Below are 111,571 nucleotides of genomic sequence, written 5' to 3' on the forward strand. Positions count from 1 at the left end.
TCCGTCATGCGCCGCTCGGCGAATTCGGTGACGATGATGGCGTCGTCCACCAGCATGCCGACCGCCAGGATCAGCGAGAACAGCACGATCATGTTGATCGTGTAGCCCATCATGGCAAGCAGCAGGATGCCGATCAGGAACGATGACGGGATGGCCAGGCCGATGAGCAGCGAGGCGCGGCCCGACAGCGCGTAGAGGATGACGATGAAGACCAGGATGACGGCGATCAGCACGTGGTTCTGCAGATCGTTCAGCAACTGCTTCACGAAGACGGACTTGTCCTGCGTGTAGGTGACTTCCATGCCTGCCGGCGCGATCTTGACGAATTCGTCGGCGACCTTCTTCGCTCCTTCGATCGTTTCGACGATGTTGGCGCCGATGCGCTTCTTCACTTCGATGGCGATCGCCGGCTTGCCGTCGAGACGCGTGATGGTCTCGGCGTCCTTGAAAGTGGAGCGGATGGTGGCGACGTCCTTCGCCTGCACCACCGCATTCGGACCGGCCACCACCGGCAGGTTGGCGACGTCTTCCGGCGTCTCGATCAGCGACGGCACCTTGACCGCATATTTGCCTTCCGAGCCCTCTATGTTGCCGGCAGCGACCAGGCTGTTGGACTGGCCGACGCCTTGCATCAGCTGGTCGAGTTGCAGCCCATAGGAGGAAAGCTTCACCGGGTCGACCACGACCTCGACGAGATCGTCGCGCGAGCCCTGCAGCGTGCCTTCCAGCACGCCCGGAACCTCCTCGATGCGGTCGCGCAGTTCACGCGCGGCCTTGGCCAGCACGCGCTCCGGCACGTGGCCGGACAGGGTGACGACCAGCACCGGGAATTCGGAGATGTTGACCTCGTTGACGGTCGGTTCTTCAGCAGCCTGCGGCAGGTCTGCCTTGGCGTCCTGCACCTTGGAGCGGGTGTCCTGCAGCGCCTGGGCAAGGTCGGTCGACGGGTCGAACTCGACCAGCACGTAGCCGCCCCCCTGGAAGGCGGCCGAGCGCATCTCCTTCAGCCCCTTCAGACTCTTCAGTTTGGTCTCGACGGGCCTCAGCAGCAGCCGCTCCGAATCCTCCGGTGATATCCCCTGATAGACCAGGGAGACGTACATCATCGGGATCGGCACGTCCGGCTCGGCTTCCTTCGGCACGGACATATACGCGATGGCTCCTGCGAGCAGCAGGAACAGCAGCACCGAAATGGTCAGCCGCGCATTCTGGATGGCAAGCTTGACGATATCCATAGGGGTAGATCCCGATTTCGGATTCGATGAAAACGACTACAGCGTTCCGGCGGCGGCATCGCCGCCGACCAGCTTCTTGATTTCCTGCGGGTCGGCCTCGACGGGTTGCACGACATCGCCGTCCGTCACCAGTTCCTGGCCAGCAACGATGACGCGCGCATCCGCCGGGATGCCGGCGAGCACGAGACCGCTCGGCGTGTCGTCGACCAGATCGATTGGAAAGAAGGTGACCTTGTTGTCCTTGTCGACGGCGCGGATGCCGAGATCGCCCTTGTCGCCAAGCGTCACGACAGAGCGGGGCAGCATGATCGCATCGGCCGGCTTGGCCGACAGCGTGATTTCGGCCGTCATGCCTGCGGGAATGGCGCCGTCGGCATTCGGAATGGCGATCTCGACACGAAAGGTACGGGTGGCGGCCGAAGCATCGCGGCTGATGTAGCGCACGGTACCTTCTGCGATCTGGCCGCTGACCAGTCGTACATTGGCCTTGTCGCCGATCTTGAGATAGCCGAGGTCGCGTTCGCTGACTTCGCCGCGCGCGATCACCGGGTCAAGGCTGAGGATGGTGGCCACTTCGCCGCCCAGTGGAACGGCACTGCCGAGTTCCACCGGCACACGGTCTATGACACCATCGAACGGTGCCTTCACTTCCTTGCGGGCAAGTTCGCTCTCAGCGGCGTCGAGCTGCGACGATGCCAATGCCAGCGCCGAACGGGCGCTGTCGAGCTGCAGCTTGGCGAGGTTGCCGGTCCTGGCCAGCCGTTCGGCCGCATCGAGCTCGGCCTGCCGCTGACCCTTCAGCTGCCGGGCGTTCTCGACCGCCGAGATCTTCTCTTCGGCGTCGAGCATCAAAACGATGTCGCCGATCTTGACGCGGTCGCCCTGCCTGACCGGCAATTCGCTGATGACGCCGGCGACGCGCGTGGCAAGCACTGCGCGCTTGTCCGCTTCGGTTACGCCCGAAATGCGGATCGCCCGCGCATGCTCACTGCGTGGCGGGGCCACCACCTTGACGATCCGCAGCGAAGCTTTCTGCTCCACCCGTTCCGGCTTGGCCTCGGCTTTGGGTTGCTCCGAGGCGGCACTGCCTACCGATGAGAAATGACCGGTACCCATCCACGCTGCAAAGCCAACAAGCACCACAATGGCTGCGACCTTGTGAAACTTCATTTTCGGCATCGTTGTCATCCGGTGAAACGTGAACCCCCGCCGCATCTCCGGTCGGCGCGCGTTCGATATGGGAATGCGCGTGGCGATCTTCAAATTACCGTGATCGGCGGAGCGGCTTTCTACATGAATCGGTCTTATTAGACAGCGGTAAAAATACGGCCGATCGAGCGTTTATGACTGTTTACCCCCAGTCGGATCATGGTTTCGCGAAAAATCGGCGGCAGTTTTACTGGAAGATGAAAAGAATTTTCGATGCGCGTTATCTCACCCGCGCACCGCGCCAATCAAAAGCGGAGAGCGCGCCAAACAAACATCCCGTGCTGGACTCTTGCCCGACATGCAAAGCGCCCTAAGCAGACGACTCTATGGCCGACCGCTCGCGAGATCGCGGTTGCTTCACCTTCACAATTGCTTGAAACTTATGCAGAATTCCCTGCCTGCCAAGCACCCCGCAACGTCTCTGCTTCTCTGCAACACGCCGCTTCGGAAATCTATTCACCGGCGTTGTGACAAGGCTGGCCGTTGAGGCCGGGCTCCACATTGACAAGCAGTTCCGTAGCCCAATCCAATGCCTCGGGCTGCACTGAGGCGAGCCCCAAGTCCCATAACTCTGGCAGCAGGCGTCAGGATGATGAGTCGCAGCATGCATTTTTCAGGGGCAGCCATGCTGGGCGACATGCCGCAGCCGTTTCATTCGACGAAATCTTGACTTGGTCGATCATGTATCGATAGCTGCTCCTGACATTGGATTGCTCAACCGAGGAGACCTTGATGAAGTCCATTCTTTCGATGCTGGCAGGTGCTGCGGCGCTCACGATCGGCCTCGCCGCAATGCCGGCCATGGCCGCGGACGACGACGGCATCGTTGTCTACAACGCCCAGCATGAGAGCCTGGCCAAGGAATGGGCTGAAGCCTTCACCAAGGAGACCGGCATCAAGGTGACGCTGCGCAATGGCGGCGACAGCGAATTCTCCAACCAGATCGTGGCGGAAGGCAAGGCTTCGCCGGCGGACGTCTTCCTCACCGAGAACTCGCCGGCGATGGCGCTGGTCGACGCCGCAGGCCTGTTCGCACCGATCGACGCCGACACGCTGGCGCTGGTGCCTGAACAATATCGTCCTTCTGACGGCAAGTGGGTCGGCATCGCCGCGCGCAGCACCGTCTTCGTCTACAACAAGGACAAGCTGAAGGAAGACCAGCTGCCGAAGTCGTTGCTCGACCTTGCCGACGCAAGCTGGAAAGGCCGCTGGGGTGCTTCGCCATCCGGTGCCGACTTCCAGGCGATCGTTTCGGCTCTGCTGGAACTGAAGGGCGAGGAGGCCACCGCTACCTGGCTCAAGGCCATGAAGGACAACTTCAAGCCGTTCAAGGGCAACAGCACAGTGATGAAGGCGGTCAATGCCGGCCAGGTCGATGGCGGCGTGATCTATCACTACTACTATTTCGGCGACCAGAATAAGACCGGCGAGAACAGCAAGAACGTCGTGCAGTACTATTTCAAGAACCAGGACCCGGGCGCTTTCGTTTCGGTTTCCGGCGCTGGCGTGCTCGCTTCCTCCAAGCATGCGAAGGAAGCGCAGGCTTTCGTGAAATGGCTCGCCGGCAAAGGTGGCCAGGACGTCCTGAAGGCCGGAACCTCGTTCGAATATGCGGTCGGCAATGGTGCGGAATCAAACGCCAAGCTCGTGCCGCTCGCCGATTTGCAGGCTCCCAAGATCGACCCGCAGAAGCTCAACTCCAAGAAGGTCACCGATCTGATGACGGCGGCTGGCTTGCTTTAGCCGGCATTCGTCCTAATAAGGACCGCATAAACAGCGCTCCCGCGGTCCCCGCGGGAGCATTTCGTTTCCGAGACCAACTCCCCCGATGGCCAAGCCACTCTTTTGTCCCTCCTCTCATCCAGGCCCGTCGCATGGCGGGACAGCACGGGTGATTTGATGGCGGCCTCGGGCGAATTCGCGCAGACCGACGCGCCGGCCCGCATGTCCGGGCGGCGAGCCCCTGCCCGCTCCTTTCCATTGATCACGCTGACCGCGATCATTATTTCCATTCTGGCATTGCTGCCGCTTGCTTTCGTGATTTTCATCGCCATCCAGACCGGCTGGGCCACGGTCGCGCAACTGGTGTTCAGGCCACGCGTCGGCGAACTGCTCGTCAACACCGTCCTTCTCGTCATATTGGCCGTACCGATTTGCGCGGTGCTTTCGGTGACGCTTGCCTGGTTGACGGAGCGCAGCGACCTGCCCGGTGCGCGGCTGTGGTCCTGGCTCGCCGTAGCGCCATTGGCGGTGCCGGCCTTCGTACACTCCTACGCCTGGATCACGTTCTGGCCGGATCTCAACGGCCTCTTCGCCGGCGTCTGGGTTTCGGTGATCGCCTATTTTCCCTTTCTCTACCTGCCGGTTTCGGCCGCCTTTCGCCGGCTCGATCCCGCCTTGGAGGATGCCGCCGCTTCGCTGGGTCTCAGTCCCTGGCGTGTTTTCTTCCGGGTGGTGCTGCCGCAACTGCGGCTGGCGCTGTGTGGCGGCGCCCTGCTGGTCGGCCTGCATCTGCTTGCCGAATACGGCCTCTATGTCTTTGTGCGCTTCGACACCTTCACCACTGCGATCGTCGACCAGTTCCAGTCGACCTTCAATGGCCCCGCTGCAAACATGCTGGCCGGCGTCCTGGTCGCCTGCTGCCTGGTGCTGCTGACGATTGAGGTGCTGGTGCGCGGCGAGGAGCGGTATGCCCGCGTCGGCTCCGGCGCCGCCCGTCTGAAGCCGCGTACGGCGCTCGGCCGCGTTACTCTGCCTTGCCTGTTGTTGCCGGTCGCCGTCACGCTGCTGGCGATCGGCGTGCCGTTTCTCACCATCGGCCGCTGGCTGATTGCCGGTGGCAGCGAAGTGTGGCGCATGGATGAGATCGGCCTGGCGCTCGGCCAGACCCTGTTCCTCGCCATTGCCGGTGGCATACTTGCGACCATTGCGGCGACGCCCATGGCCTGGCTGTCGATCCGCGCGCCAGGCCGTCTGCAACGCATCCTGGAAGGCTGCAACTATGTGGTCGGGGCGCTGCCTGGCGTTGTGGTGGCGCTGGCGCTGGTCACCATCGCAGTGCGCGTCGTCCAGCCGCTCTACCAGACGCTTGCCACCATCCTGTTTGCCTATGTGCTGATGTTCCTGCCGCGCGCGCTTGTCTCGCTGCGTGCTTCGATAGCACAGGCGCCGGTGGAGCTGGAACGTGCCGCCGGCAGTCTCGGCCGCTCGCCGTTGAAGGCGCTCTGGGCCACCACGATCCGCCTGTCGGCACCGGGCGCCGCAGCCGGCATGGCGCTGGTCGCGCTCGGCATCATGAACGAGTTGACCGCGACCCAGATGCTGGCACCCAACGGCACGCGCACGCTGGCGATGGCCTTCTGGAATTACAGCGGCGAGATCGACTACGCGGCAGCCGCTCCCTATGCAGCGATCATGGTGTTGATGTCGCTGCCCCTTACCTGGCTGCTTTATGTGCAGTCGAAGCGAATGGCCGGCCAATGAGTTTTCTGGAAATCGCCTCACTGTCGAAGAACTACGGTCCGGTTGCTGCCGTCGCCGGCATCGACCTTGCTGTCGCGGCGGGCAGCCGGACCGCGATCGTCGGTCCTTCCGGCTGCGGCAAGACCACGTTGCTGCGCCTCATCGCCGGCTTCGAGGCACCGGATGGCGGCCGCATCACGCTCGACGGCAAGCTGCTTGCCAATGGCGGCACCAGCGTGCCGGCGCATCTGCGCGGGATCGGCCTGGTGGCGCAAGATGGCGCGCTGTTTCCGCACCTCACCATTGCCGGCAATATCGGCTTCGGCCTCGACCGCAAGGAGCCCCGGCGCGATGAGCGCATCGCCGAGCTGGCTTACATCGTCGGCCTCGACAAAAGCGTTCTGACCCGCCGCCCGCACCAGCTTTCAGGCGGCCAGCAGCAGCGCGTGGCATTGGCTCGTGCCATGGCGATGAAGCCGCGCCTGATGCTGCTCGACGAACCTTTTTCCGCACTGGACACCGGCCTGCGCGCTTCCATGCGCAAGGCAGTGGCCGAGATGCTGGAAAGCGCCGGCATCACCACCATCCTGGTCACGCATGACCAGGCGGAGGCGCTCTCCTTCGCCGACCAGGTTGCAGTGATGCGCGAAGGCCGTTTCTCGCAGACCGGCACGCCGCGCGACCTCTATCTCAGGCCCAAGGACCGCATGATCGCCGAATTCCTCGGTGACGCCATCGTGCTGTCGGCAAAGATCGCCAACGGCTATGCCGAATCCACGCTCGGTCGCATCGCCGTGGATGGCAGGGAGCGGCGTGAGGTTGCCCGCATCATGCTGAGACCCGAGCAGGTGCTGCTCGCTGCGGCCTCGCGCACCGATGTGGCTGCAGCCAAGCCGGGCGTCCTCTTCGGCGAAGTGACGGAATCCGAATTCGGCGGCGCCGCCTGCGCGATCGCCGTCAAACTGCTCAACACCCCCGATCCACCCGAAGCGGCCGCCATCGGCTCGACACCGCTGGTCCTGAAAAAGCCGGGCGTCGACGCGCCATCGGTGGGCGACATCGTCCGCATCAGCGTCGTCGGCAAGGCGCACGTGTTCAGCTGAAATGAGGGATCGCCAGCCCATCCCTCGGCCTTCTGACTAGAGCGTTTCCGTTTTTCACGGAAACGCAGAAACGCTCTAATCCTTTGTCTTTACGCAATTCCGGACGGAAAACCGCTACGCACTTTTCCGGGAATTGCTCTAGCCTGTATCGAAACGATAGCTGCGCAGCACTTTCCAGCTGCCAGATGCGCCGTCGCGCAGCTTCACCGTGATCCCCATAAGAAGGCCGGGATCGACAAGACGCAGATTGATCCCAGTCCTGCGACCGAGATCGTCCTCGGCGTGAGCGGCAATATGATGCGTGAAGCAGCCGCAATTCCGGCAGCGCAGCCATGTCAGCACACCTCTACCCCAGACATAGCGCTCGAAACCATTGTCCGGTGCAATCACCTCGACCGACCGACGGGTATAGTAGGCGAAGAGCGGCCCCTGCCGCCGACAGAACGAACAGTTGCACGCGGTGATCACGCGCGGCTTTCGTGGAAGCCGCAGCCTTACCTGTCCGCAATGGCAGACCGCCTCGATCACTTGCCTATCGGGTCTAGGCCCGCTTCCCTGTGCTGTCGAACCAGTGCAGCTTCCCGGCCGGCACCATGACCTCAAGTCTGTCACCCGGCTTGGCCGCCGCACGGCCCGATACCCTGACCACGATACGGCCACCGGCCGCCGCGCAATAGAGGAAGCTTTCGGCACCCACCGGCTCGACCGCCTCGACGGTGGCTGACAGTTTGAGAGCGCCGGACGGCTTCGTCCCTTCGCCGATGACATCGGCATCTTCCGGACGGAAACCCAGCGTCGCGGCATGCACCGGCGCGGCGATCCCCAACGATGCGCCGTTGGCAAAGAGCTTCTCCGGCGTGTTGGCCGGGCTGTCCGGCTTGGCCGTGACGGCAAGCAGGTTCATGGGCGGCGCGCCGATGAAGGAAGCAACGAAGGTCGAGGCCGGTTTCTCGTAGATGTCGAGCGGCGCACCCATCTGCTCGACCAGCCCGGCATTCATGACCACCAGGATGTCGGCCAGCGTCATCGCTTCCAGCTGGTCATGCGTGACGTAGACCGAGGTGACACCCAGCGAGCGCTGCAGGTTCTTGATTTCCACGCGCATCTGCCCGCGCAGCTTGGCGTCGAGATTGGAAAGCGGTTCGTCGAACAGAAATACTTTCGGATTGCGCACGATGGCGCGGCCCATGGCGACGCGCTGGCGCTGGCCGCCGGAAAGCTCGCGCGGGCGCCGATCGAGCAGATGCGACAGCTCCAGCACCTTGGCGGTCGAGCGCACGCGCGAATCGATTTCGTCCTTCGGCGTGCCGCGGTTACGCAGGCCGTAGGCCATGTTGTCGTAGACCTTCATATGTGGGTAGAGCGCGTAGTTCTGGAACACCATGGCGATGTCCCGTTCGGTCGGTCCAACCGCGTTGACCACCTTGCCGTCGATGGCGCAGGTACCTGACGAGATCGTCTCCAGGCCGGCAATCATGCGCAGCAGCGTGGACTTGCCGCAGCCGGACGGGCCGACCAACACGCAAAGCTCCTTGTCGGGGATGGCGATCGACACGCCTTTCACCGCCTCCACCCCGCCGGGATAGACTTTGCGCACATCTTTCAGATCGACTGTCGCCATCTATTTCCTATTTCTCCGTATCGACGAGACCGCGCACGAACCAACGCTGCATCAGCACCACGACCAGGATAGGCGGAACGATGGCGAGGATCGCCGTGACCATCACCAGATGCCATTGCGTGTCGGCGTCGGCGAAGGACACCATCTTCTTCAGCGCAATGACGATGGTGGTCATGTCATTGCGGTTTGTGACCAGCAGCGGCCACAGATATTGCGTCCAGCCATAGATGAAGAGAATGACGAACAGCGCCGCTATGTTGGTGCGTGACAGCGGCAAAAGGATATCGAAGAAGAACCGCCACGGGCCGGCGCCATCGACCCGCGCGGCTTCGACCAGTTCGCCCGGAATGGTCATGAAGAACTGCCGGAACAGCAGTGTCGCCGTCGCCGACGCAATCAACGGAATGATCAGGCCGGCATAGGTGTCTATCAGCCCGAGGTCGACCATCACCTTGTAGGTCGGCAGGATGCGCACCTCGACCGGCAGCATCAACGTGATGAAGATCAGCCAGAAGATGGCCATCCGGAACGGAAACCGGAAGAAGACGATGGCATAGGCCGACAGGATCGAGATCATGATCTTGCCGACGGCGATGCCCAGCGCCATCACCGTCGTATTCAGCAGCAGCGTGCCGGCACCGACGCCCCCAAGGCGGCCGGCACCGCCGAACAGGGCCTCCGCATAGTTGTTCCAGAACTCGCCGCCGGGCACGAGCGGCAGCGGTGGCCGGAGGATCGTCTGCAGCGTCTGCGTGGACGCAACGAAGGTGTAGTAGATCGGGAAGGCAACGATCACCAGGCCAAGGATCAGGATGGCATGGGCGACATAGATGCTCGCTGCCGACTGGCCGATCATCAGCTTGTCATGCCCGCTGCCGGGTGCCTTCGGCTCAGCCATAATGCACCTTCCTTTCCACATAGCGGAACTGGATGGCGGTGAGCGCGATCACGATGATCATCAGGATGACAGACTGTGCGGCGGAAGACCCCAGGATCAGATTGACGAAGCCGTCATTGTAGACCTTGTAGACCAGTGTCTCCGTGGCCTTGCCGGGTCCGCCGCCGGTGACGGCATGCACGATGCCGAACGTATCGAAGAAGGCATAGGTCGTGTTGATGACCAGCAGGAAGAAGGTGGTCGGGGCGAGCAGCGGGAAGACGATCGTCCAGAAGCGTTTCACCTCCTTGGCGCCATCGATCGCAGCGGCCTCGATCAGCGTTTTGGGGATCGCCTGCAGCCCGGCGACGAAGAACAGGAAGTTGTAGCTGATCTGCTTCCACGAGGCGGCAGCCACCAGCAGGATCATCGCATCGGTGCCGTTGAGCACCGGATCCCAGGCGATGCCCATCTTCCGCAACAGGATCGCCAGCGAACCGATCGACGGGTTGAACAGGAAAAGAAACAGCATGCCCGCGATGGCGGGAGCCACGGCGTAAGGCCAAATCAGAAGCGTGCGATAGAGGCCTTTGCTGCGCACCACCTTTTCGGCCATGACCGCAAGCAGAAGGGCGGCGATCATGGCGACCGCGGCCGTCGCCACCGAAAAGACCACCGTGACCTTGATCGAATGCAGATAGTTGGGATCGGCCAGCACCTTCTTGAAATTGTCGAACCAGACGAATTTCGATTTCAGGCCGAACGGATCCTCCTTGAGCATCGACTGGTAGAGCGCCTGTGCCGCTGGCCAATAGAAGAACACCAGCGTAATGGCGAGCTGCGGTGCCACCAGAAGATAAGGCAGCACCCTGTTCGGGAAGACGACGCGAGGGGTCATCGCAGCCTTGCCTCCCCCCTTGAGGGGGAGGTGCCGCCAAAGACGGCGGTGGGGGTCCTATCAAAAGGAACCGCCCGTTCGCCCACGTTGAAACAGAGTCCGCACGCGCCCGCTTGGACCCCCTTTGACCGCTGCGCGGCCATCTCCCCCTCGAAGGGGGAGAACACGCCGGCGCTCATCAATTCCCCAGCGCTTCCTTGATGGCGGCATTGCCGCGCGAGACCGCGTTGTCGAGTGCCTGCTGCGCTGTCTGCTGACCGGCCAGCATCTTCTCATATTCCTCGTTCTGGATATCGCGCACCTGTGGCAGGTTGGGCAGGCGCACGCCCTTGGAATTGTCGGTCGGCGCCTTGCCCATCATCTGCAGGATCGGCGTCTCACGGCCCGGATTCTTTTCGTAGAAACCAGACTTCTTGGTTGCTTCATAGGCGGCCAGCGTGACCGGCAGGTAGCCGGATTTCTGGTGCAGGTATTCCTGCACTTCGGTCTTCGACAGATAGGTGAAGAAGGCCGCTACGCCCTTGTATTGTTCTTCGGATTTGCCACCAAAGACCCACAGGCTGGCGCCTCCCGGCGTGGTGTTTTGCGGTGCGCCAGGCGCGTCGCTGTCATAGGGCAGTTGGCCGATGCCATAGTTCATGCCCGACTTGACGATATCGCCGAGACCGCCCGAAGATTCGGTGAGAATGCCGCACTCGCCGGCGAGGAAGAGCTGCTTGGCTTCCGAGGTGCGGCCGCCATATTTGAAGGTGCCATCCTTGGCGAGATCGGCCAGTGCCTGGAAGTGATTGACGTAGAGCGGCGCGTTGATCTTCAGCTCGACATCGCCGCCGGCAAGACCGTTCTGCTGTGTCGCCCACGACACATTGTTCCAGGCCGCGAAGTTCTCGGTATGGATCCAGGTCAGCCAGGTCGAGGTGTAACCGCAGGCGGCTGCACCGCTCGACTTGATCTTCTTGGCCGCTTCCCAGACTTCGTTCCAGGTCTTGGGTGGCGTGTTCACATCCAGTCCGGCCTTCTGGAAGATGTCCTTGTTGTAATAGAGGATCGGCGAGGAGGAATTGTAGGGGAAGGACAGCATGGTGCCGTCAGGTTTCGAATAGTAGGCCACGATGCCCGGCAGATACTGGCCCTTGTCGAATTGCGCGCCCGATTCGGTCAGCACATCGGCCACCGGCTTCACGGCGCCCTCGGCGGCCATCATCACACCGGTGCCGACATCGAATACCTGCAGGATGTCCGGCGCCTGTTTGGCGCGGAAGGCGGCGATGCCGGCATTCAATGCTTCCGGATAGGTACCCTTGAATACCGGAACCAGCTCATAGTCTTTCTGGCTGGCGTTGAAGTCCTTGGCGATCTTGTCGACGACTTCGGCGTTGGCGCCGGTCATGGCATGCCACCAGCTGATCTGCGTGACGGCAAAAGCCGAAGTGGTGGTGCAAAGAACGACTGTAGCGGCGACCCCGGCCGCAAGACCGCGAAACGACATGTTTCTCTCCCGTTATCCGTTGGCGTACGAAAACGTCCGCGACGGGAGTATGGGTCGAATACGATGAGCCGACAACGTTTTTGTTTCGAGTGCGACTATCGTAGCATCGTTTGGCTTGCGACTGGCTTTCGAATTGCTCGAAATTCGTTAGCCGACATTTCTTATGAAGCATGGCCTTGCCCGAAAAGCCTGCAGCTTTTGCTGCGCTGACCTTCGGTTCGGGACTTAGTTAGCCAGCGCTGCATCCATCAGGCGCTTCGCATCATCGCCTGCCCATTCGGCCGGACCGTTCATGTGGCCGATCAGGCAGCCCTCGCCGTCGACCAGAAGCGTCACGGGCAGGCCCAGCGCCAGGCCGCGTTTCTTCAAATCGTTGAATACGCCCATCGAAGCATCGCGATAGTGCGCCAGCGACTTCACGCCGATCTCGTCGAGGAAGGCCTTCGGCTTGGCATCGTCGCCGGTGTCGACATTGACCGTCATCACCTCGAACTTGTCCGAGCCCTTTTCCTTCTGCAACGCATCGAGCGCCGGCATTTCGGCGCGGCACGGCGCACACCAGGTTGCCCAGAGATTGACCAGGACGGTCTTGCCGGCGCGATCTGCCAATGTCATCGGCTTGCCGTCCGGCCCGTTGAAGGCAAGCGCCTTCAACGATTGCGGCGGATCGGCCGGCAGAAGGGCCGCAACCTGGCCTGTCGCAGCGGCGGCGACCTTCTTGGCGCGCTCGGCCTTTGCGGCGCAGACCGTGTCGTCCTTGCCGGCCGAAGCCGTTGCCACCGGTTCGGGCGCATTGTTGCCAGACCCGCTCTCCCTGACATATACCGCGACCGCGCCGGCCAGCACGCCGGCGACAACCGCGGCCATGATCAGCCGTGGGGCGGGAAAGAATTTCTTGCCGTCTGCCATGTCCAAATGTCTCCGGGGAACGGGTTATAGCGATGAGCGACAAGAAGGCCAGCAACCAGATGTGGGGCGGACGATTTGCCTCGGGCCCGGCCGCGATCATGGAAGCGATCAACGCGTCCATTTCGTTCGATCGCAAACTCTATGCGCAGGACATCCGCGGCTCGCTCGCCCACAGTGAGATGCTGGCCGAAACAGGCATTATTTCGACGGACGATCAACACAAGATCGCTCACGGCCTGAACACGATTTTGAAAGAGATCGAGACTGGACAGTTCGAGTTTTCGACCCGGCTGGAAGACATCCATATGAATGTCGAAGCTCGCCTTGCCGAACTGATCGGGTCTGCGGCCGGCCGCCTGCACACCGCACGCTCGCGCAACGACCAGGTCGCGGTCGACTTCCGGCTTTGGGTGAAGGACGAGTTCCATCGCGTGGCCGAAGCCCTGAAGGGACTGATCGCCGTTTTCCTGGTACGCGCCGAGGAACATGCCGCCACCGTCATGCCGGGCTTCACCCATCTGCAGACCGCGCAGCCGGTGACCTTCGGCCACCACTGCCTGGCCTATGTCGAAATGTTCGCCCGCGACCTGTCGCGCGTGCGCGACGCGATCCAACGCATGGACGAGAGCCCGCTGGGTGCGGCGGCCCTTGCCGGCACAGGGTTCCCGATCGATCGTCGCCAAACGGCCAAGGCGCTCGGCTTCCGCGAACCGACCCGCAATTCGCTCGACAGCGTTTCGGACCGCGACTACGCGCTGGAATTCCTGTCGGTGGCTGCGATCTCGGCCACCCATCTGTCGCGGCTGGCGGAGGAGATCGTCATCTGGTCGACGCCGCAATTCGGCTTCGTGCGTCTGTCGGATTCCTTCTCCACGGGCTCCTCGATCATGCCGCAGAAGAAGAACCCGGATGCCGCCGAGCTGGTGCGCGCCAAGACAGGCCGCGTCAACGGCCATCTCATCGGCCTGCTCACCGTCATGAAGGGCCTGCCGCTGACCTATTCCAAGGACATGCAGGAGGACAAGGAAGCCGTATTCGACGCCGCCGAAACGCTCGACCTGATGCTCGCAGCCATGACCGGCATGGTGGGCGACATGACGATCAACGTGGCCGCGATGAAAAAGGCTGCCGGATCCGGCTATTCGACCGCGACCGACCTTGCCGATTGGCTGGTGCGTACGCTGGGCATGCCGTTCCGCGAAGCACACCACGTCACCGGCCGTGCGGTGGCGCTTGCCGAGACCAAGAAGGTCGGCCTCGAAAAACTGATGCTGGAAGACCTGCAGTCGATCCACGACGGCATCACTCAGGACATCTTCTCGGTGCTGTCGGTTCAGAATTCGGTCAAGAGCCGCACATCGTTCGGCGGCACCGCGCCTTCGGAAGTCCGCAAACAGATCCGTTACTGGAAAAAGCGCCTCGCTAAGGCTTGATGCCGGATGCAATGCCTAAGAAACTCCGCTACAAGCGACAGCTCGAAACGCACGGACGGAAACAACGATGACGGCAGGCAGGATACTGGTGACGCTGACGGTTCTGGCGGCGGTGACGGCAGTGACGGCCTGCGGACGTCGCGCTGGTCTCGATACGCCTTACGAGGCCGCCGTGCAGGCGCGCAAGGATGCCGCCAAGGCCAAGCAGCCATTGCCTCCGGAACCGACGAAACCGGAAACGGACAAGCCGTTCATTCTCGACAAGCTGATCCAGTAGCCTTCCGGACGAGTTACCCGTGAACCATTTCGATTATCGCGACGGCATCCTGCATGCCGAGGACGTGGCAATACCCGCAATCGCGGCGAGCGTCGGCACGCCGTTCTATTGCTATTCCACCGCGACATTGACACGCCATTTCCGTGTTTTTTCGGAAGCCTTCGCCGAACTCGACGCGCTGGTCTGCTATTCGCCAAAGGCGAATTCCAATCAGGCGGTGCTGCGCACGCTGGCGAAGCTGGGTGCCGGCGCCGACGTGGTTTCGGAGGGCGAGCTGCGCCGCGCGCTCGCAGCCGACATTCCGGCCGGCAAGATCGTTTTTTCCGGCGTCGGCAAGACCGCACGCGAAATGGATTTTGCGCTCGCAGCCGGCATCCATTGCTTCAACATCGAATCCGAGCCGGAGCTGGAGCTGCTGTCGGCACGTGCCGTGGCGACGGGAAAGACCGCGCCGGTGTCACTGCGCGTCAACCCGGACGTCGACGCCAAGACGCACAAGAAGATCTCCACAGGCAAGGCCGAGAACAAGTTCGGCGTGCCATGGCAGCGGGCTCGTGAAGTCTATAGGCGCATGGCCGAATTGCCGGGCATCAGGGCTATCGGCATCGACACCCATATCGGCAGCCAGATCACCGAGCTGCAGCCTTTCGACGATGCCTATCGGCTGCTCGCCGAACTCGCAGTGACGCTGCGCGACGATGGTCACGCCATCGAACATATCGATCTCGGCGGCGGCCTGGGCATCCCCTACAAGACCGACAACAACCCGCCGCCATTGCCCGACGCCTATGCAGGCATTGTGAAGAAGCATGTCGGCGGACTGGGGCTCAAGGTGATCTTCGAGCCAGGCCGCCTGATCGTCGGCAATGCCGGCATCCTGGTTGCCGAGGTGATCTACCTCAAGGAAGGCGAGGCCAAGAATTTCGTCATCATCGATGCGGCGATGAACGATCTGATCCGCCCGACGCTTTATGATGCCTACCATGACATTCGCCCTGTACGGCTGGGTCCGGCCAACGGGCCGCGCATCCGTGCCGATGTGGTGGGTCCGGTCTGTGAAACCGGCGACTATCTTGGCCATGACCGCGATCTGCCGAAGCCGAAGAGCGGCGACCTGATCGCCATCGGCACTGCCGGCGCTTATGGTGCGTCCCAGTCCAGCACCTACAACACCCGCCTGCTTGTGCCGGAAGTGCTGGTCGATGGTGACCGTTTCGCCGTCGTGCGGCCGCGCCGGACCTATGAAGAGCTGATCGGCCTGGACACGATCCCGGACTGGCTGGCTTAGTCCTGATCCTCGACGACCACGTAATGCCGCGCCCGCTTGTCGTAGTGGGTTAACGCACGGACAGCTTCCGGCTCGACGACGGCGCGCTCGATGTCATCGCCGGCAAAAGCGCGGATCGCATCCATCGAACGCCAGCGCGTGTGGACCAGGAACTCGAAGCCCTCCAACGTCTGTGATCGCATCAGGCGAGCGCCGAGAAAACCGTCTATACCCTTCAGCTCAGGGACGACATTGCGCCTGAAATGATCCGGATAATCTTCCGGTTTTTCAAGCGTGGCGTAACCACGCCATGCCCTGATGATCATTTTCCTCTCCTTGGACCGGGGGGTTATCACAGGCTTTCCAGCACCATTGCCTTGACCGCGCCGATCCTGCCTTCGTCGCGCTGATAGAATATCCATTGCTTGATGCGCTTGGAGCGCACCAGCCCGGCCTGCGAGAGCACCCGCATATGCTCGCTGAGCGTGGCCGGCGTGATGCCCAGCTTGTCGGCGATCAGCAGCGCGCAGACACCATCCTTGACCAGATCGCCGTCCACCTGCGGCGGGAAATGCGCCGCAGGATCCTTCAACCAGTCGAGGATCTGCAGCCGGCGCGGATTGGCGATCGCCTTGAAGATTTCAGCCTCTTGCATTTAGGCATTTTGCCAAGTTACTAATTGATGTCAACAGTGGAATGCCGGAGCCCTCGATGTCAGCCGAAACACCGATCACGCCCGAACGCATCAGCCGGACGGAAGCGCTGATCAGGCCGCATATAAGACGTACGCCGGTCTTGCCCGTCGACATGGTCGATTTCGGCCGCGCCGCATTTCCGGTGCGGCTGAAGCTCGAGTGCCTGCAGCACTCCGGTTCGTTCAAGGCGCGCGGCGCCTTTTCCAATCTTCTGCAGCGGGATATCCCGAAAGCCGGCGTGGTCGCGGCTTCGGGTGGCAACCACGGCGCCGCTGTTGCTTATGCCGCCATGCGCCTCGGCGTTCCCGCAACGATCTTCGTGCCGAGCGTGTCGCCGAAGGCGAAGACCGACCGTATTCGCGGCTATGGCGCCGAGCTGGTGATCGCCGGTGACCGTTATGCCGACGCGCTTGCCGCCAGCGAAGCGCATGTCGCCAGGACCGGTGCGCTTTCCGTCCATGCGTTCGAGCAGGTCGAGACGCTGCTCGGCCAGGGTACGCTCGGCCTGGAGATCGAACAGGATTTGCCCGACATCGACACGCTGCTGGTCGCCGTCGGCGGCGGTGGACTGATCGGCGGCGTCGCCGCCTGGCTCGCCGGACGCATCCGTATCGTCGCGGTCGAGCCGGAAGGCTCACCCACCCTGCACAATGCCTTTGCGGCGGGTGAACCGGTCGATGCGCCGACCGAAGGCGTGGCAGCGGACTCGCTGGCGCCGAAGCGTGTCGGTTCGCTGATGTTCCCGATCGCGCAGAGCTACATCGAGCGCTCGATCCTGGTCAGCGACGACGACATCGTCGCCTCGCAGAAGGCCCTGTGGGACGCGGTGCGTGTTGTCGCTGAGCCCGGCGGAGCCGCCGCCTTCGGCGCCATGCTCTCCGGCAAGTATCAGCCGGCGCCTGGCGAGCGGGTGGCGGTGCTGGTCTGCGGCGCCAACACGACGGCGGTGCAGTTTTAGCTGGACAAGGCTGGCCGCATACTACCGACTGACCGATCGCCATAAACATGAATTAGATAATCAAGTTTACTGGAAACCTGTCCGAGACTGTGGCATGGGAGACCTCGTTGGGTTGATGCACTCTGTAGCAACCCAACGGATGCTGCATTCGAATGGACAGGTCGACCATGAGCCAACTCACCGCCGAAACCCTCGTCGAGGACGACAACATCCGCATGGCCATGGAAAAATTCCATGCCGAGCATGAGGAATATGCGGTCGAGACCGGTGTCGAGCATCAATGGGAATACAACACATACTATGGCTCGCTGAGTGCGATGCTGGAAGGTCGCACTGTATCCATCCGCGTCTCCGCTGAGGATGAGACCTGCCTGTCCTATATGAAGATGGCAGTCGCCGGTCATATCGCCGAATTTCTCGGCACCACGCGCGGTCTTCGCTGGAATGGTGATGGAGCCGAAACCGGAACGCCGGTCTTCTTCCGCGAAATCATGGTGCAATCGTCTACCCGCATCTCGCCGCATATGCAGCGGATACGCTTCACCGGCGACAATCTTGCCCGCTTCGCCAGCGGTGGGCTGCATGTGCGGCTGTTGCTGCCGCCCAAGGGTCGCAAGCCGGTGTGGCCGACAGTAGGGAGCGACGGCTTGATCGTTTGGCCATCAGGCGACGATGCATTGACGGTGCGGGTCTACACCATCCGCGCAATCGACACCGTCGCCGGCTGGTTCGATATCGACTTCGTTCTGCACGAAGGCGACCACATGCCGGCTGCCACCTTTGCCGCCAACGCCAAGGCGGGAGAGGTCATCGGCCTGTTCGGCCCCGGCGGCGGCGATGCCTCCGGCCAGCGCAATCTTCTCCTCTTCGGCGACGATACGGCGCTGCCGGCAATCGGGCGGACGCTGGACAATCTCGCGCCCGGAAGCCGAGCCGACGTCTTCATCGAGGTCGACAGCCCCGCCGACACCCTGCCATTGGCCGAGGGCGACAATATCAACATCACCTGGCTCTATCGGCATGGCCGCGAACCCGGAACCGCCAATCTGCTCTCGCAGGCGTTGCAAAGCCTAGACCAGGCTTCCCTGGCCGATGACGTCTTCATCTGGGCCGGCTGCGAATTCGGCGATTTCCGCGAGCTTCGCCGCATCGCGCGCAAGGAATGGGGCCTGAAAAAGGATCGTCAGTTGATCGTCGCCTACTGGCGCCGTGGAATATCTGGCGAGGAAGGCGTGAGAAGCGAGGAATAACCTCGCCTCAGTTGCGGTCGGAAACCAGCGAGATTGCCGGAACAGCCAGAAGCGCAAGCACCCCGGCAGCGGCGAAGAAGATGCCGTAACCGAAATGTTGCGCGGCATAGCCGGCGACCACGCCGCCCGCCATGCCGACCAAGGCATCCATGCATTGGAACAGCGTGAAATCCACACCGGCCTGTTTTGGGTCCGACCAGCGCATGAACTGCGCATAAAGCGCCACGAAGCCGAGCGCCATGACGCCCGACGAGGCGAGGATCGCCACCACAATCAGCGCGGGCTGCGGGATGCCGCCCATCAGATTGTAGCAGGCGAAGAAGAACAGCCCCGCCGCCTGTAAGACCAGTGCCAGCACAAGCACGTTGCGCATGCCCCAGGATCTCACCAGGGCGCCGCCAAGCAGGGCCGCCGCCACGCCGACGAACATCGAGCCGATACCGTTGATGAGGCCAACGGCGGTCAGGTCGAGCCCGGCGTCGATGAGGAATGGGCCCAGCATGCCGAGCGCCACCTTCTGCGCGACGACATAGATCGCCGCCGCGGCGAGACCACGCCGGATCTCCGGCCGCTTCAACGCAGTGACCAATGAGGGTACATGCCCGCGCGCCTCTTCCGGCATGATCGGCGTGGGCGCGAACAGGAACGGCAGGCCAAGCAGAAGCAACAGGGCAGCCATCGTCCAGATGCCGATCTGCCAGCCGGAAACGTCGACCAGCATCAGGAACAGGCCACCGCCGAGCGCCGAACCCAGATAGGCGCCGCCAACCTGCGCGGCATTTCCCCAGCCGTGATATTCCTTGGCAAGGCTCTGCACCGCATAGCCGTCGCAGGCGATGTCGACGGTCGAGGCTGCAAAGGCAACGATGGTGAGCAAGGCAAGCACCGGCAGCACGGCGGCGGGGCCGATCGCGCCGACCGCGAACAGGCCGATCGCCGAAATGAGGCCGCCGGCAAACACGATTGCCGCGGTGCGGTTACGGCCGTTCGCCGGCAGACGGTAACGCTCCACCGCCGGCGACCACAGGAATTTCAGCGCCCAGGGCAGCACGATCAGCGACACCAACCCGATGCGGTCGAGCGGCACGCCTTCGCTGCGCATGATAGCCGGCAGGCCGATCCAGGTGATGCCGCCGATCACGCTCTGGGCGATGTAGAGCCCGCCGACCGCCGTCAGGACGGCGAGCGGCGATCCGGCCTTCCTTGAAACGATACCGTGCATCAGAACCGGTACCTCAGGCTGCCGAACACCGAACGGCCCTCGTCGCGGTAGCAGTTGCCGGCCTGGCAGATCGTGCCCTGCTTGTTGAACAGGTTCTTGGCGTTCACCTGCAGCGTCAGGCCCTGCATATCGGGATTGCGATAGCCGAAATCATAGGACAGCGCGGCATCGACATAAGTCCGCGCGGCATTCTTGAAGCTGTTGGTGTCGTCGCCATAACTCTCGCTGGAATAGCGGATGCCTGCGCCGAGACCGAGCCCGGCCAGGGCATCGGCCTCGAACTTGTAGTGGCCCCACAGCGCCAGCACGTCGTTTGGCGTTGCCGACAGCTCCTTGCCGATCGTTCCGTCAGCCCCTTTTTCGATCTTCATGCGCAGATGGGTATAGGAAGCGATCACGCCGAAACCATTGTCGAAGGACGCATTCGCTTCCAGCTCGATGCCGCGTGAGTTGAGGTCCAGCTGGCGCTGGCGCTGATTGCCCTGCTCGTCGAAGGTCGCATCGTAGACGAGACCATCCTTCTGGCTGATGTCGAAATAGGCGGCGCTGAGAACCGCGTTGGTGTCCGGAATCTCGTATTTGACGCCAACTTCCATCTGCTCGGCCGTCGTCGCTCGCGCCACGCGGCGGATGTTGGTCACCGGGTCGTAGACGTAGCCCATATTCGGCGAAAACGAGGTCGAGTAATTCGCATAGGGAATGATGCCCCAGTCAGTGCGGTAGGAGAGCCCGAGCCGCCAAGAAAAGTCGCGGTCGCGCTGCTTTGCCTTGTTGTATTCGGCATCGGTGGAAGCAGTGTCGACCCAGTCATAGCGGCCAGACGCGAACAGGGTGAAATTATTCCACTCCATCTGGTCGTGCAGATAGGCGCCGGTCTGGTTGAGTTCCTGTCCGCGCGTGAAGGGAACCGGTTGTGCGGCGATGTCGGCTGCCGAGACATAGGAAATCGCGCTGTGGGAGCCATAACGCGCCCAGCTGTAGTCGAGGCCTGCGACGGCGGTGTGTTTGACTGGCCCCGTATCGAACGTGAACTGCGCCATGTTGTCGACGACGAAGTTCTTCATGTCCTCCTTGTAGTGGCCCCAATAACGCTTGAGCGGCTCGTCCGGCCCCGTCGCATAGTGGAGGCTGTACTCCATGTCGCTGTCGACGGCGTTGTAGCGAAGGTTCTGACGCACCGTCAGCAGGTCGTTGAACCGGTGCTCGAACTCGTAGCCGATGCGGCCCTGGTTCTGGCGGAAATCGTTCCAGGCAGGATCGCCTTCGTAGAGATCGGAGCGCACGCCATAGGAGGGATTGTAGAAGGAGGCCGTTCCGCCCGTGACCGAGCGCGACAGTTCGCCCAGGATGGTGAGCTTGGTGTCTTCGTCCGGCTTGAAGGTGAAAGCAGGCGCGAAATAGGCCTTGTCGTCCGGATAGCCCGGCAATTCCGTCTCGCTTTTGCGGGCAAGACCGGTGAAGCGGTAGAGCAGGCTCTTGTCCTCGTTCGCCGGGCCGGTGATGTCGAACGCCCCCTGGTAGCGGTTGTATTCGCCGCCGAGCACTTCGATCTCGCGGAAGTTCTCGTCCTTCGGGCGCTTGGTGATGACGTTGACGATGCCGCCGGGGCCGCTGACGCCATAGAGCGACGAGGCGGGACCTTTGAGGATGGTGACGCCTTCGATGCCGTAAGGCTCGGTCTTGAACCAGGCGGAAGGGCCGTTGTACTGGCGCAGTCCATCGCGGAACATGCCGTTGTAGTAGGCCTGGAAGCCGCGCAGGAAAAAGGCGTCGTAGCGGCTGTCGAAGCCATAGGCATTGGGATTGGCGCTGGCGGTGTAGTTGAGCGCCTCGTTGAGAGAGCGCGGTTTCTGGTCCTCGATCTGGTCTTGTGTGATGACGGTGATCGCCTGCGGGATCTGCACGATCGGCGTATCGACCTTGGTGCCGTCGCGGTCCTGCTTGGCGACATAGCCGTCCTGTTTCAACGTGTCGCCGCTCTCGGATTCGAGAGTGATCTTTTCGAGCACCGTGGCGTCGCCGTCCTGGGCTTTTGCAGCCGACATCGGCACCAGCCATAGCGCGCTTCCGAGCGCCAAAATCTCAAGCCGGCGAACCAGTGACTGCGACCCCATGTTTTGTCTCCTTTTTCGAGTGCAGCCTCGCCTCACAAATATGACTATTTGAGTCAAGTATATTTGCGCGATTTTGCGATCGCATCCACATCGTGTGGCGGTTGCGCCACTGCCCACACCGGCGCCGACGACAACGTGAACGGGCTTTTCGCCACGCCGCCTCGCCTTTGCCGTGTTTGCTGCTATGATTTTGAATCGTGAGGCCGCGCCATTCCGGCCGGCTTTCCGGAAGAGCCGATGACAGAGCGACCCACATCCGGCACCGATCGCAGCCTGGCGGCACGACTGGCCGCCAGCAGGCTGGCGACGCGCGCCGTGATCGTCGTCGAGCGCGCCTGGCCTCTGGTGCTGCCCTTCCTGCTTGTCGTCGCGCTATTCTTGTCCGCTGCCTGGCTCGGCCTCTTCACGCGACTGCCGGACATGGCCCGACTTGGCCTCGTCGGCCTGTTTGGCATCGCAGCACTTGCCGCGCTTTATCCGTTGCGTTTCTTCAAGCTGCCAACGGCGTCCGAAATCGACAGCCGCATAGAAACCGCCAATGCCCTGCTGCACAGCCCGGTGCGGGTGCAGACGGATCGGCCAGGCGGTCAGGCAGGTGATTTTGCACAGGCGCTGTGGCGCGAGCACCAGAAGCGCATGGCCGCCAGGCTCGGCTCGCTGGGTACCGATCTTCCCTCCACCGGCGTCGCCCGGCGCGACCCCTGGGCTGTCCGCGCGGTTGTCGCGCTGTTGCTGGTGGTTGCGCTGGCCTTTTCTTATGGTCCGCAGGGTGGCCGCGTCGGCGATGCCTTCCTTGCGGCAGGCACGCGTGATGCTGTGCCGCCGCGTATCGACGCCTGGGTGACGCCGCCCACCTATACCGGCAAGCCGCCGCTGTTCCTGAGCGCGGACGCCACGCGCAAGGACGCCACCTTTACCGTACCGCAGGGCAGCGACGTGACCGTACGCATCACCGGCGGCGCGAATGAGGAAACAGTCGTCTATGACGAGGCGAGTGGCAACAGCCGCGAAATCAAGCCCGATGCGCCCGCCGCTTCAGACGCAACCGCCGCTGACCAGCCTGCAATTGCCGATGCTCCACGCCAATTCAATGGAAAGCTCATCGCCGATGGCGCGCTGGTGCTGAAGTCCGCTGACGACGAGCTTGGCCGCTGGTCCTTCGTCGTGACACCCGACACCGCACCGCAGATCCGCTTCGCCGGCGAGCCGCGGCGCGCCGCGAACGGGACCGCGGAAATCAACTATCAGATCGATGACGACTACGGTCCGGCAAAAGCGCTCGCGGAGTTCAAGCTCGCCGAGCAGCAGGCGCCGAACGCCCGCCCGCTCTACGGCGCACCGGAGATGCCGCTGGCATTGCCGCGACGCGGCGCCAAGAACAATGCCGCACGCACCACCAAGGACCTGACCGACCATGTCTGGGCGGGCGCAAGCGTTAAGGTGACGCTGGAAGCGGCAGACGGTGCCGGCCAGATTGCCCGCAGCGAAACCAAGACCTGGACCTTGCCGGAAAGGCCGTTCGCCAACCCGCTGGCGCGTGCCGTCATCGAACAGCGCCGGCTTTTGGCGCTGGATGCCAACGCCAGGCCGCGCGTGCTCGATCTGATGGATGCGATCACGCTCCGTCCCGAGGACACGTTCGATTCGATGTCGAACTACCTTGGACTGATGAGCGCCCGCAGCCGCCTGAAGCTTGCCGGCACAGACGACGAGTTGCGCGGGGTCGTTTCCTATCTATGGGATCTGGCGCTGGGCATCGAGAATGGCAGCCTGTCGAACGCCGAGAAGCGGTTGCGTCAGGCGCAGCAGGCCTTGCAGGACGCGCTGCAGAACGGCGCCAGCGACGAGGAAATCGACAAGCTCATGAAAGAGCTGCGCCAGGCGATGGCCGATTTCATGCGCGAATTCGCGCAGCGCAATCCCCAGGGCAAGGAACAGCCGCTGCCGGACGACGCGCGCGTCCTCAGCGAAAACGACCTCAAGCGCATGATGGATCAGATCGAGGACCTGGCGAAGTCCGGCGATCGTGACAAGGCGCAGCAATTGCTCTCCGAACTGCAGGACATGATGAACAATCTGCGCACGGCCCGCCGCCAGGGCCAGAATCAGCAGAACAGCGAGATGCGCCAGCAGATGGACAAGCTTGGCGAGATCATGCGCCGCCAGCAGGAGATGATGAACGAGACCTACCGTACCGATCGCCAGCAGCGCGGCCGGAACGGAGAAGAGGGATCCGAACAGGATATGCCGGGCCAGGAAGGCCAACAGCGGCCGGACAGCAATGAGGGCCAGCAGAATGGCGCCGGTGGCGACAAGCCGATGACGCCGGAGGAGTTCGCCGATGCGCTGAAACAGCTGCAGGAAGGCCAGGGCAAGCTCAAGAGCGATCTGGAGAAGCTGAAGAAGGGTCTGGAAGGCATGGGCCTGGAGCCGAACGAGGGCTTCGGCGAGGCTGGCCGGTCGATGGGTGACGCGGAACAGTCCCTGGGTGGCGGCGAAAGCGGCGCTGCCGTCGGCCAGCAAGGCCGTGCGCTGGAGGCGCTGCGACGCGGCGCCAAGGACATGATGCAGCAATTGCAGGCGATGCAAGGCGACGACGGCAACGCACAGGGCACCCGGCAACGCGGTGCCAACCGTGATCCGCTCGACAGACCGACGCGGTCCGATGGTCCAGACGACAACAGTACGGTCAAGGTCCCCGACCAGATCGACATGCAGCGTGCCCGCGAGATCCTGGAAGCGATCCGCAAGCGGCTCGGCAATGCGCTGAGCCCGGAAATCGAGCGCAGCTATCTGGAGCGTTTGCTGAACCTCAAGTGATCACCGGCGGCTAGAGCATTTTGTAGCCAAGTGGAATCACTTGGCGTTACAAAAATGCGGCGAAAACAAAAACTTAGAGCGTTTCCGCGTTTCCGTGAAAAACGGAAACGCTCCAAAGACCGACTCGATCGAGCGTCGGCGTCAGGCAACCCCGAGTTCCGCCAGCCGTTTGGCGGCGGTCGGCGGCAGCGGTGGCGCATTGTCCGACCCGGCCGCTTCGATCAGAAACGCGTCGCAGGCCGCTTCCGTCTCGCCGATCAGTCGCCGCATGAACTCTTCCTTGTCGAGCCCCGGTGGAATCGGCGGCAGGAAACGCGCCTTGATGGTACCGGGAAAACGCAGGAACTTGCGACGCGGCCAATAGAGGCCGGCGACATGGGCGACGGGAACCACCGGCACGCCGAGCTGCGAATAGAGTTCGACAATGCCGTATTTATAGGCCGGTTCATCGCCCGGCGCGCGGCGCGTTCCTTCGGGATAGATGATGAGCTGGCGTGGATTGCGCGCCAGCTCCGCCCTGGTGGCGGCAATCACTGCCTTGAGCGCTTTTGAGCGGCTGCCGCGATCGACCGGGATCATCCGCATCTTCATGATGTACCAGCCGAAGAAGGGTATCCAGGTCAATTCGCGCTTGAGGATGTAGAGCGGATCCTTGAGATACGGAAAGAAGGCGATGGTATCCCAGAAGGACTGGTGCTTCGGCGCCAGGATGAAAGAACCTTCAGGCAGGTTTTCCGTGCCGGTTATCTCGCTCTCGGTGCGGCCGATAACCTTGTAGAGCCACATGCTGGTTCGCGACCAGAACTTCGGCACGAACCAGGCTCGGTCGCGCGGCGACAGGAAATAATAGGGTGTCCACAGGATCATCTGAACGATGAGACTGAGATAGAAGACGAAATTGAACGCCAGCGAGCGGATGTAGAGCATTCGGGAAGCCTGTGAAGAAGCGCGTGTTCGTTACACCATGAACGGGCAAAAAGGAATGACGGCGCAGCTTGCCCAATCGACGCTTTGTCCGGCGCTGTTTTTCAAATGCCGAGCCCGGCCAGGCGCGCCTTCAGCCGCGGCGCTCCAAAATCCAGGAACGCGCGCAGCTTGAGCGGTAGCAAGCCACGCCCGGCGTGGACCAGACTGACCGGCCAGGGTTCGGGTTCGAAATCCTCCAGGATCAACTTCAACACACCCGACCGCACAGCGTCCGCCACCTGATAGGACAGCACCCTGGCGACACCAACGCCGGCCGCCGCTGCATCGATGGCAGCTTCGGCGGTGTTGATCGTCAGCCGCGATCGCACGGGCACCGCGATCTCCCTTTGCCCCTCCGTGAATGTCCACGCCGCCGGCAGCGCCAACCGCTCGACAGTCACGCAGTGGTGGGCGCTCAACTCCTGAGGCGTTCCGGGCACGCCATGGGCTTCGAGATAGGCGGGGCTGGCGCAGGCCACGCGGCGGATCGACCCCACCCTGACCGCGACCATGCTGGAATCCGGCAAACGTCCGATGCGCACGGCAAGATCGATGTGCTCCTCGACCAGTCGCCGCAACGTATCGGACTGGGTGAGCCTGACATCCACCTCCGGATAGGCAGCCAGGAAATCCACCACGACCGGCAGCACGTGCAGGCGCCCGAAGACGATGGGGGCCGTCACCACCAGCTCACCCCGTGCCTGGCTGTATTCACCGGCCGCGGCCTGCTCGGCCTCCTCGACATCTTCCAGGATGCGCCGGCAGGAGGCGAGATAGGAACGTCCTGCTTCGGTCAGCTCGAGCCGGCGGGTCGAGCGGTTGAGCAGCCGTGTCCCAAGGTGCTTTTCGAGATCGGAAAGCCTGCGGCTCACGGTAGCCAGAGGCATGCCGAGGCCACGGCCTGCAGCCGAGAGGCTGCCGGCTTCCGCCACGGTCACGAACAGTGACATCGAACCCAGACGATCCATCACTCTTCCAATATTCGGAATAACGCCTTCCAGCAACGCCATCTACTTCTGCAATGCGAAAGATACCAGTTTCAGACGAATTCGCCGCCCGCAGCCCAATGGCACGCGGCGGCTCGTGCGACTGGCTCTGCCGGGAGCAATGGACAAGGAGACCGCGATGGCCGCCTCATACATCTACGCAAGCGATGTCGCCTTCACACCCACGGTGAAGGCGATCCAGGCCCGCAAGGGATCGCGACAGGCCTATGCTCGCTCGGAGGAACGTGGCTGGAACCAGGACATAACGCCCGATCTCGCCGCCTTCATCGCGGCGCAGACCAGCATCTTCTTCGCGACCGCCAATGCCGAGGGCCAACCCTATATCCAGCATCGCGGCGGACCAGCCGGCTTCCTGCACGTGCTTGACCACCGCACCATCGGTTTCGCCGATTTCTCGGGCAACCGACAGTTCATCTCGCAAGGCAATCTCGCCGACAACGGCAAGGCCTTCCTGTTCCTCATCGATTACATGCTGCGCCAGCGCATCAAGATCTGGGGCGAGGCGCGTGTCGTCGAGAACGATCCCGAACTTCTGGCCCGGCTGATGCCTCCGGACTACAAGGCGCGTCCCGAGCAGGTCATCCTGTTCACCGTATCGACCTGGGATGCGAATTGCCCGCAGCACATTCCGCAGCGTTTCGAAGCGACCGATGTCGCGTCGATCCTCGCCGACCGCGATCGGCGTATTGCCGCCCTCGAGGCGGAGATCACGAAATTGCGCGCCGGCTCCTAAAAGGCATCGACCCATCTCAGGTCGCCCATCGGGGCCGTGCGGTCAGTCGAGGTCGTGGTTGGCGAAGGCAGGCCGGATCGGCAGGACAACGCGGCCCAATGCCAGGAGATATTTGTTGTATTCGGTGAACAGCACCCGGAAGGCGCCCGGCTTGATCAGCCAGCCGCCATTGTCGAGATTGCTGTTGACCACCGGATAAGGCACCAGCTTCGCGCCCCGCAGAAGCCGGCCCATCTCCAGGAGGCTGCGGGGCATGTGGTAGTTGTTGGTGACAAGGAGGATGCGGCTGTAGCCATGGGTCTCGACCCACTTGGCGCTCTCCTCGGCATTGCCGATCGTGTCGAGCGCCGCGCGATCGATGTCGATGCAGCACGAAAACAACTGGGTGTCGCCCTGCGTCGCCCGCTGCAGCTGCTTGCGGCTGGCGGTCGGATGCACCCCGCTGATCAGAAGCCGCGCACCCTTGCCTGATTCGAGCAGGCCGATGGCTGCATCGAGCCGCGACTGGCCGCCGGTGAGCACGATGATGGCGTCCGCCGCCTCGGGATCGGCCGGTGTGGTGAGCCGGCTGACATGGCTGGCGAACCAGCCGAAACCCAGGAGGTAGAAGGCGATACAGAACAGGACCAGAAGGCTGATATTGCGCACCAGGCGCCACAGCCGGGATGGTCCGCGCGACACGCTGCGAGTGTCCCGCGCGACTTCGGCCATGTCGGCAGAATCGCGACTGTTCATGCTTCCATGATTAGTGCCGAATTGCGGCCTTTGGTAGGAAAAAGCACCCTCCCGCGAGCTGATTTCTGGGCCGCACTGCGTCATAGCCGCCTCTCCGTCAGCCGCCGTCGGTCTGGCGCGTATCGAGATCACTCAGATAGGTGATCACTGTGGCATGCGACGTGGCCGCGGTCAGCGCGCCGATCACCACCACCATCAGGACGACGCCGAGATATCCAGCCCAGCCGATGGCGAAACTGCCGAACAGCGCAACGGCCTGGTCTGCTTGCGGCGTTGCCATGTTTCGCGATGCCCAGAAGGAAAAGATCAGGAACACGACGATTGCCGCCACGCCGCCGGCTGCCGCTCCCTTCATGCCGGTAACAAGGAACTGCTGTCGAAACTGGCGGGCAATGAACCGCGCTTCGGCACCGACGAAATGCAGCACCTCGATGATGTGGCCGTTACCCGCCATCGCGCCGCGCGTGGCGAACACCACCGTCAGCACGGTCGCCGACAGCATGAGCACCAGCACCAGCATGCCGATGGTCACTGTCGTGCGCGCCATGGCAACCAACCGGTCCACCCAGGTGCGGTGATCGTCCAGCGAGGCGCTGGCGATCGTATTGGTCAGCGCCTCGCGCATGGCTGCGAAATTGGGCGGATTGTTCTCGTCGATGGTGACAACGACAAGGCGAGGCACCGGCAGCTCGTCGATGTTGAGACCGCTGCCCAGCCATGGCGCCAGCAGGCGCGCGGTGGCATCACGGTCAACGATGCTGGTGGCTTTGACGCCCGGGAATTTGGCTGCGATCCCGGCTGCACTGGCCAGCGCAGCCTCCATGTCCACCCCGTCGACCGGCTTGATCTGGATCGTCGCCTCGCGCGAGATCTGGTTCTCCCATACTGCCGCGGTACCCCGCACCAATGTGACCGCGCCGAAGGTGAGGCAGGACAGGAAAGTCATGATGGCGATGACGAACACCAGTGCGCGGCCGGCGATGTTCTGCGCCGGCACGATGGGCGCCATCTTGCGCTGCGCGCGCTGAGGTGCCTCGGCGCGACGGATCTCGCCATCTTCGTCTTCGTGATCGGCTGTCATCTCAATCATAGATGTCCAGTCTCCCTCCCGACAGGATCAGCCGGCGGGCATCGACCTGTTCCATCAGGCCGAGATCGTGGGTGGCAATGACGACGGCCGTACCGAGACGGTTCAGTTCGATGAACAGCCGAAGCAGCCGCCGCGCCAATTGCGGATCGACATTGCCTGTCGGCTCGTCGGCGAGCAGGATCTGCGGCTGTTCGATCAGTGCACGTGCGATCGCCGCGCGCTGTTTCTCGCCACCCGACAGCACCGGCGGCAGCACATGCATGCGGTCGCCAAGGCCGACCCACTTCAGCAGTTCGACCACGTCGGTGCGATAGCTCGCCTCCTCGCGGCCGCGCACACGCAGAGGCAGCGCCACATTCTCGTAGGTCGTCATGTGATCCAGCAGTCGGAAATCCTGGAACACCACGCCGATACGGCGGCGCAGATGCGGCAGTTCCTCGCGCGTGATGCGGGCGCGATCCTTGCCGAAGACGGTGATCAGCCCCCGCGTCGGTTTCAATGACAGGAATAGAAGGCGCAACAACGTCGTCTTGCCGGCACCGGACGGCCCGCTGAGGAACTGGAAGGAACGCTCCGGAACATGCAAGGTGATGTCACGGAGAATCTCCGGACCCATGCCGTAGCGGAGGCCGACATTTTCGAAGCGGATCACGTGCGGCGACCTGGAACTGTGTTTGGCGGCAGTCCGCCCGTCTCTAACGCATGACCCCGAAGATCGGAACGATTTTCGGAAAGGATCATGCGCCAACTCAAAGTGTTGGAGCGTCCTTTGCGCGTCCGAATGGACGCGCGGCGCTCTGAGAAACGACCATCGACCGGCATGGTTAACGGCCGGTTAAATTTCGATGCCGACCGCCGCTGTAAATCGATTCCGGTTGGGAAGCATTAACCATTTTTGTCTACGGAATGGCAACAGACGGCGAACAGAAGCGACCAGGATACAGGATGGCCGATCGCGGCACGGCACGCCCGGTTTCCGGCGAAATCATGACCGCGGCCTCATCGGTTCGCAACGGCACCGCCGTGGCCGACGTGGTCGACGCTGATTTCATCGTGCTTGATCCTGATTCTGGCGTTCAGTTCGATCGAGCGCCTACGCAGATCCCCTTGGAAGCGGTTGAACCAGCACCGTCACTCGACGGGATGGGCATGCTGCGCAAAGGTGAAGCAACAGCTGATATGCACGGCGCATCTCATGGCGGGCCACTGTTCTGGGGCGGCGGCGTTGCAATCGCCCTGCTGGCATTCTGGGTCTCGGGTGGCCACGCCTTGTTTCACAAAGGTGCTTTCTTCGATTCGACCGAGAACGCCGTCACCGCACTCAGCATCTCGGGCGTGAGTTCGCGCGTCGACAGCAGCGGCCGCAAACCTGTGCTGCTTGTTGACGGCGAGGCCGGCAATGACGGCATGGAAGCAGCCGTGCTGCCACCGCTCGAGATCCGCGTTACCGGCAATGACGGCCATATCACCCGCTATGGGTTGGGGACATCCGGCCGCACCTTGCCGCCTGGCGAAAGATTTGCCTTTTCCAGCCGGCTCGACCTGCCTAGAAACGGCGTAACGGCCGTCTCGGTCACCTTCGCGCGATAGTGGCGGCTGCGGCCGTCTTCGGACGCGCGTTTCCAGAAAGGATCTTCATGCCAGTTGTACGGGGCAAGGATATCGAGGTTCTGTTTTCGGCGTCGGCGATCGCGCGCCGCAATCTTGAACTCGCCAAGGAGATCGCGGCCCATGATTATCACGACCTCCTGGTCATCTCGGTCCTGAAGGGTTCCTTCATTTTCGCCGCCGACCTGATCCGCGCCATGCACGATGCCGGGCTGTCGCCGGAGGTCGAGTTCATCTTCATTTCCAGCTATGGCGCCGGCACCGAAAGCGGCCAGGTGCGCGTATTGCGCGACATCGACAACGAGGTCGCCGGCCGCGACGTGCTCCTGATCGATGACATTCTGGAATCCGGCAAGACGCTGAAATTCACCCGCGAGCTGATGCTGTCGCGTGGGGCAAAAAGCTGTTCCATTGCCGTGTTGCTGGACAAGCGCATGCGCCGGCAGACGGACCTCAACGCCGACTATGTCGGCTTCGACTGCCCGGATTACTTCGTTGTCGGCTACGGCATGGATGTCGGCCACGCCTTCCGCGAACTGCCCTTCGTCGGGGTGGTGAAAGGCGACGCCTGAGCTCGTTCCGTGGCTCTTCGAAAAGAATTCGGGGACCGTCCGGACTTTCAGGAAACGTCAACATTTGCCGGGCAAAGCTCGGCGCATGACAAAGCTTCTGATCGTCGAGGACGATGAATCCGTCCGCACTCTCGCTGCCCGCGCGCTCGAACGCGCAGGCTACAATATCGACATCGCCGCCGATGGCGCGCAAGGGCTGGAAAGCATCCGTGCCGCCAACGGCAATTACGATCTGATCGTCTCGGATATCCGCATGCCGGAGATGGACGGCATCGAAATGGCCAAGGCCGCCGCGGCCGCTTTCCCGGCGCTGAAGATCATGCTGGTGACGGGCTATGCCGATCAGCGCGAGCGTGCGGAGGAATTGAACGGCATCATCCTGGACGTCGTGCAGAAGCCTTTTACCCTGGCCGAAATCCGCGACCGCGTCGGCCGCGCGCTGGCGGCCTGACGGCGCACAATTCCACTGACGTCAGCAGGCGAGCCTACGCACTCGCCTTGTCCAGCTCATCGATATCGGCCGGCTTGAGCGTGAGCGACGCGGCGCGCACTAGGCTTGCCATCTGCTCCGGCGTGGTCGCGCTGGCGATCGGCGCTGTCACGCCTGGACGTGCGATCACCCAGGCAAGCGCGACTTCTGCCGGCTTGGCCGCATGCCGCCCGGCGACAGCATCGAGCGCTGCCAGGATGCGCATGCCCCGTTTGTTGAGATATCTATCAATGTCTCCGCCGCGCGCGGCGCTTTTGCCGAGATCGGCCTTGCTGCGGTACTTTCCTGACAGAAATCCCCTGGCGAGGCTGAAATAGGTGATGACGCCGAGCTCCTCCGCCATGCAGAGATCGCGCAGCGGACCGTCATAGGAAGCGCGGTCGTAGAGATTGTATTCCGGTTGCAGCACCTCGTAGCGCGGCAGATTGCGCAGCTTGGCCACATCGAGAGCGGCCCGAAGCTGACCTGCGTCCAGATTGGAGCAGCCGATATGGCGAACCTTGCCCTTGGCAAGGAGCTTCTCATAGGCGCCAAGCGTTTCCTCGTAAGGCACCGTCGGATCGGGCCAATGCGAAAGATAGAGATCGATGGCGTCGGTCTGCAGGCGCTTCAGCGAGGCTTCCACCGCCTGTTCGATATGGGCGGCGGAAAGGTCCCTCTTGCCCTGCCCCATATCTGCACCGACTTTGGTGATGACGACCACCTTGTCACGAGTGCCCCGCGCCTCCATCCACCTGCCGATGATGGTTTCCGATTCGCCGCCCTTGTTGCCGGGCACCCAGCGCGAATAGGCGTCGGCCGTGTCGATGGCGTTGAGGCCGCCATCGACAAAACGGTCGAGCAGATCGAAGGACGTCTTCTCGTCAGCAGTCCAGCCGAAGACATTGCCGCCCAGTACGAGCGGCGCGATTTCGAGGTCGGTTCGACCGAGCAAACGTCTGTTCAAGATTGATCTCCCTAGAGCATTTTGTAGCCAGGTGGAATCACCTGGCGTTACAAAAATGCGGCGAAAACAAACTTAGAGCGTTTCCGCGTTTCCGTAAAAAACGGAAACGCTCTAAGAGCAATTCCAGGAAAAGTGCGCAGCGGTTTTCCGCCCCGGAATTGCGCAAAAAACAAAGGATTAGAGCGTTCCCGCGTTTCCGCAAAAACGGAAACGCTCTAATGCCGGCGGGTGCCGATACCAGCAGGAAGCTAGGGACTATCGCCGAGCGTTCAATGGGCCAGAAGTGTTTTCGGGCGGGACGATCAGCCGCGCCACCTCTTCCAGCCAGCGATCGCGAATGCCAAGCGCTTCGAGATGCTGGATGGTGTTGAGCACATAGTCCTCATTGACACCGGACTGGCCGACAGCACCGCGTACGACGGTGGCGGCCTCCGCTTCATCGAGTGAGCCTGCATATTGCTCGTGGCCACGGTCGGCGACATAGGTCACCGCATCCGCCATGCGGCCGTCCTCCAGTGCCACCTTCACCCAGCGTTCGAGATAGACGTTGGTGACCAGTTCACGCTCGCGCAGATAGGCGATGACCTCGTCGCGCAACTCGCCAGGCACCCGGAAAGCCAGCCCGATGCAGGAACCGCCGCGGTCGAGGCCAAGCACCAGACCCGGTCTTTCGCGGGTGCCGCGATGGACGAAGGAATAGACGCAGAGCGAACGCCGATAGCCATGCAGGCGTGCTCTTTGCGTCTCGACATGCGCGAAACCGGGGCGCCAGATCAGCGAACCGTAGCCAAAAACCCAAAAATCGCCCATATCGCCAAGCCTAAAGCATGATCCCGAAAAGTCGTGGACTTTTTGGACAAAGATCATGCGACAAGCAAAGAGACAGGGCGGAATGTCGTTTCTTCTTCATCGCGTTCCGCATCAAATCATTTCGACCGGGATGGTCGCCGTTCCGGTTCTTTCTGCGTTATCGAGGGCCACAGCATGACGTCAAGTGACCAGAGCAAGCCAAAACGTCGGCGCTGGCTGCCCAAACTGATCTTGGCCCTGCTTGTTCTGTTCGGCCTCTACAGCGCCGGCTGGTACTGGTTGGCCGGGCGCGTCAGGAGCGATGCCACGAGCACCGTCACTGCCCTGGCGGCCAAGGGAATCAATGCCGACTGCGCCAATCTGACGGTAAGCGGCTATCCGCTGCATTTCACGGTCACCTGCGATGCGCTTGCCTACCAGGACGATTCCAGGAACATAGCCGCGGCTGCCGGTGGAGTAATTGCCACGGCGAGCCTGGCCCAGCCGCTGGTACCGAACGTCAATCTCGACGGGCCGCTGCGCACCTCCGTGCCGGGCACGCTGCCGCTGTGGATCGACTGGGACCAGCTGGACATCAGTGGACGCCTGTGGTGGCCCCTGCCCAGCCGTGTCTCGGTGACCGCCGAGGGTTTCAACGGCCAGACCGACCCGGCCGACGAGACCGATCCGGTCCAGCTGTTCAGCGTCGGCCAGCTCACCGCCACGGCCAGCCCCACCGGCCAGGACCTTGTGCTCACCCATGATTTCACAGATCTTGAGATTGATGCCCATACCATCGGTGGCCGGGTGCTGCCGCCTTTCAGCGGCAAGGGCGACGCCACGGTGAAGAACGGCATCGCCATGCTGAACACACCGCCGAAGAGCCTGCGTGGTCAATCCGCCGAAATCAGGAATCTTGAACTGTTCTCCGGCGAGGCGCGCATCGTTCTCGCGGGGCCGGTCGCGGTCGATGCCGACGGGTTGATCGACGCCACGCTCAACATCAAGCTGCAGAACCCGAAGGCGGTTGCGGCCATTCTCGCCACGGCCATCCCTGAACAGGCGAGCCAGATCCAGCAGGGTTTCGCCGCCCTTTCCATGCTCGGCAACGAACCGACGATGCCGCTGAAAGTGGTGAAGGGCCGCGCCTCTCTGGGATTCATTCCGTTGGGGATGATTAAGCCGGTCGAGTAGGGCAGTAGGCAGTAGAGAATTATCGCCCTATTGCCTACTGCCTACTCCCGACTGCCTCACTTGCTGGGATGCTCCACCACCTGGCGTCCGAAGTCGGGAACGTCGATGTCCTGGCCGGCCTGGATGATCGAACGGCGGATGGCGCGGGTGCGGGTGAACAGGTCGAACAGCTTGTCACCGTCGCCCCAGCGGATCGCTCTTTGCAACGAAGACAGATCCTCCGAGAAACGCGCCAGCATCTCCAGGATGGCATCCTTGTTGTGCAGGCATACGTCCCGCCACATGGTCGGGTCCGAGGCGGCCAGACGGGTGAAGTCGCGGAAACCCGAGGCCGAATATTTGATGACCTCGGACTTCGTCACATTCTCCAGATCGTCGGCCGTGCCGACGATGTTGTAGGCGATGATGTGCGGCAGATGCGAAACGATGGCGAGCGTCATGTCGTGATGCTCGGGCGTCATGGTGTCGATGTTCGAACCGCAACGGCGCCAGAACTCCGTCAGCTTCTCCAACGCTTCCGGGTCGGTATCCGGCAGTGGCGTGAAAATGCACCAACGGTTGTCGAACAGGTCCGGAAAACCGGCGTCGGGGCCGGAATTCTCGGTGCCGGCGAGAGGATGGCCGGGAATGAAATGCACGCCTTCCGGCACGAAGGGCGACATCTGCGCGATCACCGACTGCTTGGTGGAGCCGACATCGGTAAGGATCGCCCCCTTTTTGAGAGCCGGCGCGATCTCCTCGGCCACAGTGCCGGAAGCGCCTACCGGCACCGAGACGATAACGAGGTCGGCGTCGCGCACCGCCGCCTTTGCATCGGTCGTATAGCTGTCTCCAAGCTTCAGATCCTCGGCGCGTTTCAGCGTTTCCGGGCGGCGGGTGGAGATGGCGATATGGCGGGCGAGGCCTTCGCGACGCACCACGCGCGCGAGCGAGGAGCCAATCAGGCCGATGCCGATCAGGGCGATCTTTTCAAACAGAGGTTCGGGCATTTCTTCAGCTTTTCAGGAATTCAGCGAGTGCGGCGACCACGCCGCGGTTGGCTTCTTCGGTTCCGACCGTCATTCGCAGCGCGTTGGGAAAACCGTAGCCGGCAACGCGCCGCAGAATATAGCCTCGCTCACACAGATATTCGTCCGCTGCCGGCGCCGAGTGTTTCCGATCATCGGGAAAATGGATCAGGATGAAGTTGCCGACGCTGGGGGTTACACGCAGGCCGAGCCTGGTCAGTTCGTCGGTCAGCCACGGCACCCAGGTCTCGATATGCTGCACCGAACGCTCGACATGGGCGCGATCGCGCATTGCTGCCTCGCCCGCAGCGATCGCGGTGGCACTGACGTTGAAGGGATCGCGCACGCGCTCGAGCACGTCGACGACATGCGCCGGCGCATAGGACCAGCCGATGCGCGCGCCGCCGAGACCATGCACCTTGGAGAAGGTGCGCGTCATGACGACATTCTCGTTACCCGCGACCAGCTCGACGCCGGCCTCGTAATCGTTCCGGCGCACGAATTCGGCATAGGCCGCGTCCAGCACCAGGAGCACGGTCCTGGGCAAACCGGCATGCAGGCGCCGCACTTCCTCGAAGGGAATGTAGGTGCCTGTCGGATTGTTCGGATTGGCCAGGAAAACCATCTTCGTGCGCGGCGTGACGGCCGAAAGTATGGCGTCGACGTCGACAAGCTCGCCCGCTTCCTTCGCTACCACCGGCGTCGCGCCGGCCGCCAGGATGAAGATCGGGTAAGCCAGAAATCCATGTTCCGTATAGATCGCCTCGTCACCGGATCCCAGATAGATGCGCGCCAGCAGGCCAAGCACCTCGTCGGAGCCGTTGAAGCACTGGATGTTGGCGATGTTGAGCCCATGCGTATCGGCGATGGCCTGGCGCAGCTTCGTCGCCTGGCCGTCAGGATAGCGCTCCAGCCCGGCGGCAGCCTCCTGCGCGGCCTCGACTGCCTTCGGCGACGGTCCGAGCGGGTTCTCGTTGGCGGAGAGCTTATGGACCTTGGCGGCACCATGTGCCGCACCCTTGCCCGGCACATAGGCCTCGATATCCAGGATACCGGCACGAGGTTGCGGACGAAGCGGATCGGTTGCCTTGGTCATGTCGAAAGTCCGTGATTGACGCCTCCGACCGGAGGCTCCGGCGGAAATACCGTCCGCACCACTGAATGTCGAGGAAAACCGGAACCATGACGGGGCCGGCCCAACGTTCGAGCATCGATTGACGCCATCGCTTGGTCGGCGTATTAGCAGGACATCGATCCGTGGTGATTTGGCCGGTCGGCTTGCAGCCACGTTAAATAAGTCGCTAAAGGGCCGTTTGCGATCCGTAAACCGGCTTTGCGACAGCAATGCCGGTTTTGTTTTTTGGAGTTCGCAAAGTGCCGATCAAGATCCCGAACCAGCTCCCCGCCCGTGAAGTTCTTGTCAAAGAGGGCGTGTCCATCATGGACGAGCAGACCGCCCTGCGCCAAGACATCCGCCCGCTGCAGATCGGCCTGCTCAACCTGATGCCCAACAAGATCAGGACGGAGACGCAGTTTGCCCGGCTGATCGGCGCGACGCCGTTGCAGGTCGAACTGACCCTGGTGCGCATCGGCAATCACAAGGCCAAGAATACGTCCGAAGAACATCTGATCACCTTCTACCAGACGTGGGAGGAGGTGAAGGAACGCAAATTCGACGGCTTCATCATCACCGGTGCGCCGGTGGAATTGTTGCCATTCGAGGACGTGACATACTGGGACGAACTCAAGCAGATCCTCGACTGGACGAAGACAAACGTCCATTCGTCTTTTTTCATCTGTTGGGGAGCCATGGCCGCCGCCTGGCATTTCCACCAGGTCCCGAAACACACGCTGGAAGAGAAGGCGTTCGGCGTCTTCCGCCACCGCAACAACGCGCCCGCCTCCCCCTATCTCTCCGGTTTCTCCGATGATTTTGCGATTCCCGTGTCTCGCTGGACCGAAGTGCGTACAGCCGACATCCCGGCAGGCTCCGGCCTGGAGCTGCTGATGGATTCGGAAGAGACGGGCCCGAGCCTGCTCGCCGAGCAGACCGGCAACCGCCTCTATATGTTCAACCACATCGAATATGACTCAACCTCGCTCAAGGAAGAGTATGACCGCGACGTCACCGCCGGCGTATCGATCGCTGTGCCGCACGAGTATTATCCGGACGACGACCCCAAGCGTCCGCCGCTGAACCGTTGGCGTTCGCATGCCCATCTGCTGTTCGGCAACTGGATCAACAGCGTCTATCAGACCACCGCCTACGACGCGGAAAATATCGGAAAAGAAGGCTAGAGATGCCGAAACCGCGCTCGATTGCCGAGCGCGGTCTTTCAATGGCGGTCCTTACAGGCCTGTCGAGCCTACGCGGCAGCAGCGCGGTGTTCGCGGAAGGCGCAGGCAATAGTGCGCAACGCGTCGCGCGAGCGCTGGTCGGTCAGCGTCGAATGCAGCACGATTTCCGAAGACGGCAGCGGCGGCAGATTGAACTTGCGGCTAACTTCGATGGTCCCGACCGGCGCAAGCCGCTCGGAGAATACGGCCATAGCAAGCCCTGCCGACACCGCTGCCATGACCACCGACGAGCCGCCACCCAGGAACACCTCGGTCCACGATATGCCGGCATCGTCGAGCGCGTGAGTGCCGATGTCGCGCACGCCGCATGCCGGTGACAAGGCAGCAAGCCGCATCGGCTCGCCCGGACGGCAATGGAAACTGGGGGCGGCGAACCAGCCGAAATGCTCCGGCCCCAGCACCTCGCCATCGCGTCGATCGTCCTCGCGCCGTACGATCGCGGCATCCAGCTCCCCACGGTCGAATGCATCGAGCAGATTGCGCGAATTGTCGACCTGCACCTCGATGGTCAACGCCGGATCATGTTCGTTGAGGCGCGCCAGCAATGTCGTTACTTCCGGACCGGCGACATGGGCTGCGATGCCCAGCGCAAAACGGCGGGCGCAAGAGGAGAGGCCTGCAACGGCACGGTCATGCGCGGCGAGAAAGTCGCGTGCCGGCTGGATGAACACCGCCCCTTCCGCCGAAAGCCGCACGTGGCGCGGCGTGCGTTCGATCAGCTTGCGGCCAATCCTCTCCTCGAGCCGTTTGAGTTTCACGCTGATCGCTGCCTGCGTCGTGCCCAATGCGTCTGCAGCGCGGGTGAAGCTCTGAAGGTCGGCAACCATGACAAAGGCCTGCACGGCCTCCACGTCTAGTGACAACATTGTCAGCATACCAATTTGTTATCTCTGAAATAGATTTACATTGCATTTTCATATGTTCAAGTTGCGACCATCTGAAATTCGAATTTCGCACCGCAACTGAGCGGCGTGGGCGTGGACATCGCCTCCGCCGATGCCGGAGGTTTTGATGAATACCCCCAGTAGAAACGGCCTCGTGCTCGCCGCCGTTTGTCTGTCTGCCTTGATGTTCGGCCTGGAGATCTCCAGCGTGCCGGTGATCCTGCCAACGCTGGAACGCGTGCTGCAGGCCGATTTCAAGGCCATGCAGTGGATCATGAATGCCTACACCATCGCCTGCACCACCGTGCTGATGGCAACCGGCACTTTCGCCGACCGCTTCGGCAGGAAGTTGGTTTTTGCCATAACGGTCGCGGCCTTCGGCCTGACCTCGCTGATGTGCGGGCTTGCGCCCAACACCTCGCTGCTGATCGCGGCCCGTTTTCTGCAGGGCATGGCCGGCGGGGCGATGTTCATCTGTTCGATCGCCATTCTTTCGCACCAGTTCCAGGACGGCAGGGAACGCGGCAGGGCCTTCGCCATCTGGGGCGTGATCGCCGGCATCGGTCTCGGTTTCGGCCCGATCATCGGAGGCGGCATCGTGGCCCTGTCGACCTGGCAGTGGGTCTTTCTCGTCCATGCGCCGCTGGCGGTGCTCTGCATGGTCCTCACCTATGTCGGCGTCTCCGAATCGCGCGACCCGCAAGCCAAGAAGCTCGACATTCTGGGCATCGTCCTTCTCAGTGCCGCTGTCTTCGGCCTGGCCTATTACATCACCCAGGCTCCTGATTTCGGTGGCTTCTTGAGCCCCGCTGCCCTGGCCATCGCTGCAGCGACGATCGTCGGCTTCATCGCATTCGTCCTGGTGGAACGCTATCATGCCCACCCGATGTTCGACTTTTCGGTGTTCAGGATCCGCGATTTCTCCGGCGCGATAATCGGCTGCATCGGCATGAACTTCAGCTACTGGCCGTTCATGATCTACCTGCCGATCTATTTCGCGGTCGGTCTCGGCTATGAGAGCACCACGACAGGCCTCGCTTTGCTTGCCTATACGGTTCCTTTCCTGGTGATGCCGCCCATTGCCCAGTACCTGCTGGTCCGCTTCAACGCGCGCATCGTCATCCCGCTCGGCCTGTTCACCATCGGCCTCGGCTTCGTCCTGATGTGGCTGGGTTCTGCTGCCGAAGCGGCAAGCGGCCTCACTGTCCTGCCCGGCGCGCTGGTTTCCGGCATCGGCCTCGGTCTGACCACGACGCCCGCCACCAACATGACGACCGGTTCAGTGCCGGCGAGCCGCGCCGGCATGGCTTCCGGCATCGACACCAGTGCCCGGCTGATCGCGCTCGCCATCAACATCGCCGTCATGGGCTTTGTTCTCGTCGAAGGCATCCTGCACGGGTTGAAGAAGGGCCTGCCGGACGCGTTCGACGGGGTCGACCTCCGTGCGGTCGCCGAAAAGATCGCCGCCGGCAACACCGCGGCATTGCAGGATACCACTCGACAGGGCCTGACTGTGCCGACGGACGTCGTCCACTCCGCACTCGTCGAAGGCTTCGGCTGGGTGATGCTTTACGGCGGCCTCGGCGTCTGGGTTCTGGCGGCGCTGTCTTTCGCCATCTTCGGTTCGAGCAAGGCCGGCGCCATCCCCGTATCCGAAGCGCGGGCGGGGACACATGGTCTCTGACTGAGCGGTTTCTCCGCTCGGAAGTCGTCCCGCCGACAACGGGGCGGCTTCTGTCTCAATTGACGCGTTCGACCTTTTCGTCGGCACCGTCATGCCCAGCGGCGCTGCCATTGCGCCTGGCACCGTTCCCGTTGCGCTTGTGCGCGCGGATCACCGGCGGCGGCTCCAGTGCACCGGCCCGCACCCGCGGCGGCTTCAGCGCCGGCAGATCCGAGCATTTGATGATGCTGAGCGCACGCGGAAAGAAGTTATAGTTGTGCTGGCCGCGGCCGATATTGATGATCCCGGCCTTGGGCAGATGCTTGCCCAGCATGGCGAACACGCGCTTGACGACGGTGCCGCTGAATGTGTCCATCGCCTCGTCGATGACCACCCAGTCCGGCTTCTGCAGGGCGAGCCGGGCAAAGGCCACCAGCCGCTGTTCCTCCTCGTTGAGTTCTCTGTCCCAGCGTGCGTGACGATCAAGCGACGACGCAAGATGATCGAGGCCGGCCTCGGCCAGAACACCGGTGACGCTTGCATCATCGATACCCGTCATGCCGTCGATCAACATCTCGCGCAGCGTGCCCGGCGCGAAGTACGGCGTGCGCGGCACGAAGGCGAGATTGGCACCTGCCGGCATGCCGATACGCCCCGCCCCCCAGGGCCATAGCCCTGCCACCGCACGGAAGAACAGCGTCTTGCCGGCACTCGGATCGCCGGTGATCAGCACGTGCTCTCCCGGTTCGATCCTCACCGACTTTTCCGCAAGCCTCGAACAGCCCGACGTCGCTCCGACGATCAGGTCTTCGAACACCATGGTGCCGTCCTTGGTTTCGAACACCTGGATGTGCTGTTCGCCGCCATGCAACTGGTCGGCCTCCTTCAGCGCCATGCGGAAGTCGGCGACGCGCATCAGCGTGGCGCGCCAGTCGGCGATCCCGCCGATATTGTTCACGAACCAGCGCAGCGAGGAATGGACCTGGTTGAAAGCACCGACCGCCATCATCAGCCCGCCGAAGGTGATGTCGCCGGCGAAGTAGACAGGCGCCGCCACCAGGATCGGTGCAACCACGGTGATCCAGCCATAGGTGTCGGTGACCCAGCCGAGATTGATCTGGGCGCGGAAGATTCGCATGATCGAGGCGACCAGTGCGGCGAGATCGGTGGCCAACCGCCGTTTCTCGCTCGCTTCACCGCGGGAGAGCGTGATGGCATCGATGTTCTCGTTCACGCGCACCATGGAAAAGCGCAGGTCCGCCTCGCGCGCATAACGGTCGCTGTTGAGCCCGATGAGGGGCCGCCCCACCAGCCAGCTCAGCCAGGACGCGATCCCGGCATACAGGAACGCCGCCCAGACCATGTAACCCGGGATGGCGATGGCATGTCCGCCGATGTTGAAGACGAAACCCGAGGAAAGCGCCCACAGGACACCGACAAAGGACACCAGCAGGATGATGGACTGCAATAGACCCACGCCAAGGTCGGTCGACAAGTCGGAAAGATGTCCCGCATCCTGCTGCATGCGCTGGTCGGGATTGACCCCGATCGCCCCCGCATTGGCGACCCGGAAGGCGCGGTTCGGCTTCAGCCACTCCTCGACCAGGTCGGTCGTCAGAGATTCGCGCAGCTTCAGCCGGAAGCGCTGATTGAGCCACTGCTGGCCGATGTTGAGCACGAGCAGCCCGCCGGCAATCATCGCGAAGACGACCAGTTGATCGAGGAAGGCGGTTAGATCCCGCCGCTGCAGGGAATCGTAGAAAGGCTGGTTCCAGCGGTTGAGCAGGATCTGGCCATAGGCCGTGGCGAGGATGACCGCGAGAATACCACCGGCGAAGATCAGCAGCGCACGGCGTCCCGGCGAGGTGTTCAACCCTTGCCGCACCGTCGCCAGCTGATCCCGAAGGCTGCTCATTTCGGCCTGAACGGTGCCGGTGGTGTCGCTCATCGCCGCTCCGCTCCTGGAACCCCCAAAGCACTGTTGTCCTGTCTTCGACGACCGAGCCGCGTCGCCCCTTGTGGCGAAAACACCGGCACGAAGACACGACGCGATGCACGCTGTGCGACCGGCACGCCCTGGTAGAGTCGCTTCTGTGCCGACACGGCAATGACGCCGGAAAAGATCGGCCACATACGACGCCCGGCACTTTCGAACAGCGATTGGAAGCGCATCATGAAACGGCGCTGCGATGGCGGGAAATAAAGCCCATCCGACCAGGCGGCCGGCGTGAAGTTCGCTTCCCGCAGCAATTCGGCGATCTGTCCACGCGAATAGGGCCGGCCTGTGCCGAAAGGCGTGTGTTCGAAACGCGCCCACACACCGCGCCGGTTCGGGACGACGATGACGACGTGGCCTGCCGGCGCCAATACCCGCCAGACTTCATTCAGCGTCTCGCGCGGATTTTCCGTGTGCTCCAGCGAGTGGATGAGCAACATGCGGTCGATGGATGAATCGACCAGCGGCAACTCTTCGTCGAAGACCAGCGCGGTTGCCGACGGACCGGCAGACGGCCACACCACGGCGCCCTGGGTTGCGGGCATGAAGGCAAGTGCCCGTTCTGCATCGGCGCCGAAGCGTTCCAGCCAGGGCAGCGCGTAACCCAGCCCCACCAGCCTTTCGTTGGGCACGGAAGCCCAGATCGACGACAGCGCCATGGTGATCGAACGCTCGGCCAGTTGTCCGAGCGGCGAGGCATAGAAGGAGCGCAGGTCGACAATATCCGAATGCATGGGCTGGGACCGTATCTGCGGGAAGGCTGGAGTCAACAAACTGCGGCGCTGACGACCGTATCTTCGGGACAAGTAGGATCGAGGCGACATCTTTAAAGGGTGACAGGAACCGCCGAGCACCCTATCTGTGCGGACGACAAGGGAGACCGGCGATGGCGATCGAAATCGAACAGTTCATGTGCCGCCAGGACAATTTCGGCGTGCTCCTGCGCGAGCCGAAGAGCGGCGCGGTGGCTCTTGTCGACGCGCCGGAGGAGGCTACTATCCTGGCCGCCGTGAAGCGCACCGGCTGGACGCCGAAAACCATCCTCACCACGCACCACCATACCGACCATGTCGAGGCCAATCTGGCACTGAAGCAGCGTTTCGGCCTCGAAATCATCGGCCCGGAACTCGAAAAAGCCAAGATCCCCGGCGTTGACCGTACCGTAAAGGGCGGTGACAGTTTCAAGCTGGGTGAAGAAACGGTCGAAGTGATCTCCACGCCTGGCCATACCGCCGGCCACATATCCTACTATTTCCCGCAATCAGGGGTCGTCTTCACCGCCGACACGCTGTTTGCGCTGGGTTGCGGCCGCCTGTTCGAGGCGCCGGCAGCGGTGATGTTCGAATCGTTGAAGAAGCTCGCCGCGCTGCCGGCCGAAACGAAGGTTTATTGCGGCCACGAATACACATTGTCGAATGCCCGTTTCGCGCTGACTGTCGACCCGACCAATTCGGCCTTGAAAGAGCGTGCCGCGAAAATCGAGAAGCTCCGCGCTGCCGACAAGCCGACCTTGCCGACGACGATCGGCGAGGAGCTGTCCACCAACCCGTTCCTGCGCTGGCACGACCCGGCGATCCGCCGCCATCTCGGCATGGAAAAGGCGAGCGACGCCGAGGTCTTCGCCGAAATCCGCAAGCGCAAGGACGTTTTTTGAACATGACGCCAGCCGAAATCATCACGGCCCTCGACATGCAGCCGCACCCGGAGGGCGGTTGGTATGTCGAGACCTTTCGCGATGCGCCAGAAGGCGGACGCGGCTGTTCGACGGCGATTTATTTTCTGCTCGAACGCGGCCAGGTTTCAGCCTGGCACCGGGTCAAGGATGCTTCGGAAATCTGGCATTACCATGCCGGCGCTCCATTGGAGCTGTCATTGCATCGGGAGGGCCATGGCGTGACCCGGCATGTGCTGGGCAGCGATCTTGTCGCCGGTGAGCGGCCGCAGGTCGTGGTGCCGGCTGGGTGGTGGCAGACGGCGGTGAGCCTCGGCGACTGGACGCTGGTCGGCTGCACCGTGGCACCGGGTTTCGATTTTTCCGCGTTCGAGATGGCCGCACCCGGCTGGCAGCCGAAGACTTGTTAGATCGCGAACAGAAAGCCCAGCGTGATCGCCAGTTGCGCCAGATAGTAGAGCGCCCACACCGCGTAGCGCATCCAGACTCTGTGCCGTTCCACGGTTTCGGCCAGGAATTTTTCGATGGCCAGCAACGCATCGGAAGCCATGAACAACACTGCTCCACCCATCACCAGCGCATCACCGGTGATTAGCGCCGTCACGCCCATGGCGAAGATGGCGGCGACATAGACGGCGACTGGAATTTTCAGGTCGGAGCCGATCCGTGGCCACAGCAACCGCAGCATGCCGAACGCGAAAGCGGCCATGACGAAAGCCGCCATGATGTGCCAAGGGGCCTCTGTCAGCGTCGAGAGACCGCTGCCGGCAGCAATGAACAGGGCGACATAGGCAAGATGCGCGGCAAGGAAGCTGCCCAACCCGCCGAGGAATGCCTTGTCGCCGTCTTGCGACAGGAATGCGTCGCCTAGAGCGCTTAGCGCCAGCGCTGCGACGAGCAGCATTGGTCCGCCTTGGAGATAGGCGAGCGCGGCGAGCAACCCGACAGCCAGTGTCTTGGCCGCCGAGCGCTTCAACGACGGCGGCCTGTCGATGGCAAAGGCATAAAGCACCGCCGCAACGATCGAAAAAATCAATGTGCCGTTCGGCGTCGCTTCGATGCCGCCAGGAAAGGGCATCATGCGCCGGCTCCGTTCTCGACTGGCCGGCGCCTGCCGAACAACAGTGATTTGGCCGCCAGCACGGCGCCGCCTGTGATCAGCACGCAGGCTGCAAGGATACGCAGGCTGGGATCCGCGAAACCGGCGGCGATCAGCACCAGCGTGGACAGAAGCGGCGCGGCATAGCTCGCTGCACCCAGCACCTGGATATTGCCGCGTTTCACGCCGATGTCCCAGGCATAGAAGGCAGCCCCAACCGGCATCAGGCCGAGGCCGAGTACGGCCAGCCACTGGCCGGCATTTGCCGGCCACACGGTCTGTTCAAGCAGCAGATGGCAGATCAGGGACAACACCGACGTCGCCAGGCAGAACCAGGTGACGATGGTGGTAGGAACCGATGGAAAGCGCCGCGACAGCAGCGAATAGGACGACCACAGCACCGCGCAGACCGCCGCCATTGCATAGCCGAACCCATAGTGTGCATCGAAGGCGAGCCCGCCACCCTTGGTGACAATGAGGAACGTGCCGGCAAGGCCAAGCAACGCACCGGCGACATGATTCCATGCCAGCTTTTCGCCCGGCATCAGCGCCGAACCCAGCACGATGAGCAGCGGCCACAGATAAGCGATCAGACTCGCTTCAACTGCCGGCGCGTTGCGCAAAGCTGTAAAGTAAAAGAAATGATAGCCGAACAGGCCGGCAATGCCGATCACCCAGACGATCGCCGGGACCGGCTCCCGTTTTGCCGCCGGCATGAAAAGCCTGGCCACCAGACCGACACAGGTGCCGATGGCAAAGGTGATGGCCGAAAGCTGGAAGGGCGGCATCGTGCCGGAAGCATCGGTGAGCAGCGCCAACAGCGCCCACATCGCCACGGCCGAAAAACCTATCAGTGTCGCGCGCCCCATATCCCCTCCGGTGGCGCGTCTTCGCACGCCTAGCTTTTCGCCTCGAACCGTCGCGCCCTGACGGTGATCGTGCCGATCTCCGTGCCGACGGTGGCGTGGATGGGCGCATATATCCCGGTTTGGCCGAGCGGCGCAAACGTCACCATGATCTTCGAACGGTCGCGCAGGAACTTCAACGCCTTGCGCCGCTGCGCATAACCGGACACCGGCTGAAAGGTCATCCGGCAGGTCACGGTTGGTCCCTGGTAGCCCTTGACTGCCATCTTGCCCTTGGTCCCTGGCGTCAGCACAAGATTGGCGCGCATCTCGCCGTCATACATCTTCACCGTGCGTCCGCAGACATCATCCAGGCTGTCGGCGCGGATCACCGTGGCAGCGATCGGATCGGTGACACCTTTCAAGTCGCCGGTGCCAAGCGGCAGCCAGTCGTCGCCACGTGGCTTCGGCGGTGGCAAAACCTTGGAGGAGGATACCCCGCCGCCGGAAAAGCGGATGTCGACCATCGAGACCTTCTTGCCCGACGTATAGTCCGCGCGAAATGCCTGCGGCTGGATGCCGGAGCGCGAGAAGCGGCCCGTCGCCGTCAGCGTACCGGTCGTGTCGTCGAAGATCAGCGCCAGGCCGGCTGCCGACGCGCTGCCGTCGATCGTGTATTTGTCGCCCTCGTAGCGGCTGTCGAAACTCGACCGCGCCACGGTGATGCCGAGGAAGGAAATCGTATATTCGCCGTGGAAAGCTTCCGCGGCGGAGGCGGCAGACGTGGCGAAAAGGGTGCCGGCAAGCAGAGCAGCAAGGACAGGGGTCGGGCACGGCATCGAAACGTCGGTCCTTTCAAGGTCGGCTACAAGCAGCCTGGATGTCCCTGGAGCGTTCCGCTTTTCGCGGAAATGCTCCAACTCTTTGTTTCTACGCAATTCCGGACGCAAAACCGCTGCGCACTTTTGCTGGAATTGCTCTGGCGACTTCTCAAACTGCCAAATCCGGCGAATCTATGGGGCGCCGTCAAGGCTTCTGGTGGTCTGACGCATGGGTTGTCCCTCAACGCCGCAAATGCTGTTGCGTTGCACCATCAGCCTGTGAAATATGCATCCTGCAAGACGCCGGAGAGCCGGCGAACCAAAATTTGACCCGGAGAGGCCTTATGAACGCTCCCGCCGCAGCTTCCACCACTTTCGTTCCCTTGCGCCTTGCCGGCCGCTCGCTGACCGTCCAGGCGGTCGCGGTCTTCCTGGGCACGCTGTTCCTTGCTGCTTCTTCCTGGATCGAGGTGCCGATGTTCCCGGTGCCGATGACCATGCAGACTTTCGCCGTCACCTTGGTGGGTGCGCTTTTTGGCTGGCGCCTCGGCCTCGTCACTGTTCTCGCCTGGCTGGGTGAAGCCGCCATCGGCTTCCCGGTTCTGGCCGGCGGCGCCGGCGGCCTCGCCTACTTCGCCGGCCCGACCGCCGGCTATCTCGCTGCCTTCCCGATCGCCGCTGCATTCGTCGGCTGGCTGGCCGAGCGTGGCTGGACCGCCGAAGGCCGTCTGGTCCGCAACGTCGTCGCCATGCTCGCCGGCAACGCCTTCATCCTGGTGTTCGGCACGCTGGTGCTGGCCGGCATGATCGGCGCGGAAAAGGCCTATACGTTCGGCTTCGCCCCGTTCGTGCTCGGCGGCATCCTGAAGGCCGTTCTGGCCACCGCGACCATCGAAGCGGTACGCCGCGGCAAGATTTCGCTCTGATATTGCTTTCGCGGAGCTGACGTGACCGTCCGCATCCGCGCGCACCACCTGCTGTGCATGCTGACCTATGTCGGCAAGGGCTACAGCGAAGCCTTTACCAAGGGCTACGACACGGTGGTGCAACGGCTGAGCAGCGGCGAGGACATGCTCCTCGTCGCAGGCCCGGACGACATCTGCCTGCCCTTGCTGGGCGATGCAGCCCCCCATTGCTTCCGGGACACCGTACCTGAACGCGATCGGCTTGCCGCCAATGCGGTCGAGACCCTTATTGGACGCCCGATCCGAGACGGCGAGCGTTTTTCCCTCGATGCGCCGATGATAAAACGCATGCGCGCGGCCTTTCATGCCGGAATCACGCGCCAGGCCTGCCACGGCTGCGAATGGTTCGATCTGTGCAGCACCATCGCCGATTCCGGCTTCCACGATGTGCGTCTCAACCGCCATCGCATCCCCTCTGAGTCACGCTGATCACCAGCCCGGACACCTATCTCAGTCCTCAGGCCCGGCTCTAGCTTCATCTGCACTTGAAATAATAGAGTACACACTCCATTATTAATGAGGATACGCCCCCTCATCGTCGAAAGCTCGTCCAGCAGATGCCGCCCGCAAAGCGCCGTCCTATCGTCCTGGCCATATCGCTCGTGCTGCTTGCGCCTCTTGTCGGCGAGTGGCTGCTTGGCAATCAGCCGATAACAAGCCTCGGCAGCATTGTCCTGCTTGCTCCCTTATACGGATGCGGCGCGCTTCTGGTTCGCGAGACCTCACGCCACCTCGGCCGTGGCTGGCTGACGATCCTCCTCCTCGCCGCTGCCTATGCCCTGCTGGAAGAAGGCCCGATCGACCAGATGCTCTGGAACCCGCACTATGGCGGTATCGACATGGCCGTCGCCTATGCGGATACGCGCATCGATGCGCTCGGCACCAGCATCGGCCTCATCCAGGATGTTCTGACGCTCCACACGATCTGGAGCATCGCCGTACCGATCGCCTTGATCGAGGCCTTCGACCCTGCACCGAAGCGGCCCTGGCTCGGAGCATTCGGCGTAGCCATTGCCACAGCGGTTTTCTTCGCCGGCTCGGCCTTCCTGACCTACAGCCAGATCGAATCGGAGAAATTCATCGCCACGCCGAGCCAGTTCGCCGCCGCAAGTCTTGCCATTGTCGCCCTTGTGATTGCCGCCTTCGCAATTCCAGCACCGTCACGTCAGACAGCAATGCTGCCCCCCTCGCCGCGGATGATTGGCCTGGCGAGCTTCTTCCTCACCAGCCTGCTGATGGCGCGGGACTTCATTGCCGAACTGACGTCTGGATGGTCTGTCGTCGGGCTCTGGTGCGTTCTCATCGCAGCCGGCATCGCACTTGTCCTGCGGTGGTCCAGTTCTCCACAATGGGGCATGGTTCACAAGACGGCACTCGCCGGCGGCGCCTTGATGACTTACGTCTGGGTCGGGTGCGTGCAGGCTCAATCTCTGGGTATCCCCGTCGTGGTTGCCGTGACCGGCAACGTCGTCTTCGGCCTGGGCGCGATCGTCTTGTTTTTTCTGGCGATGCGCGCCATACGCCGGACTGGCTTGGGGCGAGCGGCTGCCTTACCTTGAAAAACCTGCTCGACAGGTGATAGATCGCACCGACCTGCGGTGGATCGAAGCGTGCGAGCTGTGCCACTGCTGGTGACAGGCTGGTTCCCAAGCCGAACAACGCTTGACGCACCGGCCAAATGCCACTATGGAACGCCAACTTTTTCCTTGAGGCCGCCGAAAGCACCGCGCGCCATTTGGCGCGGCTCGAAGGTTTGGCCCGGTATGAACTGAAGGTAGCAAAAATGTCCCGCGCTTGCGAACTCACCGGCAAAGCCGTCCAGACCGGTAACAATGTGAGCCACGCCAACAACAAGACCCGGCGTCGCTTCCTGCCGAACCTGGTCAATGTCACGCTGATCTCGGAAGCGCTGAACCAGAACGTTCGCCTGCGCATTTCGGCCAACGCGCTGCGTTCGGTCGAGCACCGCGGCGGCCTCGACGCCTTCCTGGCCAAGGCCAGCGAGAAGGAGCTGTCGCAGCGCGCTCGCCTGCTGAAGAAGCAGATCGCCAAGAAGACCGCCGAGCAGGCCGCGGCCTGATTGCTTTCAGGCGGGGGACGACCGCCTGAGCATCGGATTGGCCAGCGCATAGCTTGAACCGTCCGATGCTCGAATGAAGGATGCGCCGCCCGTCCCGGCCAGGCGCTCCGCTGGTTCCATTACCCAGGATAAAAAAATGCGTTTCTTTTCGCAGTATTTGCCCTTCGTGATCGCCATGGCGCTTGTCGTCGTGGCCTCGAACATCCTTGTCCAGTTCCCGATGCAGGGACAGGTCGGGGTGCTGTCGCTGGCCGATATCCTGACCTGGGGCGCCTTCACCTATCCTTTCGCCTTCCTCGTCACGGATCTCGCCAATCGTCGCTACGGACCGGCTGTGGCGCGTCGGATCGTCTTCGTCGGCTTCATGGCTGCCGTGATTTGCTCCATCGTGGCACCGCCACTTCTGTTCCGTGCCGGCTTAATCGAATTCGACACTGCCGCCGCCCGCCTGGTGCGTATCGCATGCGCTTCCGGTGCCGCCTTCCTCACCGCGCAGCTTCTGGATGTCACCGTGTTCAACTGGCTGCGTCGCCAGAGCTGGTGGCGCGCACCGATCTTCGGCACGCTGGTGGGCTCGGTGTTCGATACGCTGATCTTCTTCTCGATCGCCTTTTCCGCCGCTTTCGCCTTCATCGGCCCTGACGACGCTTTCGCGTTGGAGAATGCGCCACTGCTCGGCATATTCCCTGTGGAAACCATGCGCTGGGTGTCCTGGGCTTTGGGCGACCTGTCGGTGAAGCTGATCATCGCCGTCTTCGCGCTGATCCCCTACCGCCTGATCGCCGCACGCTGGAGCCAGCCGGCAACGGTCCAGCCTTGATCCCCTGGGAGCAGCTCGACGCCGCCAGGACGCCTGACGGCAAGCAGGAGCTGCGGCTGAAACGGCGCGGCAGTGAATTCTCGATCATGCTCGGCTCCAACGAGCTGATGAACAGCCGTCTGAGTGGATCGGAGGAAGCGCTCGCCCGGCTCTCGCTGGAGAAACTCGGCAGGCGCGACCGCATCCATGTCCTTATCGGCGGTCTCGGCATGGGCTTCACCTTGCGCGCCGCTCTCGCCGAACTTGGCGGTCAGGCAAAGGTCACCGTCGCCGAACTGGTGCCAGCCGTCATTGCCTGGGCGCGCGGTCCGATGGCCGCCATCTTCGATGGTTGCCTCGACGATCCACGCGTCACCGTCAGGCAAGGCGATGTCACCCGTCTGATCGATGCCGCCCGTCACGAATTCGATGCCATCCTGCTCGATGTCGACAATGGCCCCGAGGGGCTGACCCAGGACAGCAACGACACGCTCTACAGTTTTGGCGGTCTCAAGGCTGCCCGCGACGCGCTGAGACCGGGTGGCGTTCTGGCTGTCTGGTCCTCCGGTCCTGATCGCGGCTTCACACGTCGGCTGCAGCAGAGCGGTTTCGCAGCCGAAGCCGTCACGGTGCGCGCCCACGGCAAGCGCGGCGCCAAGCATACCATCTGGCTCGCCGTTAAACCGCGCTAAGGCTTGTGGCAGCGGCAAGATGGGTCACTTCGGCGGCTGCAGCGGTCCAAAGAAGCCGATGATGCTCTCGATGCGGTTGCCGTCCGGGCTGAGCATGGCGATATCGAGGCCCTCCGGCAGCTCCGTGCCGTCGGCCTCGACGACACGCCAGCCAAAACGCGCGATATCGTGATGAATGTCGACCGCGGTGGTGCGTACGATCCGGGCACCGGGACGGCCGGCCCTCACCCTGACGATATGGGCGAGCAACTCTTCCGCACTTGTCGTGTCCGCACGCGGATCGGTATAGGTCGCGTCCTTGGCCCAGACGGCGTGCAGAAGCGTTGCGCGCCGCGCATCGTCGGGTTCGTTCCAGACGGCGCAATAGCGATCGATCAGGTCCGTGGCATTTGAGGGCATCGGCCAGCCTCGAAGCGTGCAGACACCAGCCTACATTGGGGCAGTGACGCTCTCAATCCTCGCTGAGGATGAATTCCAGATAGAGATTGCGCTGCAGGATCGAGTGGTTGTCGTCGGAGACCAGCGACACGATCAGCTTGCCGTCCTCGCGCCGCCACACGTCCATGCCTTCCATATTGTCTATCTGGTAAGCCATGTCGGCCTCCAGAAGCACGGAGCCATCGGCAACCTTGTCCTTGGCGATCTCGGCGCCGGCGATACGGCGCAGTCGCATCTTGACGCCGCCGGCCATCGAGAAGGAACGCTCCAGGAGCAGCAGGTCACCACTGGGAAGGAATGCGCCATCGGTGATGTCGAACTCGCCATTGCGGCGCACTTTGAAGATGCCCTTGCCGGGCCCTTCGATGATGGCAGCGTAGATATTGCCATCCTTGTCGAGGCTCTTTTCGGACACCACCACCAGCGCGCCTTTCAACGGCCCGTCGACCGGCGCGCGCGTCACCGTTTCGAAGCCGCGGTTTCTGCGCAGCTCGTTCTCCGGCACCACGAAATCGAGCAGCTTGAACGGCGCCTTCATGCCGGCCGGGTCGATCTTGAATTGCGCGACGCGATGGTTGCGCTCGAAACCGACAGTGGCAACGTCGCCCTTGACGTTGAGGCCTTCGGCGTCGACTTCCCATTTCTTGTCGATCGGCTGGCCCGCCTCATCCACCATCTGCTGCATGGTGAAGTTGAAGATGGCGAAAGGCTGACCTTGCGCCATGCGTGCGATCGAACCGAAATACCAGAAGCCTGTGTCGGTCACGCCAATGAAGTCGCCGCCCGGATTGAGGAAACGGAAAGCCGACAGCGCGCCGAAATCGCGCGAAGAACCGGTCATTTCCAGCCCGCCGACGAATTCCAGCGGTCCGAACGTCTTCTCGTCACGCCCGATATGGAATTGCTGGATCTGCCGTACGCTGATTTCGACCGGTTCGACTGCCTGGCGGGTTGCCGCCGAAACCGACGAAGTAGCCAAAAGGCCAGCCATGGAGAGAGAAGAAAAGAGCCGGAGCCATCTTGGCATCGACACCCGCCCTAAATGGCTCACGAAGCGCGCCTGAAGCCGCCGCGGCGCATGTCGCGAGCAGTCTCCTCGCCGAACAGTGAGGCAAGCTGCTCGGTCATGGCGCCGGCCAGTTCTTCGGCATCGACGATGGTGACGGCGCGGCGATAATAGCGCGTCACGTCATGGCCGATGCCGATGGCCAGCAGTTCCACCGGAGAACGATCTTCGATCAGCTCGATGACGGCGCGCAGATGCCGTTCCAGATAGTTGCCCGGGTTGACCGAAAGCGTGGAATCGTCGACCGGCGCGCCATCCGAGATCATCATCAGGATCTTGCGCTGCTCGGGCCGACCGATGAGGCGGTTGTGCGCCCACAACAGCGCCTCGCCGTCGATGTTTTCCTTGAGCAGGCCTTCGCGCATCATCAGGCCGAGATTGCGGCGCGCGCGCCGCCAAGGCGCGTCGGCCGACTTGTAGACGATGTGACGCAGATCATTAAGGCGACCGGGCGCCGGCGGCTTGCCGTCTTTCAACCACTTCTCGCGCGCCTGCCCGCCCTTCCAGGCTCGCGTGGTGAAGCCGAGGATTTCCACCGAGACGCCGCAACGCTCCAGCGTACGCGCCAGGATGTCGGCGCAGGTCGCCGCCACCGTGATCGGTCGCCCGCGCATGGAGCCTGAATTGTCGAGCACCAGCGACACCACGGTGTCCCGGAACTTCGTGTCGCGCTCCTGCTTGAAAGAGAGCGGCTGCATCGGATCGATGACGACGCGCACCAGACGTGCCGGATCGAGATAACCTTCTTCGAGGTCGAAGTCCCACGAGCGGTTCTGCTGCGCCATCAGCCGGCGCTGCAGGCGGTTGGCTAGCCGGCCCACCACGCCCTGCAGGTTGGCGAGCTGCTTGTCCAGGAAGGCGCGCAAACGGTCGAGCTCTTCCTCGTCGCACAATTCCTCGGCGCCCACCGTCTCGTCGAAGGCGGTGGTGAATATCTTGTAGTCAACGTCCTTCGAGATCGTGGCGAAAGGATTGTCGTTGCGCTTGGCTTCGCCCGGCGTCTCGGCATCGGCCTCTTCTTCGTCGGACAAATCCTGCGAAGTCGCGTCCGTGGCCTCGGCCTCGGCGGAGTCCTCGTCATCGTCGGAGGCGTCGGCATCCTCGGCCTGCGACTGGTCGGAGCCGGAATCGTCTTCGCCGCCTTCCTCGCTCTGCTCCTCGCCCTGCGGCTGGTTGTCGTCGTCGTCCTCGGTCTCGTCCGTTTCCTGGTCGTCGCCGAGTTCCTCGGCCATTTCCATGGAAGCGAGCATCTCGCGCACGACGCGGGCGAAGGCCTGCTGGTCTTCCAGCTTTCCAGCCAGTCCGTCGAGGTCGGTACCGGCCTTGTCCTCGACCCAGGGACGCCAGAGATCGACCATGCGTTCGCCGCTCTTCGGCACGGCGCGGCCGGTCAGCTTTTCGCGGACCATCAATGCCAGCGCTTCCTCGAGCGGCGCATCGGCGCGATCGCGCACATCGGCCAGATTGGCCTTGGCGTATTTGTCTTCCAGCATCGTGCCGATGTTGTCAGCAACGCCGGCCATCATGCGCGAGCCGATCGCCTCGACGCGGGCCTGCTCGACGGCATCGAAGATCGCGCGCGCCTGCTTGCCTTCCGGCGCCAGTTTGGTGTGGATGCGGGTATCGTGACAGGCACGCTTCAGCGCCATGGAATCGCCGAGGCCGCGGGTCACCGCGATGTCGACGGATGAAGCCTTCTTCGGCAATTCCGGCAGGCGGGCGCGGCTGCCGGCCAGCGCCGGACGCTCCTTGGCAAAGCCGACTTCCATCTCCTTGTCACCGGAGATGGCGCGCATGCACACGGTCACGGCACGCTTGAAAGCGTCCGTGTCCGAGCCGTTCTTCGGCTTGTTGCGCGTGTTGTCGCCGGGGCCGGCCATGGAATTTCCTGTTTAGCCAAGCACCACATTGGCGGCGCTTTCCGGCAGATCCTCACCGAAGGCGCGCTGATAGAATTCGGCCACCACCGAACGTTCCAGCTCGTCGCACTTGTTCAGGAAGGTCAGCCGGAACGCCATGCCGACATTGCCGAAGATCTCGGCATTTTCGGCCCAGGTGATCACCGTACGCGGGCTCATGACGGTCGACAGGTCGCCATTGATGAAGGCCGAACGCGTCATGTCGGCAACGCGCACCATCTTGTTGACGATGTCCTTGCCCTTGTCGTTCTTGTAATGCTTGGCCTTGGCCAGCACGATAGCGACTTCGTTGTCGTGCGGCAGGTAGTTCAGCGTGGTCACGATCGACCAGCGGTCCATCTGCGCCTGGTTGATCTGCTGCGTGCCATGGTAGAGGCCGGTGGTATCGCCGAGGCCGACCGTGTTGGCAGTGGCAAACAGCCGGAAGGCCGGATGCGGGCGGATGACGCGGCTCTGGTCGAGCAGCGTCAGACGGCCGGAGCTTTCCAGCACGCGCTGGATGACGAACATCACGTCCGGGCGGCCGGCATCATATTCATCGAAGCACAGCGCGACATTGTGCTGGTAGGCCCAGGGCAGGATGCCGTCACGGAATTCGGTGACCTGCATGCCTTCCTTGACGACGATGGCGTCCTTGCCGACGAGATCGATACGGCTGACATGGCTGTCGAGGTTGACGCGCACGCAAGGCCAGTTGAGGCGGGCGGCCACCTGCTCGATATGCGTCGACTTGCCGGTGCCGTGATAGCCCGACACCATGACGCGGCGGTTGTAGGCAAAGCCGGCCAGGATCGCCATGGTGGTGTGCTGGTCGAACAGATAGTCCGGATCGATATCCGGTACATGTTCGGTGGCTACCGAATAGGCTGGCACGACCATCTTGGATTCGAAGCCGAATTTTTCCTTCACCGACACCGTCGTGTCGGGCAGGTTGGCGATATCGCGATCGACCTTGTTCATGCGTCTCAACGTCTCCACGGGCGAAGCGTTGCGCTTCGCCGGCAACCCAAATTGTTCGGGGCGGTCATAAAACCTTTTCCAACCCGAGGAAAGTTGGAAAAAGGCACGACCTCAGCTCAACTTGAGCTCAACACAGGCCAGCCTGCTTGAGCACGCGATAGGCTTGCAGCACATCGCGGAACCGGTCTTCCGAACCTCTGTCGCCGCCATTCGCATCCGGATGGTGGCGTTTCACGAGTTCCTTATACCGCGCCTTGATCTCTTGGCCAGTCGCCTTTGCGTCAAGACCAAGCGTTTCCAGCGCCTTGGCCTCAAGCGGCCTCGCCTTGCGTTCGCGCGGGGCGCCACGATCGCGCGGCTCGTTGAACAGGTTGTAGGGGTCGCGCATGCGGTTGTAGTAGCCGGCGCGGCCGGAGCGCTGCTTCGCGAAATCGGGCGCGGTATGAGTGCCGCCGTTGCTGCCCCCATTCGTGCCCATGGTCCAGGTCGGGCGGTGGCCGGTCGCCGCTTCCTTCTGGAACCGCGCGATCTCGGAATCGGGAACGCCCGAAAAATAGTTGAAACCCTTGTTGTATTCGCGCACGTGGTCGAAGCAGAACTTGAAGTACTGCCCCTCGGCCATGCGTCCCACCGGCGCACGGTGCGTGCCCGGCTCCTTGCAGCCGTCCCACTGGCAGACCGGTGCGCGCGACTTCAGCTCCGCGTCCTTTTCCGGGCGAATGCGGAGTTTTTCGAAATATTTTGGATAGGGCTTCATCTGACCCCATTTATGGGCTGTTCGCCCGGCGATACAAGAATTGACATTTCGGCGATGATCGCCCTAACCGCTGAATCGCGGCTTAAACAGGGCGAACGGCAGCCGGCCGGCGACGAAAATATTGGCGATCACGCCTATGTGGTGAAGGAGAACGGCAATGTCCATGCAGACGGCGATGGAAAAAAAGCTCATCGACGCTTTTGCGCCTGAGAGATTGGCCGTTGTCAACGAGAGCCACCTTCATGCCGGTCATCATCATGTCGAGAGCGGCCACCATGCCACCTTCGACGGGACTGGCGAGACGCATTTCCGCATCCGCATCGTTTCGCCCGCCTTTTCCGGCCTGAACCGCATCGAACGCCACCGCGCCGTCAACGCGCTGCTCGCCGATGAGCTGAAGGCCGGCCTGCACGCACTGGCCATCGAACCAGCCGCCCCAGGCGAAAAAACGCGCTGGTAGCAGTTCCACCCCACATAAACGCAGCCACCGACAAAAGCGAAAACTGGCCGCCTGGCCGGCGTCACCTGCCTGTTACATATATCCACTAATCTGGATATATGGATACGCCAGAGCAATTCCAGGAAAAGTGTGCGACCGTTTTCCATCCGGAATTGCGAAAAAACAAAGAGTTAGAGCGCTTCCGCGTTTCCGTGAAAAACGAAAACGCCCTAACGATCATCGAGGCACTTTCGGCACTCGCGCAGCCGACACGTCTTGGCGTGTTCCGTGCATTGGTCGCGGTCGAGCCCCAAGCCATCCCGGCCGGGGAATTGGCCAGACGAAGCGTCGTTCCTCAAAACACCATGTCGGCGCACCTGGCGGTGCTGATGCGTGCCGGGCTTGTCGCGAGCGAACGTCGAGGCCGTTCCATCCTCTACCGTGCCAGTCTCCCCGCCTTCCAGGCGCTCGTGACGTCGCTGGTCAGGGATTGCTGCGATGGCCGGCCCGAACTTTGCGCGCCTCTGCTTTCCCAATTCTCGCCATGCCATGTTTCCAAAGGAGCCCTGCCATGACGCAAGACACCTACAACGTCCTTTTCCTGTGTACCGCCAATTCATCCCGTTCGATCCTCGCCGAGTCAATTTTGCGCAAGGATGGCGCACCGCGTTTTAAGGCGCATTCCGCCGGCAGCTATCCGAAGGGTGAGATCAATCCTTTCGCGCTGAAGGTACTCGAAAGCTACAATTACCCGACCGATGGCTTTCGCTCGAAAAGCTGGGACGAATTCTCCGATGCCAAAGCCGCATCGATGGATTTCATTTTCACCGTTTGCGACGATGCTGCCGGCGAGCAATGTCCGGTCTGGCCAGGCCATCCTGCAACAGCGCATTGGGGCATCGACGACCCCTCTCTGGTCACCGGGACAGACATCGACAAGGAAGCGGCTTTCGTTACCGCATTCAAATACATGCGTAACCGTATCTCGCTGTTCCTGGCGCTGCCCCTGGACACGTTGGACCATCTTGCCGTTTCCAGCCATCTTGGCGAGATCGGCAAGACGGAGGGCGCTTCGGCAAAGATCGCCAAGACATGAGCCGGGCGCCCAATCCCGGCTTGAGCTGAATCTTGAAACAATTCCTCCGAAAGACAGGCTAGTCGCCGAACAGCTGGGTGATCAGAATTGCTTCATGGATCGCTGGCTGGATCGATGAAGCTGGCGCTGGGGCACTGGGGGAAATGAGCGAACCGCTTTGGAGACGGCTGGCCGCCGAAGCGCTGGCGACAGCGCTGCTGCTCGCCACTGTTGTCGGCTCGACTATCATGGGCACGACGCTGGCGCCGAACAATCCGGCCCTTGCCCTCCTTGTCACCTCGACCTCCACCGGCGGCATGCTGTTCGTGCTGATTTCCGCCTTCGGACCGGTGTCGGGCGCGCATATCAATCCCATCGTCAGCTTGGGGCTTGCCGCTTCCGGCGACTTCGCCTGGCGCGAATGCTTCCCCTACATTGTCGCTCAGGTCACCGGCGCGATCATCGGCATCTGGGCAGCGCATGCGATGTTCGAGCTGCCGGTGCTGCAGCTCTCTGCGACAGCGCGCGACAGTTTCGGCATGTGGCTCTCGGAAGCGGTGGCGACATTCGGCCTGTTGCTGGTCGTGCTGGGCTGCGTCGCGCGCAGGCCCACCGCGATTGCCGGAGCGGTCGGTCTCTACATCGCAGCCGCCTACTGGTTCACCGCGTCCTCATCCTTCGCCAATCCCGCCATGACGCTTGCCCGCGCCTTCACGGCAACGGCAGCAGGCATCAGGCTTGCCGATGTCGCCGGCTGGATCATTGCGCAGAGCCTCGGCGCCTTCGCCGCATTCCTGGTCGCACGGCTGTTGTGGCCAAGGCTTACCGCAGCTTCTGAGCCTCTTGCTGCTGAATCTCTACGGACGCCGGCCTGATCCTGATCCGCGCGATGCGGTTCTTGTCACGCTTCATCACCACGAAGCGTTTGCCGTGGAAAGTGAAGGCCTGCTTCTCCTCGGGAATCGACTGCGTCTCGTGGATAACGAGGCCGGCGATCGTCGTGGCCTCTTCGTCCGGCAGCGCCCACCCCAAAGCCCGGTTGAGGTCGCGGATCGACACCATGCCTTCCACCACCACCGAGCCGTCGGCCTCCTGCTTCACGCCCTGGACATCGATGTCGTGTTCGTCGGAGATCTCGCCGACGATTTCCTCGATGATGTCTTCCAGCGTCAGCAGACCCTCCACCTCGCCGTACTCGTCGACGACGATGGCGATATGGGCCCTGCGGCGCAGGAAGGCGTTGAGCTGCTCCTCCAGGCTGGTCGTGTCCGGCACGAACCAGGGTTTCGCCGCGATCTTCAGGATGTCGATCCGCGAAAAATCGTTGTCCACTTCGTTAAGCGCGCGCAGCAGGTCCTTTGCATGCAGGATGCCGACAATGTTGTCGAGCGAACTCTTCCACAGCGGCAGCCTTGTATGCGGACTCTGCAGAACTTCGCGTACGATCGCTTCGGGCGCGTTGTCGGCATTGACGGAGCGCATATTGGTGCGGTGAACCATGACGTCGGAGACCTCGAGCTCGCGCAGCGCCAGAAGCGCCTCGACGCGATTGCGGTCTTCCTTCATGGCTTTGGCCTCGCTCCGCAGCCGCGAGATCACCGCACGCGCCTCTTGCTGGGTCAGGCGCCGCCGCTTCAGGCTGATCAGTTGCAGACCGAAGGAAGCAAGCAGCGGCTTGCGGAACAGGACGGCAAGCAGCGCCAGGACAAGCAGCGCGCCGGCAACGATCCATCCCGCCGTCCCGGTCATTCGAGGCTGTCTCGCAGGAATGCCACGACTTCCGAGGCGGGCACATCCTTGGCGATGAAGGACTGGCCGATGCCGCGCGTCAGGATGAAGGTAAGCGCACCGCGCGACACCTTCTTGTCCTGTGTGATGTAATCGAAGAGCTTGTCCGCGTCCGGCAATTCGCCTGGGATGTCCGCGACGCGTGTCGGCAAGCCAACGGCCTTCAGATGCGCCTCGACACGGGTCGCGTCATCGGGGCTTGCCAGGTTCAGTCGTGCGGAGAAACGGTGCGCCAGCACCATACCGATCGACACGCCCTCACCGTGCACCAGCCTCGCGCCGTCATAGGCAGTCGCCGCCTCCAGCGCATGGCCGAAGGTGTGGCCGAGATTGAGCAGGGCGCGGTCGCCTGTTTCGAATTCGTCACGCGCCACCACATCGGCCTTGGCGCGGCATGCCTCGGCAATCGCCTCGATGCGGGCATCGCCACCGGCAAAGACCTCCTGCCAGTTCTTTTCCAGCCAGGCGAAGAAGGCGGGTCGGTCGATCAAGCCGTATTTGGCAAGTTCCGCATAGCCGGCGCGGAACTCGCGGATCGGCAGCGTGTCGAGCACGCTGCTGTCGGCCAGCACCAGCTTCGGTTGGTGAAACACGCCGATCAGGTTCTTGCCACGGGCACTGTTGATGCCGGTCTTGCCGCCGACGGAGGAATCGACCTGAGCAAGCAGCGAGGTCGGCATCTGTACGAAATCCATGCCGCGCCGCACGATACCGGCAGCAAAGCCGGCCAGATCGCCGATGACACCGCCGCCGAACGCAACGACCGCATCGCGCCGTTCCAGCTTGGCGCCGAGAACCGCATCGATGACCTCCTGCAGGTGATCGAAGCTCTTGGTCTTTTCCCCGGCTGGCAGCGTTATGGTGGCGGTAACGGCCACGCCACCGCTTTCCAGCCCGTTCTTCAGCGTCTCGAGATGGTTTGCCGCGACATTCTCGTCGGTGACGATTGCCACCCTGGTCCCCGGCAAGCGGGTCGAAACTGCTTCGCCGGCGCGGGCGATGAGGCCTGGCCCGATCAGGATATCATAGGCGCGGTCACCTAGGCCGACCTCGACAGTGACGGTCTTGCTCATGATGCCTGCCCCTCGCCCGCCGTCGTCTGGATGTTGAAATGACCACAGAGCGCCGCGATCACTTCCTCGGCGATCACTTCCTTGCGTTCGTCGCGGGTCGGCACGGTGATGTCGGCCAATGCATAGGTTGGATAGCGATCGTCCATCAGTTTCCGCAGCGTGGCGCGCGGGTTGGGGGTCTTCAGGAGCGGTCGGTTCTGCTTCTTGGAGACCCGCTCCATCAGAAGATCGAGATCTGCCTTCAGCCACACCGAAATGCCATGCCCGGCGATCGCCTCGCGCGTCTGTGCGTTCATGAAGGCGCCGCCACCGGTGGAAAGCACCTGCGGCCCTTGTTCCAGCAGGCGCAGAATGACCCGCTGCTCCAGGGCGCGGAATTCCGTCTCGCCATAGCGTTCGAACAGCTCCGGGATGGTCATGCGCGACACATCCTCGATCTCCTGATCGCTGTCGATGAAGTTGAGCCCGAGCATCCCGGCCGTCTTGCGGCCGATCGCCGTCTTGCCGGCGCCCATCAGCCCGACAAACACGATGGAGCGGCCGCCGAGCCGCTCGGTCAGCGCGACACGGCTTTCGTCCTGCGAAATGGCGGCTTGCGGGTTCATTGCCGGCGTATCGACATGAAAAGCCCCTTTGCGTCAAGCTGCCTGCGGCGCAACACGCCTTCGCCCGCCCTTGAAATGGCGGAATCGCCGTCCCATAACGGGACGTCTCCTGCAACACCATAGAATCAAGGCGCCACTCGAACCCATGCCGACCCTGTTCCGCCTCGTCGTGACCCTGGCGATCCTGGCCGGCCTGACCTATGGCGCGATGTTCGCACTGGTGATGTTCGTTTCGCCCAAGCAGGCCGAGCTTTCGGTGCGCATCCCGGCCGAAAAACTGAACCCGAAGAAAAACTAGTCAGCGAAAGAGCCTGCGCCATGAGCAGTGCCGTCCGCATCGAAGCTTTCCTCGAGATGATGAGCGCCGAGCGGGGCGCCGCCGAAAACACGCTAGCCAGCTATCGCCGCGATCTCGAAGATGCTGCCTCCGCGATCAAGGGCGGGCTGGCCAATGCCACCTCGGGCGACATCCGCACCTATCTTGACGGCGTCGCAGCGCAGGGTTTTGCACCAACCTCGCAGGCACGCAAGCTTTCGGCGCTGCGCCAGTTCTTCAAGTTTCTCTACGCGGAGGGCCTGCGCCAGGACGACCCCACCGGTACGCTGGACAGCCCCAAGAAGGGGCGTCCATTGCCGAAGACGATGGGCGAAGCCGAAGCCGGCCGCCTGCTCGACCGTGCTGCCGCCGAGGTGGCGGAACCGCCGCCGGGCAGCGACAGTCTCTCTGCGCTCAGGCTGCATGCGCTGGTGGAAGTGCTCTACGCCACAGGCTTGCGCGTTTCGGAACTGGTTGGCCTGCCGGTGACGGTGGCGCAGCGCGACGACCGCTTCTTCATGGTGCGCGGCAAGGGCAACAAGGAGCGGATGGTGCCACTTTCGGCCAAGGCCCGTACCGCCATGACGGCCTGGCTCGCGGCACGCACCAAGGTGCCCGCTTATGCGGAAAGCGCCTTCCTGTTTCCGTCTTCGTCCGACAGTGGCCACCTGCCGCGCCAGGTCTTCGCACGCGACCTCAAGGGCCTGGCCGCTCGCGCCGGCATCGCTGCGTCGAAGATATCGCCGCACGTTCTGCGACATGCTTTTGCCAGCCATCTCCTGCAGAACGGGGCCGACCTGCGCGCCGTACAGCAATTGCTGGGACATGCCGATATCTCGACCACCCAGATTTACACCCATGTGCTGGAGGAAAGGCTGGTTCGGCTGGTCAACGATCACCATCCGCTTGCCGACTAGGCCCGGTATCGCTATGTGAGGGCAACGTTTCATAGCTCGGAACTGCCGTTACGGCTTCCTGTCCTTCTGTTTTCCGGCGCAGCGGTCCCCTCACGAATGTACAATTATCTCGACTTCGAAAAACCGGTTCAGGATCTCGAGGGCAAGATCCTCGAATTGAAGAAGCTCGCCGAAAGCGGCGAGGCTGTCGATGTCGCCGACGAGATCACGCGGCTGGAAAAGCGCGCGCGCGATGCGTTGCGCGAGGCCTACAAGGCGTTGACCCCGTGGCAGAAGGTGCAGGTGGCGCGCCACCCCGACCGGCCGCACTGCCTCGACTACATCAAAGGCCTGTTCACCGACTTCACGCCGCTGGCCGGCGACCGCGGCTTCGGCGAAGACCAGGCCATTGTCGGCGGTTTCGCCCGCTTTCGCGGAGAATCGGTCGCCGTCATCGGTCAGGAAAAAGGCTCCGATACCGCCAGCCGTCTGAAGCACAATTTCGGCTCGGTTCGGCCCGAGGGCTACCGCAAGGCGGTGCGCCTGATGGAACTGGCCGACCGTTTCAAGGTGCCGCTGGTCACGCTGGTCGACACCGCAGGCGCTTTCCCGGGTGTCGATGCAGAAGAGCGTGGCCAGGCCGAAGCGATCGCCCGCTCCACTTCCGCGGGCCTGGCGCTGAAAGTGCCGTCGATCTCGATCGTCATCGGCGAAGGCGGTTCGGGGGGAGCTATTGCGATTGCCACCGCGAACCGCGTCTACATGCTCGAACACGCCATCTATTCGGTGATTTCGCCCGAAGGTGCTGCTTCCATTCTGTGGCGCGACACCACGCGCTCCAAGGACGCGGCGACGAACATGAAGATCACCGCACAGGATCTGCTCGAGCTCAAGATCATCGACGCCATCATTCCCGAACCGCTCGGCGGCGCCCATCGCGAACCCGAGAAGGTGATCGGCGCCACCGGTGATCTGGTCGCCAAGACGATGCAGGAATTCGCCGGCTCCAACGCCGATTTCCGCGAACAGCGCCGCGAGAAATACCTCGCCATGGGCCGCTCGCTCTAGCTGTCTCGCCCGGAGCGGCCGATACCACGATCCGAGCGGCCGTTTAACAGCGCGGCCTTGCAGCCCAAAATGTGGCGAAGAACCTGTTTTTCGCCACAAAATTGCCGTGGCTTTCGGTTCAGTCACTTTGTCGGGAAGACTGCTGGCACCGCTTGCAGTAAGGAAATTTCAAGGTTAACGGGCTTAGGGTCCATCGATGTTCGGCGCAGCCCCGGGCCTGAGGTCCGTGGTGCACAATTGGAAGACGACAGCGCATCCATGTTCGCGAAACTCGCACGCACCAGTTTCCTGATCAGCGTTCTTGCCGTGGCCGGCTGCAACGAAAAGTCGATGACTGATTTCGTCCCGCAGGGCGCCACCAAACAGTTGCCGGAAAAGATCCTGGCTTCGATGCGCTCCAAGGGCATGAACCGCGACGCCCCGATCGTCGGACGTATCTTCAAGGAAGAGAATGTCGTCGAGGTCTGGAAGCAGAAGACCAACGGCCGCTACGACATCATCGCCACCTATCCGATCTGCCGCTATTCCGGCAAGCTCGGCCCCAAATACACCGAGGGCGACCGCCAGGCACCGGAAGGTTTCTACACCGTGCGCCCCGGCCAAATGAACCCGAAATCCGGCTATCATCTCTCCTTCAACATAGGCTATCCGAACAGCTACGATCGCGCCAACGGCCGCACCGGCTCGAACCTGATGGTGCACGGCGCCTGTTCGTCGTCGGGCTGCTATTCGATGAACGATCCGCAGATCGAAGAGATCTACGCCTTCGCCCGTGACGCCTTCAAAGGCGGCCAGACCGAATTCCAGATCCAGGCTTTCCCCTTCCGCATGACCGCCGCCAACATGGCGCGGTACCGCAACGACCCGAACTACGAGTTCTGGAAGATGCTGAAGGTGGGTTACGACAATTTCGAAATCACCAAGGTGCCGCCTAAGGTCGACGTCTGCGAGAAGCGCTACGTCTTCAATCAGGTCGCGCCCGATGGTCAGAAATTCAATCCGACCGGTGCCTGCCCGATCAGCACCACGCCGGACCCGCTGAAAGTGGCCTACGCCAACTATCAGAAAAATTATGACTCGGCCTTCGCCAGTGCGATGAGCAGCTCCACGCCCGCGCCAAAGGCTTCGATCGCCGGCATCAAGGAAGCCAACGTCGTTTCCGACTGGACCAAGCGCCGCGCCCGTGGTGAGCGCGTCACCATCGAGCCGCCGTCAATGAACCACGACGGAACCGTGACGGAAAACTCGACCCGCATGGGCCGCATCGATTCGCCGGCGGGACGCAAGATGGCGGCACTCGATGCCGAAAAGGCCGCCAAGAAGAAGGCCGAGGACGAAAAGCTGGCGGCCGTCGCCGCCGCCAAGGCCGAGAAGGAGCGCGCCAAGGCCGAAGCTCTGGCCGCCAAGGAAGCGGCCAAGGAAAAGGCTTCGGAACCGGTGGAGACCTTGACGGCCCAGGTTCAGCCTGCACCGGAGGTGCCGGTCGAAGACGAAAGCCGTCTGTCGAAGGTGAAGAAGAAGCTGCTTGGCATGTTCGGCGGCTGAGCCGGCATATGCCGCAGGAAACCGCTTCCCCCACCGAGACGCCCGCCGTCTATGACCTGAAAGGGCTGAACTGCCCCTTGCCGGTCCTGAAGGCACGCAAGCGACTGGCCGACATGCAGCCCGGCGGCCTGCTGTGGCTGGAAACCACCGACCCGCTGGCCGTCATCGACATCCCCGCCTTCTGCACCGACAGCGGCCACCGACTGGTCGAGACGGCCGCCATATCGGGCGGCCATCGTTTCCTGGTGGAACGCAGAGGCTAACGCCCGGCAATCGCCAGCGGATTGTTCGTCAGGGCATCGCGGTCCGGCGTGTCGATGGCGGGACGATCGGTCAGTGCCGAAAACAGCCGTCGCACATAATCTTCCGGCATATCGAGCGTGATCAGCACCAGCCGCGTGCCGCGCTGGCCGTCTGGCCATGCCGGCAGCCGCGCCGGCGGATGCAGCAGCTTCTGCACGCCATGAACGACCAATGGCCGCGCCGGATCTTCCTTCAGCTCGATCACGCCCTTCATGCGCAGCAGATGTTCGCCATGCGTGGAGCGCAGCAGATCGAAAAACATATCGATTGCCGCGAACGCCACCGGGCCGTCATGCACGAGTGAGAAGGTCTTCACGCGCGAATCATGACGATGCCCGTGGTGGTGGTGATCATGATCGTGGTGTTCGTCATGATCGTGATGGTGATGTTCGTCCTGCTCCGCCTCGCCGAGCCAGCGCTCGACATCGGCGCCTTTGGTGGCCGGATTGTAGAGGCCGCAATCGAGCAAAGCCGCCGCATTGGCTTCCCCGACATCGAGAAGCCGGGCACCCGGATTGATTGCCTTCAGCCGCGCCGTCAGTGCCGTGATCTGCCCGGCGTCGACGAGATCGGATTTGGCGAGAACCAGCCGATCGGCCATCGCCACCTGCTTCAGCGCTTCGAGATGCGCGTCCAGCGTCGCTGTACCGTTGACCGCATCCACCAGCGCGACGACGCCGTCGAGGCGGAAGGCCTGCACCAGCGCCGGATGCGCCATGATCGATTGCAGCACCGGTGCCGGATCGGCCAGGCCCGTCGTCTCAATGACCACGCGTGCCAGTTTCTCGATGCGCCCGGTCTGCAGGCGGTCGACGAGGTCGGCCAGCGTGTCGACCAGTTCGCCACGCACCGTGCAGCACAGGCAGCCGTCGGAAAGCTGGATGATGCCGTCCGAGGCCTGCTCGACCAGCAGATGGTCGATCGCCACCTCGCCATATTCATTGATGATGACGGCAGTGTCGGTGAGCGCGGGATCTTTCAGGAGGCGATTGAGCAGCGTGGTCTTGCCGGCGCCGAGAAACCCGGTCACCACCCTGACGGGAATGGGAAAGTTCGCACCCATCATACCACCTGCCTCGCCATCAGAACGTTTCCGCTCTTTCGGAAACGCTGTGGCTCTTTGTCTTGTCGCATGACAGGCGGCGGATGCCGCCTCTTTGCCCGGAAAGCCCGCAGCTTTTTTGCTGCACCGACCTTTCGGTTCGGGATCATGCTCTAGTTGGCCACCTTGACCGGCTGATCGCCCTGCATGCCGGCCGCAACCGGTGCTGCAATCACCGGCACCGGTCTATCCGGCCGCCAGGCGGGAACCGGCACCTTAGCCGCCTTGCCACCTTCGGGAGCCGTGTCAGCGACCTCGATGCGGCCGATCATCGCCCTTGGAACCGGCCCTGTCGCACCGCCGAGGCTGACCGCCAACAGCTTGGGATTGACGAGCTTTTCGCGCCAGGGCGATTTCGGCGCATTGGCGTCCGCAGCCGGAGCCGCCTCGGATTGTGCCTCTTTCGGCTGCTTCTTGCAGACTTCTTCCTGCATGTCGTTGACCGCCAGCGTATCGCCATAGGGCTGCAGCGCAGCGAGATTGACGGCCGCCGTCATCGACGTGCCGAACCCCTGGTCGAGCAGCTTCGCGGCCGCATCGGCGCGCGCGAGCGCAGATTTTTCGCCCAGCACCACGGCGGCCAGCGTGCGGCCGTTGCGTGTCGCCGTGCCGACCATGTTGTAGCCCGACGGGCAGACGAAACCGGTCTTCATGCCGGTAGCGCCGGGATAGCGGCCGACCAGCAGATTGTAGTTGGGGATCTTTTTCTTGCCGATCGACAGGCCCTCGATCGAAAACCACGGCTGATACTGCGGAAAATCGCGGCGCAGCGCCGTCACCAGCAGCGCAATGTCGCGTGCGGTCGTGTACTGATCAGGCGAGAACAGGCCATTGGGATTGACGAAATGCGTGCCGCTCATGCCGAGACGGGCGGCCGTGGCGTTCATGCGCACGGCGAAGTCTTCCTGCGAACCGCCAATGTTCTCGCCGATCGCCATGGCGACATCGTTGGCCGACTTGGTGATCATGACCTTGACCGCCGTGTCGAGCCTCAGCACCGAACCCGGCTTGAAGCCCATCTTCGATGGCGGCTGGCTGCTGGCCAGTTTGGTCATGCGGATCGGCGAACTGAGCGCCACCTCGCCATCGGCGATCGCCTTGAAGGCGACATAGGCGGTCATCAGCTTGGTCAGCGAAGCCGGATACCAGCGCTTGAAAGCATCCTGATGCTCGAGCACGCGGCCGCTGTCGAGGTCGAACAGGACGGTCGGATTGGCTTGGGCCTGCTGCGTTGCCAAGGCAGCGGCAAACGCCGCGCCGGCCGCCAGAATCTTGAACAAATGCCTTGGCCTCATCATCCGTTCCGAAATCGCTCTTGCCGTCATTGCCCTGGTCTCCGTAAGATTTGCCAACGGATCGCCAGGTTTCGTCATCCAGCCGACTCCCGGCCGCAACGCTGCGCTGCTATCTAGCCTATGTGACATCACCAAGGCAAAGCATCGGGCGATCACAATTCTGTCCACGCCGGGTTAACAACCGGACCAATAGCGAGTTTGAGACCTATGCCCATTCTGAACCGCGCCGCCGAACTGCAAGAAGAGGTCGCCGGCTGGCGTCGTCACATCCACCAGAAGCCGGAACTGAATTTCGACGTCTTCGAGACCGCGGCCTTCGTCACCGAAAAGCTGAAGGAGTTCGGCTGCGATGAGGTGGTGACCGGCATCGGCAAGACCGGCGTGGTCGGCATCATCCGCGGCGGCAAGGGCAATGGCTCCACCGTCGGCCTGCGCGCCGACATGGACGCGCTGCCCATCACCGAGATCACCGGCAAGCCTTACGCCTCGCAGACGCCGGGCAAGATGCACGCCTGCGGCCACGATGGCCACACCGCCATGCTGCTGGGTGCGGCCAAATATCTCGCGGAGACCCGCAATTTCGCGGGTTCCGTCGCGGTCATCTTCCAGCCTGCCGAGGAAGGCGGCGGCGGCGGCAACGAGATGGTCAAGGACGGCATGATGGACCGTTTCGGCATCGCCAAGGTGTTTGGCATGCATAATATGCCGGGCCTGCCCGTCGGCCAGTTCGCCATCCGTCCGGGCCCGATCATGGCGGCGACCGCCGAGTTCACCATTCGCGTCAAGGGCCGGGGCGGCCATGCGGCGATGCCGCACGGCACGATCGACCCGATCGTCATCGCCAGCCAATTGGTCGGCGCGCTGCAGACGATTGCCTCGCGCAACACCGATCCTATCGAATCGGTCGTCGTCTCGGTCACCAAATTCCATGCCGGCGACGCCTACAACGTCATCCCGGAAATCGCCGAGATCGCCGGCACGGTGCGCTCGCTGAAAAAGGATGTGGGCAAGAAGGCCGAGGAGCGCATGCGCCAGCTCTGCGCCGGCATTGCCGCGGCCCACGACACGACGATCGAGGTCGACTACGACGCCAATTATCCCGTCACTTTCAACCATCCCGACGAGACCGTCTTTTCCAGCGACGTTGCCGCCGAAGTGGCCGGCGACGCGCAGGTGCAGCGCGCGATCCAGCCGGTGATGGGCGGTGAGGACTTCTCCTACATGCTGGAAGCGCGCCCCGGTGCCTTCATCTTCATCGGCAACGGCGACACCGCCGGCTTGCACCACCCTGCCTACGACTTCAACGATGAGGTCATCCCGCACGGCGTGAGCTACTGGGTGAGGCTGGCCGAAAAAGCGCTGGCCGCCTGATCGCCAAGCATTCGCGCCTGTCCTCTCCCCTCGCAAAACGGGGAGAGGTGTCGCGCATACGGGCAACTGAGAACATAACGCACCATGTCGCTTGGCTGCGGCCGCCCATTGCAGCCGGACTGCATCACCCCGCGGCGAACCTTCCGATTTGGCCACTCGGCACTTGGCGAAGCGGCGTGAAACGGCTATGTGTTCGCCCGCGTGGTCCCGTAGCTCAGTAGGATAGAGCGGCAGATTCCTAATCTGTAGGTCACAGGTTCGATTCCTGTCGGGATCACCACTCAAGCCCTTGAAATACACCTTAATTTTGAGACGCTCGACATGGTGACGGGCGCAAACGTACCTCCCATTCCTGCCGGCCCTCCATTGTGATCTTGCTGACCTTGCACGCAGCGTTCATTGAAGTGCCCGATTTAGAGGCTGTAGTCCGAATCGGGCGGGCATGATGCTCACACAAGGGGATCGCAACTATGGCTGAGTTCTTGCTTCAGATGCCATCGCCTGTGGCGGTATTTGTCGCAGCGTCGGCAGCGGGATTTTGATCCATGCCGGCTTGAAGTTGGATTTCGAAAGGTTGGAATGACGAAAATGTTTCTCGCGGCAGTTTCCCTGATTGCCGCCTCTGTACCTGCATTTGCGGATGAAGAATGCTGGCCGGTCAAGAAAACAGTCTGGACGTTGGACGGAACCGCGATGCTCATTGAAGAGGCGCGTTGTACCGAAGAAGATAACACCTACGTCGTGAGAGACGTGCGGCGGGGAGAAACGCGGGAGATATCGCAGGACGACCTCTTCCCCGTCGATCCGTTCCAGCAAGACGGGAAAGCATCGGACACCCCTGCGCCATCGAGCAATTGACGACAGCTCAGCTTTGATTGGGCCCACTTCGATTGGCAGAGAATTGCAATGCCCATCCTGTTTTTGCTGCCGCTGGGTGCGTTGTTCAGCTTTGCGGCAGCGTGCCTGACGAAGGGGCGCGCCCGGTACGCGTATGTCGCGATTGGCTGTTTGATGTCGGCTATCTGGCTTCTGTATGTGGTGCTGCTGATCAATCTGGAGCTGCCGGACTGACACCAGTCGATATCCGGTATTTTCTATAATCGCGCAGCAGCCGCTTTCCGGCACAGTTTCATGAGTAGCCCTTAATCGCAGCCGCCCTCGCTAGGGCGTCGGCTGTTTTGGGGTCAGATCCTGCGGCTGATCGCGCAGGACGCGCAGTTCGTACCACAGAGCGTTGAGAATGCCGACCGTGGCGGCGAGGCCGAGGCCGAGTATCCAGGCAAAGTACCACATGGCCATTCCTCCTTTTAGAGCGCCGCGCGTCCATTTGGACGCGCAAAGGACGCTCTAACATTTTGAATCTACACATCGTGCTTTCCGAAAATCGAAACCGATTTTCGGGCCGATGTGCTAGTAAGCGTGATCCGCGTCGTGGATGTCCTTTTCGCTCACCTTGCCCCACAGCACTCGGTAGACCCACGCGGTGTAGAGCAAGATGAGCGGCAGGAAGATCGCGGTGGCGAACAGCATGTTGCGCAGCGTCGCCCGGCTGGACGAGGCGTCGAACACAGCCAGCGAATGGCCGGGATTGGTGCTCGACGGCAGGATGATCGGGAACATCGCCAGCCCGACCGTGGCGATGATGCAGACGATCGAAAGCTGCGATGCGAAGAAGGTCAGACCGGCCTTGCGTGCGCGGAAGCCTGCTGCGGCCACCAATGGCAGCAGAATGCCGAGCAACGGCACCAGCCACAGAAGCGGCATGTTCTGGAAATTACGCAGCCACGCCCCGGCATTCTCGGCAACCGTCTTGCGCAGCGGATTGGATGGTCCGTCCCAGACGATCGGGCTCGTCACCTCGTAGCCGCCGAACCAACCGAGGAAAATGAAGACGCCGCCCAGCGCGAACAGGACCGCGGCCAGCAGTGCCGCCTTCGGGCCGATCGCTGCGGCACGCTCGCCGACCACCCCGTCCGCCTTGAAGGCGAGCCACGCTGCGCCATGCATGACCAGCATCGCCACCGACACCAGCCCGCAGAAGATCGCCAGCGGGTTGAGCAGGCCAAACAGGTTCCCCTCATAGATCGGGCGCAGATCATCCGTGAAATGGAAAGGCACGCCCTGCAGGACATTGCCGATCGCGACCCCGAAGATCAGGGCCGGCACCGCGCCGCCGATGAACAATGCCCAATCCCAGTTGTTGCGCCAGCGCTGGCTGTCGCGCTTGGAACGGTATTTGAATCCGACCGGCCGCAGGATCAGCGCGAACAGCACAAGGAACATCGCCAGGTAGAAACCCGAGAAGCTCATCGCGTAAAGCGCGGGCCAGGCAGCGAAGATCGCGCCGCCGCCGAGGATGAACCACACCTGATTGCCTTCCCAGACCGGACCGACGGTGTTGATGGCGACGCGGCGTTCGATGTCGGTCTTTGCCACGAAAGGAAGCAGGACACCCACCCCCATGTCGAAACCGTCCGTCACGGCAAAGGCGATCAGCAGAACGCCCAGCAAAATCCACCAGATCAGGCGAAGCGTGGTGTAGTCGAAAAGAAACTCGATCATATCCGTGTTCCTTGATCCAGGTGCCTATTCCGCGGGAACAAGTGTGGCGCTGCGCGAGATCTCGGCATGTTCAGTTGCCGGCCCTTTGGCTATGGCGGCCAGCATGAGCCGGACTTCGATGACGGCGAGCGTGCCGTAGACCAGCGTGAAGCCGAGTATGGTAATGATGAGATCGCTGATGCCGAGCTGTGAGGTTGCAAGGAAAGTCGGCAACACGCCTTCGATGACCCAGGGCTGGCGGCCGAACTCGGCCACGAACCAGCCGACCTCGACTGCTATCCAGGGAAGAGGCATGGCGAACAGCGCCATGCGGAACAGCCAGCGCGGCGCCGGAGCCTCGCGCATCGTGTACCAGAGAGACGTCAGGAACACCGCGAGCAGCAGGAAACCGCACGCCACCATGATGCGGAACGTGAAGAAGATCGCCGGAACGGTGGGCACCGTATCCCACGCTGCCTGCTTGATCTGCTCCTCCGTCGCCTGGCGTGGATCGGCGACATAACGCTTCAGAAGCAGCGCGTAGCCAAGATCGGCACGGGTTGCGTCGAAGCTTGCTCGAGCGGCGGCATTGTTGCGGTCGGCCTTCAACTGTTCCAGCGCATCATAGGCGGGAATGCCGTCGCGGATGCGCTTTTCGGCGCGTTCCACCAGCTCGAATATGCCGGGAATCTGCTTGTCGATCGAACGCGTGCCGATCAGTCCCATCACCCAGGGAATCCGGATCGCGAAATGCGTGGTCTTGTCCTGCATGTCGGGAATGCCGATGGCCGTGAAGGAAGCGGGCGCCGGCTCGGTTTCCCACATGGCCTCCATGGCGGCCAGTTTCATTTTCTGGTTGTCGGTGATCTCGTAGCCGCTCTCGTCGCCGAGCACGATCACGGACAGAGCCGACGCCGTGCCGAAGGCGGCGGCGATCACGAAGGAACGCTTGGCCAGTTCGATATGGCGTCCGCGCAGCATGTAGAAGGCCGAGATGCCAAGCACGAAGGTCGCACCACAGACGTAGCCGGCGGACACCGTATGGACGAATTTCGCCTGTGCGACCGGGTTGAACAGAACTGCAATGAAGTCGGTGACTTCCATGCGCATCGTGTCGGTGTTGAAGGCAGCTCCGACCGGGTTCTGCATCCAGCCATTGGCGATCAGGATCCACAGCGCTGAGAAGTTGGTGCCGAGCGCGACGAGCCAGGTGACGGCAAGATGCGCCCGGGCGGAAAGCTTCTCCCAGCCGAAGAAGAACAGTCCGACGAATGTGGCTTCCAGGAAGAAAGCCATCAGGCCCTCGATGGCGAGCGGCGCGCCGAAGACATCGCCGACATAGTGCGAATAGAAGGCCCAGTTCATTCCGAACTGGAATTCCATCGTGATGCCTGTCGCGACACCGAGCGCGAAGTTGATACCGAACAGCACGCCCCAGAACTTGGTCATGTCGCGCCAGATGGTTCGCTCGGTCATGACATAGACCGTCTCCATCATTGCGATCATGATGGAGAGACCGAGGGTCAGCGGCACGAACAGGAAGTGATACATCGCGGTCAGCGCAAATTGCAGGCGCGACAATTCGACGAGTAGCGGATCGGTCATCAGGCGTCCCCTATAGGCGTCACGACGCTCACTATAAGACGAGCATAATATGATGAATACAATAGCTTACCCCGTGCCTCTTCGCCGCAAGCCCGGATGAACAACAGGTAGAGACCCCAGCAAGGCAGATGAGCCCAGCCCCGAAACGGATATTCTCTGACAGCCAGATGGCATCCGGTATGCTCACGCTGGCACGTTCGCTGGCGGTTGGCGGGTTGCGCGGCACACTTTTGCTGCAGATATTGCGCACTGTGTTGCGCCTGGTTTTTGCCGGCACGCTGGCAATCTTTGCCGGCGTCATGATTGAAGCCGAAGCCGTCTCGGTCCCGGTGGTTGTTGTTGGCCTTGCCACGCTGCTTCTCGCGGTGCTGGTCGGTCTTTTTGCCGATCGGCAGCAGGCCGCGGCAGAATTTTCCGTGGCCCAGGGGCTGCGTGAAAGCGCCCGGGAAAAGCTGGCCGCAATGCCAGCGCGAACAGTTCAGGCCCTGCCCGCAGGCGCTCTGATTGCAGGTCTCCAGCGCTACCCGGAAGCGCTGTCGGCACTTGTCGTCGGCCATCGCGCCGCTGCTCTCATGCTGGGCATCGTTCCGGTTCTGGTGGTGTGTGCAATCGTCGCGGTGTCCTGGCAGGCGGCCTTGGCGCTGCTTTTTGCCACGCCCGTCATGATCGCCTTCTTCATTCTGGTCGGCGGCACAATCCATGCCCGGGCACAACATCAGGAACGCGCCTTCGGGCAACTCGCGACGCAATTCGACGACCGCATCCGCACATTGCCGACCATTCTGTCCGCACATGGCGTGGATCACGAACGCAGGAAGCTGGCGGTCAGGATGGCGGCTTATGCGGACAGCACCATGAACATGCTGAAGGTGGCTTTCCTCAATGCCGGTGTCATCGATTTCTTCTCATCGCTTTCGATCGCCATTCTGGCGGTCTTCCTCGGCCTGGGCCATCTCAAGCTGGTCGACATTCCCGGCTTCTCAGGCATGCAGCTGTGGCAGAGCCTTTTCATCCTCATGCTGGCACCTGAGTTCTTCGCGCCTTTCCGCCGCTATGCGGAGCAGTATCACGCCAAGGCGGAAGGCAATGCGGCCGCCCTGGCGATGGATGGCTTCCTGGCCGGGCCGGCCACCCTCGATCAGACGATGCCCCTCGCCTTCGACCGATTCGAAGGTGACTTGCGCCTACCTCCGAAAGGGATCGTGGCGATTGTCGGCGAAAGCGGAGCCGGGAAATCGACACTGTTGCGCCGGCTTGCCGGCATCGAGACGCCGGCGGGCGCAAGGCGCGCGCAGCCGGATCCGGCATTTGTGAAAGGCGTCGACTGGATCTCGACCGACACGCCCATTCAAGCCGGCACGCTCGCGGATGCGCTTTCCTGGAACCGGGCCGAGCATACCCCGGCAAAGGTGTTGTCTGCGGCGGAGCGCGTCCTACTGCTGGACGACACTTTGCTGCCGGGCGGGCTGGACGCGCGGATAAGGGCTGGCGGCGAAAACCTGTCGGGCGGGCAGCGCCTCAGGCTCGGCGTTGCGCGCGCGCTCATATCCGATCGCCCGATTTTTGCCGACGAACCAACCGCCAAGCTCGATGTTGCCAACGCCGCTCGCGTCAGGGACGCCCTGGCGGATTGTGCTTGCGAAAGGCTAGTGGTCGTGGCGACCCATGACCCGGAATTGAAAGCTCTGGCTGTGCTGGTTATCGACCTCGACCGGCGAAGGTCCAGCCAACGGGAAGTCGCGGTATGAGCGTCTTCATTTCGCCTGAAGAGAACAAAGGTGAGGCTCCACGCGGCTCGATCTTCTGGTGGCGCCTGGCCGTACTGCTTGCGCTGGTGGCGCTGTTCGCGAGCATCCTGCTGACCGGCGTTTCGGTCTGGTTTCTTGGCGCGGTCGCCTTGGCCGGTGCGGGCGGCGCGGCCTACACCTTCAATTTCCACTTCCCGGCGGCGTTGATCCGGTTGTTCGCCATGGCGCGCACGGCAGCCAAATACGGTGAGCGTCTTGCCGGACACAAGGCGGCACTGCTCGACCAGGTGTCCCGCCGCGCGATGTTGTTCTCGGCGATGGCTGCAGCACCAAGGGTGCGCAGCGTGAGTTGGCAACTCGGCGACCAGGACAGGCTCGCGGATTTTATCGACGATGTCGAAAATCTGGATTTCGCCAAGCTCAGGGTGCAGTTGCCACTATTGGCAACGGCCACCGGCCTTGCCTTTGCTGTCGCCGCCACGCTTTTTGTCGCCCCCATGGCTCTGGTCGTGGTTTTGCCAATTCTGCTCGGCGTCGCCGCCTGTGCACGTTGGCTTCTGCCAAGCTTGGCACAGGATTGGCATTTCGCCCGCCTTCGCAGGCGTGCGGCAGGCAGACGGCTTGGCACAGCACTTGGCGCGGTCGTTCCACTGCAGGCGGAGCACGCCTGGCCGGAGACGTTGACCACATCATTCGCCGCGCTTTCAAGGGCTGACGCGCGGTTGCTCCTGTCGCGGCGCAGGATGGCCTTTGCGGATGCGCTTGTTGGCTTGCTTGGCCCCATCGCCAGCCTGGCAGTCCTGGGATCCGCATGGCTGAATGGTCAACGCGGAGACGCATTGCTCGCCGCCGCATTTGTCGCCTTCGCCTGGCTGGCCCTGGGCGAGATCGCGCAAGGCGCTTCGCGCATTCTTCATGCCCGTGTCAAAGAGGGCGCCGCATCGAAAGCGCTAAAGGCGTGGACCGCAGGCACGTCGCCTGACGATGCGCCGGCGCGCTCTCGACCTTTCCACTTGAGCAGATTGGAAATCATCGCGTTGCGACGTTGCGCACCGAACGGAAGGCCACTCGGCGGCACGGTGGATTTGATCCTGGAAGCCGGACGACCAACGGTGCTTTCCGGACCAAGCGGCTGCGGCAAGACATCCTTGTTGAAGCAGGTCGCCGGGTGGCTGGAGGCCGACGGCGGTGGAACGCTGATTGGCGACGGCATCGAGCTTGCGGCTTCCTCACGCAGGAAGCTCGCCTATCTTGGATTGCACGACGCGGCCGTGCTTTCGGATTCGGTTCGTGAGAATTTGTTCGCACCGGATGCAGCCGACGCCGAACGCTGGGCGGCACTCAATGTCGTCGAGCTTGGCGAGCGCGTTCGGCTCGCGGGCGGGCTTGATGGATGGATCACCCAAGACACGCTTTCATTGGGGGAGGCGCATCGGCTCAACCTTGCGCGCGCCTTGCTGAGCCCGCTTCCCATGATCCTGCTCGACGAACCAGGCGAACATCTGGACGGGGAACAGGCTCGCCGCATTGCCGAGCGCTTGATCGCCCGCCTTCAGGACCGCATCCTGCTTGTCTCCAGCCATAAGGCATCCGATGCTTGGGGAGCCGCGCAAGAGCTCAAGTTTGATGGGCTCGCCCTTCAGAGAGCCGAATAAGAGTTCGAACCCGTCGTCAGGCACCTTACGCGAATGCGCCATCATGGCTCAGGCGCCGCGATTGCTCACCCGACCGCATCCCGCAACAGTCCCTCCAGCCAATCTGCGAAAACGTGGAGGCGGCGGGAAAGGTGCTGCCGGGTGGGATAGAGGATGGTCATGGCCATCGGTTCGGCCCTGTAGCCGGGCATCACCTCCACCAGCTCGCCCGCCTCGAGCTGCGGACGGACATCGTAGGCGGGGATCTGAATCAGCCCCAACCCGGCGAGGCAGCAGGCGATGTAGGCCTCGGCGCTGTTGGCCGTGACCCGGCTGCGCATCGGCCGCGCCATCAGGACGCCCTTCTCCAACCACTCCCATTCTTCGACCCGGCCGGTCGAGGGAGAGGCATAGTTGACCGCCCAATGATCGCCTAGGTCATCCGGCGTTATCGGCCTGCCGTGGCGTTCGAGATAGGAGGGGCTGGCGACATTGATGAGCGGCAACTGCCCGATCGAACGGGCGATCAGGCCGGAATCGGCGAGTTCGCCAACCCGCAGGACGCAATCGACGCTGTCCTCTATCAGGTTGACGGCGCGATCGGTGACGCCGAGCTCGACATTGATCTCGGGATACTGCTCGAGGAAGGCCGGCAGGGAGGGAATGACGATGAGCCGCCCGATGCGTCCCGGCACATCGATCTTCAGCCGGCCCGAGGGTTTCGATGCCGCATGCCTGAACAGGCCTTCCGTCTCTTCGACATCGGCTATCAGGCCGAGACAGCGCTCGTAGAAGGCGGTGCCGTCCTGGGTCGGCGACACCTGCCGTGTCGTGCGGTGCAGCAGGCGCGCGCCGAGACGGTCTTCCAGCTCGATGACCGCCGCTGAGACGGACGAACGCGGCATGCCCAGAGTAGCCGCCGCGCGCGTGAAGCTGGAGCATTCGACAACGCGTGTGAAGATGCGGAACAGATCTATGCGGTCCACCGACTGCTTCCTTCAATTGGTATCTGTTTCTGACAAGTGATGTCAGTTTCGTCCACTTTATCATGAAATTCCAGACGATAGATTTTGGCAAGGCGACGCCAAGCGGCGCCGCACGAGGCAAAGGAGGCCACTCAATGACCGATCACAGCATCAAGGGCAAAACCGTTCTCATCGCCGGAGGCGCAAAGAACCTAGGCGGACTGATCGCCCGCGACCTCGCCGCGCATGGCGCGAAAGCCGTTGCCATCCATTACAACAGCGCAGCAACCAAAGCCGACGCCGATGCCACCCTTGCCGCTGTGAAGGCTACAGGTGCCAAGGCAGTGGCTTTCCAGGCGGATCTCACCACGGCGGGCGCTATTGAAAAACTGTTTGCGGACGTGGTTGCAGCGGTCGGCAGGCCCGACATCGCCATCAACACCGTCGGCAAGGTGCTGAAGAAGCCGATGGTCGAGATCTCGGAAGCCGAATATGACGCGATGAGTGCGGTGAACGCCAAGACGGCCTTCTTCTTCCTCAAGGAGGCGGGCCGGCACGTCAGCGACAACGGCAAGATCTGCACGCTGGTGACCTCGTTGCTCGGCGCCTTCACGCCCTTCTATTCCAGCTATGCCGGCACCAAGGCACCGGTCGAGCATTTCACGCGCGCGGCTTCCAAGGAGTTCGGCGAGCGCGGCATCTCGGTGACAGCGATCGGACCCGGGCCGATGGACACGCCTTTCTTCTACCCGGCAGAGGGCGCGGATGCGGTCGCCTATCACAAGACGGCTGCGGCCCTTTCGAATTTCTCGAAAACCGGCCTGACCGACATCCAGGATATCGTGCCATGGATCCGAATGCTGGTCTCGGAAGGCTGGTGGATGACAGGCCAAACCATCCTCGTCAACGGCGGCTACACCACCAAGTAAGCCCTTGTTCCATCACAAGCGGAGTTCTTCGCAAAGCCTGTGAAGAACCCCGCTTGCAACGATTGCGGTCAGGGCGGGTCGGTGTTCAATTTGGCGTTGTCTTTTTCGAGGGGAGTGAGATGACCGGGAACCATGCTCTGCTGCGGCGCCGTGACGGCCACCATGCGCGCGTCACCTTCGAGGAGCTGTTCTTCGATCTCGTCTATGTCTTCGCCGTCACCCAGCTCAGCCACGAGCTGTTGACGAACCTGACGCCGACCGGGGTCATCGAAACCCTGATCCTGTGGTTCGCGGTCTGGCTCGGCTGGCAGTATACGTGCTGGTTCACCAACTGGTTCGACCCCGAGACACCGCGCATCCGCGGTGCGCTGTTCGCGGTGATGCTCGCGGCGCTAGTCATGGCCTCGGCCATACCGGGGGCCTTCGGTGATCGCGGCCTGGTCTTTGCGCTCGCCTATGTCGCAATACAGGTCGGCCGCACGGCTTATGTCGTCTGGGAACTGGGAGCGAACCATCCGCTTTCCGCCAACTACCGGCGCATGCTCGGCTGGCTTTCGATCGCGGCGGTGTTCTGGATCGCCGGGGCCTTTGCCGAACACTGGACCCGCGCGGGGCTATGGGCAATAGCGATCGCCTGTGAGTATCTGTCGCCGATGTTCGGCTTTGCCCTGCCCGGGTTGGGCCGTTCGAGGACAAGCGACTGGACCATCGAGGGCGGGCACCTGGCGGAACGCTGCCAGCTGTTCGTCATCGTGGCGCTCGGCGAAACCTTGCTTGCAACGGGCGCAACGCTGGGGCGTGCGGAGGTATGGGAACCCGCCGTGCTTTCGGCCCTGCTCGCCACCTTCCTCGGCACGCTGGCGATGTGGTGGCTGTATTTCGGTACGTCGAGCAAGGACGCCACCGAAACCATCACCCATTCCGACGATCCTGGCCGGCTCGGCGCCTATTTCCACTATATCCATGCCGTCCTGATCGGCGGGATCATCGCCACGGCCGTCGGCAACGACCTGGTGCTCGCCCACCCACATGACGGATTGAAGACGGCCTATGCGCTGACACTGTGCGGCGGGCCGGCGATCTATCTTCTGGGCAGCGCCATCTACAAGAAGGTGGTGTATGGCACCGTGCCGGTTTCCCACATAGCCGCTATCGCAGCGCTCGCGGCGCTGTTTCCCGTCGCATTCGGCGTGGATCTTCTGACCATGGGGCGGCTGACCACCATCGTCATGCTGGCCGCAAGTCTCTGGGAGAACCGGTTGGCAAACCGACGCCGTGCAACACATGACGCCCAGAAAGCGATGCACTGAGCTTGCTCGACGTGCGGCTCTCGAGCGATCCCAGGAAAAGTGTGTAACGGTTTTCCGTCCGGAATTGCGAATAAACAAAAGTTAGAGCGTTTCCGCGTTTCCGTGAAAAACGGAAACGCTCTAGGCTCGCATGCGTTCGCTATCCTTGCCGCTGGCTCTACCGGCCATGGTGGCGGGCGCAATTGAGACACGGTTGCGGCCGTCCGACTTCGCCCGGTAGAGCGCCTTGTCCGCGCGCTCCACCAGATGGCGCCAGTCGCGCGGTCCCCGCTTGCCGCAGGCGACGCCGAAGCTGGCAGTGATGGCAATCTGACGACCCTCGGAGAGGGTGAACCGATGGTCCTGCAACTTGCCGCGAATGGTTTCAGCGAGGTGCCCGGCCTGGTCGATGTCCGAACAGGAAAACAGCAGGGCGAATTCTTCACCGCCGAAACGGGCTACGACACAATCGATCGGTACTTCCCGCTTCAGAAGCCTGGCCGTCTCGACCAACACGCGGTCACCCGCGAGATGGCCATGCGTATCGTTGATGCCCTTGAAGTGGTCTATGTCGATCATGATCAGACCCAGCGCATCCTCTGCCGGCAATCCATCGTCGCCATTCTGGGCGATGTAGTCCAGCGTACGCCGGTTCAGCACGCCGGTCAGACCATCCGTCTCCGCCTGCAATCGCAGCTCACTGGTCAGCGATGCGCGCTCACGCATGCGGCCCTGAAGCACGTCGATTGCATCGAACAAACGCGCCATTTCGCCCGCACCGCCGGGATCTGACCTGGCCGCAAGCGGGCGATCCTCCGCCAGACCGATAACCTCCTCGCGTGCCTGCAGCAACGGGCGAAAAACGTCGCGCCGTACCGATAAAAGCACTCCAACCAGTACGCCAAGCACGATCGCGGTCGCCAGCGAGACGGTGGCGAGAAGTCGCAGCGCGGCATCGCGCTCGGCGGCGACCCTGGATACGGTTTTATCAAGAAAGGCTGTCCGATAATCCTCGACCGACTTCATGGTCGGCACAAAGGCTTTGGTCAATTCGACCGCAGTGATGGGATAATCGCTGGAATCCTTGCCCTGCTTGATGATCGCATCGACCATGTCCATGCCGATCCCGAAGAAGAGTGTATCGATGACCGCCTGGTTCCCGGCGAGGTCGGGCATGGCGTTGGGAGCCGTCTGGCCGCGCAGCATGTGCCAGATCTGGTTGATACGCCCCTGATCCCGGCGTGCATCGATGATGTTTTCCAGCGGGATGCGCTGGCGCGTCGCAAGTGGCGCGATCACTTCAGAAGCTATGCGGCCGCCATATTCGCGCAGATCCGCCAGCATCTGGCCGACGAGCACGGGCTCCGACAATCCACTGTCATGGCCGGTCAACTCATTCGCATGCCATGTCACCACCGCGCGAAAACGGTCCGAGGCGGCGAACATCGCTTCGATGGCGTCCTGCATCGCGCGAAGCTTGGCCGGACCGCCCTGGACAGTTGCCGCACGATCGACTTTCGCCCTGGCTGCGGCCAGGCTTTCGGCGACGGCATCGAGGAGTCCGGGCGGAATTGAATGGTCGTGGAGCAGGATCGGCACCTCCGGCTTTGCGGCGAGGCTGGCCAGCGCCGTGTCGCTGCGGGCGCGAAAATCAGCGAGCCGTTTCAAAGCAGTGCCGCTGGGATCCGACATCACATCATTGGCCGGACCGCGTTCAGCCGAAATGAAGTTCGCGGTATCGAGAATCTGGCGGAAATTCTGGATATCGTGATGGTTCTGTCTGGCCTCGGCGAAATCGTTCCAGGCACGCGACAAGATCATGGCGGCCAGCACGGCGGCACACAGAATGGCCACGCCGATGCTCAGCGAAAGCTTTGGGTAGAGGCTTTGATCCCGGTTCGCGACACGCAGCTGTATCGCGCCGAAAGGCCATGTCCGGCCAGTACGGTTCCGAGGGCCAAATGCCGCCGTCGCGGCACCGGGGCTCGCCGCCTGCGTCTGCTGAGAACCAATGTTTGTCATCGAGGGAACGTCTGGAAGTGGACCTGTCTTGGTAGGCGTTTTAGCGACAGTCGCCTGCCGTTTGGTGAAGCCGATTGGTAAACCGGAATAAAACGGCCCAGGCGCTTTTTAATGGCGCAGATATATTTATCTCGTGAATTATATTCATGTTCTCATCGCTATCCTGGAGACCGCCCACATTGCGAACACCAATTGGTCACGAAATGACCCGGTAAGCGGCGGCCTCTGGACTCATTGTCGTATTCTGTTGGCCGGCTAGCGGGGGCTAACCGGAAAGGGAAACCCATGCACAAGGCTTTGTTGCTTGCGGCAAGCATTTCTTTCATCGGCGTCGTGGCGGCGAATGCTCAATCATCGTCGACGCCACAGACACCATCCAATCCCCCGGCAGCGGCACCGAGCGCCGCCCCGAAGATCCAGCGCATCAACGTGGTGGATGTCAGCGAATTGCCACAGGCAACGCAGAAACAGGTCGAGCAGGTGGTTGCGCAAGGCACGGATGACAGCCTCAAGCAATTGCGTAGCAATATCGATGCCGTTCCCGAGGCCAAGGCAGCCCTTAAGGCCAAGGGCTCGACCTCCGCACAGGTCGTTGCCACGAGCATGGGCCAGGATGGCACCTTGACGCTGATCACGAAGAAAAACAGCTAGAGCATTCTTGCTCGGACTGCACAGAACCCCGGCTCCAGCCGGGGTTTTCGTTTTGAACCGGCCGGCACTGCAGGATTGAAGACATCGGCGCTTTCGATCCAAGGAAACACGTCCGATCCATGCACTTGCCACCGTCGCCGCCTTGCGGAAATATGCAGATGTTCAACCTGCGGCTGCGCATGGTTCACTGCGTCGCGCGGGTATGCGTCGAACATCAGGAGAGATGTCCATGGCAGACGACAGGCAAGAACGCATCCGGCAGCGCGCACACGAAATCTGGGAACGCGAGGGCAGGCCGCACGGCTCCCATGAACGCCACTGGCATCAGGCCGCGGGCGAGATCGAAGCCGAGGAGAGCAAGGGCAAGAAGCCGGCACGCACAGCCGGCGCCAAACCTGCCAAGACCGTAGCTCCCGGCAAGGCACCCAAGCCAAAGGCGGCAGCGAAACCTGCCGCCAGGGCAGCTGCCACGGCGAAGGGCAGCGCTACGGCCAAGACCGCGAAACCGGTAGCGAAGGCCGCCGAGTCCAAGTCGACCGCCAAGAAGGCAGCCAAGCCGAAAACGCCTGCCAAGGCCGGATAAGCCAGCGCCATCATTGCCGCTTGCAAGAACGCTTCGGGGGCCCAGCAAGGCCTTCGGGACACGCTGCTGTCATGACGTTTTGCTGAATCGGCCGTTATGGGCCATGCCATCTGAACTGATGACATGGACGGATCGTTCGATCACATTCTTGCACGCAAATCGGCCCGCGTCAGAGCGGGATTAAGTGCCGGGAAAAACGGAGAAATTCCCGCCCAAACGCCGTACGGCTTTCGCATGTGCGAAAGTCTGAAATCCACAAGCCATTGCATTTCAATAATAAATATGCTTTTATTGAATGATTATTCAATAAGAAAGCACGTATTATGAACCCACATTTTCGCGATGTGGCGGTCCCCAACGATTGGGACCGCAGCGGCTTGCCAGGTTGGGCCTACCATTCCGACGCGCTGCTGGAACTGGAGAAGGAACACCTGTTCCGCACCCATTGGCAGATCGCCGGCCACGTCTCCGACGTGCCCAATCCCGGCGATTATCTGACCATGGACGTGGTCGGGGAGCGCGCGCTGATCGTGCGCGGCAAGGACGGCATCGTGCGCGGTTTCCATAATCTGTGCCGGCATCGCGGCAGCCGCGTGGTGGCCGACAACCAGGGCCATTGCGCCAACGCGCTGGTCTGCCCTTTCCATGGCTGGGTCTACAATCTCGACGGCACGTTGCGCGGCGCCGCCCGCCCGCGCTCCTTTCCCGAGCTGGACAAGACCGAATTCGGCCTGAAGCCGCTCGACCTGGAGATCTGGATGGGTTTCATTTTCATCCGTTTCCGCGATAGCGGACCACAACCTGCCGTGGCCGAGCTGCTGAGGCCGATCGAGACGGAGTTCGCGCCCTACCGCGCCGCCGAGATGGTGCCCTCATGGGGCATCTGGACACAGAAAAGTCCGGTGAACTGGAAATCGGTGCGCGACGTCGACAATGAGGGCTATCACGTCGCCATGGCGCATCCGGCGCTGCAGGATCTTTATGGCTCGACTTACTACGACGAGCCGTTCGTCAATGGGCTTTCACGCTCCTTCGCCACTTACAATCCGCATGCCGGCCGCCGCTGGAGCGTGAAGAACTATGTGCGTATCGCCCCGGAACCGCAGCACCTGCCCGATGCGCAGAAGAAGGCCTGGATCTACTACAGCCTGTTCCCCAACTCGGTGATCTCGGTGACGCCGGAATCGGTGCAGTTCTACCAGGAGTTCCCGCTGTCGACCGGCGAGACGCTGCTGCGCGGCGCCATCTACCGCTACGCCGATGAGAGCCGGGAACAGGCCGCGGCGCGCTACCTCGCCTTCCGCATAGACCGCGACACCATGGCCGAGGACGTGCAGCTTTCGGTCTGGTCGAACGAATCCATGCTGTCGGAGGCTTTTGCCGGCTTCTATCTGTCCGACCTCGAATATGGCGTACGCACACACCACGATCATCTGCGGCAGCGACTGCCGGTGCTGTCGCTCGAAACCCAGCCGGCCGAGAAAGACATGGCAGCCCTCAACGACGCCCTGCTCAGCCGCGCATAGCAGGAGCCTGGCGGCCTTCAATCCTCCGGATGTAAACTCGACTTACGACCGCAACCTGAATCTCGTCCGGTAGTCGCGAGGCGACATGCCGCGCAGGCGCCGGAAGTGCCGGTTGAAATTCGCGAGCGAACCGTAGCCGACGGCGCTCGCGATATGCTGGATCGGCTGGCTTGTCCCCGACAGGCGCGCACAGGCATCGCCGATGCGCAGCCGGATGATGTAGTCGGAAATCGTCGCGCGCATGTGCCGGCGAAACAGCCTGTGCGTTCCCGAAACGCTGAGCGCGGCAATGCCGGCAAGTTCCTCCAGGCGGATCTCCTGCGCGTAGGATTGGTGGATATGGGTCAGCACGCGGTCGATACGCCCACTTCCCGCATCCCGCTCGATCGGCACCAGGGCCTCGCTGGAAAGCGGCTCGGCTTCGGCATCGTCCGCCAGCCTGCTGAGGATGGCGAGCATGGCGAGCAGCCGCTGCGGCGCGGGCAATTCGAACAGCCGCTTGAAGTCGTCGGCCAGCGCGATCGCCGATGCCGTCGAGAAGCACAGGCCGGTGCCGGCTCTGGCGACAAGCGCGGCGACTGCGCCAAGTTCCACCGAAGCACTGGTGATCGCTTCGATCCATTCCTGGCGGAACCACACCACCAGCGCGACATGCGGCAAGGCCGGATCCAGTTTTTCCGAAGACGACCATGTGTGCGGCAGGTTAGCACCGACCAGGACCAGATCGATGCCGTCGAAGGTTCCGACATGATCACCGATGAAACGATGACCGCGCGAGTTCAGCGTCAGGGTCAGTTCGAGCTCGGGATGATGGTGCCACTGAAACGGAATGCCGTCGTCGAGCCGGCGGTTCAACATACTCCAGGAGGCGTCCGGGCTGGCTGGCACATGTTCGAGATAGGGCTTCATACGGCGCTGATTATCTCCCAAACGCCAGAATAGTATCGGAAATTGCCGGTGCAGTACAACATCGCTTGGCCAGCTTCTCTATTCTTCCGCTCAAGCCCTTCATCGGGCGCCAGCCAGGGAGAGAACGCCATGCAAGCAGCCGCCGTGAAAGACCACCACCCGACCACCTCGATGACGACGCAGTTGAAGGACATCGAGAAGACGTTGCCGCTACGCGTACTTTCGCAGGACGATTGGCAGCACTGGATCACCAATGGCTACGTGATCGTGCGCCAGGCTGTGCCGGCCGAGAACGTCAAGCGGCTGGTGGACCTCCTGTGGCGGTTCGACGAGAAGGACCCGACCGATCCTTCCACCTGGTATGCGCCGCAGCGGCGCGAGCACAAGATGAAGGAGCTCAACAACACCGGCATGCTGGAAATCTACAATCACCAGTATCTCTGGGACAATCGCATGGAGCGGCGCATCTACGATGCCTTCGTCGACATCTGGGACCGTGAGGATCTGTGGGTGACGATCGACCGCGCCAACCTGAACCCGCCGAAGAAGGTCAAGGGCAATCCCAACGGCTTCATTCACTGGGATGTCGACACCTCTATCCGCCCGCTGCCGATCGGTGTGCAGGGCGTGCTCAGCCTGCAGAAACAGGACGGCGACGTCGGCGGCTTCCAATGCGTACCGAAGCTCTTCTCCGATTTCGAGGCCTGGGAGAAGACCCAGCCTGCCGATCGCGACCCGATGCATCCCGACATGACCGGCCAGGCAACGGTCAACATCGAGATGGAGGCCGGCGACCTGATGATCTTTAACTCGCTGCTTGCGCATGGCGTACGCCCGAACCATTCCGACAACCGCGTGCGCATGGCCCAGTACATTTCCATGCACCCTGCCGAGTGGGACAATCAGGCGGAACGCCAGGAACGCATCCGGCTGTGGCGTGAACTCGACCATCCACAGCGCGACGCCTTCCCGGGCGACCCGCGCGAATGGGAAAAGCACAATGCCGCGACTGCGACCCTGACCCCGCTCGGCGAGAAGCTGCTCGGCCAGGTACCGTGGTAGGTTTTTGATAGGCCCCCTTCCTCTCCCCAGAAGGGGGCTATCCTGAATTTCTGGCTCAATGTGTTTGGCTGTAACGGCATGGGGCTTCGCGCTAGAAGCGACCATGACCGCACCGGCAGGCTTATCTCCGCAGACCAGAGGCATCCTCCTGATGGCCGCGGTGGCCTTTGCCATCCAGATCGTCGACGGATTGGCAAAATATCTGAGTGCCGACTATTCGCCGCTCTTCATCGGCTGGGCGCGTTACGCGGTGGCGTCGATCATCGTGCTGCCCTATGCCTTCGCGCGCCATGGCCGGCACGTGTTTCCTTCTGAACGGCTCGGCGCGCACATGCTGCGCACAATCCTTCTGGTGACAGCGATGTCGCTGTATTTTGTCGCCATCACCTTCATTCCGCTGGCGACCGCCATCAGTGCCTATTTCATCGCACCGATCATCGGCATGGTGCTGTCGGTCATCATCCTCAAGGAGCGCATGACGCCGGTGAAGGGGATCAGCCTGGTGCTCGGTTTCGCCGGCGCCATGGTGATCCTGCAGCCGGGCAGCGCGATCGAACCTGGCATTCTCCTGGCGCTTGCTTCAGGCCTCTCCTTCGCCTTCTATATGATTGTCACCCGCAAGGCCGCGCTGGAAAGCGATCCGCTCAAGACGCTCGCTTTCCAATGCGCCTTCGGCGCGCTGATCCTGCTGCCGCAGGCGCTGTACACCTGGTCGGCACCGGCCTGGACGGACCTCGTCTTTTTCGCCGGGCTCGGCATCTTCTCGCTGATCGGTCATTTCATGCTGATCGTCGCCTTCCGGCTTGCCGAAACATCGGTGCTGGCGCCGCTTGTCTATCTGGAGCTCGTGGGCGCCGCCGTCATCGGCTATGTCGCCTTCAACGAAGTTCCTGGCCCAGCCACCATCGCCGGCGCGGGCCTCATCGTCCTGGCCGGCCTGATCCTGCTCTGGCAGAGCAAGATCGTCAGCGTCGAAGAGCCGGCCGCCTAGGAATAGCCGGGCCCAAATACCCGCCGGCGAAGGGATCCACAAACGCTGCCTGCCATGCCATATTCGGGCACCTCGCAAGGAGACGACGGCGCCATGAACGCATGGTTCTACCTGCTGATCCCCTTCGCAATTGTCGTCGCGATCTTCCTCGGCATCAGATTCCGCAATTCAAGTCGCCGGTTCATGGTGCCGCTCGTCGGCGGCTCCCTGGTGCCCGGCGATGGCGGAGCGCATTTCGGCGGCGACCACCATTCCGGTGGCAGTCATGGTGGTGGCGACAGCGGAGGTGGCGGCGACGGCTAAAGCAATTCCAGCAAAAAATGCGCATCGGTTTTGCGTCCGGAATTACGCAAAACAAAAAAGTTAGAGCGTCTCTGCCGATAAACGCGGAAACGCTCCAACGTTAGCCCTGCCACAGTCCCTCCCGGCGCAGGTCCTCCATCGTGCGCGAAATGCCCTCACGCAGGATCGCCACCATCGCGTCGATCTGCTCGCGCGTGATGATCAACGGCGGCGACATCACACACATGTTGATCAGCGGCCGCACCAGCAGTCCGAGATCATGGCAATGCGCATCGATACGCGCGCCGACCGCCTTGTCCAGCTGCAGCGGGTTCCTGCTTTCACGGTCTGCCACACATTCCACGCAGGCCATCAGCCCAAGGCCACGCACCTCGCCGACCAGCGGCAAGTCTTCCAGCATCTTCAGCTGCGCCTGGAAATAGGGCGCAACGGCACGTGCATGCGCCAATACTTCATCTTCCAGGATATCGAGGTTCTTCAATGCCATCGCACAGCCGGTCGGATGGCTGGTATAGGTCAGCCCATGCGCGAACATCGCATCGGGATGGTTGGAACGGCGCAGTTCCAGCAGAAGCCGTTCGGAAATGACGACGCCGCCAAGCGGGAAATAGCCGGAGGTGACACCCTTGGCGAAGGTGATCATGTCCGGGTCGAGCCCGAACACGTCACCGGAGGCAAAGACATGGCCGAGCCGGCCGAAGGCCGTCACCACCTCGTCTGAAATATAGAGGATATCGTTCTCGCGACAGATTTCACGGATACGCTTCAGATACCCGTCAGGCGGCACGATGACGCCGCCCGAGGCTTGTACGGGTTCGCCGACGAAGGCACCGATCCTGTCCGCGCCGACCGTCGTTATCCTGTCGCGGAATTCCTCCACCAGCAGGTCGGCAAAGGCGCCGACATTCATGCCCTTCGGCCGGCGGAACGGATCGGGCGAAGAAAGCTTCACCACCAGATCGTCGGCGCCGTCCATCCAGTCGCGGTCACGCGGCCGGCCGTTCAGTGAGGCCGCCAGATAGGTCGAGCCGTGATACGCGCCGCCGCGCGACAGGATCAGCTTCTTCTCCGGCCGGCCGCGCACATTGTTGTAGAACTGCATGAAGCGCAGCGCCGTCTCCACCGCGGACGAGCCACCGGTGGTGAAGAAGACATGGCTCAAGTCGCCGGGCGCCGCCGCAGCGATGCGCCGCGCCAGTTCCGCCGAAGGCGCATTCATGGTGTACCAGGGCGTATTGTAGGAAAGCTGCATCGCCTGCTCGTACATCACACGCGCAAGCTCCTCGCGGCGGTGGCCGACATTGGTGCACCACATGCCGGCCGGCCCATCGATCAGCCGCTTGCCGTCACCATCGATGATGTAGATACCGTCGCCGGCGCCGATCAGCGCGCGCGCCTCGGCGCCGACCGAGCCAGCTACCGGCCAGGGCTGCACCAGATGGCTGCGCGCAGTCGCGACGGCATTCTCCTGCGCCTTTGCATCCTGCCGGTTGCCTCTTGCTTCGCGTATCGCAGCCATCATCGCCTCGCTTCCAGCCCTTCCACAAACGCCAAATCCGATAAGCCACTCAAACCGTTGTAAAACGGGGGTTTCGTCATCTTGTTTTGAATGGCCATTCAATCAACATCGCAGAAATATCACTTGATTTCAACCAGCGGATACGCTCATGATGAAGGAAGCCGGCAAGAGGACAGCCGCCGGCACTTTGCATCGATGCACGGGCACAAGGCGGCTGAAACTCGACAACAGAATACGGGAACCACCGGCGCTTGATGGGAAGGCAGCATGGCGGGACGATCCAGGCCGGCGACCGACTGCAACACACCCGGAGCACTGCCCGGAGTGCTCCAATGACGGCAGCCGCGGAAGGGTCGCCGCCGCTGACCGCGGATGGCATCAGACGAAGACCACCGCTTCTGCAATCCGAATCCTTCCAGGGCCTTGCCCTGATCAGCCCGACCCTCCTTTACGCCCTCATCCTGCTGTTGCTGCCGATCCTGGTGGTGTTCGCGCATTCCTTCTGGACGCAGAACTACCTCACCATCGACCACACCTTCACGCTTCAGAACTACCGCACCGCGCTGACCGAGCCGATCTATCTCGACCTGTTGTGGCGCTCGCTTTTCGTGTCGCTTCTGGTGTCGCTGTTCACCGTGGTGCTGGCTTACCCGATCGCCTATTTCATTTCCTTCCACGGCGGCAGCCACAAGGGCCTGTGGCTGTTCCTCATCACCATCCCGTTCTGGACAAGCTATTTGCTGCGCGTGATGTCGTGGAAGGTCATTCTCGGCTACAACGGCGTGCTCAATTCCGGCCTGATGGGACTTGGCCTGATCAGCGAGCCCTCCACCGCCCTGCTCTACAACACCAGCGCCGTCATCATAACGCTGACCCACGCCTGGGCGGCCTTCGCCATCCTGCCGATCTTCGTGTCGCTCGAAAAGGTTGACCGCACGCTGATCGAGGCGGCCAAGGATCTGGGCGACGGGCCGTTGCGTTCATTCCTGCGTGTCACGCTGCCGCTTTCGGCGCCCGGTGTCATCTCTGCGCTGCTCATCGTCATGATCCCGACGGTCGGCGACTATGTCACGCCCAAGCTGGTCGGCGGCAAGGACGGCGTCATGATCGCCAACGCCATCCAGGCACAGTTCGGCAAGGCATCGAACTGGCCATTGGGTGCAGCACTTTCCGTGACAACCATGGTCGTGGTCAGCCTGATGGCGGGTGGCGCCGTTTTCCTTATCCGTGCCGCCGCGAGGCTGGCGCGATGACGACTCTCAGGCGTCTCCTGCCCAGTGGCAATTCCTGGCTTACGGCCTACGCCTTCCTCTATATCGGTTTCCTCTATCTGCCTGTGGTGTTCCTGCCGATCTTCTCGATCAACACCTCGGCTTCGCCGAAATTTCCGCTCGCCGGCACCACGCTGCAATGGTACCGCGACCTGCCAAAGACGCCGGCACTAATCGACGCCGCCTGGAATAGCCTGATCGTCGGCGTCTCGGCTGCCGTGCTTTCCACGACCTTGGGCATCCTCGCGGCCCGCGCCATTACGCGGTATCGTTTTCCCGGCCGGCGGCCGATCCATGGCCTGATCATGGCGCCGCTGGTGCTGCCGGAAGTCATTGTCGCCATCTCCATGCTTCTGGTGATGCTGCAGCTGGGCTTGAGCCTGTCGCTGTTTACTGTCGTGCTCGGCCACGTGCTGATCTGCATCCCCTATTCGATGTCGGTGCTGACTTCCGGTTTCGAAGGGTTCGACCGCAGTCTGGAGGAGGCCTCGGCCGACCTCGGCGAGACCGCATTCGGCACCTTCAGGCGCGTGACCCTGCCGATGGTCACGCCGGCCATCATTTCCAGCCTGCTGGTTTCCTTCACCATCTCGCTCGACGATTTCATCATCGCCTTTTTCCTCACCGGCACCGAGGCGACGTTGCCGATCTACATCTGGGGCCAGTTGCGGTTCGCTGCCAAGCTGCCGGGTGTGTTGGCGCTCGGCACGTTGCTGCTGATCGGCTCCTTCGTGCTTTTGTCCATTGCAGAAATCCTGCGGCGCCGCGCCGCACGGCGCACTCAATCCGAGGGACCGCTGCATGCTTGATCGGCCAACGCCAGACCGCCGTGTTCCCGACCGGCCAATGATAGAGATCCGGGATGTCACCCGTAGCTACGGCGCCTTCAAGGCACTGGACGATTGCAGCCTCACCATTCGCGAGGGCGAATTCTTCTCCCTGCTCGGCCCTTCCGGCTGCGGCAAGACCACGCTGCTCAGGATGATCGCAGGCTTCGACAATCCGACCAGCGGCACGATCGCCGTCGACGGGCAGGAGATGGTCGGCGTGCCCGCCAACCGGCGCCCCACCAACATGGTGTTCCAAAGCTACGCCATCTTCCCGCACCTCAATGTCGAACAGAACGTCGCTTATGGATTGAAGCGGCTGAAGCTCGACCCAGTCGAGGAGAAGCGCCGTGTCGATGAAGTACTCGCCATGGTCTCGCTGAACGGACTTGGCAAACGCGGTGCGCATGAGCTGTCCGGCGGCCAACGCCAGCGCGTGGCGTTGGCGCGCGCGCTGGTGATGCGGCCGAAGGTGCTGCTGCTGGACGAACCGCTGTCGGCACTGGACAAGAAACTGCGTGAGCAGATGCAGGTGGAATTGCGCCGCCTGCAGCAGGCCGTCGGCATCACCTTCATCCTGGTCACGCACGACCAGTACGAGGCGCTCGCCATGTCGGATCGCATCGCTGTGATGTTCGGCGGCCGCATCGCCCAGGTGGCTTCGCCGAAGGAAATGTATCAGCGGCCCGTGAACCGCCAGGTCGCCGACTTCCTTGGCGGCATGAATTTCGTGAAAGCAGAGGTCGTCGAGGAAAACGGCTCCTCCATCACTGTCGACACGCTGGGTTTCGGCCGCGTCACCACCGAAAAGCCGAAGGCTTTCGTCCGCAACGGCGCCGGCGCCACGCTCGGCATCCGGCCGGAGCGGCTGCGCGTGTTGTGGGACAACGCCACCGCCAAATATGAGGTGGCTGGCACGGTGGTCGAGCGGCACTATTTCGGTGAGATTACCCATCTCATCGTCGAGATACCGGGCCTGGAAAAGCCGCTGTCGGTGACCGAAACCAACGACTTCGGCGCCGATGACATTCCGGTTGGTGCCGCCATTCGCCTCGGCTATGACCGCGACGCACTGGTGGCGATGGCGGACTAGAAGCCATCATCACCCCAGATCTGCTTTCAGCCGATCGAGGATGGAGACTGCGTGGGTCGCGTATTCGCTGATCCAGCGGTCATGGATGCGCTTGATCGGCAGCGCATCGAGATGGTTCCAGCGCTCACGACCTTCGCGGCGGGCAACGACCAGCCCCGCATCCTCCAGCACCTTCAGATGCATCATCACCGTGCAACGGTCCATGTCGGCGAATATCTCGCATAAAGTGCCCGTTGTTTTCGGTCCGTCCTTGAGTTCGTCGAGCAAAAGGCGCCGGCGCGGGTGTGCCAACGCCTTGAAAACATGATCGTCTTTCGCTCCGCTTGACATGTTATGTTTTTATAACATGATAAGGGAAATTTCAAGCAGGAGGCTGTGGACATGTCGATTGCAATCAGGGTTTCGGGCCGCATCGGCAAACCTGTCGCCGAGGTCTTCGACGCCGTCGTCAACCCGACCAAGCTCAGCGGCTATTTCACCACCGTGCGCGGTGCCTCCGCGCCACTGGTCGTCGGCACCACCGTGATCTGGTGGGGCGAAATCCCGGTCGATGTCGACGAGGTCGTACCGCAACAGCGGATCGTGCTCCGCTGGGACGGCAGTGGCCCGGACGACAAGCCGGCTTACAAGACCCGAATCGAGATGAATTTCGAACAGCTCGACGATGGCGGCACTTTCGTCACTATTGCCGAGGAGGGTTGGCGCGAGGACGAGGCCGGCCGCAAGCGCTCCTACATCAACTGCGAAGGCTGGTCGCAGATGCTCGCCTGCATGAAGGCATATGTCGAATACGGCATCAACCTGCGTGACGGCTACTACCGTTCCGAAATGAAGGGCGTGCCGGCCAATCCGGACAACATCTGATCCACAGGAGGACATGCCATGGCGACAGCAGCGCCGTTTCTGATGTTCGAAGGCAAGGCCGAGGAAGCACTGACCTTTTACTGCAAGACCATTCCTGGAAGCCGCATCGTCGAGGTGGACCGCTACGGTGCCGGCCAGCCTGGCCCCGAAGGTTCGATCAAGCTGGCACGCGCCGAAATCGCCGGTCTCGAGGTGTTGGCCAGCGACAGCTACGTCAAGCACGCCTTCACCTTTACGCCGTCGGTCTCGCTGTTCGTTACCTGCACCAGCGAGGATGAGCAGTCGCGGATCGTGCAGGACCTTGGCGAGGGCGGCGGAATCCTGATGCCGCTCGACAATTACGGCTTCAGTCGGCGCTTCGCCTGGCTGAACGACCGCTTCGGCGTTTCCTGGCAGATCAACCTGCCCTGATCGCCTCTCTGATCGACCTGAAAAACCTGTTCTGGGGATCCCACTATGACAACGAAGATCGAAGGCGGCATCAACATCGCCATGAAAGTGCCGAGCCATCAATATGCGCCGACCATCGCCTTCTACCGCGATACGGTTGGCCTGACGCCGATCACCGAAAAAGCGCCTGCAATCGGCTTCAAGCTCGGTCCCAACCAACTTTGGATCGACGAGGACGCCACGATGAGCCAGGCCGAGATATGGCTGGAGCTGTTCACGCCCGATTCCTCGGGCGCATTGAAACAACTGGCCGATGCCGGCGTGGTCCGCTGCGATCCGATCGAACCGCTCGGCGACGGTTTCCGCGGCGGCTGGATCATGAATCCCGCCAACGTCGTCCATATGGTGCGTGAACCCGACGCGTGGTGATGTCGCTGACAGTCTGCGCCACATTGCTGGCGCCTTGTCGTCCAGCGGCGATGGCGGGACATAGCGATCTCAAAACAGACGGAGGAACACGATGGAACTGCACAAAGCACCTGTTGCCGAAGTCGGCATGCTGATCCGCAAACCGGCGGCCGAAGTCTATGAAGCCTTCATCGACCCGGCCGTCACCTCGAAATTCTGGTTCACCCATGGCAGCGCGCGGCTCGATGCCGGACGGCAAGTCGAATGGGAATGGCGCATGTACGATTTCAAATCTCCGGTTGAGGTCAGGGAGCTGGTGAAGGGCAGGAAGATCGTCGTCGGCTGGGGTGAACCTGCCACCACGGTGGAATGGACCTTCACGCCGATGCTTGATGACACCGCCACCTTCGTAGCCATCCGCAATTTCGGCTTCCAGGGCGATGCGGACCAACAGGTCAAGACAGCGGTGGACTCGACGGATGGATTTGCGCTGGTTCTCTCAGGCGCCAAGGCCTGGCTGGAACAGGGCATCGTTCTCGGACTGATCGGCGACCGGCATCCAACCGGCGTGCCGTCCGCATAGTGCAAGGCGCGATCATGCAGACGACTTTTCGGGGAATTTTCCTGACGTCAGCGAGCCACGCCGAGACCGCCGACTTCTACCGCCGCGTCGCCGGCCTGCCGCTCGAACAGGTCGGTGCGCAGGGCAGCTATGTCTACTGGCGCCTTGACCGCGACGGTGTTCAGCTGGCGATCCACCAGGCTGAGGCCTTTGCCGCTCACACCCACCCGCCTTTATCCGGTTCGAACCTGACGCATCTCTATTTCAAGATCGATGACCGGCAAGCCTTTCTCACGCGCTTGAAGGAGCTCGGCATCGAACCCTTCGCGACAGACGATGTCGTCGTCACCGTCGAGGATCCCGACGGTCGCAAGGTCATGTTCGGCACGGCTTGAAGACCTTGCCCACCTCCGTGGGAGACGGGCAGGGCACGCTCAATGCCCGTCGCTTTTCTTCGCCTTCTTGCGCCGCGCCAGCATGTTGAGTGCCTCGACCAGTGCCGAGAAGCCCATCGCTGCGTAGATGTAGCCCTTCGGCACGTGATAGCCCATGCCGTCGGCAATCAGCGTCATGCCGATCATCAGCAGGAAGCCCAGAGCCAGCATCACGATGGTCGGGTTCTTGGCAATGAAATTGGCGAGCGGAGCGGCCGCCAGCAGCATGACCGCGACCGTGACGATCACTGCGATGTACATGATGGCGATCTCGTCGGTCATGCCGACAGCGGTGATGATCGAGTCGATCGAGAACACAAGGTCGAGCAGCAGGATCTGGAAGATGGCGCCGCCGAGGCTGATCTGCAGCGTCTCGCCGATCATCGAATCCTTATGATCCTCGGGATCGACCGTGTGATGGATTTCCTTGGTCGCTTTCCACACCAGGAACAGGCCACCGGCGATCAGGATCAGGTCTCGCCACGAGAAACCATGCCCGAAAGCTGTGAAGACAGGCGCCGTCAGCCCGACAATGATCGAGATCGTGGCCAGCAGCAGCAACCGCATGATCAGCGCCGCGCCGATGCCAAGCCGCCGTGCTCGCGCCCGCTGGGCTTCCGGCAGCTTGTTGGTCAGGATGGAAATGAAGATAAGATTGTCGATGCCAAGAACGATCTCAAGCGCAATCAGGGTCAGCAGTGCTGCCCAGGCGGTTGGATCGTTAACGAAGGCGAAGTGCGGCGCGAGAAACTCGATGATCTGCATGGAGGTCGTCTTCCCCTTGAACGATCTGAAGCAGGCAAACTAGGTTTCGGCGGCAGTTAGGTACGACGGTTCCCGTCTTCAATGTCACAACCAGAAGGATGGGACAGTTTCTTCCAGTCTTGGTCCGCGGCGAAACGGCGCAATACGTTCCGCCAGACCCGTACGGTCGGAAATGTCGACACCGACGCCGCAGATCGTAGCAGGTCCGCTGGCGGCTTCGAAGCGGCCTTTCGGCACTTTCGAGAGGAAACGGTTGAGCGGCTCTTCCTTGTCCATGCCGAGCGACGAATCATAGTCGCCGCACATGCCGGCGTCGGTGAGATAGGCGGTTCCGCCATTGAGGATCTGGTGGTCGGCTGTCGGCTGATGCGTGTGCGTTCCGACCACCAGCGAGGCGCGGCCGTCGACGAAATGCGCGAAGCACATCTTCTCGCTGGTCGCTTCGGCGTGGAAATCGATCACCACGGCATCCGCCTGCTCGCCGAGCGGACAAGCGGCAAGCTCGCGCTCGCCCGCCTGGAACGGGTCGTCGAGCTCGGGATGCATGAACACCCGGCCCATGATGTTTGCAACCAGAACGCGTGCGCCATTGCGTGCGATGTAGACGCCGGAGCCGCGTCCCGGCGTGCCCTTTGGAAAATTGGCCGGCCTGAGAAACCGTTCCTCACGTGGTGCGAAATTGAGGGCGTCGCGCTGGTCCCAGACATGATTGCCGGTGGTCACCACGTCCGCTCCGGCTGAAATGGTGTCGCGGAAAATCTCCTCGGTGATGCCGAATCCGCCGGCTGCGTTCTCGCCATTGACGATGACGAAATCCAGTCTGAAATCGGAGATCAAGCCGGGCAATTGCTCCCACACTGCCGTGCGGCCCGTCTTACCCACCATGTCGCCCAGAAAAAGCAGCCTCATGCAGTCATCTATAGCTGCTGGGTAAACCGCCGCAACCCGCTCTCTGTCAGGATTTCGGGGATGACCACGTCGTGCGGTTCGTCGGGCACTTCGGGCACCTCCTGGCAGTCGAAGGCGATGCCGATCAGGCGCGGTTGCCTGCCGGTGTCCTGCAGCCTGGCGATAGCCCGGTCATAGTAGCCGGCGCCATAGCCGATCCGGTGGCCGCGAGGATCGAAAGCGGCAAGCGGGATCAGCATGATGTCCGGGTCCAGAACTTCGGCTTCCTCGGCGGGGCCATGCGTGCCGTAGCCCATCTCGACCAGCGGCGCGCCACGCACCAGCTCGCGAAAGACGATCGTGGTTTTGTCTAGGATTGCGGGCAGGCACAGACGCGCACCGTGTTCGCGCAGCGCAAACATCATTGGTCGCACATCGACCTCCGAGCGCATTGGCCAGAAACCGGAAACAATCGCCCGCGGCTCGAATGAAACATTGTCACGCGCGGTCTCTGCCATCTCCAGCGAAGCCTCGATGCGCCAGAATGGATCGAGCGCGTCGCGGCGTGCCAGCGCTTCCTTGCGCAGTTGTTTCTTGCGTTCCTTGTGCATGGTGGCGCGCACTCCCGTCAATCGGCGTGGCTATGCCATGGCACGGCACATCGCGCTGTCGCAACGGCGACCTTCGGACAACGTGGCCTCAACAGGTGAGAGAAGGAGGAAAGTGACGATCCACGCAACCGGTGGAGAAGTTGATCCCGGGAACCTACAAAGTAGGTGGGCGCCATATGTCCGAACCCACGGGTCCGGTCAGGGACAGCTCCCTTCGAGATCAATAAGGCCCCGGGGAAATGTCTCTCCTGCCGCGAGACGCAGACCGTCGCCGGCAAATATAGAGTGACACCGACCGGCTTGCCAGTGGGCATCGCTGCATTACCCGTCTTTTAGCCAAGCCATCCCCGTGGCTTGCCCCTGCCGCCTCCCGCATTAGAGCGCCGCGCGTCCATTCGGACGCGTAAAGGACGATCTAACACTTTGATTCTGCGCATCGTACTTTCCGAAAATCGATTCCGATTTTCGGGTCGATGCGTTAGGGTCGCGGCGACGGAACTGGAGTTTTCGATGCGTTTTGAAGGAACATCGGCCTATGTCGCCGACAGGGACCTGATGGTGGCGGTCAACGCCGCGATCGCGCTGGAGCGACCGCTGCTGGTCAAAGGCGAACCAGGAACCGGCAAGACCGAACTGGCCCGCCAAGTGGCCGCCGGCCTTGGCCTCGATCTCATCGAATGGAACGTGAAGTCCACAACCAAGGCGCAGCAAGGCCTTTACGAATATGATGCCGTTTCGCGCCTGCGCGACAGCCAGTTGGGCGATACCCGCTTCAACGACATCCACAACTACATCAAGCGCGGCAAGCTGTGGGACGCCTTCGCGGCAGGCAAGAAGATCGTGCTTCTGATCGATGAGATCGACAAGGCGGACATCGAGTTTCCCAACGACCTGTTGCAGGAACTCGACCGCATGGAATTCTTCGTCTACGAAACCGGCGAGACGATCCGCGCGGCCGTGCGGCCGATCGTCATCATCACCTCCAACAACGAGAAGGAATTGCCGGACGCCTTCCTGCGCCGCTGCTTCTTCCATTACATCCGCTTTCCGGATGTCGACACGTTGCACCGCATCGTCGATGTGCACTATCCCGGTATCAAGCAGAACCTGGTGCGCGCGGCGCTGACCCAGTTCTACGAAATCCGCGAAGTGCCGGGCCTGAAGAAGAAGCCGTCGACCTCCGAGGCACTCGACTGGATTCGCCTGCTGGTTGCCGACGACGTCTCGCCAGAAGATCTGCGCGCCGATCCGAAGAACGCTCTGCCAAAATTGCATGGCGCGCTGCTCAAGAACGAACAGGATGTGCATCTGTTCGAGCGCCTGGCTTTCATGGCCAGACGCCAGGGGTAAAAGCGCGACACCCTCGGGACAACGCAAGGCACAATGAGAGCGCGAATTGGCCCCAAATCAACCCCACTTGGCGCCGAGGGTGAGCTGCCGCACGACGTAAGCACCTGAAGCGGACATGTCATTTCCCGGTGCAGCAACTGGTGGAAGGAAGTTCCATGAACAAGATGATCTTGATTGCCACGCTGGTGATGAGTTCAAGCATTTATGCCGTTGCCGCGGACTTGCCGACCCTCGAACCGGCAAGCGAACGCGCCACAATCCCGACCTACACCATATCGCAACTGCCGAAGTCCGGTCAGACGAGCATTCTTCCCACGCTGACGCCCGCACACCTCATTACGGAATCAGATGAGCCTCGCCTGCCGACGATTCAGCAGTGACGATTTGATGACTTACCCAATCTGGTGAAAAAACGAGGTTGGGTAACGGAGTGATGTCTAGCCCGCAACAGTGGGTCGGCATGCTTAACAACGGAAAGCCGCCTGCTGTGCCATCGCATTGGCACAGCAGGACAGGTACAACGGCCCCCACACCAAAGGGGACCTCGAACCATGACCGTCACCGTCCGCCCGCTTGAACAGTCGGATCACGCCGAATGGCATCGGCTGTGGACCGCCTATCTCAAATTCTACAACACCGTTCTGCCGGAAGAGACCTATCAGCTCACCTGGAAGCGGCTGTTTACGCCGGGCGAATATGAACCGCGCGGCTTCATCGCTCTCGTTGATGGCAAGCCGGTCGGCCTCACCCATTACATGTACCATCGCTCCTGCTGGGCCGAGGCCAACAACTGTTATCTGCAGGACCTGTTCGCCGATCCCGAAATCCGCGGCAAGGGGGTCGGCACCGCCTTGATCGACGCCGTCAGGCAGGCTGCAAAGGCGGTCGGCGTTGTCAACGTCTACTGGATGACGCACGAAACCAACGCCACCGCGCGCAAGCTCTACGACCGCGTGGCGCGCCGTACCGGTTTCATCGAATACGACCTGATGTAATCAAGGACAGTCGGCGGGATCGCTTGTGTCCCGCCGACTCGTCAGCTCGACTTGTCGGCGACCCAATCGTGCCAGTCGTCTTCCGAGCCGTGGAAGGCATTGAGATCGATCTTGCCGGCGACGCCATGCGACAGGCCGGAACCGGAATACTGCCAGAACACCCATTTGCGGCCGGGATAGACCTTCGAAGGGTGCTGTGCCACCGCGCGCAGCCAGAACGGGTAGTTCTGGAACTCGCCCCTCAGATTGTCGCGGTAGAAGTCGGGGGCGGTGTAAATGATCGGACGCTGGCCATAGTGCCGCTCCAGTCTGTCCATGAACACCTGCATCTTCTCCAGCACCCTCTCCCGTGAAGGACGCCGCTTGCAGCTGGATTCGCCGTTCCATTCCACATCGATGACCGGCGGCAACGCACCGGCGACCTTCGGCACGTTGCGGATGAACCAGTCGGCCTGTTCGCCGGCGGTGCGGCACCAGTAGAAGAAATGATAGGCGCCACGCCGCAGGCCCGCCTGGCCAGCTTCGCGCCAGTTCTTCCTGAACATCGGATCGAGATGATCGCCGCCGTCGGTAGCCTTGATATAGGCGAAGTTGGCACCTTGCGTGCGCAGCCTTGCCCAGTCGATGTCGCCCTGCCAGCGCGAGACGTCGACGCCGTGCACGGCAAGCTGCCTCGGCGAAGTGGCGCGGCCGAAATTGATCGGCTTGGCATCACGGAAGCGACGGGCATAGACGTCGCCGCGCACGATCGCCGCCTTGCGGATCGTCGGCTTTTCCGCTGGAGCCAATATCGCCGGCTTCGCTGCGGGCAAGGGCATGGCCGGCATGTTGGGCTGGGACCCCGCGAAAGATTCAACCTCGGGAATGGATGCTTCCGGAACAGGCGCCGCCATCGCCATTTGTGGAGCCGGCGCTTCGCGCAGTTCGGACCTGATATCGGCGGTCGGCACCGGGCTGTTAGGCCGGGCGATCGAACTGGTCGTCTCGGAGGACGGCCCTGGCGACAGGACTTCATCCATGCCGGAGCTGGAAGCGCAGCCGGCGAGCGCCGCGCAGGCAAGCAGAATTGCCGACACCGTGGTGAAACGCATGTGAACCCGTACGCAAAAACAAGAACCGGAGACGGGCACCGATACCAAAACTCCCGCCAAGGGAATTGCTAACGGGAAATTACCAAAAAAGGCTGAATCTTATTTTTACCATGACTGTGGCAAGGCGGCAGTGTCTACCCGCCCTTGCCACTCCGCCCTGGCCGACGCACATTGGCGCCATGTTCATCCCGTTTTTCCTCGAACTGAAGGCCGCCAAGGTTCCCGTCTCGCTTCGGGAATACCTGACTTTGCTCGAAAGCCTGGAAGCTGATCTCGTCAGCTATGACGTTGAGGGTTTCTATTATCTCGCCCGCGCTACTCTGGTGAAGGACGAGCGCCACATCGACCGTTTCGACCAAGTCTTCTCGCATTATTTCAAGGGCGTGGAGGCGGTCTCGGGTGAAGGCGGCGTCGATGTTGCGGCGCTGCCGGAGGAATGGCTGCGCCGGCTGGCCGAAAAGACACTCACTGAAGAGGAAAAGAAGCTGGTCGAAGCGCTGGGCGGCTTCGAAAAGCTGATGGAAACGCTGAGGCAGCGGCTGGAGGAGCAGAAGGGCCGCCACCAGGGTGGTTCGAAATGGATCGGCACGGCCGGCACCTCGCCCTTCGGAGCCTATGGCTATAATCCCGAAGGCGTGCGCATCGGCCAGGCGGAAAGCCGCAACCGCCGCGCCGTCAAAGTCTGGGACAAGCGCGAGTTCAGGAATTTCGACGATTCCATTGAGCTCGGTACGCGCAACATCAAGGTGGCACTGAAGCGCCTGCGCCGCTGGGTGCGCGAGGGCGCAGAGGAGGAACTGGACCTCCCCGGCACCATCCACGCCACAGCCGAGCATGGCTATCTCGATGTGCAGACCCGACCCGAGCGGCGCAATGCCGTGAAGCTTCTGATGTTCTTCGATGTCGGCGGCTCGATGGACGACCACATCAAAGTGGTGGAAGAATTGTTCTCTGCGGCCCGTGCGGAATTCCGCCAGCTGGAATATTTCTACTTCCACAACTGCCTTTATGAAGACGTCTGGAAGGACAACCGCCGCCGCTACACCGAGAAGATCCCGACCTTCGACGTGCTGCATAAATACGGTCACGACTACAAGGTGATCTTTGTCGGCGACGCCTCGATGAGCCCCTATGAAATCGTCTCCCCAGGCGGCGCGGTCGAACACTGGAACAAGGAGGCCGGCGTCTCCTGGCTGCAGCGCGTGCTCAACCAGTGGCCGAACGCGGTCTGGCTCAACCCGACCCGCGAGCAGCACTGGGGCTACACGCATTCCATCGGCATGATCCACGACATCTTCAGCGGCCGCATGTATCCGCTGACATTGAACGGCCTGGAAACCGCGACGAAGCAACTGTCGCGAAAGCACTGAAAGCGCCTTCTCTCTTTAGAAAAAAGGGCGACCACCCAACAAAAAACCCGGCCGAAGCGGCCGGGTTTTCGTAACTCAGAGAAGAAGACCAATCAGGCAGCTTCTTCCTGCTCGGTTTCTTCATTGTCGGCCTTGGCGCCACGCTTGGGGCCTTTGTTGAGGTTGACCTCGATCAGGCGCACTGCTTCGGTTTCCGACATGCGGTTCACCGCAGCGATCTCGCGGGCCATGCGATCGAGTGCCGCTTCATAAAGCTGGCGCTCGGAATAAGACTGCTCTGGCTGGTTCTCAGCGCGGTAGAGATCGCGCACGACTTCCGAGATCGAGATCAGGTCGCCGGAATTGATCTTTGCATCGTATTCCTGGGCGCGGCGCGACCACATGGTGCGCTTCACGCGAGCACGGCCCTGCACGACCTTCAGCGCACGATCGACATAGTCGGTCTCTGAGAGCTTGCGCATACCGATCGACGTTGCCTTGGCGACCGGCACCTTCAGGCGCATCTTGTCCTTCTGGAAATCGATGACGAACAGCTCCAACTTGTGACCCGCCACCTCTTGCTCGTCGATCGAGACAATCTGGCCGACGCCATGCGCCGGGTACACGATGAACTCACCGGTCTTGAAACCGTGACGGGCTGCGGATGCGGACTTCTTCTGCGGGGTTGTCGTTGCCATTACGCCCTGAACTCCTTGTTGTGACGCCGGCAGGCCTCTGCCGACAGAACTGGGGCTGCCGGATCAGGTCCAGCTTGGAATGCCACACAACAAGCGAAATCCTCCGGAAAAAAGCCCGTGCCGGCCAATCGCAAAAAGCGTTCGCCTGGCCCAGAGTGCTCTGGTCCGGAAATTGGAATTCACCTTTCGATGATTAGGGGCGTATGCGCCATAAATCGACGTTGTGTCACCGGCATGTTTTTTCCGTGTAACACAAAAACTCGCAAGAATCAAGATTTTGCTGCATACGCGAAGGACAAGCACTACCCTGCCTGTCAAGACGGTTAGCACAATCCTGCTGTTACAGTTGGCCTGTCTTGAACCGTCAGTCGCCGCCGCCCGGCTCCGCCGAGAAGTACTTTTCGAACTTCTCCGTCTCACCATCGAACTGCTTGGCGTCGGCCGGCGCGTCCTTCTTGGTGGTGATGTTAGGCCATTTCTCGGCGTACTCGGTATTGACCTGCAGCCATTTGTCGAGGCCAGGCTCGGTGTCCGGCTTGATCGCGTCGGCAGGACATTCCGGCTCGCATACACCGCAGTCGATGCACTCGTCCGGATGAATGACGAGCATGTTCTCGCCTTCGTAGAAACAGTCGACCGGACAGACCTCAACGCAGTCCATGTACTTGCATTTGATGCAATTGTCGGTGACGAGGTAGGTCATGGCCTGCTCCGGGAAAGTCCCGTTTTGTCTAGAGCGTTTCCGTCTTTCACGGAAACGCTCTCACTCTTTGACACAATTCCAGACGGAAAACCGCTACGCACTTTTCCTGGAATTGCTATTGTTGCCGGTCAGGTAACGTCTTTGGCCAACGCTTGCAAGACCGGCTCATTCCAAGGAATTGGCCCAGGCGGGTTTTGCATTCTAATGGCTACGCCGCAACGGGCCTTTATGCCCTCAGTCCTCGTCACGCAGGCGATCCGTTTGCCGCCTCTCCTTCTTGGTCGGGCGGCCACTGCCGGTGTCGCGCAGCGGCACGATCGCATCCGGCAGCGTTTCCCGCCTGGTCGTCGGCACCGGCGACATATCCTCGTAGAGCGCGCGCGCTTCTTCAGAAGGGCCGCGCCTGATACCTGGCGCCAGCACTTTCCAGACGAGGATTTGTCCATCGAGCGTGATGGTCAGGACATCTCCGATCTTGACCAGATCGGATGCCTGCGCTGCTTTGTCGCGGTTGATGCGCACCCGCCCGGCAATCGCCAGTTTCGCAGCCAGGGACCGCGATTTCACCGCACGCGCGAAGAACAGCCACTTGTCGATGCGCTGGCGACCTTCGGCGGCCATTGGCTCAATAGCCAATGCGGCGCGCCGAAAGACGCAAGCGGGCCATCTACTTCTTCAACTGGTCGCGCAGTGCGGCCAGCTTGGCAAAAGGCGAGTCTGGATCGAAGCGTGCCGGCCGTTCCTCGCGCGGCTTCCCTTGGAAGGAGGGCTTGCCACCCTTGCCTTCCGGCCTCCGGCCGTCCTGCTTTGCCTTCCAGTCCGGACGGCCGTCGCGGCGGTCCTGACGCTCGCCATGCGGCTTGTCGCCGGGACGGTCCTGCCGGCCGCCTTCGCCGTTGGCGCGCCCCTTGAAGCGATCGCGCGAAAAGCGCTCCCGGTTATTGCCTTGATCGGCGCCTTCGCGATCGGAACGCTGACGATTGTTTTCGCCAGACGCCTGAGCATTGCGGCCGCCACGATGGTGACGATTGTCGCGGCGATGGTCGAAACGTGCCTGCCGCCACAGCAGGATCGGTTTCGGCTCTTCCGCCTCTGCCTTGGCCGCTTCGCCGCTCGATTCAGTACTTTCGCTTGCGACAGCTTCGGCCTGCTCGGTTTCGACGGCAGCCGGCTCGGTCGCCTCGGCATCGCCGGCAGCATCCGCAGCTTCTTCAGTCTCGTCGGTAGTGTCGGCCACTTCAACGGTCTCAGCCGTCTCAGCATCTTCGACACCGGCTTCGACGCTGTCGGCCTCGGCGGTTTCCACGGCGACAGCTTCGACTTCCGACGTTTCGGCGGTCGGCTCGGAAACCGGCTCAGCGTCGGCCACGACAGGCTCGTCGACGGCCTCTGCGGCAGCGGCTTCGACCGTCTGCTCGGTCACCTTTGCAGCGGCATCAGCTGCGGCCTTCGCTTCCGCGACCTCGCGGGCGGCTTGGTCGAGTTGCTCCAGCTTGGCCTTGACGTCCGCCGCCGGCTTCGGCTCGGCACGGTAGCCGAGGCCTTTCAGGATCTCTTCCATGTCGTCGGCTGTGGCGCCGAGGATCGACATCATTGGCGGCGTCACCATGAAGGCTTGACCGTCATAGGCACCATCCGGACGAATGCCTAGGCCAGGCTTCCAATTCGTCGCCGGACGAATGAGGTCGGCCAGTCGCTCCAGGATGTCGACGCGCACTGCGCGGCGACCAAGATTGCGATAGCCGGCCAGCCGGTAGAACGTCTTGTCGTAGGTCGGATCGATCACGATCGAGGTGCGGCCTGAGGCCAGCGCATGAACCACGTCGCCGAAGCCCGGTTTGTCCTTGCCATCGTTCTTCAGCGCCCACAAAAGCGTCACCAGGCCAGCCGGCGCCGGCTTGATCAGCGATGGCACGAAGACATGGTAGGCGCCGAAACGCACGCCGAGACGCCGCAGCGCCGCACGACCTTCCTGGTCGAGGCTGCGCATCTCTTCTGCGATATCGCGCCTGTTGATGAGGCCGAAATGCTCGACAAGCTGGAAAGCGATGCCACGCGCGATGCCCGTCAACTGCTCGGCATTCTTCATGTCGACCAGTGGCTTCAAAAGCAGCTCGACCTGGAAATTGACAAAACGTTCGGCGCGCGCCGCCACTTTGTCACGCGCCGGGCCGGTCAGCTGTTCGTCGGCAAGCAGCACCAGCCGCGGCTTCAGCGTGTCTTCGCCGGCGACCAGCGTGCCGATCGGCGCGCCGATCCAACGCAGCACGCCGTCGGAGCCCAAGGCGATGTCGTTGTTGCCGGATGCTGCGAAGCGCTCGGCACGGGCTTCGAACTCCGAGGCCAGCGCCTTCTGGGCGGCCGAGCGCACGGCCTTGGCGTCTTCTCCGCCGGCGCCCTGGTCTGCCGTGAAGCGGAACCCTTGCAATTCGCCGACATGATGGCCCTCGACGAGGACTGTTCCGGTAGGACTGATTTCGGCTTCAGGCATGGTATTTTCTCTAAGGCGCCGCATGAGGACGGAAGTCCTGCGATCAACGAAGCGTTTCGTCAACCGCTCATGTAACGCGTCCGACAATCTGTCTTCGATTTCCCGTGTCTTTTCTTGCCAGTGTGTCGGATCGGCAAGCCAACCTGGACGATTGGATACAAAAGTCCACGTGCGGATCTGTGCGATGCGATGCGAAAGCGTGTCGATATCGCCCTCGGTCGTGTCGGCGCGACGCACCTGTTCGGCCATGTAGGTTTCGTCGACATGGCCGCGCCTGGCAAGGTCCATATAGATGGAGGCGATGAGGTCAGCGTGCTGGGCGGGTGCGATCTTGCGATAATCCGGCAAGGCACAGGCTTCCCAAAGCAGGGCCACCCGCTCGCGGTTGGTGGCAAGCGTGCGGATTTCGCCATCCTTCGAAAGGAACTCCAGCGCCTGCGCATCGACGGCCGGCAATGCCCGGGTCAATCCTTCCACCGGCGCGTTGGTCTCGATCGAACGCTTCAACGCGTCGAGGTTGGAGAAATCAAAGGTGGCAGTGCGCCATTGCAGAACCTTCACCGGCTCGAAGTCATGGCTTTCGATCTTCTGGACGAGATCGTCGTCGAGTGGATCGACCTGACCGGTAACGCCGAAAGTGCCGTCGCGCAGATGACGGCCGGCGCGGCCGGCGATCTGGCCGAGCTCGGCGGCGGTCAAATTACGATATTGGTAGCCGTCGAACTTCCTGTTCTGGGCGAAGGCGACGTGGTCGACGTCGAGATTCAAACCCATGCCGATGGCGTCGGTCGCAATCAGATAATCGACATCGCCGGATTGATAGAGTGCCACCTGTGCATTGCGGGTGCGGGGCGACAGCGCACCGAGCACGACGGCGGCGCCGCCCTGCTGGCGGCGGATCAGTTCGGCGATCCCATAGACCTCATCTGCCGAGAAGGCGACAATGGCAGAGCGCCGCGGCAAACGGGTGAGCTTCTTGGAACCGGCATAGGCAAGATGCGACAGGCGAGGCCTGGTCACCACCGACACGCCCTTCAGGAGCTTCTGCAGGATGCCCTGCATGGTGGCGGCCCCCAGAAGCAGCGTCTCCTGTCTGCCGCGCAGGTTGAGGATGCGGTCGGTGAAGATATGGCCGCGCTCGAGATCGCCGGCCAACTGCACTTCGTCGATGGCAACGAACGCGGCATCGGTTTCGCGCGGCAGTGCCTCGACGGTATGGACGGAGTATCTTGCGCCGGCGGGTTGGATCTTCTCCTCGCCGGTGACCAGCGCGACCTTGTGGGCGCCGACCTTTTCGCACAACCGGGCGTAGACCTCGCGCGCCAGAAGGCGCAGCGGCAAGCCGATGACGCCGCTCTCATGCGCGATCATTCTTTCGATGGCGAGATGCGTCTTGCCGGTGTTGGTCGGGCCAAGCACGGCCGTGACGTCGCGGCCTGAGAGGATCAGCGGTTCGGTTGGTTTGGGATGGATATTCATCGGCCCGGAAAGAAGACCTTTTCCCGTCATCGGCGCCGCCCTGCCCGGCGACAGCGCACACATAGGCATTCAGGCGCCGGAGCGAAAGGATAATGTTCATGGAAGCGTCGCACGCGGTCACCCCGATCAGCCTTTTGCACCGTCGAATTAACGCTCGGAACGAGTCTGGAACGAATCAGCGACGAATCGCTGACTCTTCACGATTCACGGTTCGTTCACGGCTATATATGGACAAGACATTCCTGAGTCGCACCACATGCTGAATCAGCTAACTGCCTCGGCCACCCCTGCAACGGAACCGCCGTTAACGTTTGCCGGCAATCAACACTCTATTGAGAGCCGGCAAACGACGATCACTTCCCAACCTGCTGAAATCATTGTACTTTCTTAACATAAATTAACCACTTTCACGGCTTGAACGGCGATTTCCGTTAACGATCCGACCAAAGCCGGAACGAATCGGCGATCGCGGAAGTTTCCCGGTTTGTTCACCCCAACATCTTGCGTTGTCCACAGCTTGTCCACCGACGATCCACTGCCTCGCAGAGTGTTTGTTCGTCTCGTATCGATCAGCCGTTAACTTTTGCGTGCCGTATCGGCACAACCAGCCTGAGCGTTGGCGGGCACCCGATATCCGTCAGGCGATCTCTTTCGTCAGGCAGAAGGAGGGCTGCTGCAGCCTTCGCAAAAATAAAAACGGGCCGCGAGCGGCCCGTTTTTGCGGCATGGCAAGATCGCTCACGCGAAATACTGCCCGCCATTGGCCGTGATGGTGGAGCCGGTGATGAAGCCCGCTTCCTCCGAAGCCAGGAATACCACACAGCGCGCGATCTCTTCCGGCTCGCCGAGGCGGCCGACCGGGATCTGCGGGATGATGCGCTCGTTGAGCACCTTTTCATCGATCGCCTTCACCATCTCGGTGGCGATATAGCCGGGGCAGATCACGTTGACTGTGATGCCTGCGCGCGCTCCCTCCTGGGCGAGCGCCTTCGTGAAGCCGATGTCGCCGGCTTTGGAAGCCGAATAGTTGGCCTGGCCGGCCTGGCCCTTCTGCCCGTTGATGGAGGAAATGGTGATGATGCGGCCGAACTTGCGGTCGCGCATGCCGCTCCACAGCGGATGCGACATGTTGAAGACGCCGGACAGGTTGGTGTCGATCACCTCTTTCCATTGCTGCGGCGTCATCTTGTGGAACATTGCATCGCGGGTGATGCCGGCGTTGTTGACCAGCACTGAAACCGGGCCGAGATCGGCTTCCACCTTGCCGACGCCAGCCGCGCAGGCCTCGTAGTCGGCAACCGACCATTTGTAGGTCTTGATCCCCGTTTCCGCCGTGAACTTCGCTGCTGCCTCGTCATTGCCGGCATAGTTCGCGGCAACGCTGTAGCCGGCATTCTTCAAACCGATCGAGATTGCGGCACCGATACCGCGTGACCCACCTGTGACGAGTGCGACTTTACTCATGCGTTTCCCCTTTGCTGCATCTTCGTTGAGCGATCCGTAGTGGCGGATCTTTTGAATCCGACTCTTATGACGAGCCTTGAACCAAACCATGTGACATGGCTTCAGAAGCAATTCCAGGAAAAGTGTGCGGCGGTTTTCCGTCCGGAATTGCGTAAAAACAAAGAGTTAGAGTGTTTACGCGTTTCCGTGAAAAACGGAAACACTCCAGAGACGAAACGGGCGGCACTTTGGCCGCCCGTTCCTGTTTTCAATCAGAGTGCCTCGACACACATCGCGACGCCCATGCCGCCGCCGATGCATAGGGTGGCCAGCCCCTTCTTGGCGCCACGGCGCTTCATCTCATAGACAAGCGTATTGAAGATGCGCGCGCCAGAGGCGCCGATCGGATGGCCGATTGCGATGGCGCCGCCGTTGACGTTGACGATGTCTGGGTTCCAGCCGAGCCCCTTGTTGACCGCGCAGGCCTGCGCGGCAAAGGCCTCGTTGGCCTCGACCAGATCGAGATCGGACACTTTCCAGCCGGCCTTCTCCAGCGCACGCTTGGACGCCGGGATCGGGCCGGTACCCATCACCGACGGATCGACGCCGGCGGTCGCCCAGGAGGCGATACGGACAAGCGGAGTGATGCCGCGGCGTGTGGCTTCGGCCTCCGTCATCAGCAGGGCGCCGCCAGCCCCGTCATTGATGCCGGAAGCGTTGGCGGCGGTCACCGTGCCGTCCTTGTCGAAGGCGGGCTTGAGCTTGGTCATTGCTTCCAGCGTGGCGCCATGGCGGATGTATTCGTCCTGGTCGACGACCGTGTCGCCCTTCCTACCCTTGATGGTGAAGGCCACGATCTCGTCCTTGAACCTGCCCGCCTTCTGCGCGGCCTCGGCCTTGTTCTGCGAGGCGAGGGCGAAAGCATCCTGGTCGTCGCGGGTGATCTGGAACTGCTTGGCGACATTCTCGGCTGTGATGCCCATGTGATAGCCGTTGAAGGCATCCCACAGACCATCCTTGATCATGGTGTCGATCATCTTGTAGTCGCCCATCTTCACGCCGGCGCGCAGATGCTGCGCATGCGTCGAGAGCGACATCGATTCCTGGCCGCCGGCCACGATCACTTTGGCGTCACCGCTGGATATCTGCTGCATGCCGATGGCGATCGCACGCAAGCCGGAGCCGCAAACCTGATTGAGACCCCAGGCCGTCGTCTCGATCGGCAGACCGGCGTTGATCGATGCCTGTCGCGCCGGGTTCTGGCCCTGGGCCGCCGTCAGCACCTGACCGAGGATCACCTCGTCGACTTCCGCAGCTTCGACACCCGCACGCGACAGCAACTCGCGGATCACCACGGCGCCGAGCTCATGCGCGGGCGTTGCCGCGAAGGCTCCGTTGAAGGACCCGACGGCAGTGCGCGCGGCACTTGCGACGACGATGGCGTTGGATGCGGACATGTTCTTCTCCAGACCTCGAATTGAGCGGTTTGCAACCGTTGGTTTGACTTTTCTTGCCGGTTCCAGGCTTCGAGTCAAACTGGAAATCGGTCCCTTTTGCGTCGTCCTTGCCACCGCGCAAGTCATGCCGCGCAGCATATTGCGGCATGCTGCGCAGCATATTGCAGCGCCGAAGAGACGGTTAGAACTTCCGCACTGCACAAACCGCTTGGAATTGTGACGGTTTTGCGCATATCCTCGACAAGGGAGTAATCGTTAC

At 62.1% G+C, this 111,571-nt stretch carries 113 protein-coding genes, 1 tRNA gene, 1 other RNA gene and 1 riboswitch (1 of these 116 cut by a window edge); of the genes, 59 read left to right on the forward strand and 56 right to left on the reverse strand.

Translation table 11 applies throughout. From position 1 onward, the window contains the following. Positions 1-1,235: the 5' portion of an efflux RND transporter permease subunit gene (locus AO692_RS30255; protein ID WP_054313736.1), read on the reverse strand. Its footprint begins 1,927 nt before the window's first position; 1,235 of the gene's 3,162 nt are visible here — the first part of the coding sequence; the start codon lies at positions 1,233-1,235; its stop codon lies off the left edge, out of view. A gap of 36 nt (positions 1,236-1,271) precedes the next feature. After that, the gene (locus AO692_RS30260; protein WP_152980031.1) at positions 1,272-2,414 is read right to left on the reverse strand and encodes an efflux RND transporter periplasmic adaptor subunit; all 1,143 of its coding nucleotides are present in this window, start codon (positions 2,412-2,414) and stop codon (positions 1,272-1,274) included. A 762-nt stretch (positions 2,415-3,176) separates the two neighbouring features. Between AO692_RS30260 and AO692_RS30265 the strand changes: the two genes are divergently transcribed. The 3 genes from AO692_RS30265 to AO692_RS30275 all read left to right on the forward strand — a co-directional run bounded on the left by AO692_RS30265 (position 3,177) and on the right by AO692_RS30275 (position 7,009). Continuing rightward, the gene (locus AO692_RS30265) at positions 3,177-4,187 is read left to right on the forward strand and encodes an iron ABC transporter substrate-binding protein (RefSeq protein ID WP_054313737.1); all 1,011 of its coding nucleotides are present in this window, start codon (positions 3,177-3,179) and stop codon (positions 4,185-4,187) included. Positions 4,188-4,388: 201 nt separating this feature from the next. Further along, positions 4,389-5,927 carry an iron ABC transporter permease gene (locus AO692_RS30270; protein WP_244483569.1) on the forward strand — a complete coding sequence of 513 codons (1,539 nt, stop codon included), beginning with the start codon at positions 4,389-4,391 and terminating at the stop codon, positions 5,925-5,927. Beyond that, a complete protein-coding gene (locus AO692_RS30275; protein WP_054313739.1) occupies positions 5,924-7,009 on the forward strand; it encodes an ABC transporter ATP-binding protein in 1,086 nt (361 codons plus the stop codon). The genes AO692_RS30270 and AO692_RS30275 overlap by 4 nt, the downstream gene beginning before the upstream one ends. A gap of 138 nt (positions 7,010-7,147) precedes the next feature. On the opposite strand, the gene AO692_RS30280 is transcribed toward AO692_RS30275, so the two are convergent. From AO692_RS30280 to AO692_RS30310, 6 genes are all read right to left on the reverse strand, one after another. Then, positions 7,148-7,477 carry a hypothetical protein gene (locus tag AO692_RS30280; protein ID WP_054313740.1) on the reverse strand — a complete coding sequence of 110 codons (330 nt, stop codon included), beginning with the start codon at positions 7,475-7,477 and terminating at the stop codon, positions 7,148-7,150. A 73-nt stretch (positions 7,478-7,550) separates the two neighbouring features. After that, positions 7,551-8,630, reverse strand: a complete 1,080-nt coding sequence (locus AO692_RS30285) for a sn-glycerol-3-phosphate import ATP-binding protein UgpC (protein WP_054313741.1) — start codon at positions 8,628-8,630, stop codon at positions 7,551-7,553. Between the two features lie 7 nt (positions 8,631-8,637). After that, the gene (gene ugpE / locus AO692_RS30290) at positions 8,638-9,486 is read right to left on the reverse strand and encodes a sn-glycerol-3-phosphate ABC transporter permease UgpE (RefSeq protein WP_054313954.1); all 849 of its coding nucleotides are present in this window, start codon (positions 9,484-9,486) and stop codon (positions 8,638-8,640) included. Between the two features lie 34 nt (positions 9,487-9,520). After that, positions 9,521-10,405 carry a sn-glycerol-3-phosphate ABC transporter permease UgpA gene (gene ugpA / locus AO692_RS30295; RefSeq protein WP_054313742.1) on the reverse strand — a complete coding sequence of 295 codons (885 nt, stop codon included), beginning with the start codon at positions 10,403-10,405 and terminating at the stop codon, positions 9,521-9,523. A 178-nt stretch (positions 10,406-10,583) separates the two neighbouring features. Then, on the reverse strand, positions 10,584-11,894 hold the full coding sequence (gene ugpB, locus AO692_RS30305; RefSeq protein ID WP_054313744.1) for a sn-glycerol-3-phosphate ABC transporter substrate-binding protein UgpB: 1,311 nt from the start codon (positions 11,892-11,894) through the stop codon (positions 10,584-10,586). Between the two features lie 225 nt (positions 11,895-12,119). Beyond that, complete coding sequence (locus AO692_RS30310) at positions 12,120-12,803, reverse strand: TlpA disulfide reductase family protein (protein WP_054313745.1); 684 nt, start codon at positions 12,801-12,803, stop codon at positions 12,120-12,122. Positions 12,804-12,835: 32 nt separating this feature from the next. On the opposite strand from AO692_RS30310, the gene argH reads away from it, so the two are divergent. From argH to lysA, 3 genes are all read left to right on the forward strand, one after another. After that, positions 12,836-14,236 (forward strand): argininosuccinate lyase, encoded by a 1,401-nt coding sequence (gene argH, locus AO692_RS30315; RefSeq protein ID WP_054313746.1) that lies wholly within the window; start codon positions 12,836-12,838, stop codon positions 14,234-14,236. Between the two features lie 67 nt (positions 14,237-14,303). Further along, positions 14,304-14,513 carry a hypothetical protein gene (locus tag AO692_RS30320; RefSeq protein WP_054313747.1) on the forward strand — a complete coding sequence of 70 codons (210 nt, stop codon included), beginning with the start codon at positions 14,304-14,306 and terminating at the stop codon, positions 14,511-14,513. A gap of 19 nt (positions 14,514-14,532) precedes the next feature. Continuing rightward, on the forward strand, positions 14,533-15,801 hold the full coding sequence (lysA, locus tag AO692_RS30325) for a diaminopimelate decarboxylase (protein WP_054313748.1): 1,269 nt from the start codon (positions 14,533-14,535) through the stop codon (positions 15,799-15,801). Here the strand turns inward: lysA and AO692_RS30330 are convergent. Beyond that, positions 15,798-16,106: an antibiotic biosynthesis monooxygenase gene (locus tag AO692_RS30330; protein WP_054313749.1), complete on the reverse strand. Its 309-nt coding sequence runs from the start codon at positions 16,104-16,106 to the stop codon at positions 15,798-15,800. The two genes, lysA and AO692_RS30330, sit on opposite strands and share 4 nt — an antisense overlap. Before the next feature lie 26 nt (positions 16,107-16,132). Next, complete coding sequence (locus tag AO692_RS30335; RefSeq protein WP_054313750.1) at positions 16,133-16,435, reverse strand: metalloregulator ArsR/SmtB family transcription factor; 303 nt, start codon at positions 16,433-16,435, stop codon at positions 16,133-16,135. Between the two features lie 56 nt (positions 16,436-16,491). Between AO692_RS30335 and AO692_RS30340 the strand changes: the two genes are divergently transcribed. After that, complete coding sequence (locus AO692_RS30340) at positions 16,492-17,433, forward strand: threonine/serine dehydratase (protein WP_054313751.1); 942 nt, start codon at positions 16,492-16,494, stop codon at positions 17,431-17,433. Between the two features lie 167 nt (positions 17,434-17,600). Then, complete coding sequence (locus AO692_RS30345) at positions 17,601-18,683, forward strand: siderophore-interacting protein (RefSeq protein ID WP_054313955.1); 1,083 nt, start codon at positions 17,601-17,603, stop codon at positions 18,681-18,683. Between the two features lie 7 nt (positions 18,684-18,690). Here AO692_RS30345 and AO692_RS30350 read toward each other — a convergent pair whose 3' ends face one another. Beyond that, complete coding sequence (locus AO692_RS30350; protein WP_054313752.1) at positions 18,691-19,905, reverse strand: MFS transporter; 1,215 nt, start codon at positions 19,903-19,905, stop codon at positions 18,691-18,693. Continuing rightward, positions 19,905-22,019: a TonB-dependent siderophore receptor gene (locus tag AO692_RS30355; protein WP_082407667.1), complete on the reverse strand. Its 2,115-nt coding sequence runs from the start codon at positions 22,017-22,019 to the stop codon at positions 19,905-19,907. The genes AO692_RS30350 and AO692_RS30355 overlap by 1 nt, the downstream gene beginning before the upstream one ends. Positions 22,020-22,256: 237 nt before the next feature. Between AO692_RS30355 and AO692_RS30360 the strand changes: the two genes are divergently transcribed. Then, positions 22,257-24,839 carry a TIGR02302 family protein gene (locus AO692_RS30360; protein WP_054313753.1) on the forward strand — a complete coding sequence of 861 codons (2,583 nt, stop codon included), beginning with the start codon at positions 22,257-22,259 and terminating at the stop codon, positions 24,837-24,839. Positions 24,840-24,980: 141 nt separating this feature from the next. On the opposite strand, the gene AO692_RS30365 is transcribed toward AO692_RS30360, so the two are convergent. Both AO692_RS30365 and AO692_RS30370 read right to left on the reverse strand, forming a co-directional pair. After that, positions 24,981-25,766, reverse strand: a complete 786-nt coding sequence (locus tag AO692_RS30365) for a 1-acyl-sn-glycerol-3-phosphate acyltransferase (RefSeq protein ID WP_054313754.1) — start codon at positions 25,764-25,766, stop codon at positions 24,981-24,983. A 101-nt stretch (positions 25,767-25,867) separates the two neighbouring features. Beyond that, positions 25,868-26,773 (reverse strand): LysR family transcriptional regulator, encoded by a 906-nt coding sequence (locus tag AO692_RS30370; RefSeq protein ID WP_054313755.1) that lies wholly within the window; start codon positions 26,771-26,773, stop codon positions 25,868-25,870. Positions 26,774-26,930: 157 nt separating this feature from the next. Between AO692_RS30370 and AO692_RS30375 the strand changes: the two genes are divergently transcribed. Continuing rightward, positions 26,931-27,545, forward strand: coding sequence for a pyridoxamine 5'-phosphate oxidase family protein (locus AO692_RS30375; RefSeq protein ID WP_054313957.1), 615 nt, complete (start codon positions 26,931-26,933; stop codon positions 27,543-27,545). A 42-nt stretch (positions 27,546-27,587) separates the two neighbouring features. Here the strand turns inward: AO692_RS30375 and AO692_RS30380 are convergent, their stop codons facing one another. The 3 genes from AO692_RS30380 to ftsE all read right to left on the reverse strand — a co-directional run bounded on the left by AO692_RS30380 (position 27,588) and on the right by ftsE (position 30,022). Next, entirely contained in the window at positions 27,588-28,256 is a 669-nt protein-coding gene (locus AO692_RS30380) for a YdcF family protein (protein WP_054313958.1), read from the reverse strand. 121 nt (positions 28,257-28,377) lie between these two features. Further along, positions 28,378-29,370: an ABC transporter permease gene (locus AO692_RS30385; protein ID WP_054313756.1), complete on the reverse strand. Its 993-nt coding sequence runs from the start codon at positions 29,368-29,370 to the stop codon at positions 28,378-28,380. Further along, positions 29,363-30,022 (reverse strand): cell division ATP-binding protein FtsE, encoded by a 660-nt coding sequence (gene ftsE / locus AO692_RS30390; protein WP_054313757.1) that lies wholly within the window; start codon positions 30,020-30,022, stop codon positions 29,363-29,365. Before ftsE ends, AO692_RS30385 begins: the two co-directional genes overlap by 8 nt. Before the next feature lie 293 nt (positions 30,023-30,315). On the opposite strand from ftsE, the gene AO692_RS30395 reads away from it, so the two are divergent. From AO692_RS30395 to AO692_RS30405, 3 genes are all read left to right on the forward strand, one after another. Then, complete coding sequence (locus tag AO692_RS30395; protein ID WP_054313758.1) at positions 30,316-30,960, forward strand: hypothetical protein; 645 nt, start codon at positions 30,316-30,318, stop codon at positions 30,958-30,960. 47 nt (positions 30,961-31,007) lie between these two features. Then, positions 31,008-31,550 (forward strand): hypoxanthine phosphoribosyltransferase, encoded by a 543-nt coding sequence (hpt, locus tag AO692_RS30400; protein WP_054313959.1) that lies wholly within the window; start codon positions 31,008-31,010, stop codon positions 31,548-31,550. Between the two features lie 85 nt (positions 31,551-31,635). Then, on the forward strand, positions 31,636-32,001 hold the full coding sequence (locus tag AO692_RS30405) for a response regulator (RefSeq protein WP_054313759.1): 366 nt from the start codon (positions 31,636-31,638) through the stop codon (positions 31,999-32,001). Positions 32,002-32,035: 34 nt separating this feature from the next. On the opposite strand, the gene AO692_RS30410 is transcribed toward AO692_RS30405, so the two are convergent. Together AO692_RS30410 and AO692_RS30415 are read right to left on the reverse strand one after the other, a co-directional pair. Next, positions 32,036-32,986 (reverse strand): aldo/keto reductase, encoded by a 951-nt coding sequence (locus AO692_RS30410; RefSeq protein ID WP_054313760.1) that lies wholly within the window; start codon positions 32,984-32,986, stop codon positions 32,036-32,038. A gap of 255 nt (positions 32,987-33,241) precedes the next feature. After that, a complete protein-coding gene (locus AO692_RS30415) occupies positions 33,242-33,796 on the reverse strand; it encodes a gamma-glutamylcyclotransferase (protein ID WP_054313761.1) in 555 nt (184 codons plus the stop codon). A 174-nt stretch (positions 33,797-33,970) separates the two neighbouring features. Between AO692_RS30415 and AO692_RS30420 the strand changes: the two genes are divergently transcribed. Beyond that, positions 33,971-34,969 carry a DUF2125 domain-containing protein gene (locus tag AO692_RS30420; protein WP_054313762.1) on the forward strand — a complete coding sequence of 333 codons (999 nt, stop codon included), beginning with the start codon at positions 33,971-33,973 and terminating at the stop codon, positions 34,967-34,969. Positions 34,970-35,025: 56 nt separating this feature from the next. Here the strand turns inward: AO692_RS30420 and AO692_RS30425 are convergent, their stop codons facing one another. Both AO692_RS30425 and hisC read right to left on the reverse strand, forming a co-directional pair. After that, positions 35,026-35,958: a prephenate/arogenate dehydrogenase family protein gene (locus AO692_RS30425; protein WP_200911809.1), complete on the reverse strand. Its 933-nt coding sequence runs from the start codon at positions 35,956-35,958 to the stop codon at positions 35,026-35,028. Positions 35,959-35,962: 4 nt separating this feature from the next. Then, entirely contained in the window at positions 35,963-37,072 is a 1,110-nt protein-coding gene (hisC, locus tag AO692_RS30430; protein WP_054313763.1) for a histidinol-phosphate transaminase, read from the reverse strand. Between the two features lie 151 nt (positions 37,073-37,223). Continuing rightward, positions 37,224-37,301, forward strand: a riboswitch (SAM riboswitch). A 49-nt stretch (positions 37,302-37,350) separates the two neighbouring features. On the opposite strand from hisC, the gene metA reads away from it, so the two are divergent. Next, entirely contained in the window at positions 37,351-38,274 is a 924-nt protein-coding gene (gene metA / locus AO692_RS30435) for a homoserine O-succinyltransferase (RefSeq protein WP_054313961.1), read from the forward strand. A 68-nt stretch (positions 38,275-38,342) separates the two neighbouring features. Here metA and AO692_RS30440 read toward each other — a convergent pair whose 3' ends face one another. Next, positions 38,343-39,200 (reverse strand): LysR family transcriptional regulator, encoded by an 858-nt coding sequence (locus tag AO692_RS30440; protein ID WP_054313962.1) that lies wholly within the window; start codon positions 39,198-39,200, stop codon positions 38,343-38,345. Between the two features lie 145 nt (positions 39,201-39,345). Between AO692_RS30440 and AO692_RS30445 the strand changes: the two genes are divergently transcribed. Then, positions 39,346-40,902, forward strand: a complete 1,557-nt coding sequence (locus AO692_RS30445; protein WP_054313764.1) for an MFS transporter — start codon at positions 39,346-39,348, stop codon at positions 40,900-40,902. Positions 40,903-40,957: 55 nt separating this feature from the next. Here AO692_RS30445 and AO692_RS30450 read toward each other — a convergent pair whose 3' ends face one another. Further along, entirely contained in the window at positions 40,958-42,829 is a 1,872-nt protein-coding gene (locus AO692_RS30450) for an ABC transporter ATP-binding protein/permease (RefSeq protein WP_082407669.1), read from the reverse strand. After that, positions 42,826-43,611, reverse strand: coding sequence for a methyltransferase domain-containing protein (locus AO692_RS30455; protein ID WP_054313765.1), 786 nt, complete (start codon positions 43,609-43,611; stop codon positions 42,826-42,828). Before AO692_RS30455 ends, AO692_RS30450 begins: the two co-directional genes overlap by 4 nt. 152 nt (positions 43,612-43,763) lie before the next feature. Between AO692_RS30455 and gloB the strand changes: the two genes are divergently transcribed. Then, complete coding sequence (gene gloB, locus AO692_RS30460; RefSeq protein ID WP_054313766.1) at positions 43,764-44,531, forward strand: hydroxyacylglutathione hydrolase; 768 nt, start codon at positions 43,764-43,766, stop codon at positions 44,529-44,531. A 2-nt stretch (positions 44,532-44,533) separates the two neighbouring features. Then, positions 44,534-44,959, forward strand: coding sequence for a cupin domain-containing protein (locus AO692_RS30465; protein ID WP_054313767.1), 426 nt, complete (start codon positions 44,534-44,536; stop codon positions 44,957-44,959). Here the strand turns inward: AO692_RS30465 and AO692_RS30470 are convergent. From AO692_RS30470 to AO692_RS30480, 3 genes are read right to left on the reverse strand one after another with little or no spacing between them, the layout of a single operon-like run. Further along, the gene (locus tag AO692_RS30470) at positions 44,956-45,630 is read right to left on the reverse strand and encodes a lysoplasmalogenase (protein WP_054313768.1); all 675 of its coding nucleotides are present in this window, start codon (positions 45,628-45,630) and stop codon (positions 44,956-44,958) included. The genes AO692_RS30465 and AO692_RS30470 overlap by 4 nt on opposite strands. Beyond that, the gene (locus AO692_RS30475; protein ID WP_054313769.1) at positions 45,627-46,517 is read right to left on the reverse strand and encodes an EamA family transporter; all 891 of its coding nucleotides are present in this window, start codon (positions 46,515-46,517) and stop codon (positions 45,627-45,629) included. Before AO692_RS30475 ends, AO692_RS30470 begins: the two co-directional genes overlap by 4 nt. Before the next feature lie 29 nt (positions 46,518-46,546). Then, the gene (locus AO692_RS30480) at positions 46,547-47,332 is read right to left on the reverse strand and encodes a DUF3108 domain-containing protein (RefSeq protein ID WP_054313770.1); all 786 of its coding nucleotides are present in this window, start codon (positions 47,330-47,332) and stop codon (positions 46,547-46,549) included. A 326-nt stretch (positions 47,333-47,658) separates the two neighbouring features. Here AO692_RS30480 and AO692_RS30485 point away from each other — a divergent pair, with 326 nt between their 5' ends. The 6 genes from AO692_RS30485 (at position 47,659) to AO692_RS30510 (ending at position 51,850) form a co-directional block, all read left to right on the forward strand. Beyond that, positions 47,659-48,240: a biotin transporter BioY gene (locus AO692_RS30485; RefSeq protein WP_054313771.1), complete on the forward strand. Its 582-nt coding sequence runs from the start codon at positions 47,659-47,661 to the stop codon at positions 48,238-48,240. A 21-nt stretch (positions 48,241-48,261) separates the two neighbouring features. Beyond that, positions 48,262-48,708: a DUF1284 domain-containing protein gene (locus tag AO692_RS30490; RefSeq protein ID WP_054313772.1), complete on the forward strand. Its 447-nt coding sequence runs from the start codon at positions 48,262-48,264 to the stop codon at positions 48,706-48,708. Between the two features lie 128 nt (positions 48,709-48,836). Next, positions 48,837-49,838 (forward strand): hypothetical protein, encoded by a 1,002-nt coding sequence (locus tag AO692_RS30495; RefSeq protein WP_200911810.1) that lies wholly within the window; start codon positions 48,837-48,839, stop codon positions 49,836-49,838. 224 nt (positions 49,839-50,062) lie between these two features. After that, entirely contained in the window at positions 50,063-50,359 is a 297-nt protein-coding gene (gene rpmB, locus AO692_RS30500; protein WP_054313964.1) for a 50S ribosomal protein L28, read from the forward strand. 136 nt (positions 50,360-50,495) lie between these two features. Further along, a complete protein-coding gene (locus AO692_RS30505) occupies positions 50,496-51,179 on the forward strand; it encodes a queuosine precursor transporter (RefSeq protein WP_054313773.1) in 684 nt (227 codons plus the stop codon). Then, positions 51,176-51,850 carry a hypothetical protein gene (locus AO692_RS30510; protein ID WP_054313774.1) on the forward strand — a complete coding sequence of 225 codons (675 nt, stop codon included), beginning with the start codon at positions 51,176-51,178 and terminating at the stop codon, positions 51,848-51,850. Before AO692_RS30505 ends, AO692_RS30510 begins: the two co-directional genes overlap by 4 nt. A gap of 24 nt (positions 51,851-51,874) precedes the next feature. Here AO692_RS30510 and AO692_RS30515 read toward each other — a convergent pair whose 3' ends face one another. From AO692_RS30515 to AO692_RS30535, 5 genes are all read right to left on the reverse strand, one after another. After that, positions 51,875-52,249 carry a hypothetical protein gene (locus AO692_RS30515; protein WP_054313775.1) on the reverse strand — a complete coding sequence of 125 codons (375 nt, stop codon included), beginning with the start codon at positions 52,247-52,249 and terminating at the stop codon, positions 51,875-51,877. A 52-nt stretch (positions 52,250-52,301) separates the two neighbouring features. Next, positions 52,302-53,315 (reverse strand): esterase-like activity of phytase family protein, encoded by a 1,014-nt coding sequence (locus AO692_RS30520; RefSeq protein ID WP_054313776.1) that lies wholly within the window; start codon positions 53,313-53,315, stop codon positions 52,302-52,304. Positions 53,316-53,335: 20 nt separating this feature from the next. Next, a complete protein-coding gene (gene cobT, locus AO692_RS30525; protein WP_054313777.1) occupies positions 53,336-55,234 on the reverse strand; it encodes a cobaltochelatase subunit CobT in 1,899 nt (632 codons plus the stop codon). Positions 55,235-55,246: 12 nt separating this feature from the next. Next, positions 55,247-56,233: a cobaltochelatase subunit CobS gene (cobS, locus tag AO692_RS30530; RefSeq protein ID WP_054313778.1), complete on the reverse strand. Its 987-nt coding sequence runs from the start codon at positions 56,231-56,233 to the stop codon at positions 55,247-55,249. A 127-nt stretch (positions 56,234-56,360) separates the two neighbouring features. Further along, positions 56,361-56,990: a J domain-containing protein gene (locus AO692_RS30535; RefSeq protein ID WP_054313779.1), complete on the reverse strand. Its 630-nt coding sequence runs from the start codon at positions 56,988-56,990 to the stop codon at positions 56,361-56,363. Between the two features lie 157 nt (positions 56,991-57,147). On the opposite strand from AO692_RS30535, the gene AO692_RS30540 reads away from it, so the two are divergent. From AO692_RS30540 to AO692_RS30555, 4 genes are all read left to right on the forward strand, one after another. Continuing rightward, complete coding sequence (locus tag AO692_RS30540) at positions 57,148-57,450, forward strand: BolA family protein (RefSeq protein ID WP_054313780.1); 303 nt, start codon at positions 57,148-57,150, stop codon at positions 57,448-57,450. Positions 57,451-57,641: 191 nt separating this feature from the next. After that, the gene (locus tag AO692_RS30545) at positions 57,642-58,004 is read left to right on the forward strand and encodes a metalloregulator ArsR/SmtB family transcription factor (protein ID WP_054313965.1); all 363 of its coding nucleotides are present in this window, start codon (positions 57,642-57,644) and stop codon (positions 58,002-58,004) included. Beyond that, positions 58,001-58,525, forward strand: coding sequence for an arsenate reductase ArsC (locus AO692_RS30550; RefSeq protein WP_054313781.1), 525 nt, complete (start codon positions 58,001-58,003; stop codon positions 58,523-58,525). Before AO692_RS30545 ends, AO692_RS30550 begins: the two co-directional genes overlap by 4 nt. A 143-nt stretch (positions 58,526-58,668) precedes the next feature. Next, complete coding sequence (locus AO692_RS30555) at positions 58,669-59,379, forward strand: MIP/aquaporin family protein (RefSeq protein ID WP_054313782.1); 711 nt, start codon at positions 58,669-58,671, stop codon at positions 59,377-59,379. Here AO692_RS30555 and AO692_RS30560 read toward each other — a convergent pair. From AO692_RS30560 to AO692_RS30570, 3 genes are read right to left on the reverse strand one after another with little or no spacing between them, the layout of a single operon-like run. After that, entirely contained in the window at positions 59,327-60,253 is a 927-nt protein-coding gene (locus AO692_RS30560; protein ID WP_054313783.1) for a transporter associated domain-containing protein, read from the reverse strand. The genes AO692_RS30555 and AO692_RS30560 overlap by 53 nt on opposite strands. Further along, positions 60,250-61,365 (reverse strand): 3-dehydroquinate synthase, encoded by a 1,116-nt coding sequence (aroB, locus tag AO692_RS30565; protein ID WP_054313784.1) that lies wholly within the window; start codon positions 61,363-61,365, stop codon positions 60,250-60,252. Before aroB ends, AO692_RS30560 begins: the two co-directional genes overlap by 4 nt. Next, the gene (locus AO692_RS30570) at positions 61,362-61,970 is read right to left on the reverse strand and encodes a shikimate kinase (RefSeq protein ID WP_054313785.1); all 609 of its coding nucleotides are present in this window, start codon (positions 61,968-61,970) and stop codon (positions 61,362-61,364) included. The genes aroB and AO692_RS30570 overlap by 4 nt, the downstream gene beginning before the upstream one ends. 145 nt (positions 61,971-62,115) lie before the next feature. On the opposite strand from AO692_RS30570, the gene AO692_RS30575 reads away from it, so the two are divergent. The 5 genes from AO692_RS30575 (at position 62,116) to AO692_RS30595 (ending at position 66,058) form a co-directional block, all read left to right on the forward strand. Continuing rightward, positions 62,116-62,268 carry a hypothetical protein gene (locus tag AO692_RS30575; protein ID WP_054313786.1) on the forward strand — a complete coding sequence of 51 codons (153 nt, stop codon included), beginning with the start codon at positions 62,116-62,118 and terminating at the stop codon, positions 62,266-62,268. 20 nt (positions 62,269-62,288) lie between these two features. After that, complete coding sequence (locus AO692_RS30580; RefSeq protein ID WP_054313787.1) at positions 62,289-63,203, forward strand: site-specific tyrosine recombinase XerD; 915 nt, start codon at positions 62,289-62,291, stop codon at positions 63,201-63,203. Between the two features lie 96 nt (positions 63,204-63,299). Then, complete coding sequence (locus AO692_RS30585; RefSeq protein ID WP_054313788.1) at positions 63,300-64,250, forward strand: acetyl-CoA carboxylase carboxyltransferase subunit alpha; 951 nt, start codon at positions 63,300-63,302, stop codon at positions 64,248-64,250. Positions 64,251-64,508: 258 nt separating this feature from the next. Continuing rightward, entirely contained in the window at positions 64,509-65,795 is a 1,287-nt protein-coding gene (locus AO692_RS30590; RefSeq protein WP_054313789.1) for a murein L,D-transpeptidase family protein, read from the forward strand. Between the two features lie 8 nt (positions 65,796-65,803). Further along, positions 65,804-66,058, forward strand: coding sequence for a sulfurtransferase TusA family protein (locus AO692_RS30595; RefSeq protein WP_054313790.1), 255 nt, complete (start codon positions 65,804-65,806; stop codon positions 66,056-66,058). Here AO692_RS30595 and AO692_RS30600 read toward each other — a convergent pair. Together AO692_RS30600 and AO692_RS30605 are read right to left on the reverse strand one after the other, a co-directional pair. Further along, complete coding sequence (locus AO692_RS30600; protein ID WP_152980043.1) at positions 66,055-67,161, reverse strand: GTP-binding protein; 1,107 nt, start codon at positions 67,159-67,161, stop codon at positions 66,055-66,057. The genes AO692_RS30595 and AO692_RS30600 overlap by 4 nt on opposite strands. Before the next feature lie 152 nt (positions 67,162-67,313). Beyond that, the gene (locus AO692_RS30605) at positions 67,314-68,495 is read right to left on the reverse strand and encodes a D-alanyl-D-alanine carboxypeptidase family protein (RefSeq protein WP_054313966.1); all 1,182 of its coding nucleotides are present in this window, start codon (positions 68,493-68,495) and stop codon (positions 67,314-67,316) included. Between the two features lie 207 nt (positions 68,496-68,702). Between AO692_RS30605 and AO692_RS30610 the strand changes: the two genes are divergently transcribed. The 4 genes from AO692_RS30610 (at position 68,703) to AO692_RS33265 (ending at position 70,937) form a co-directional block, all read left to right on the forward strand. Further along, positions 68,703-69,866 (forward strand): M20 aminoacylase family protein, encoded by a 1,164-nt coding sequence (locus AO692_RS30610; RefSeq protein ID WP_054313792.1) that lies wholly within the window; start codon positions 68,703-68,705, stop codon positions 69,864-69,866. A 203-nt stretch (positions 69,867-70,069) separates the two neighbouring features. Next, positions 70,070-70,146 (forward strand) — tRNA-Arg (locus AO692_RS30615). A 299-nt stretch (positions 70,147-70,445) separates the two neighbouring features. Beyond that, complete coding sequence (locus AO692_RS30620) at positions 70,446-70,724, forward strand: hypothetical protein (protein WP_054313793.1); 279 nt, start codon at positions 70,446-70,448, stop codon at positions 70,722-70,724. Positions 70,725-70,772: 48 nt separating this feature from the next. Then, positions 70,773-70,937, forward strand: a complete 165-nt coding sequence (locus tag AO692_RS33265; RefSeq protein WP_161808151.1) for a hypothetical protein — start codon at positions 70,773-70,775, stop codon at positions 70,935-70,937. Between the two features lie 90 nt (positions 70,938-71,027). On the opposite strand, the gene cydX is transcribed toward AO692_RS33265, so the two are convergent. The 3 genes from cydX to AO692_RS30630 all read right to left on the reverse strand — a co-directional run bounded on the left by cydX (position 71,028) and on the right by AO692_RS30630 (position 74,012). Then, complete coding sequence (cydX, locus tag AO692_RS32585; protein ID WP_082407671.1) at positions 71,028-71,159, reverse strand: cytochrome bd-I oxidase subunit CydX; 132 nt, start codon at positions 71,157-71,159, stop codon at positions 71,028-71,030. A 117-nt stretch (positions 71,160-71,276) separates the two neighbouring features. After that, positions 71,277-72,428 carry a cytochrome d ubiquinol oxidase subunit II gene (gene cydB, locus AO692_RS30625; RefSeq protein ID WP_054313794.1) on the reverse strand — a complete coding sequence of 384 codons (1,152 nt, stop codon included), beginning with the start codon at positions 72,426-72,428 and terminating at the stop codon, positions 71,277-71,279. 24 nt (positions 72,429-72,452) lie between these two features. Next, positions 72,453-74,012, reverse strand: coding sequence for a cytochrome ubiquinol oxidase subunit I (locus AO692_RS30630; protein WP_054313795.1), 1,560 nt, complete (start codon positions 74,010-74,012; stop codon positions 72,453-72,455). Positions 74,013-74,179: 167 nt separating this feature from the next. Here AO692_RS30630 and AO692_RS30635 point away from each other — a divergent pair, with 167 nt between their 5' ends. Then, the gene (locus AO692_RS30635; protein WP_244483557.1) at positions 74,180-75,760 is read left to right on the forward strand and encodes an ATP-binding cassette domain-containing protein; all 1,581 of its coding nucleotides are present in this window, start codon (positions 74,180-74,182) and stop codon (positions 75,758-75,760) included. Next, positions 75,757-77,415, forward strand: coding sequence for an ATP-binding cassette domain-containing protein (locus AO692_RS30640; protein WP_082407673.1), 1,659 nt, complete (start codon positions 75,757-75,759; stop codon positions 77,413-77,415). Before AO692_RS30635 ends, AO692_RS30640 begins: the two co-directional genes overlap by 4 nt. A 65-nt stretch (positions 77,416-77,480) precedes the next feature. Here the strand turns inward: AO692_RS30640 and AO692_RS30645 are convergent, their stop codons facing one another. Beyond that, positions 77,481-78,380, reverse strand: a complete 900-nt coding sequence (locus AO692_RS30645; protein WP_054313797.1) for a LysR family transcriptional regulator — start codon at positions 78,378-78,380, stop codon at positions 77,481-77,483. Between the two features lie 134 nt (positions 78,381-78,514). On the opposite strand from AO692_RS30645, the gene AO692_RS30650 reads away from it, so the two are divergent. Both AO692_RS30650 and AO692_RS30655 read left to right on the forward strand, forming a co-directional pair. Further along, positions 78,515-79,288: an SDR family oxidoreductase gene (locus AO692_RS30650; RefSeq protein ID WP_054313798.1), complete on the forward strand. Its 774-nt coding sequence runs from the start codon at positions 78,515-78,517 to the stop codon at positions 79,286-79,288. Between the two features lie 119 nt (positions 79,289-79,407). Then, positions 79,408-80,598, forward strand: a complete 1,191-nt coding sequence (locus tag AO692_RS30655; RefSeq protein WP_054313799.1) for a low temperature requirement protein A — start codon at positions 79,408-79,410, stop codon at positions 80,596-80,598. Between the two features lie 120 nt (positions 80,599-80,718). Here AO692_RS30655 and AO692_RS30660 read toward each other — a convergent pair whose 3' ends face one another. Beyond that, a complete protein-coding gene (locus AO692_RS30660) occupies positions 80,719-82,431 on the reverse strand; it encodes a GGDEF domain-containing protein (RefSeq protein ID WP_161808152.1) in 1,713 nt (570 codons plus the stop codon). Between the two features lie 453 nt (positions 82,432-82,884). Between AO692_RS30660 and AO692_RS30665 the strand changes: the two genes are divergently transcribed. From AO692_RS30665 to AO692_RS30675, 3 genes are all read left to right on the forward strand, one after another. Beyond that, the gene (locus AO692_RS30665) at positions 82,885-83,250 is read left to right on the forward strand and encodes a hypothetical protein (RefSeq protein ID WP_054313801.1); all 366 of its coding nucleotides are present in this window, start codon (positions 82,885-82,887) and stop codon (positions 83,248-83,250) included. A 229-nt stretch (positions 83,251-83,479) separates the two neighbouring features. Then, the gene (locus AO692_RS30670) at positions 83,480-83,833 is read left to right on the forward strand and encodes a DUF2934 domain-containing protein (protein WP_244483558.1); all 354 of its coding nucleotides are present in this window, start codon (positions 83,480-83,482) and stop codon (positions 83,831-83,833) included. Positions 83,834-84,156: 323 nt separating this feature from the next. Beyond that, positions 84,157-85,359, forward strand: coding sequence for an aromatic ring-hydroxylating dioxygenase subunit alpha (locus tag AO692_RS30675; protein ID WP_054313802.1), 1,203 nt, complete (start codon positions 84,157-84,159; stop codon positions 85,357-85,359). 42 nt (positions 85,360-85,401) lie between these two features. Here the strand turns inward: AO692_RS30675 and AO692_RS30680 are convergent, their stop codons facing one another. Beyond that, the gene (locus tag AO692_RS30680) at positions 85,402-86,268 is read right to left on the reverse strand and encodes an AraC family transcriptional regulator (RefSeq protein WP_054313803.1); all 867 of its coding nucleotides are present in this window, start codon (positions 86,266-86,268) and stop codon (positions 85,402-85,404) included. A 129-nt stretch (positions 86,269-86,397) separates the two neighbouring features. Here AO692_RS30680 and AO692_RS30685 point away from each other — a divergent pair, with 129 nt between their 5' ends. The 3 genes from AO692_RS30685 to AO692_RS30695 all read left to right on the forward strand — a co-directional run bounded on the left by AO692_RS30685 (position 86,398) and on the right by AO692_RS30695 (position 88,624). Continuing rightward, on the forward strand, positions 86,398-87,330 hold the full coding sequence (locus AO692_RS30685; RefSeq protein WP_054313804.1) for a phytanoyl-CoA dioxygenase family protein: 933 nt from the start codon (positions 86,398-86,400) through the stop codon (positions 87,328-87,330). A 103-nt stretch (positions 87,331-87,433) separates the two neighbouring features. After that, positions 87,434-88,321, forward strand: a complete 888-nt coding sequence (locus tag AO692_RS30690; RefSeq protein ID WP_161808153.1) for a DMT family transporter — start codon at positions 87,434-87,436, stop codon at positions 88,319-88,321. 93 nt (positions 88,322-88,414) lie between these two features. Beyond that, positions 88,415-88,624 (forward strand): hypothetical protein, encoded by a 210-nt coding sequence (locus AO692_RS30695; RefSeq protein WP_054313806.1) that lies wholly within the window; start codon positions 88,415-88,417, stop codon positions 88,622-88,624. A gap of 100 nt (positions 88,625-88,724) precedes the next feature. Here AO692_RS30695 and AO692_RS30700 read toward each other — a convergent pair whose 3' ends face one another. Further along, complete coding sequence (locus AO692_RS30700; protein ID WP_054313967.1) at positions 88,725-90,143, reverse strand: aminotransferase; 1,419 nt, start codon at positions 90,141-90,143, stop codon at positions 88,725-88,727. 332 nt (positions 90,144-90,475) lie between these two features. On the opposite strand from AO692_RS30700, the gene AO692_RS30705 reads away from it, so the two are divergent. From AO692_RS30705 to AO692_RS30715, 3 genes are read left to right on the forward strand one after another with little or no spacing between them, the layout of a single operon-like run. Continuing rightward, a complete protein-coding gene (locus tag AO692_RS30705; RefSeq protein WP_054313807.1) occupies positions 90,476-91,396 on the forward strand; it encodes an ABC transporter permease in 921 nt (306 codons plus the stop codon). Beyond that, on the forward strand, positions 91,393-92,223 hold the full coding sequence (locus AO692_RS30710) for an ABC transporter permease (RefSeq protein ID WP_054313808.1): 831 nt from the start codon (positions 91,393-91,395) through the stop codon (positions 92,221-92,223). Before AO692_RS30705 ends, AO692_RS30710 begins: the two co-directional genes overlap by 4 nt. A gap of 37 nt (positions 92,224-92,260) precedes the next feature. After that, a complete protein-coding gene (locus tag AO692_RS30715) occupies positions 92,261-93,334 on the forward strand; it encodes an ABC transporter ATP-binding protein (protein ID WP_054313809.1) in 1,074 nt (357 codons plus the stop codon). A gap of 9 nt (positions 93,335-93,343) precedes the next feature. On the opposite strand, the gene AO692_RS30720 is transcribed toward AO692_RS30715, so the two are convergent. Beyond that, positions 93,344-93,664 carry a metalloregulator ArsR/SmtB family transcription factor gene (locus AO692_RS30720; protein ID WP_054313810.1) on the reverse strand — a complete coding sequence of 107 codons (321 nt, stop codon included), beginning with the start codon at positions 93,662-93,664 and terminating at the stop codon, positions 93,344-93,346. 51 nt (positions 93,665-93,715) lie between these two features. On the opposite strand from AO692_RS30720, the gene AO692_RS30725 reads away from it, so the two are divergent. From AO692_RS30725 to AO692_RS30745, 5 genes are all read left to right on the forward strand, one after another. Continuing rightward, a complete protein-coding gene (locus AO692_RS30725; protein ID WP_054313811.1) occupies positions 93,716-94,198 on the forward strand; it encodes an SRPBCC domain-containing protein in 483 nt (160 codons plus the stop codon). Between the two features lie 18 nt (positions 94,199-94,216). Further along, positions 94,217-94,609: a VOC family protein gene (locus AO692_RS30730; protein WP_054313812.1), complete on the forward strand. Its 393-nt coding sequence runs from the start codon at positions 94,217-94,219 to the stop codon at positions 94,607-94,609. A 45-nt stretch (positions 94,610-94,654) separates the two neighbouring features. After that, the gene (locus AO692_RS30735; RefSeq protein WP_054313813.1) at positions 94,655-95,017 is read left to right on the forward strand and encodes a hypothetical protein; all 363 of its coding nucleotides are present in this window, start codon (positions 94,655-94,657) and stop codon (positions 95,015-95,017) included. A 91-nt stretch (positions 95,018-95,108) separates the two neighbouring features. Continuing rightward, positions 95,109-95,579: an SRPBCC family protein gene (locus tag AO692_RS30740; protein ID WP_054313814.1), complete on the forward strand. Its 471-nt coding sequence runs from the start codon at positions 95,109-95,111 to the stop codon at positions 95,577-95,579. Between the two features lie 14 nt (positions 95,580-95,593). Beyond that, a complete protein-coding gene (locus AO692_RS30745) occupies positions 95,594-95,953 on the forward strand; it encodes a VOC family protein (protein ID WP_054313968.1) in 360 nt (119 codons plus the stop codon). A 39-nt stretch (positions 95,954-95,992) separates the two neighbouring features. On the opposite strand, the gene AO692_RS30750 is transcribed toward AO692_RS30745, so the two are convergent. From AO692_RS30750 to ssrS, 4 genes are all read right to left on the reverse strand, one after another. Beyond that, complete coding sequence (locus AO692_RS30750; protein ID WP_054313815.1) at positions 95,993-96,757, reverse strand: TerC family protein; 765 nt, start codon at positions 96,755-96,757, stop codon at positions 95,993-95,995. Between the two features lie 84 nt (positions 96,758-96,841). Further along, on the reverse strand, positions 96,842-97,666 hold the full coding sequence (locus AO692_RS30755) for a YmdB family metallophosphoesterase (protein ID WP_054313816.1): 825 nt from the start codon (positions 97,664-97,666) through the stop codon (positions 96,842-96,844). A gap of 8 nt (positions 97,667-97,674) precedes the next feature. Beyond that, on the reverse strand, positions 97,675-98,256 hold the full coding sequence (locus AO692_RS30760; RefSeq protein ID WP_054313817.1) for a 5-formyltetrahydrofolate cyclo-ligase: 582 nt from the start codon (positions 98,254-98,256) through the stop codon (positions 97,675-97,677). 113 nt (positions 98,257-98,369) lie between these two features. Then, positions 98,370-98,526, reverse strand: a non-coding RNA gene (gene ssrS / locus AO692_RS32590) — 6S RNA. 240 nt (positions 98,527-98,766) lie between these two features. On the opposite strand from ssrS, the gene AO692_RS30765 reads away from it, so the two are divergent. The 3 genes from AO692_RS30765 (at position 98,767) to AO692_RS30775 (ending at position 100,601) form a co-directional block, all read left to right on the forward strand. Further along, positions 98,767-99,606: a MoxR family ATPase gene (locus AO692_RS30765; RefSeq protein ID WP_054313818.1), complete on the forward strand. Its 840-nt coding sequence runs from the start codon at positions 98,767-98,769 to the stop codon at positions 99,604-99,606. 155 nt (positions 99,607-99,761) lie between these two features. Further along, on the forward strand, positions 99,762-99,986 hold the full coding sequence (locus AO692_RS30770; RefSeq protein WP_054313819.1) for a hypothetical protein: 225 nt from the start codon (positions 99,762-99,764) through the stop codon (positions 99,984-99,986). Between the two features lie 171 nt (positions 99,987-100,157). Next, complete coding sequence (locus AO692_RS30775; protein WP_054313820.1) at positions 100,158-100,601, forward strand: GNAT family N-acetyltransferase; 444 nt, start codon at positions 100,158-100,160, stop codon at positions 100,599-100,601. A 41-nt stretch (positions 100,602-100,642) separates the two neighbouring features. On the opposite strand, the gene AO692_RS30780 is transcribed toward AO692_RS30775, so the two are convergent. Next, positions 100,643-101,692, reverse strand: a complete 1,050-nt coding sequence (locus AO692_RS30780; protein ID WP_054313821.1) for a GH25 family lysozyme — start codon at positions 101,690-101,692, stop codon at positions 100,643-100,645. A 179-nt stretch (positions 101,693-101,871) separates the two neighbouring features. Here AO692_RS30780 and AO692_RS30785 point away from each other — a divergent pair, with 179 nt between their 5' ends. After that, positions 101,872-103,062, forward strand: a complete 1,191-nt coding sequence (locus AO692_RS30785; RefSeq protein ID WP_054313822.1) for a VWA domain-containing protein — start codon at positions 101,872-101,874, stop codon at positions 103,060-103,062. A gap of 92 nt (positions 103,063-103,154) precedes the next feature. Here the strand turns inward: AO692_RS30785 and AO692_RS30790 are convergent, their stop codons facing one another. From AO692_RS30790 to AO692_RS30815, 6 genes are all read right to left on the reverse strand, one after another. After that, positions 103,155-103,739 carry a CarD family transcriptional regulator gene (locus AO692_RS30790; protein ID WP_054313823.1) on the reverse strand — a complete coding sequence of 195 codons (585 nt, stop codon included), beginning with the start codon at positions 103,737-103,739 and terminating at the stop codon, positions 103,155-103,157. Between the two features lie 364 nt (positions 103,740-104,103). Further along, the gene (gene fdxA / locus AO692_RS30795; RefSeq protein WP_054313824.1) at positions 104,104-104,442 is read right to left on the reverse strand and encodes a ferredoxin FdxA; all 339 of its coding nucleotides are present in this window, start codon (positions 104,440-104,442) and stop codon (positions 104,104-104,106) included. A gap of 234 nt (positions 104,443-104,676) precedes the next feature. Beyond that, positions 104,677-105,063, reverse strand: coding sequence for an RNA-binding S4 domain-containing protein (locus AO692_RS30800; protein WP_054313825.1), 387 nt, complete (start codon positions 105,061-105,063; stop codon positions 104,677-104,679). Between the two features lie 46 nt (positions 105,064-105,109). Beyond that, positions 105,110-108,412 carry a helicase-related protein gene (locus AO692_RS30805; protein ID WP_054313969.1) on the reverse strand — a complete coding sequence of 1,101 codons (3,303 nt, stop codon included), beginning with the start codon at positions 108,410-108,412 and terminating at the stop codon, positions 105,110-105,112. A 738-nt stretch (positions 108,413-109,150) separates the two neighbouring features. After that, positions 109,151-109,876: an acetoacetyl-CoA reductase gene (phbB, locus tag AO692_RS30810; RefSeq protein ID WP_054313826.1), complete on the reverse strand. Its 726-nt coding sequence runs from the start codon at positions 109,874-109,876 to the stop codon at positions 109,151-109,153. A 251-nt stretch (positions 109,877-110,127) separates the two neighbouring features. After that, a complete protein-coding gene (locus AO692_RS30815) occupies positions 110,128-111,312 on the reverse strand; it encodes an acetyl-CoA C-acetyltransferase (protein ID WP_054313827.1) in 1,185 nt (394 codons plus the stop codon). Between the last annotated feature and the right edge of the window lie 259 nt (positions 111,313-111,571).

Origin of the sequence: Mesorhizobium sp. 1M-11 (assembly GCF_001303895.1) — a bacterium.
Taxonomy (GTDB): Bacteria; Pseudomonadota; Alphaproteobacteria; order Rhizobiales; family Rhizobiaceae; genus Mesorhizobium.

Coding starts and splice junctions, on each gene's coding strand:
- AO692_RS30260 (WP_152980031.1), bottom strand. CDS start 2,414: ATGCCGAAAATGAAGTTTCACAAGGTCGCAGCCATTGTGGTGCTTGTT.
- AO692_RS30265 (WP_054313737.1), top strand. CDS start 3,177: ATGAAGTCCATTCTTTCGATGCTGGCAGGTGCTGCGGCGCTCACGATC.
- AO692_RS30270 (WP_244483569.1), top strand. CDS start 4,389: ATGTCCGGGCGGCGAGCCCCTGCCCGCTCCTTTCCATTGATCACGCTG.
- AO692_RS30275 (WP_054313739.1), top strand. CDS start 5,924: ATGAGTTTTCTGGAAATCGCCTCACTGTCGAAGAACTACGGTCCGGTT.
- AO692_RS30285 (WP_054313741.1), bottom strand. CDS start 8,630: ATGGCGACAGTCGATCTGAAAGATGTGCGCAAAGTCTATCCCGGCGGG.
- ugpE (WP_054313954.1), bottom strand. CDS start 9,486: ATGATCGGCCAGTCGGCAGCGAGCATCTATGTCGCCCATGCCATCCTG.
- ugpA (WP_054313742.1), bottom strand. CDS start 10,405: ATGACCCCTCGCGTCGTCTTCCCGAACAGGGTGCTGCCTTATCTTCTG.
- ugpB (WP_054313744.1), bottom strand. CDS start 11,894: ATGTCGTTTCGCGGTCTTGCGGCCGGGGTCGCCGCTACAGTCGTTCTT.
- AO692_RS30310 (WP_054313745.1), bottom strand. CDS start 12,803: ATGGCAGACGGCAAGAAATTCTTTCCCGCCCCACGGCTGATCATGGCC.
- argH (WP_054313746.1), top strand. CDS start 12,836: ATGAGCGACAAGAAGGCCAGCAACCAGATGTGGGGCGGACGATTTGCC.
- AO692_RS30320 (WP_054313747.1), top strand. CDS start 14,304: ATGACGGCAGGCAGGATACTGGTGACGCTGACGGTTCTGGCGGCGGTG.
- AO692_RS30330 (WP_054313749.1), bottom strand. CDS start 16,106: ATGATCATCAGGGCATGGCGTGGTTACGCCACGCTTGAAAAACCGGAA.
- AO692_RS30335 (WP_054313750.1), bottom strand. CDS start 16,435: ATGCAAGAGGCTGAAATCTTCAAGGCGATCGCCAATCCGCGCCGGCTG.
- AO692_RS30340 (WP_054313751.1), top strand. CDS start 16,492: ATGTCAGCCGAAACACCGATCACGCCCGAACGCATCAGCCGGACGGAA.
- AO692_RS30345 (WP_054313955.1), top strand. CDS start 17,601: ATGAGCCAACTCACCGCCGAAACCCTCGTCGAGGACGACAACATCCGC.
- AO692_RS30350 (WP_054313752.1), bottom strand. CDS start 19,905: ATGCACGGTATCGTTTCAAGGAAGGCCGGATCGCCGCTCGCCGTCCTG.
- AO692_RS30355 (WP_082407667.1), bottom strand. CDS start 22,019: ATGGGGTCGCAGTCACTGGTTCGCCGGCTTGAGATTTTGGCGCTCGGA.
- AO692_RS30360 (WP_054313753.1), top strand. CDS start 22,257: ATGACAGAGCGACCCACATCCGGCACCGATCGCAGCCTGGCGGCACGA.
- AO692_RS30365 (WP_054313754.1), bottom strand. CDS start 25,766: ATGCTCTACATCCGCTCGCTGGCGTTCAATTTCGTCTTCTATCTCAGT.
- AO692_RS30370 (WP_054313755.1), bottom strand. CDS start 26,773: ATGGATCGTCTGGGTTCGATGTCACTGTTCGTGACCGTGGCGGAAGCC.
- AO692_RS30375 (WP_054313957.1), top strand. CDS start 26,931: ATGGCCGCCTCATACATCTACGCAAGCGATGTCGCCTTCACACCCACG.
- AO692_RS30380 (WP_054313958.1), bottom strand. CDS start 28,256: ATGGCCGAAGTCGCGCGGGACACTCGCAGCGTGTCGCGCGGACCATCC.
- AO692_RS30385 (WP_054313756.1), bottom strand. CDS start 29,370: ATGATTGAGATGACAGCCGATCACGAAGACGAAGATGGCGAGATCCGT.
- AO692_RS30395 (WP_054313758.1), top strand. CDS start 30,316: ATGGCCGATCGCGGCACGGCACGCCCGGTTTCCGGCGAAATCATGACC.
- hpt (WP_054313959.1), top strand. CDS start 31,008: ATGCCAGTTGTACGGGGCAAGGATATCGAGGTTCTGTTTTCGGCGTCG.
- AO692_RS30405 (WP_054313759.1), top strand. CDS start 31,636: ATGACAAAGCTTCTGATCGTCGAGGACGATGAATCCGTCCGCACTCTC.
- AO692_RS30415 (WP_054313761.1), bottom strand. CDS start 33,796: ATGGGCGATTTTTGGGTTTTTGGCTACGGTTCGCTGATCTGGCGCCCC.
- AO692_RS30420 (WP_054313762.1), top strand. CDS start 33,971: ATGACGTCAAGTGACCAGAGCAAGCCAAAACGTCGGCGCTGGCTGCCC.
- AO692_RS30425 (WP_200911809.1), bottom strand. CDS start 35,958: ATGCCCGAACCTCTGTTTGAAAAGATCGCCCTGATCGGCATCGGCCTG.
- hisC (WP_054313763.1), bottom strand. CDS start 37,072: ATGACCAAGGCAACCGATCCGCTTCGTCCGCAACCTCGTGCCGGTATC.
- AO692_RS30440 (WP_054313962.1), bottom strand. CDS start 39,200: ATGTTGTCACTAGACGTGGAGGCCGTGCAGGCCTTTGTCATGGTTGCC.
- AO692_RS30445 (WP_054313764.1), top strand. CDS start 39,346: ATGAATACCCCCAGTAGAAACGGCCTCGTGCTCGCCGCCGTTTGTCTG.
- AO692_RS30450 (WP_082407669.1), bottom strand. CDS start 42,829: ATGAGCGACACCACCGGCACCGTTCAGGCCGAAATGAGCAGCCTTCGG.
- AO692_RS30455 (WP_054313765.1), bottom strand. CDS start 43,611: ATGCATTCGGATATTGTCGACCTGCGCTCCTTCTATGCCTCGCCGCTC.
- gloB (WP_054313766.1), top strand. CDS start 43,764: ATGGCGATCGAAATCGAACAGTTCATGTGCCGCCAGGACAATTTCGGC.
- AO692_RS30465 (WP_054313767.1), top strand. CDS start 44,534: ATGACGCCAGCCGAAATCATCACGGCCCTCGACATGCAGCCGCACCCG.
- AO692_RS30470 (WP_054313768.1), bottom strand. CDS start 45,630: ATGATGCCCTTTCCTGGCGGCATCGAAGCGACGCCGAACGGCACATTG.
- AO692_RS30475 (WP_054313769.1), bottom strand. CDS start 46,517: ATGGGGCGCGCGACACTGATAGGTTTTTCGGCCGTGGCGATGTGGGCG.
- AO692_RS30480 (WP_054313770.1), bottom strand. CDS start 47,332: ATGCCGTGCCCGACCCCTGTCCTTGCTGCTCTGCTTGCCGGCACCCTT.
- AO692_RS30485 (WP_054313771.1), top strand. CDS start 47,659: ATGAACGCTCCCGCCGCAGCTTCCACCACTTTCGTTCCCTTGCGCCTT.
- AO692_RS30495 (WP_200911810.1), top strand. CDS start 48,837: ATGCCGCCCGCAAAGCGCCGTCCTATCGTCCTGGCCATATCGCTCGTG.
- rpmB (WP_054313964.1), top strand. CDS start 50,063: ATGTCCCGCGCTTGCGAACTCACCGGCAAAGCCGTCCAGACCGGTAAC.
- AO692_RS30505 (WP_054313773.1), top strand. CDS start 50,496: ATGCGTTTCTTTTCGCAGTATTTGCCCTTCGTGATCGCCATGGCGCTT.
- AO692_RS30515 (WP_054313775.1), bottom strand. CDS start 52,249: ATGCCCTCAAATGCCACGGACCTGATCGATCGCTATTGCGCCGTCTGG.
- AO692_RS30520 (WP_054313776.1), bottom strand. CDS start 53,315: ATGCCAAGATGGCTCCGGCTCTTTTCTTCTCTCTCCATGGCTGGCCTT.
- cobT (WP_054313777.1), bottom strand. CDS start 55,234: ATGGCCGGCCCCGGCGACAACACGCGCAACAAGCCGAAGAACGGCTCG.
- cobS (WP_054313778.1), bottom strand. CDS start 56,233: ATGAACAAGGTCGATCGCGATATCGCCAACCTGCCCGACACGACGGTG.
- AO692_RS30535 (WP_054313779.1), bottom strand. CDS start 56,990: ATGAAGCCCTATCCAAAATATTTCGAAAAACTCCGCATTCGCCCGGAA.
- AO692_RS30540 (WP_054313780.1), top strand. CDS start 57,148: ATGTCCATGCAGACGGCGATGGAAAAAAAGCTCATCGACGCTTTTGCG.
- AO692_RS30550 (WP_054313781.1), top strand. CDS start 58,001: ATGACGCAAGACACCTACAACGTCCTTTTCCTGTGTACCGCCAATTCA.
- AO692_RS30555 (WP_054313782.1), top strand. CDS start 58,669: ATGAGCGAACCGCTTTGGAGACGGCTGGCCGCCGAAGCGCTGGCGACA.
- AO692_RS30560 (WP_054313783.1), bottom strand. CDS start 60,253: ATGACCGGGACGGCGGGATGGATCGTTGCCGGCGCGCTGCTTGTCCTG.
- aroB (WP_054313784.1), bottom strand. CDS start 61,365: ATGAGCAAGACCGTCACTGTCGAGGTCGGCCTAGGTGACCGCGCCTAT.
- AO692_RS30570 (WP_054313785.1), bottom strand. CDS start 61,970: ATGAACCCGCAAGCCGCCATTTCGCAGGACGAAAGCCGTGTCGCGCTG.
- AO692_RS30575 (WP_054313786.1), top strand. CDS start 62,116: ATGCCGACCCTGTTCCGCCTCGTCGTGACCCTGGCGATCCTGGCCGGC.
- AO692_RS30580 (WP_054313787.1), top strand. CDS start 62,289: ATGAGCAGTGCCGTCCGCATCGAAGCTTTCCTCGAGATGATGAGCGCC.
- AO692_RS30585 (WP_054313788.1), top strand. CDS start 63,300: ATGTACAATTATCTCGACTTCGAAAAACCGGTTCAGGATCTCGAGGGC.
- AO692_RS30590 (WP_054313789.1), top strand. CDS start 64,509: ATGTTCGCGAAACTCGCACGCACCAGTTTCCTGATCAGCGTTCTTGCC.
- AO692_RS30595 (WP_054313790.1), top strand. CDS start 65,804: ATGCCGCAGGAAACCGCTTCCCCCACCGAGACGCCCGCCGTCTATGAC.
- AO692_RS30600 (WP_152980043.1), bottom strand. CDS start 67,161: ATGGGTGCGAACTTTCCCATTCCCGTCAGGGTGGTGACCGGGTTTCTC.
- AO692_RS30605 (WP_054313966.1), bottom strand. CDS start 68,495: ATGAGGCCAAGGCATTTGTTCAAGATTCTGGCGGCCGGCGCGGCGTTT.
- AO692_RS30610 (WP_054313792.1), top strand. CDS start 68,703: ATGCCCATTCTGAACCGCGCCGCCGAACTGCAAGAAGAGGTCGCCGGC.
- AO692_RS30620 (WP_054313793.1), top strand. CDS start 70,446: ATGACGAAAATGTTTCTCGCGGCAGTTTCCCTGATTGCCGCCTCTGTA.
- AO692_RS33265 (WP_161808151.1), top strand. CDS start 70,773: ATGCCCATCCTGTTTTTGCTGCCGCTGGGTGCGTTGTTCAGCTTTGCG.
- cydX (WP_082407671.1), bottom strand. CDS start 71,159: ATGTGGTACTTTGCCTGGATACTCGGCCTCGGCCTCGCCGCCACGGTC.
- cydB (WP_054313794.1), bottom strand. CDS start 72,428: ATGATCGAGTTTCTTTTCGACTACACCACGCTTCGCCTGATCTGGTGG.
- AO692_RS30630 (WP_054313795.1), bottom strand. CDS start 74,012: ATGACCGATCCGCTACTCGTCGAATTGTCGCGCCTGCAATTTGCGCTG.
- AO692_RS30635 (WP_244483557.1), top strand. CDS start 74,180: ATGGCATCCGGTATGCTCACGCTGGCACGTTCGCTGGCGGTTGGCGGG.
- AO692_RS30640 (WP_082407673.1), top strand. CDS start 75,757: ATGAGCGTCTTCATTTCGCCTGAAGAGAACAAAGGTGAGGCTCCACGC.
- AO692_RS30650 (WP_054313798.1), top strand. CDS start 78,515: ATGACCGATCACAGCATCAAGGGCAAAACCGTTCTCATCGCCGGAGGC.
- AO692_RS30655 (WP_054313799.1), top strand. CDS start 79,408: ATGACCGGGAACCATGCTCTGCTGCGGCGCCGTGACGGCCACCATGCG.
- AO692_RS30665 (WP_054313801.1), top strand. CDS start 82,885: ATGCACAAGGCTTTGTTGCTTGCGGCAAGCATTTCTTTCATCGGCGTC.
- AO692_RS30670 (WP_244483558.1), top strand. CDS start 83,480: ATGGCAGACGACAGGCAAGAACGCATCCGGCAGCGCGCACACGAAATC.
- AO692_RS30675 (WP_054313802.1), top strand. CDS start 84,157: ATGAACCCACATTTTCGCGATGTGGCGGTCCCCAACGATTGGGACCGC.
- AO692_RS30680 (WP_054313803.1), bottom strand. CDS start 86,268: ATGAAGCCCTATCTCGAACATGTGCCAGCCAGCCCGGACGCCTCCTGG.
- AO692_RS30685 (WP_054313804.1), top strand. CDS start 86,398: ATGCAAGCAGCCGCCGTGAAAGACCACCACCCGACCACCTCGATGACG.
- AO692_RS30690 (WP_161808153.1), top strand. CDS start 87,434: ATGACCGCACCGGCAGGCTTATCTCCGCAGACCAGAGGCATCCTCCTG.
- AO692_RS30695 (WP_054313806.1), top strand. CDS start 88,415: ATGAACGCATGGTTCTACCTGCTGATCCCCTTCGCAATTGTCGTCGCG.
- AO692_RS30700 (WP_054313967.1), bottom strand. CDS start 90,143: ATGGCTGCGATACGCGAAGCAAGAGGCAACCGGCAGGATGCAAAGGCG.
- AO692_RS30705 (WP_054313807.1), top strand. CDS start 90,476: ATGACGGCAGCCGCGGAAGGGTCGCCGCCGCTGACCGCGGATGGCATC.
- AO692_RS30710 (WP_054313808.1), top strand. CDS start 91,393: ATGACGACTCTCAGGCGTCTCCTGCCCAGTGGCAATTCCTGGCTTACG.
- AO692_RS30715 (WP_054313809.1), top strand. CDS start 92,261: ATGATAGAGATCCGGGATGTCACCCGTAGCTACGGCGCCTTCAAGGCA.
- AO692_RS30720 (WP_054313810.1), bottom strand. CDS start 93,664: ATGTCAAGCGGAGCGAAAGACGATCATGTTTTCAAGGCGTTGGCACAC.
- AO692_RS30725 (WP_054313811.1), top strand. CDS start 93,716: ATGTCGATTGCAATCAGGGTTTCGGGCCGCATCGGCAAACCTGTCGCC.
- AO692_RS30730 (WP_054313812.1), top strand. CDS start 94,217: ATGGCGACAGCAGCGCCGTTTCTGATGTTCGAAGGCAAGGCCGAGGAA.
- AO692_RS30735 (WP_054313813.1), top strand. CDS start 94,655: ATGACAACGAAGATCGAAGGCGGCATCAACATCGCCATGAAAGTGCCG.
- AO692_RS30740 (WP_054313814.1), top strand. CDS start 95,109: ATGGAACTGCACAAAGCACCTGTTGCCGAAGTCGGCATGCTGATCCGC.
- AO692_RS30745 (WP_054313968.1), top strand. CDS start 95,594: ATGCAGACGACTTTTCGGGGAATTTTCCTGACGTCAGCGAGCCACGCC.
- AO692_RS30750 (WP_054313815.1), bottom strand. CDS start 96,757: ATGCAGATCATCGAGTTTCTCGCGCCGCACTTCGCCTTCGTTAACGAT.
- AO692_RS30755 (WP_054313816.1), bottom strand. CDS start 97,666: ATGAGGCTGCTTTTTCTGGGCGACATGGTGGGTAAGACGGGCCGCACG.
- AO692_RS30760 (WP_054313817.1), bottom strand. CDS start 98,256: ATGCACAAGGAACGCAAGAAACAACTGCGCAAGGAAGCGCTGGCACGC.
- AO692_RS30765 (WP_054313818.1), top strand. CDS start 98,767: ATGCGTTTTGAAGGAACATCGGCCTATGTCGCCGACAGGGACCTGATG.
- AO692_RS30770 (WP_054313819.1), top strand. CDS start 99,762: ATGAACAAGATGATCTTGATTGCCACGCTGGTGATGAGTTCAAGCATT.
- AO692_RS30775 (WP_054313820.1), top strand. CDS start 100,158: ATGACCGTCACCGTCCGCCCGCTTGAACAGTCGGATCACGCCGAATGG.
- AO692_RS30780 (WP_054313821.1), bottom strand. CDS start 101,692: ATGCGTTTCACCACGGTGTCGGCAATTCTGCTTGCCTGCGCGGCGCTC.
- AO692_RS30785 (WP_054313822.1), top strand. CDS start 101,872: ATGTTCATCCCGTTTTTCCTCGAACTGAAGGCCGCCAAGGTTCCCGTC.
- AO692_RS30790 (WP_054313823.1), bottom strand. CDS start 103,739: ATGGCAACGACAACCCCGCAGAAGAAGTCCGCATCCGCAGCCCGTCAC.
- fdxA (WP_054313824.1), bottom strand. CDS start 104,442: ATGACCTACCTCGTCACCGACAATTGCATCAAATGCAAGTACATGGAC.
- AO692_RS30800 (WP_054313825.1), bottom strand. CDS start 105,063: ATGGCCGCCGAAGGTCGCCAGCGCATCGACAAGTGGCTGTTCTTCGCG.
- AO692_RS30805 (WP_054313969.1), bottom strand. CDS start 108,412: ATGAATATCCATCCCAAACCAACCGAACCGCTGATCCTCTCAGGCCGC.
- phbB (WP_054313826.1), bottom strand. CDS start 109,876: ATGAGTAAAGTCGCACTCGTCACAGGTGGGTCACGCGGTATCGGTGCC.
- AO692_RS30815 (WP_054313827.1), bottom strand. CDS start 111,312: ATGTCCGCATCCAACGCCATCGTCGTCGCAAGTGCCGCGCGCACTGCC.